The sequence below is a fragment of the Streptomyces sp. NPDC002577 genome (assembly GCF_053594815.1).
Genome location: NZ_JBSFWK010000030.1, coordinates 1 through 110,094, shown reverse-complemented (window position 1 = coordinate 110,094; position 110,094 = coordinate 1). Strand labels below are relative to the sequence as shown.

The 110,094-nt window shown below is 70.6% G+C and carries 90 protein-coding genes, 11 tRNA genes, 1 other RNA gene, 1 pseudogene and 1 riboswitch; of the genes and pseudogenes, 45 read left to right on the top strand and 58 right to left on the bottom strand.

The genetic code is table 11. From position 1 onward, the window contains the following. Window positions 1-441: 441 nt before the first annotated feature. A complete protein-coding gene (locus ACWD4J_RS29835) occupies window positions 442-990 on the bottom strand; it encodes a MarR family winged helix-turn-helix transcriptional regulator (protein WP_451398539.1) in 549 nt (182 codons plus the stop codon). 123 nt (window positions 991-1,113) lie between these two features. Between ACWD4J_RS29835 and ACWD4J_RS29830 the strand changes: the two genes are divergently transcribed. Next, on the top strand, window positions 1,114-2,388 hold the full coding sequence (locus tag ACWD4J_RS29830) for an MFS transporter (RefSeq protein ID WP_451398538.1): 1,275 nt from the start codon (window positions 1,114-1,116) through the stop codon (window positions 2,386-2,388). Window positions 2,389-2,417: 29 nt separating this feature from the next. On the opposite strand, the gene ACWD4J_RS29825 is transcribed toward ACWD4J_RS29830, so the two are convergent. Both ACWD4J_RS29825 and ACWD4J_RS29820 read right to left on the bottom strand, forming a co-directional pair. Next, window positions 2,418-4,082 (bottom strand): ATP-binding SpoIIE family protein phosphatase, encoded by a 1,665-nt coding sequence (locus ACWD4J_RS29825; RefSeq protein ID WP_451398537.1) that lies wholly within the window; start codon window positions 4,080-4,082, stop codon window positions 2,418-2,420. Between the two features lie 274 nt (window positions 4,083-4,356). Continuing rightward, complete coding sequence (locus ACWD4J_RS29820; RefSeq protein ID WP_451398536.1) at window positions 4,357-5,784, bottom strand: NAD(P)/FAD-dependent oxidoreductase; 1,428 nt, start codon at window positions 5,782-5,784, stop codon at window positions 4,357-4,359. 376 nt (window positions 5,785-6,160) lie between these two features. Here ACWD4J_RS29820 and ACWD4J_RS29815 point away from each other — a divergent pair, with 376 nt between their 5' ends. After that, window positions 6,161-6,988 carry a TetR/AcrR family transcriptional regulator gene (locus ACWD4J_RS29815; protein ID WP_451398535.1) on the top strand — a complete coding sequence of 276 codons (828 nt, stop codon included), beginning with the start codon at window positions 6,161-6,163 and terminating at the stop codon, window positions 6,986-6,988. A 124-nt stretch (window positions 6,989-7,112) separates the two neighbouring features. On the opposite strand, the gene ACWD4J_RS29810 is transcribed toward ACWD4J_RS29815, so the two are convergent. Next, entirely contained in the window at window positions 7,113-10,634 is a 3,522-nt protein-coding gene (locus ACWD4J_RS29810; RefSeq protein WP_451398534.1) for an AfsR/SARP family transcriptional regulator, read from the bottom strand. A gap of 152 nt (window positions 10,635-10,786) precedes the next feature. Then, window positions 10,787-12,880 carry an asparagine synthase-related protein gene (locus tag ACWD4J_RS29805; RefSeq protein ID WP_451398533.1) on the bottom strand — a complete coding sequence of 698 codons (2,094 nt, stop codon included), beginning with the start codon at window positions 12,878-12,880 and terminating at the stop codon, window positions 10,787-10,789. An 818-nt stretch (window positions 12,881-13,698) separates the two neighbouring features. Here ACWD4J_RS29805 and ACWD4J_RS29800 point away from each other — a divergent pair. The 4 genes from ACWD4J_RS29800 (at window position 13,699) to ACWD4J_RS29785 (ending at window position 18,935) form a co-directional block, all read left to right on the top strand. Then, on the top strand, window positions 13,699-15,141 hold the full coding sequence (locus tag ACWD4J_RS29800; RefSeq protein ID WP_451398532.1) for an MFS transporter: 1,443 nt from the start codon (window positions 13,699-13,701) through the stop codon (window positions 15,139-15,141). Between the two features lie 109 nt (window positions 15,142-15,250). Next, window positions 15,251-16,465: an L-2-hydroxyglutarate oxidase gene (gene lhgO, locus ACWD4J_RS29795; protein WP_451398547.1), complete on the top strand. Its 1,215-nt coding sequence runs from the start codon at window positions 15,251-15,253 to the stop codon at window positions 16,463-16,465. Window positions 16,466-16,644: 179 nt separating this feature from the next. Next, window positions 16,645-17,445, top strand: a complete 801-nt coding sequence (gene trmB / locus ACWD4J_RS29790; protein WP_451398546.1) for a tRNA (guanosine(46)-N7)-methyltransferase TrmB — start codon at window positions 16,645-16,647, stop codon at window positions 17,443-17,445. A 44-nt stretch (window positions 17,446-17,489) separates the two neighbouring features. Beyond that, the gene (locus ACWD4J_RS29785; protein ID WP_451398531.1) at window positions 17,490-18,935 is read left to right on the top strand and encodes a PrsW family intramembrane metalloprotease; all 1,446 of its coding nucleotides are present in this window, start codon (window positions 17,490-17,492) and stop codon (window positions 18,933-18,935) included. A 7-nt stretch (window positions 18,936-18,942) separates the two neighbouring features. On the opposite strand, the gene ACWD4J_RS29780 is transcribed toward ACWD4J_RS29785, so the two are convergent. From ACWD4J_RS29780 to ACWD4J_RS29770, 3 genes are all read right to left on the bottom strand, one after another. Further along, entirely contained in the window at window positions 18,943-20,088 is a 1,146-nt protein-coding gene (locus tag ACWD4J_RS29780) for a M23 family metallopeptidase (protein ID WP_451398530.1), read from the bottom strand. Between the two features lie 11 nt (window positions 20,089-20,099). After that, window positions 20,100-20,244: riboswitch (cyclic di-AMP (ydaO/yuaA leader) on the bottom strand. Between the two features lie 263 nt (window positions 20,245-20,507). Beyond that, on the bottom strand, window positions 20,508-21,701 hold the full coding sequence (locus ACWD4J_RS29775; protein ID WP_451398529.1) for a PP2C family protein-serine/threonine phosphatase: 1,194 nt from the start codon (window positions 21,699-21,701) through the stop codon (window positions 20,508-20,510). A gap of 221 nt (window positions 21,702-21,922) precedes the next feature. Next, window positions 21,923-21,996, bottom strand: a tRNA-Met gene (locus ACWD4J_RS29770). Window positions 21,997-22,362: 366 nt separating this feature from the next. Here ACWD4J_RS29770 and ACWD4J_RS29765 point away from each other — a divergent pair. The 3 genes from ACWD4J_RS29765 to ACWD4J_RS29755 all read left to right on the top strand — a co-directional run bounded on the left by ACWD4J_RS29765 (window position 22,363) and on the right by ACWD4J_RS29755 (window position 24,697). Further along, window positions 22,363-22,731, top strand: coding sequence for a nuclear transport factor 2 family protein (locus ACWD4J_RS29765; RefSeq protein WP_451398528.1), 369 nt, complete (start codon window positions 22,363-22,365; stop codon window positions 22,729-22,731). A 162-nt stretch (window positions 22,732-22,893) separates the two neighbouring features. Then, window positions 22,894-23,589: a response regulator transcription factor gene (locus ACWD4J_RS29760; RefSeq protein WP_451398527.1), complete on the top strand. Its 696-nt coding sequence runs from the start codon at window positions 22,894-22,896 to the stop codon at window positions 23,587-23,589. Further along, window positions 23,582-24,697 (top strand): sensor histidine kinase, encoded by a 1,116-nt coding sequence (locus tag ACWD4J_RS29755; protein ID WP_451398526.1) that lies wholly within the window; start codon window positions 23,582-23,584, stop codon window positions 24,695-24,697. Before ACWD4J_RS29760 ends, ACWD4J_RS29755 begins: the two co-directional genes overlap by 8 nt. A gap of 217 nt (window positions 24,698-24,914) precedes the next feature. Here the strand turns inward: ACWD4J_RS29755 and ACWD4J_RS29750 are convergent. The 5 genes from ACWD4J_RS29750 to ACWD4J_RS29730 form a co-directional block, all read right to left on the bottom strand. After that, window positions 24,915-24,987 (bottom strand) — tRNA-Lys (locus ACWD4J_RS29750). A 119-nt stretch (window positions 24,988-25,106) separates the two neighbouring features. Continuing rightward, window positions 25,107-26,615 carry an amino acid permease gene (locus ACWD4J_RS29745; protein WP_451398545.1) on the bottom strand — a complete coding sequence of 503 codons (1,509 nt, stop codon included), beginning with the start codon at window positions 26,613-26,615 and terminating at the stop codon, window positions 25,107-25,109. A gap of 183 nt (window positions 26,616-26,798) precedes the next feature. Continuing rightward, the gene (locus ACWD4J_RS29740; protein ID WP_451398525.1) at window positions 26,799-28,937 is read right to left on the bottom strand and encodes an FG-GAP-like repeat-containing protein; all 2,139 of its coding nucleotides are present in this window, start codon (window positions 28,935-28,937) and stop codon (window positions 26,799-26,801) included. Window positions 28,938-29,181: 244 nt separating this feature from the next. Then, window positions 29,182-31,515, bottom strand: a complete 2,334-nt coding sequence (locus tag ACWD4J_RS29735; RefSeq protein ID WP_451398524.1) for a DEAD/DEAH box helicase — start codon at window positions 31,513-31,515, stop codon at window positions 29,182-29,184. A gap of 1,000 nt (window positions 31,516-32,515) precedes the next feature. Beyond that, window positions 32,516-32,866 (bottom strand): metallopeptidase family protein, encoded by a 351-nt coding sequence (locus ACWD4J_RS29730; RefSeq protein WP_181660974.1) that lies wholly within the window; start codon window positions 32,864-32,866, stop codon window positions 32,516-32,518. Between the two features lie 213 nt (window positions 32,867-33,079). Here ACWD4J_RS29730 and ACWD4J_RS29725 point away from each other — a divergent pair, with 213 nt between their 5' ends. The 4 genes from ACWD4J_RS29725 to ACWD4J_RS29710 all read left to right on the top strand — a co-directional run bounded on the left by ACWD4J_RS29725 (window position 33,080) and on the right by ACWD4J_RS29710 (window position 35,203). Beyond that, complete coding sequence (locus ACWD4J_RS29725) at window positions 33,080-34,672, top strand: metallophosphoesterase family protein (RefSeq protein WP_451398544.1); 1,593 nt, start codon at window positions 33,080-33,082, stop codon at window positions 34,670-34,672. Between the two features lie 243 nt (window positions 34,673-34,915). Further along, window positions 34,916-34,988: transfer RNA gene (locus ACWD4J_RS29720), tRNA-Glu, on the top strand. Window positions 34,989-35,027: 39 nt separating this feature from the next. After that, a tRNA-Asp gene (locus ACWD4J_RS29715) sits at window positions 35,028-35,102 on the top strand. 24 nt (window positions 35,103-35,126) lie between these two features. Further along, window positions 35,127-35,203, top strand: a tRNA-Phe gene (locus ACWD4J_RS29710). Window positions 35,204-35,289: 86 nt separating this feature from the next. Here the strand turns inward: ACWD4J_RS29710 and ACWD4J_RS29705 are convergent. From ACWD4J_RS29705 to ACWD4J_RS29630, 16 genes are all read right to left on the bottom strand, one after another. After that, window positions 35,290-36,492 (bottom strand): site-specific integrase, encoded by a 1,203-nt coding sequence (locus ACWD4J_RS29705; RefSeq protein WP_451398523.1) that lies wholly within the window; start codon window positions 36,490-36,492, stop codon window positions 35,290-35,292. After that, entirely contained in the window at window positions 36,492-36,689 is a 198-nt protein-coding gene (locus ACWD4J_RS29700) for a helix-turn-helix domain-containing protein (RefSeq protein ID WP_451398522.1), read from the bottom strand. The genes ACWD4J_RS29705 and ACWD4J_RS29700 overlap by 1 nt, the downstream gene beginning before the upstream one ends. A 166-nt stretch (window positions 36,690-36,855) precedes the next feature. Continuing rightward, window positions 36,856-38,085, bottom strand: a complete 1,230-nt coding sequence (locus ACWD4J_RS29695; protein ID WP_451398521.1) for a DUF3631 domain-containing protein — start codon at window positions 38,083-38,085, stop codon at window positions 36,856-36,858. Next, window positions 38,082-38,432, bottom strand: a complete 351-nt coding sequence (locus ACWD4J_RS29690; protein ID WP_451398520.1) for a hypothetical protein — start codon at window positions 38,430-38,432, stop codon at window positions 38,082-38,084. Before ACWD4J_RS29690 ends, ACWD4J_RS29695 begins: the two co-directional genes overlap by 4 nt. Further along, window positions 38,429-39,361 (bottom strand): bifunctional DNA primase/polymerase, encoded by a 933-nt coding sequence (locus ACWD4J_RS29685; RefSeq protein WP_451398519.1) that lies wholly within the window; start codon window positions 39,359-39,361, stop codon window positions 38,429-38,431. The genes ACWD4J_RS29690 and ACWD4J_RS29685 overlap by 4 nt, the downstream gene beginning before the upstream one ends. Beyond that, a complete protein-coding gene (locus tag ACWD4J_RS29680; RefSeq protein ID WP_451398518.1) occupies window positions 39,358-40,086 on the bottom strand; it encodes a DNA methylase in 729 nt (242 codons plus the stop codon). Before ACWD4J_RS29680 ends, ACWD4J_RS29685 begins: the two co-directional genes overlap by 4 nt. 89 nt (window positions 40,087-40,175) lie before the next feature. After that, on the bottom strand, window positions 40,176-40,466 hold the full coding sequence (locus tag ACWD4J_RS29675) for a hypothetical protein (protein ID WP_451398517.1): 291 nt from the start codon (window positions 40,464-40,466) through the stop codon (window positions 40,176-40,178). Between the two features lie 19 nt (window positions 40,467-40,485). Continuing rightward, window positions 40,486-40,950, bottom strand: a complete 465-nt coding sequence (locus ACWD4J_RS29670) for a hypothetical protein (protein ID WP_451398516.1) — start codon at window positions 40,948-40,950, stop codon at window positions 40,486-40,488. Between the two features lie 204 nt (window positions 40,951-41,154). Further along, window positions 41,155-43,260 (bottom strand): ATP-binding protein, encoded by a 2,106-nt coding sequence (locus ACWD4J_RS29665; protein ID WP_451398515.1) that lies wholly within the window; start codon window positions 43,258-43,260, stop codon window positions 41,155-41,157. Window positions 43,261-43,354: 94 nt separating this feature from the next. Beyond that, window positions 43,355-43,663: a hypothetical protein gene (locus ACWD4J_RS29660; RefSeq protein WP_451398514.1), complete on the bottom strand. Its 309-nt coding sequence runs from the start codon at window positions 43,661-43,663 to the stop codon at window positions 43,355-43,357. Next, window positions 43,657-43,974 (bottom strand): hypothetical protein, encoded by a 318-nt coding sequence (locus ACWD4J_RS29655; RefSeq protein ID WP_451398513.1) that lies wholly within the window; start codon window positions 43,972-43,974, stop codon window positions 43,657-43,659. Before ACWD4J_RS29655 ends, ACWD4J_RS29660 begins: the two co-directional genes overlap by 7 nt. 2 nt (window positions 43,975-43,976) lie before the next feature. Beyond that, on the bottom strand, window positions 43,977-44,324 hold the full coding sequence (locus ACWD4J_RS29650; protein WP_451398543.1) for an RRQRL motif-containing zinc-binding protein: 348 nt from the start codon (window positions 44,322-44,324) through the stop codon (window positions 43,977-43,979). Beyond that, entirely contained in the window at window positions 44,324-45,178 is an 855-nt protein-coding gene (locus ACWD4J_RS29645) for a protein spdB (protein ID WP_451398512.1), read from the bottom strand. Before ACWD4J_RS29645 ends, ACWD4J_RS29650 begins: the two co-directional genes overlap by 1 nt. Then, window positions 45,175-45,771, bottom strand: coding sequence for a hypothetical protein (locus tag ACWD4J_RS29640; RefSeq protein WP_451398511.1), 597 nt, complete (start codon window positions 45,769-45,771; stop codon window positions 45,175-45,177). Before ACWD4J_RS29640 ends, ACWD4J_RS29645 begins: the two co-directional genes overlap by 4 nt. Next, entirely contained in the window at window positions 45,771-46,046 is a 276-nt protein-coding gene (locus tag ACWD4J_RS29635; protein WP_451398510.1) for a DUF6284 family protein, read from the bottom strand. The genes ACWD4J_RS29640 and ACWD4J_RS29635 overlap by 1 nt, the downstream gene beginning before the upstream one ends. 484 nt (window positions 46,047-46,530) lie before the next feature. Beyond that, on the bottom strand, window positions 46,531-47,310 hold the full coding sequence (locus tag ACWD4J_RS29630) for a GntR family transcriptional regulator (protein ID WP_451398509.1): 780 nt from the start codon (window positions 47,308-47,310) through the stop codon (window positions 46,531-46,533). A 29-nt stretch (window positions 47,311-47,339) separates the two neighbouring features. Between ACWD4J_RS29630 and ACWD4J_RS29625 the strand changes: the two genes are divergently transcribed. From ACWD4J_RS29625 to ACWD4J_RS29615, 3 genes are read left to right on the top strand one after another with little or no spacing between them, the layout of a single operon-like run. Continuing rightward, window positions 47,340-47,798 (top strand): NUDIX hydrolase, encoded by a 459-nt coding sequence (locus ACWD4J_RS29625; protein ID WP_451398508.1) that lies wholly within the window; start codon window positions 47,340-47,342, stop codon window positions 47,796-47,798. 51 nt (window positions 47,799-47,849) lie between these two features. Beyond that, complete coding sequence (locus ACWD4J_RS29620) at window positions 47,850-48,344, top strand: hypothetical protein (protein ID WP_451398507.1); 495 nt, start codon at window positions 47,850-47,852, stop codon at window positions 48,342-48,344. Between the two features lie 10 nt (window positions 48,345-48,354). Continuing rightward, on the top strand, window positions 48,355-48,978 hold the full coding sequence (locus ACWD4J_RS29615) for a hypothetical protein (protein ID WP_451398506.1): 624 nt from the start codon (window positions 48,355-48,357) through the stop codon (window positions 48,976-48,978). A 338-nt stretch (window positions 48,979-49,316) separates the two neighbouring features. Here ACWD4J_RS29615 and ACWD4J_RS29610 read toward each other — a convergent pair whose 3' ends face one another. Next, on the bottom strand, window positions 49,317-50,303 hold the full coding sequence (locus ACWD4J_RS29610) for a CorA family divalent cation transporter (protein WP_451398505.1): 987 nt from the start codon (window positions 50,301-50,303) through the stop codon (window positions 49,317-49,319). Between the two features lie 257 nt (window positions 50,304-50,560). Between ACWD4J_RS29610 and hrpA the strand changes: the two genes are divergently transcribed. The 3 genes from hrpA (at window position 50,561) to ACWD4J_RS29595 (ending at window position 55,444) form a co-directional block, all read left to right on the top strand. Then, on the top strand, window positions 50,561-54,514 hold the full coding sequence (hrpA, locus tag ACWD4J_RS29605) for an ATP-dependent RNA helicase HrpA (RefSeq protein WP_451398504.1): 3,954 nt from the start codon (window positions 50,561-50,563) through the stop codon (window positions 54,512-54,514). Window positions 54,515-54,633: 119 nt separating this feature from the next. Then, window positions 54,634-54,708: transfer RNA gene (locus ACWD4J_RS29600), tRNA-Asp, on the top strand. 493 nt (window positions 54,709-55,201) lie between these two features. Then, window positions 55,202-55,444: a DUF6274 family protein gene (locus ACWD4J_RS29595; protein WP_451398503.1), complete on the top strand. Its 243-nt coding sequence runs from the start codon at window positions 55,202-55,204 to the stop codon at window positions 55,442-55,444. A 578-nt stretch (window positions 55,445-56,022) separates the two neighbouring features. On the opposite strand, the gene bldC is transcribed toward ACWD4J_RS29595, so the two are convergent. After that, entirely contained in the window at window positions 56,023-56,229 is a 207-nt protein-coding gene (gene bldC, locus ACWD4J_RS29590) for a developmental transcriptional regulator BldC (RefSeq protein WP_003949541.1), read from the bottom strand. Between the two features lie 480 nt (window positions 56,230-56,709). Further along, window positions 56,710-57,552, bottom strand: a complete 843-nt coding sequence (locus ACWD4J_RS29585; protein ID WP_451398502.1) for a hypothetical protein — start codon at window positions 57,550-57,552, stop codon at window positions 56,710-56,712. Between the two features lie 188 nt (window positions 57,553-57,740). Between ACWD4J_RS29585 and ACWD4J_RS29580 the strand changes: the two genes are divergently transcribed. Then, the gene (locus ACWD4J_RS29580; protein ID WP_451398501.1) at window positions 57,741-58,841 is read left to right on the top strand and encodes a Leu/Phe/Val dehydrogenase; all 1,101 of its coding nucleotides are present in this window, start codon (window positions 57,741-57,743) and stop codon (window positions 58,839-58,841) included. 396 nt (window positions 58,842-59,237) lie between these two features. Continuing rightward, window positions 59,238-59,507, top strand: coding sequence for a DUF3073 domain-containing protein (locus tag ACWD4J_RS29575; protein ID WP_451398500.1), 270 nt, complete (start codon window positions 59,238-59,240; stop codon window positions 59,505-59,507). A gap of 176 nt (window positions 59,508-59,683) precedes the next feature. On the opposite strand, the gene purM is transcribed toward ACWD4J_RS29575, so the two are convergent. The 7 genes from purM to purS all read right to left on the bottom strand — a co-directional run bounded on the left by purM (window position 59,684) and on the right by purS (window position 67,451). Further along, window positions 59,684-60,751 carry a phosphoribosylformylglycinamidine cyclo-ligase gene (gene purM, locus ACWD4J_RS29570; protein ID WP_451398499.1) on the bottom strand — a complete coding sequence of 356 codons (1,068 nt, stop codon included), beginning with the start codon at window positions 60,749-60,751 and terminating at the stop codon, window positions 59,684-59,686. 46 nt (window positions 60,752-60,797) lie between these two features. Further along, complete coding sequence (gene purF, locus ACWD4J_RS29565; RefSeq protein WP_451398498.1) at window positions 60,798-62,324, bottom strand: amidophosphoribosyltransferase; 1,527 nt, start codon at window positions 62,322-62,324, stop codon at window positions 60,798-60,800. A gap of 57 nt (window positions 62,325-62,381) precedes the next feature. Next, window positions 62,382-63,269 carry an META domain-containing protein gene (locus tag ACWD4J_RS29560; protein ID WP_451398497.1) on the bottom strand — a complete coding sequence of 296 codons (888 nt, stop codon included), beginning with the start codon at window positions 63,267-63,269 and terminating at the stop codon, window positions 62,382-62,384. Window positions 63,270-63,334: 65 nt separating this feature from the next. Beyond that, window positions 63,335-64,135, bottom strand: coding sequence for a sterol carrier family protein (locus tag ACWD4J_RS29555; protein ID WP_451398496.1), 801 nt, complete (start codon window positions 64,133-64,135; stop codon window positions 63,335-63,337). Between the two features lie 120 nt (window positions 64,136-64,255). After that, entirely contained in the window at window positions 64,256-66,505 is a 2,250-nt protein-coding gene (purL, locus tag ACWD4J_RS29550; protein ID WP_451398495.1) for a phosphoribosylformylglycinamidine synthase subunit PurL, read from the bottom strand. Beyond that, window positions 66,505-67,185, bottom strand: coding sequence for a phosphoribosylformylglycinamidine synthase subunit PurQ (gene purQ, locus ACWD4J_RS29545; protein ID WP_451398494.1), 681 nt, complete (start codon window positions 67,183-67,185; stop codon window positions 66,505-66,507). The genes purL and purQ overlap by 1 nt, the downstream gene beginning before the upstream one ends. Next, entirely contained in the window at window positions 67,182-67,451 is a 270-nt protein-coding gene (gene purS, locus ACWD4J_RS29540) for a phosphoribosylformylglycinamidine synthase subunit PurS (protein WP_451398493.1), read from the bottom strand. Before purS ends, purQ begins: the two co-directional genes overlap by 4 nt. A gap of 364 nt (window positions 67,452-67,815) precedes the next feature. Between purS and ACWD4J_RS29535 the strand changes: the two genes are divergently transcribed. The 4 genes from ACWD4J_RS29535 to ACWD4J_RS29520 all read left to right on the top strand — a co-directional run bounded on the left by ACWD4J_RS29535 (window position 67,816) and on the right by ACWD4J_RS29520 (window position 69,088). Continuing rightward, entirely contained in the window at window positions 67,816-68,166 is a 351-nt protein-coding gene (locus tag ACWD4J_RS29535) for a histone-like nucleoid-structuring protein Lsr2 (RefSeq protein WP_451398492.1), read from the top strand. A gap of 242 nt (window positions 68,167-68,408) precedes the next feature. Continuing rightward, a tRNA-Gly gene (locus ACWD4J_RS29530) sits at window positions 68,409-68,480 on the top strand. Between the two features lie 107 nt (window positions 68,481-68,587). After that, a tRNA-Gly gene (locus tag ACWD4J_RS29525) sits at window positions 68,588-68,660 on the top strand. A 352-nt stretch (window positions 68,661-69,012) separates the two neighbouring features. Next, window positions 69,013-69,088: transfer RNA gene (locus ACWD4J_RS29520), tRNA-Gly, on the top strand. A gap of 60 nt (window positions 69,089-69,148) precedes the next feature. Here the strand turns inward: ACWD4J_RS29520 and ACWD4J_RS29515 are convergent. The 6 genes from ACWD4J_RS29515 to ffs form a co-directional block, all read right to left on the bottom strand. After that, on the bottom strand, window positions 69,149-70,048 hold the full coding sequence (locus ACWD4J_RS29515) for a phosphoribosylaminoimidazolesuccinocarboxamide synthase (RefSeq protein WP_451398491.1): 900 nt from the start codon (window positions 70,046-70,048) through the stop codon (window positions 69,149-69,151). A 149-nt stretch (window positions 70,049-70,197) separates the two neighbouring features. Further along, window positions 70,198-71,667, bottom strand: coding sequence for a N,N-dimethylformamidase beta subunit family domain-containing protein (locus tag ACWD4J_RS29510; protein ID WP_451398490.1), 1,470 nt, complete (start codon window positions 71,665-71,667; stop codon window positions 70,198-70,200). A 689-nt stretch (window positions 71,668-72,356) separates the two neighbouring features. Next, window positions 72,357-74,228 carry a hypothetical protein gene (locus tag ACWD4J_RS29505; protein WP_451398542.1) on the bottom strand — a complete coding sequence of 624 codons (1,872 nt, stop codon included), beginning with the start codon at window positions 74,226-74,228 and terminating at the stop codon, window positions 72,357-72,359. Window positions 74,229-74,531: 303 nt separating this feature from the next. Further along, on the bottom strand, window positions 74,532-75,785 hold the full coding sequence (gene purD, locus ACWD4J_RS29500) for a phosphoribosylamine--glycine ligase (protein ID WP_451398489.1): 1,254 nt from the start codon (window positions 75,783-75,785) through the stop codon (window positions 74,532-74,534). 206 nt (window positions 75,786-75,991) lie between these two features. After that, window positions 75,992-78,358, bottom strand: a complete 2,367-nt coding sequence (locus ACWD4J_RS29495) for a DNA polymerase III subunit gamma and tau (protein WP_451398488.1) — start codon at window positions 78,356-78,358, stop codon at window positions 75,992-75,994. A 160-nt stretch (window positions 78,359-78,518) separates the two neighbouring features. Next, an RNA gene (ffs, locus tag ACWD4J_RS29490) (signal recognition particle sRNA small type) lies at window positions 78,519-78,613 on the bottom strand. A 72-nt stretch (window positions 78,614-78,685) separates the two neighbouring features. Between ffs and ACWD4J_RS29485 the strand changes: the two genes are divergently transcribed. Next, window positions 78,686-78,773 (top strand) — tRNA-Ser (locus ACWD4J_RS29485). A gap of 384 nt (window positions 78,774-79,157) precedes the next feature. Here ACWD4J_RS29485 and ACWD4J_RS29480 read toward each other — a convergent pair. Further along, window positions 79,158-80,129 (bottom strand): annotated as a pseudogene (locus tag ACWD4J_RS29480) (PP2C family protein-serine/threonine phosphatase); the annotation flags it as partial. Window positions 80,130-80,441: 312 nt separating this feature from the next. Further along, window positions 80,442-81,200: an IclR family transcriptional regulator gene (locus tag ACWD4J_RS29475; protein ID WP_451398487.1), complete on the bottom strand. Its 759-nt coding sequence runs from the start codon at window positions 81,198-81,200 to the stop codon at window positions 80,442-80,444. A gap of 506 nt (window positions 81,201-81,706) precedes the next feature. On the opposite strand from ACWD4J_RS29475, the gene ACWD4J_RS29470 reads away from it, so the two are divergent. Both ACWD4J_RS29470 and ACWD4J_RS29465 read left to right on the top strand, forming a co-directional pair. Next, window positions 81,707-82,549, top strand: a complete 843-nt coding sequence (locus ACWD4J_RS29470) for a CAP domain-containing protein (protein WP_451398486.1) — start codon at window positions 81,707-81,709, stop codon at window positions 82,547-82,549. A gap of 147 nt (window positions 82,550-82,696) precedes the next feature. Beyond that, window positions 82,697-83,668 (top strand): class I SAM-dependent methyltransferase, encoded by a 972-nt coding sequence (locus tag ACWD4J_RS29465; RefSeq protein WP_451398485.1) that lies wholly within the window; start codon window positions 82,697-82,699, stop codon window positions 83,666-83,668. Between the two features lie 36 nt (window positions 83,669-83,704). Here the strand turns inward: ACWD4J_RS29465 and ACWD4J_RS29460 are convergent, their stop codons facing one another. The 6 genes from ACWD4J_RS29460 to ACWD4J_RS29435 form a co-directional block, all read right to left on the bottom strand. Continuing rightward, on the bottom strand, window positions 83,705-84,493 hold the full coding sequence (locus tag ACWD4J_RS29460; RefSeq protein ID WP_451398484.1) for an Fpg/Nei family DNA glycosylase: 789 nt from the start codon (window positions 84,491-84,493) through the stop codon (window positions 83,705-83,707). An 88-nt stretch (window positions 84,494-84,581) separates the two neighbouring features. Continuing rightward, a complete protein-coding gene (locus ACWD4J_RS29455; RefSeq protein WP_451398483.1) occupies window positions 84,582-86,615 on the bottom strand; it encodes a beta-galactosidase in 2,034 nt (677 codons plus the stop codon). Then, window positions 86,612-87,997 (bottom strand): glycoside hydrolase family 36 protein, encoded by a 1,386-nt coding sequence (locus ACWD4J_RS29450; RefSeq protein WP_451398482.1) that lies wholly within the window; start codon window positions 87,995-87,997, stop codon window positions 86,612-86,614. Before ACWD4J_RS29450 ends, ACWD4J_RS29455 begins: the two co-directional genes overlap by 4 nt. 26 nt (window positions 87,998-88,023) lie before the next feature. After that, entirely contained in the window at window positions 88,024-88,920 is an 897-nt protein-coding gene (locus tag ACWD4J_RS29445; RefSeq protein ID WP_451398481.1) for a carbohydrate ABC transporter permease, read from the bottom strand. Next, window positions 88,917-89,897 (bottom strand): carbohydrate ABC transporter permease, encoded by a 981-nt coding sequence (locus ACWD4J_RS29440; protein ID WP_451398480.1) that lies wholly within the window; start codon window positions 89,895-89,897, stop codon window positions 88,917-88,919. The genes ACWD4J_RS29445 and ACWD4J_RS29440 overlap by 4 nt, the downstream gene beginning before the upstream one ends. After that, window positions 89,894-91,210 carry an ABC transporter substrate-binding protein gene (locus tag ACWD4J_RS29435; RefSeq protein WP_451398479.1) on the bottom strand — a complete coding sequence of 439 codons (1,317 nt, stop codon included), beginning with the start codon at window positions 91,208-91,210 and terminating at the stop codon, window positions 89,894-89,896. Before ACWD4J_RS29435 ends, ACWD4J_RS29440 begins: the two co-directional genes overlap by 4 nt. Window positions 91,211-91,528: 318 nt before the next feature. Between ACWD4J_RS29435 and ACWD4J_RS29430 the strand changes: the two genes are divergently transcribed. Both ACWD4J_RS29430 and ACWD4J_RS29425 read left to right on the top strand, forming a co-directional pair. Then, on the top strand, window positions 91,529-92,413 hold the full coding sequence (locus ACWD4J_RS29430; RefSeq protein WP_451398478.1) for a MurR/RpiR family transcriptional regulator: 885 nt from the start codon (window positions 91,529-91,531) through the stop codon (window positions 92,411-92,413). A gap of 335 nt (window positions 92,414-92,748) precedes the next feature. Further along, window positions 92,749-95,292 (top strand): SpoIIE family protein phosphatase, encoded by a 2,544-nt coding sequence (locus tag ACWD4J_RS29425; protein WP_451398477.1) that lies wholly within the window; start codon window positions 92,749-92,751, stop codon window positions 95,290-95,292. Window positions 95,293-95,329: 37 nt separating this feature from the next. Here the strand turns inward: ACWD4J_RS29425 and ACWD4J_RS29420 are convergent, their stop codons facing one another. Then, window positions 95,330-95,920, bottom strand: a complete 591-nt coding sequence (locus ACWD4J_RS29420; RefSeq protein ID WP_451398476.1) for a rhodanese-like domain-containing protein — start codon at window positions 95,918-95,920, stop codon at window positions 95,330-95,332. Between the two features lie 243 nt (window positions 95,921-96,163). Here ACWD4J_RS29420 and ACWD4J_RS29415 point away from each other — a divergent pair, with 243 nt between their 5' ends. Further along, a complete protein-coding gene (locus tag ACWD4J_RS29415; RefSeq protein WP_451398475.1) occupies window positions 96,164-96,754 on the top strand; it encodes an HhH-GPD-type base excision DNA repair protein in 591 nt (196 codons plus the stop codon). Window positions 96,755-96,799: 45 nt separating this feature from the next. Here the strand turns inward: ACWD4J_RS29415 and ACWD4J_RS29410 are convergent, their stop codons facing one another. Further along, window positions 96,800-96,958 (bottom strand): hypothetical protein, encoded by a 159-nt coding sequence (locus ACWD4J_RS29410; RefSeq protein ID WP_451398474.1) that lies wholly within the window; start codon window positions 96,956-96,958, stop codon window positions 96,800-96,802. A gap of 77 nt (window positions 96,959-97,035) precedes the next feature. Then, window positions 97,036-97,389, bottom strand: a complete 354-nt coding sequence (locus ACWD4J_RS29405) for a hypothetical protein (RefSeq protein WP_451398473.1) — start codon at window positions 97,387-97,389, stop codon at window positions 97,036-97,038. 392 nt (window positions 97,390-97,781) lie between these two features. Between ACWD4J_RS29405 and ACWD4J_RS29400 the strand changes: the two genes are divergently transcribed. Together ACWD4J_RS29400 and ACWD4J_RS29395 are read left to right on the top strand one after the other, a co-directional pair. Next, window positions 97,782-98,078 (top strand): type II toxin-antitoxin system VapB family antitoxin, encoded by a 297-nt coding sequence (locus ACWD4J_RS29400; protein ID WP_003999914.1) that lies wholly within the window; start codon window positions 97,782-97,784, stop codon window positions 98,076-98,078. Window positions 98,079-98,228: 150 nt separating this feature from the next. Next, complete coding sequence (locus ACWD4J_RS29395; protein WP_451398472.1) at window positions 98,229-98,864, top strand: LytR C-terminal domain-containing protein; 636 nt, start codon at window positions 98,229-98,231, stop codon at window positions 98,862-98,864. A 129-nt stretch (window positions 98,865-98,993) separates the two neighbouring features. On the opposite strand, the gene upp is transcribed toward ACWD4J_RS29395, so the two are convergent. After that, window positions 98,994-99,629 carry a uracil phosphoribosyltransferase gene (gene upp, locus ACWD4J_RS29390; RefSeq protein ID WP_451398471.1) on the bottom strand — a complete coding sequence of 212 codons (636 nt, stop codon included), beginning with the start codon at window positions 99,627-99,629 and terminating at the stop codon, window positions 98,994-98,996. A 120-nt stretch (window positions 99,630-99,749) separates the two neighbouring features. Between upp and ACWD4J_RS29385 the strand changes: the two genes are divergently transcribed. From ACWD4J_RS29385 to ACWD4J_RS29345, 9 genes are all read left to right on the top strand, one after another. Then, window positions 99,750-99,929 (top strand): hypothetical protein, encoded by a 180-nt coding sequence (locus tag ACWD4J_RS29385; RefSeq protein WP_451398541.1) that lies wholly within the window; start codon window positions 99,750-99,752, stop codon window positions 99,927-99,929. A 228-nt stretch (window positions 99,930-100,157) separates the two neighbouring features. After that, on the top strand, window positions 100,158-100,697 hold the full coding sequence (locus ACWD4J_RS29380) for a tRNA adenosine deaminase-associated protein (protein ID WP_451398470.1): 540 nt from the start codon (window positions 100,158-100,160) through the stop codon (window positions 100,695-100,697). Between the two features lie 144 nt (window positions 100,698-100,841). Then, on the top strand, window positions 100,842-101,270 hold the full coding sequence (gene tadA / locus ACWD4J_RS29375; protein WP_451398540.1) for a tRNA adenosine(34) deaminase TadA: 429 nt from the start codon (window positions 100,842-100,844) through the stop codon (window positions 101,268-101,270). 58 nt (window positions 101,271-101,328) lie between these two features. After that, window positions 101,329-101,413 (top strand) — tRNA-Ser (locus tag ACWD4J_RS29370). 472 nt (window positions 101,414-101,885) lie between these two features. Next, the gene (locus ACWD4J_RS29365) at window positions 101,886-102,062 is read left to right on the top strand and encodes a hypothetical protein (RefSeq protein ID WP_451398469.1); all 177 of its coding nucleotides are present in this window, start codon (window positions 101,886-101,888) and stop codon (window positions 102,060-102,062) included. 13 nt (window positions 102,063-102,075) lie between these two features. Beyond that, entirely contained in the window at window positions 102,076-102,369 is a 294-nt protein-coding gene (locus ACWD4J_RS29360) for a Dabb family protein (RefSeq protein WP_451398468.1), read from the top strand. Window positions 102,370-102,557: 188 nt separating this feature from the next. Then, entirely contained in the window at window positions 102,558-103,403 is an 846-nt protein-coding gene (locus ACWD4J_RS29355; RefSeq protein WP_451398467.1) for an RNA polymerase sigma factor SigF, read from the top strand. A gap of 244 nt (window positions 103,404-103,647) precedes the next feature. Continuing rightward, window positions 103,648-104,499 carry an RNA polymerase sigma factor SigF gene (locus tag ACWD4J_RS29350; RefSeq protein WP_451398466.1) on the top strand — a complete coding sequence of 284 codons (852 nt, stop codon included), beginning with the start codon at window positions 103,648-103,650 and terminating at the stop codon, window positions 104,497-104,499. A gap of 97 nt (window positions 104,500-104,596) precedes the next feature. Beyond that, window positions 104,597-105,409: a hypothetical protein gene (locus ACWD4J_RS29345; protein WP_451398465.1), complete on the top strand. Its 813-nt coding sequence runs from the start codon at window positions 104,597-104,599 to the stop codon at window positions 105,407-105,409. 106 nt (window positions 105,410-105,515) lie between these two features. Here ACWD4J_RS29345 and ACWD4J_RS29340 read toward each other — a convergent pair whose 3' ends face one another. Beyond that, complete coding sequence (locus tag ACWD4J_RS29340) at window positions 105,516-105,725, bottom strand: hypothetical protein (RefSeq protein WP_451398464.1); 210 nt, start codon at window positions 105,723-105,725, stop codon at window positions 105,516-105,518. 273 nt (window positions 105,726-105,998) lie between these two features. Between ACWD4J_RS29340 and ACWD4J_RS29335 the strand changes: the two genes are divergently transcribed. The 3 genes from ACWD4J_RS29335 to ACWD4J_RS29325 all read left to right on the top strand — a co-directional run bounded on the left by ACWD4J_RS29335 (window position 105,999) and on the right by ACWD4J_RS29325 (window position 109,674). After that, window positions 105,999-106,301: a hypothetical protein gene (locus tag ACWD4J_RS29335; protein WP_451398463.1), complete on the top strand. Its 303-nt coding sequence runs from the start codon at window positions 105,999-106,001 to the stop codon at window positions 106,299-106,301. A 299-nt stretch (window positions 106,302-106,600) separates the two neighbouring features. Continuing rightward, on the top strand, window positions 106,601-107,092 hold the full coding sequence (locus ACWD4J_RS29330) for a MarR family winged helix-turn-helix transcriptional regulator (RefSeq protein WP_451398462.1): 492 nt from the start codon (window positions 106,601-106,603) through the stop codon (window positions 107,090-107,092). A 32-nt stretch (window positions 107,093-107,124) separates the two neighbouring features. Continuing rightward, complete coding sequence (locus ACWD4J_RS29325) at window positions 107,125-109,674, top strand: MFS transporter (protein ID WP_451398461.1); 2,550 nt, start codon at window positions 107,125-107,127, stop codon at window positions 109,672-109,674. The last annotated feature ends 420 nt before the right edge of the window (window positions 109,675-110,094 follow it).

Here is a 110,094-nt window from a genome sequence, read left to right as displayed (position 1 = left end):
CTCTCTCAGGCTTTCCTCCGGGCGCTTCCCTTCGGTCTTGCGTTTCCGACTCTATCAGATCTTTCCGATCCGATTTCCTCGGTGCTTTCCAGGTTTTCGCTCTCGCGTTTCCCTTTCCGGCGTTTCCGACTCTATCAGATCCTTTCGGGCCTGATTCCCAGTCAGAGTGGGCTGTCTTCCCGGCCGTTGGGCCGTTCCGACGTCCTAAACCTTAGCGGATTCTCCCCGCGACTCATAATCGAGCCTTGGAATTGAATTCGGGCACGCCGAAATCAGTCCCACTGGGAGTTCGTGCTGATGGTTTGGGGTGCCGCGTGAGCGGCTACAGGCGTTGCCGGAGAACCGTTACGGCTCCGTGGCAACCCGAAGAACTTTACGGATCGGCCATGGGGATGTCAACAACCCCTGTCAAGATTTTTTCGACGGGGCTGGTCGGCGACATCAGTCCAGGTCGGTGAGGCGTCCGCCGGCATCCGGCTGAGCGGCCTCCACACGCCGCAGGAGACGGGTCAGCACCTCGCCGAGGGTGGTGCGCTCCTCCGCGGAGAGGTCCTGGAGCAGCTCCTCCTCGAAGACGGAGGCGAGCCGCATGGCCTCGAGCCACTTCTCGCGACCCTCAGCCGTGAGCTCGACGATGACCCGTACGCGGTTGGACTCGTCCCGCTCTCGGGTGACCAGCCCCTCGGCCACCATCCGGTCGATTCGGTGCGTCATGGCGGCGGGCGTGAGCCCGAGCCGCTTGGCGAGGTCTCCCGGGCCCATTCGGTACGGCGCGCCGGAGAGGACGAGGGCCTTGAGGACCTCCCACTCGGCGTTGCTGATGTCGAGCGTTGCGGTCTGGCGGCCGTAAGCGACGTTCATGCGGCGGTTGAGGCGCCCCAGGGCCGAGACGATCTTCTCCACCTGCGGGTCGAGATCCTGGAATTCGCGCTGGTAGGCGGCGATCTGTTCTTCGAGGGTCGGCTCAGAGACGCCGGGGGTGTCGCCCATGGTCCGCAGTATCGCAGATCCCGCTTGGCTTTGAAGTCCTTCACCCTGTACTGTTTAGCTTCTAAGTTTAGGTTCGAAGTCTTCAGGGTTGAGGGGAAAGTGACCAGGGCTACGGGCGCAGCGATGCGCCGGATCCAGATCGGCAGCGCGCTGAGCGCGTTCGGCGTGGGCTTCACGGTTCCGTTCCTTTATGTCTATGTGGCGCAGGTGCGGGGCCTCGGGGCCAGTGCGGCAGGTGTCGTGCTCGCCGCCTTCGCCGTCGCCGCCCTGGTCGTCCTGCCCTTCACCGGGCGCGCTCTCGACCGGCGCGGGCCGCTTCCGGTGCTGGTGGGGGCCTCGCTGATCGCGTCCGCAGGCGCCCTGGCGCTCGGGTTGGCGCGCGGCGAGGCCGCGGCGATCGTGTCGGCCGCGGTGCTCGGCGCGGGTACCGCGGTGATGCAGCCCGCGCTCGCGACCCTGATCGTGGGGTGCGCGGAGACGAGCACGCGCACGCGTGCCTTCGCCACGCAGTTCTTCCTGCAGAACCTGGGGCTCGGCATCGGCGGGTTGATCGGCGGCCAGATCGTCGACGAGCACCGGCCCGCCAGCTTCACTCTGCTGTTCTCGATCGAGGCCGTGATGTTCCTGGTGCTGGCCGCGATCGCCGCCACGGTGCGGATGCCGGATACGGCGGCTCTGCGGGGTGCCGTGCCGCGGGACGAGTCCGCGGCCGGCGGGAACGGCGTGCGGGCGCTGCTGCGGCACCGCGCGATGGTGCAGCTGTGTGTGCTCGGGTTCGTGCTGTTCTTCGCCTGCTACGGGCAGTTCGAGTCGGGCCTGTCCGCGTACGGCGTGGAGGCCGCGGGGATCTCGGCGTCGACTCTGGGCATCGCTCTGGCGGCGAACACGGCGATGATCGTGGTCGCGCAGTTCGCGGTCCTGAAGTTCGTCGAACGGCGCAGGCGGTCCCGGGTGATCGCGTCCGTGGGGCTCCTGTGGGCGTTCGCGTGGGCGGTCGCCGGGTACGCGGGTCTCGGGCCCGGCAGCCAGGCCATGGCGACGGCCGCGTTCGTCTCGACGTACGCCCTGTTCGGGCTGGGTGAGGCGATGCTGTCGCCGACCCTCGCGCCGCTGGTGGCGGATCTGGCTCCGACGGGCATGGTCGGTCAGTACAACTCGGCCTTCGCCCTGGTGAAGCAGCTGGCGCTGGCGGTCGGTCCGGCCGTCGGCGGTCCGATGGGGGCTTCGCTGCACATGCCGTACGTCGTGACGTTCCTGCTCTTCTCCCTGGGCATCTCGGTGCTGGCGCTGCGGCTGGGCCGCCGGCTCACCGCGGTGCAGGACCAGCCGTCGCTCGCCAGGAGCCGGGTGGTGACGCAGGGCGGTGCGCCGGCCGAACCGGTGCCGTCGGGCGCCTGAGTCGACGAGTACGGCCTGAGGACGACGTACTACGTGGGGTTGGGCAGGGCGAACTCGCACCACACCGCCTTGCCGCCCCCGGGTGTGCGGCGCGATCCCCAGTTCGAGGCGATCGTGGCGACGATGGAGATGCCGCGGCCCGTCTCGTCCGCGGGCTCGGCGCGGCGGCGGCGCGGCAGATTGTCGTTGCCGTCGGTCACCTCGACGATCAGGCGACGATCGGTGCGGCGCAGACGCAGACGCATCGGCGGGGTGCCGTGCTGGAGCGAGTTGGCGACGAGCTCGCTGGCGGCCAGGACGCCCAGATCGTGCAGTTCGGTCGGGAAGCGCCAGCTGGTGAGGACGCCGGAGGCGAAGGCACGCGCGCGTGGAGCTGCTTCCACGCCGCCGAGCAGTTCGAGCGCGGCGTTGCGGAAGAGCTCCTCGTCCGGGCCGCTGCGCGCGGGGTGCTGCAGGACGAGTACGGCGACGTCGTCGTCGTGGTCCGCGGTGACACCCGCCGTGCGGATGAGGCGGTCGCACACCACCTGCGGCGTGCCGGTCGCCCCGGCGAGGGCGTTCTCCAGGGCGGCCACGCCCTCGTCGATGTCCTCGCCGCGCCGCTCGACGAGACCGTCCGTGTAGAGCACGGCGGTGGAGCCGGGGCCGAGCGGCACGGTGCCGGAGGCGTGCATCCAGCCGCCGGTGCCGAGCGGAGGTCCGGTGGGTTCGCCGGCGCGGTGGATGGTGCCCTTCTCGTCCCGTACGAGGATCGGCAGATGGCCCGCGGAGGCGTACACGAGCTTGCCCTCGTTGGGGTCGTGGACGGCGTATGCGCAGGTGGCGATCTGGTTCGGGTCGATCTCGGCGGCGAGGCCGTCAAGGAGCTGCAGCACCTCGTGCGGGGGCAGGTCCAGGCGGGCGTACGCCCTGACCGCCGTGCGCAGCTGGCCCATGACGGCAGCGGCGCGCACACCGCGGCCCATCACGTCGCCGATCACGAGGGCGGTGCGGCCGCCGCCGAGAGTGATCACGTCGTACCAGTCGCCGCCCACGGCCGCGTCGGTGCCGCCCGGCTGGTACGTGGCGGCGATGCGCAGGTCGTCGGGCTCCTCCAACTCCTGGGGCAGCAGGGATCTTTGCAGGGTGACGGCGGTTTCGCGCTGGCGGCGCTCGCTGGCACGCAGCCGTTCGGCGGCCTCCGCGTGGTCGGTGACGTCGGCGGCGAAGATCAGGACCCCGCCGCCTTCGGAGGTGGCGAGGGTGTCCACGGGCGTGCAGGTGAACGTGTACGAGCGGCCGTCGGGGGCCTTGCGGGACTTGACGGTGCGGGGTCTGGAGCTGCGCAGCACCTGGTCGAGGAGCGGCAGCAGGCCGATCTCGCCGAGCTCGGGGAGGGCCTCGCGCGCGGGTTCGCCGACGGGGCGGGTGCCGAACGCCGCCGCGTAGGCGTCGTTGACGTAGGCGATGCGGTGCTCCGGGCCGTGGACGAGCGCGACGAGGGCCGGGATCCGGTCGAGGACCTCGCGGACCGGGAGGTCGTCCACAGCGGGCGCTCCGCAAAGTGCGTCCGTGTCGGTCAGCTGTTCTGCGCGGGCCGCGGGAACGGAGCCCCCTCCGTCCGCGGGCGGTGCCGGGGAGACCGCCTCATCGGCCCGCGCTGCCGCGCGGCGCTGCGTTCCGGGGAGCCGGGCGCTCCAGCGCGTGAAGTTCACCGATTCATGCCTCGTGTCGTCGTCTTCGGCCCACTCCTGAACGGCCGGGGGTCCGGACCGCCGCACAGCCGCGGTCGGCGACTGCGTACTCCGGACAGATACAGCACTGGGGAAAGCCTCAAGATGTCTTGGTGATGTCAAGGTGATGTCGGGTGCGGGCGAGGGAACGGCCGTCCGGCATCGCCATGGTCATGGTCATGGTCAGCGACCAGTCTGGCCGACGGGACCGACATCCGTCTGACGCGGTTCAACTGGCTGGAGTTCCTGCCTCCGTTCAGGACGACCCCTTCGGGTTGTCCTGAGGCTTCCCACCGGCCGCGAGTTCGAACTCCGCCCGGGGATGTTCGAGTGAACCCAGCGACACGATCTCCCGCTTGAAGAGCCCGGAGAGGGTCCATTCGGCGAGCACGCGGGCCTTGCGGTTGAAGGTGGGCACCCTGCTGAGGTGGTAGACGCGGTGCATGAACCAGGCAGGATAGCCCTTCAGCTTGCGTCCGTAGACGTGTGCGACGCCCTTGTGCAGTCCCAGGGACGCGACCGATCCGGCGTATTTGTGGGCGTACTCCTGGAGGGGCTGACCGCGTAGTGCGGCGGCGATGTTGTCGCCGAGGACCCTCGCCTGGCGCACCGCGTGCTGGGCGTTGGGAGCGCACTCCTTGCCGGGCTCGTCGGCGGTGACGTCGGGGACGGCGGCGGCGTCTCCGGCCGCCCACGCGTGCGTGACGCCCTCGATGCTCAGCTGGGCAGTGCACTTGAGACGGCCCCGGCCGTTCTTCGGCAGGTCGGTGGCGGCCAGGATCGGGTGCGGCTTGACGCCGGCGGTCCACACGACCGTACGGGTCGGGAAGCGCGCACCGTCGCTGAGCACGGCGACCCGGTCCTCGCAGGACTCGAGGCGGGTCTCCAGACGTACGTCGATGTTGCGGCGGCGCAGCTCACGGACGGCGTACTTGCCCATCTCCTCGCCGACTTCGGGGAGGATGCGGTTCGTCGCCTCGACGAGGATCCACTTCATGTCCTCGGGCTTGACGTTGTGGTAGTACCGCGCGGTGTAGCGGGCCATGTCCTCGAGCTCGGCGAGGGCCTCCACGCCCGCGTACCCGCCGCCGACGAAGACGAAGGTGAGCGCCGCGTCGCGGATCGCCGGGTCGCGTGTGGAGGAGGCGATGTCCATCTGCTCGATGACGTGGTTGCGCAGGCCGATGGCCTCCTCGACCGTCTTGAAGCCGATGGCGTGGTCGGCCAGGCCGGGGACCGGGAGGGTGCGCGAGACGGAGCCGGGGGCCAGGACCAGTTCGTCGTACGTGAGGGTGATGGCGCCCGCGCCCTCCTCGTCGCTCGCGAGGGTGGTGAGGGTCGCGGTGCGCTTGGCGTGGTCGATCGACCGGGCCTCGCCGACGACGACGCGGCAGCCGTCGAGGATGCGCCGCAGCGGCACCACGACATGCCGGGGCGAGATGGAGCCGGCGGCCGCCTCGGGCAGGAAGGGCTGGTACGTCATATAGGGGTCGGGCGTCACGACGACGATCTCGACCTCGTCCCGCTGGAGCTCGGGTTTCAGTTTGCGCTGCAGACGCAGAGCCGTGTACATCCCGACATAGCCCCCGCCCACGACGAGAATGCGCGCGCGTTCGGGGGATTCGGCCCGCCGCCCACCGGCTGTCGGATGCTGTGTCTCGTCATTGATCGCAGCGTTCACCATCCCATGACGCACCCGTCACCGGCGTTTGTCCACAGTCCCGGCAAATTATGTGACCGGTCAGGGCGAGCGGTCACAGTTGGGCGATTTGCCGGACTCCCCGGAAGAACTGCAGGTCAGCCGATGGCGCTACGGGAAGCGCTGGGGTGCAATCGGGGTGGAACCGGTACGTACTCCGATCGTGGTACGCACCGCGCGGAACGTCCCTCTTCTGAATTGACTCCGGCTCAACTATGTTCGTGTGTCGTCGGAGTGTGGGGGATGCTCACGGCGGGTCCGGCGAGCGGGCTCGCGGGACCACGCGTGTGCCTTGTGCGCTCCGGCTGCCAATGGCGGGGAGAAGTCTCCGGGGGGAGACGTCATTACCGGGGGAACACTCATGCATATTCAGGATTCTCATTGGTCGTCCGCATCCGCTTTCGCAGCGGCGGGTTCGCACGGCAGGCATGGAGCGCACGGCTCGCACGTCGGGACCGGGCGTGCGGTGGGCGACGCAGGGCGCACGACGCCGCTGCGCGTGGACGCTCAGCGCAATCTGGAACACGTGCTGCGCGCGGCACGCGAGGTCTTCGGCGAGCTGGGGTACGGCGCGCCGATGGAGGACGTGGCACGCCGGGCCCGGGTCGGAGTCGGCACGGTCTACCGGCGGTTCCCCAGCAAGGAGGTCCTGGTACGGCGCATAGCCGAGGAGGAGACCTCCCGGCTCACCGAGCAGGCCCGTGCGGCGCTCGGCCAGGAGGACGAGCCGTGGTCCGCGCTGTCGCGCTTCCTTCGTACGTCCGTGGCCTCCGGAGCCGGCAGGCTGCTGCCGCCGCAGGTGCTGCGGGTGCGTGTCGCCGGGGACGAGGCCTCTGCGAGTGCCGGTACGGCTGCGGGCGCGGGTGCCGCCGCCGGGCTGGACGAGACGCGGCTGCCGCAGCAGCGCTCCCCCCAGCCGGCGCACCCTGAGCTGCGGCTGGTCGAGCAGCGGACGGCGGAGACCGACGAGCAGGGCGACGCGGGCGCGGCGGAACTGCTCGACGTCGTCGGCCGGCTCGTGGAGCGGGCGCGGGCGGCGGGCGAGCTGCGCGCGGACGTGACCGTGGCCGACGTACTGCTGGTGATAGCCACGGCCGCGCCCGCACTGCCGGACCCGGACCAGCAGGCGGCGGCTTCCGCGCGGCTGCTGGACATTCTGCTGGAGGGGTTGCGGTCGCGGCCGGCGTGACAGAACCGGTTCCGCTGTGGGCAGTCGTTCCTCTGGGGCGATGGGGGCACCTCCCATGCCCTTAAGGCAATGCGGGAGGGTGGGCACAGCGGAACCGCGGCGCGCAGCCGAACCGTGCCCGGTCTTACGAAGCCGTGGCCGCCGCCAGTTCGGCGAGCACGCCGTCGGCCGTAAGGCCCGCCCCTGCCTCGTACTCGGCCTCGTAGCGCCGCCGGCCGAGCGCGGCGAGGGCGTCGGCGGCGACCGCCTCGGCCTCGGCCCGGTCCGGCATCGGACGGGGGTGGCCGCCGCGCCAGTGCGCCCCGGCGGCGAGCAGCCGGGTCGCCCGTACATGGTCGCCGAGCCGCCCCAGGAGGGCGGCCGCGCCGTCCACGAGCGCTGCCGTCACCGCCTCCGCGCAGCCGCTCGCGACCGCCTCGCGCAGGGTCGCGGCCATCCGCGGCAGCGCGAGCCCGGGTCCCGACTCGACGGCGACGATCCGGGCGTCGACAGCCTCCAGACCGGCGATGAAGTGCGGCGGTGGCGTGCCGCGCATGGCCTCCTCGCGTGCTGCGTCGTACAGGGCGCGGGCGCGTGCGGCATCGCCCTCGTCCAGCGCCATCATGGCGGCCAGCATCCGGACGAAGGCACGCGAGTCCGTGACCGCGTGCCGATCCGCTTCGGAGTTCGCCTCGTCGAGGGCCTTCCACGCCGCTTCCCGGTCACCGGAGCGGAAGGCGATCTCCGCCAGCCGTGCGATCAGGAAGGGCGTCTCCATGTAGGCACCCACCTCGTACGCGAGCCGCAGTGCCTCCTCGTACTGCTCCTTGGCCTCGTCGAAGCGGCTGCGGGCCATCGCCGCCTCACCCGCGGCGCTGGACACCTGGGCGCGCACCCAGCGGTCACCCACGCGACGGCTCAGTGTCCGCAGCTCCGCAAGGTCGTCGTCGATGGCGTCCACGCCGCCGGGTGAGTCGACGACCGTGTGCGTACGCATCATCAGCAGGACCGCGACCTCCCAGTCCCCGCCGAAGCGGCGGCAGTTGGCGATCGCCACGTCCAGGGCCTGGTGGACATCCTGGCGCCCGCCGAGGATGTAGTAGGTGAAGGGCCAGATCAGGCCGGGAAAGCGGGCCGCGGCGGGGACGGGCTTCTCGAAGGCTCGCGCCATCCGCGCGATGTACTCACGCACCCGCTCACTGGTCAGCATGTCGGCGGGCCTGGAATCCGCCACGAGGAAGAAATGCAGGATGCGCAGGCTCATCCGGGGCCAGTAAAGGGGGTCGTCCTCCTGCCGGCCGGAGGCCGGGGCGAGGCCGGCCTGTGCCCCGCCTGCCGGGTCTGGCGGGAGCTCCGCCCACCACGGAGAACGCGCGTCCCGCACGTCCGTGGCCGCGCTCATGCGCAGGACGCGCTCGAGCCACTCGATGCCCTCCCTGCGGAAGTTGCGCAGCCACCAGAACCAGCCGATGCCGAGGGCCAGCGCGCACGCCTGTTCCTCGTCGCCGGTCTCGATCGCCCGGTGCAGGGCCGCGCGGATGTTGTCGAGCTCGGCCTCCATCCGCTGGATCCAGGGCAGTTGTTCGGCGGAGCGCAGGAGGGGGTCGGCCTTCTCGAGGAGCGCACGGAAGTACGCCGAGTGGCGGCGCTCTGCGGCGGCGCGCGGCTCCGGGGCCTCGGCGGCACGCTCGGACGCGTACTCGTGGATGGTTTCGAGCATGCGGTACCGCATGCCGTCCTCGTCCCTCGCGCAGGGCGTGGCGACCACGAGGGACTTGTCGACGAGCGCGCCCACGACGTCGGCGGCCGGTCCCGTGCAGACGGCCTCCGCGGCCGCGAGGTCCCAGCCGCCGGCGAAGACGGACACCTCTCGCAGAACCGTTCGTTCACGCTCGTCGAGCAGGTCCCAGGACCAGTCGACGACGGCCCGCAGGGTCTGCTGACGCGGCAGTGCCGTACGGCTTCCGCTGGTGAGGAGGCGGAAGCGGTCGTCGAGGCGGTCGGCGATCTGCCGCGGGGTGAGCATCCGCAGCCGGGCGGCGGCCAGCTCGATGGCGAGCGGCAGACCGTCGAGACGGCGGCAGATCTCCGCGACGGCCTCCGCGTCGGCGTCCGCGGTGGCGGCGAAGCCCGGACGCACCGCCGTGGCCCGCTCGGTGAAGAGGCGGTGCGCCGGGTCGGGCGGAAGCGGCTCGACGGGGCGCACGGATTCACCCGGTACACCGAGGGGTTCGCGGCTCGTGGCCAGCACGGTGAGGTCCGGGCAGCGGGTCAGCAGGGTCTCGGCGAGCCGGGCGGCGGCGTCGATGACGTGTTCGCAGTTGTCAAGGATCAGGAGCAGTCCTCGCGGCGCGCAATACTCGACGAGCAGGGCGACGGGGTCGTCCTGCGGTGCCATCAGCTCGCTCGTCATCAGCACCGTCTCGCGCAGGCCGAGCGCACTGACGACGGCGCCCGGGACCGCCTCGGGCCGGTCGAGCGGGGCCAGCTCGACCAGCCACGCATCGGCGTGCCCTGCGGCGGCTTCCTCTGCGAGACGGGTCTTGCCCGAGCCACCGGGTCCGGTGAGGGTGACCAGGCGCGCTCCCTGCAGGTCAGAACGGATGGCGCCGAGTTCGGGTTCCCTGCCGACGAACGAATTCAGCCGCGGCCGGAGGTTGCCCTTCTGCTCGGGGCGGCGGGAGGCGGCACCTGGGGCGCCGGGCACAGCCCCCTCACGCGCATCCTCTGCGGACGCCCCGGGCACGGCATGCGTCACGGCATGCGTCAGGGCATGCGCGGAATCGCCGCGCGCGGCCGGCACGGTTTTCCCTTGAGCGGCCTGCGCGAACTCCGCGGGCGCCTGGGCCCCGTGGGCGGCTTGCATCGCCGTGGTGGTCCCGGCCGCCTCATGAGGCGCTCTCCGCGTACCCGGGCCAGAAGCCCCGGCGGGCACCGCCCGCCCCACCCCTTCCGGCGCCAGCAATTCCGTATGCAGAGCCCGCAGTCCAGGACCGGGATCGGCGCCGAGCCCGTCCGCGAGAGTGCGGCGGGCATCCTCGTACGCGGCGAGAGCGTCCGCTCCGCGCCCCGCGTCGCGCAGGGCGCGGATGAGCAGCGCGTGCAGCGACTCGTCGTACGGATGCGCGGTGAGGAGCTCGCGCAGCTCCGGTACGAGAGCGGAGGCCCGGCCCAGCAGCAGATCCGCCTCGGCACGCGCGCGTGTGGCTTCCAAACGCTGCGCCTCGACGCGCGTGGCGGCGCTGCGGTCCGGCAGATCGGCGAGAGCGGGGCCGCACCACAGGGCCAGCGCCTCGCGCAGGACACGGGCGGCGGACACCGCATCGCGCGCGTGCAGCGCCGTAGTGCCTTCGCGGACCAGGCGTTCGAACCTGTGCAGGTCGATGTCGTCGGCCGACGCGGTGAGGCGGTAGCCGCCAGGATCGGAGGCGACGGCGTCCCGGCCCAGCGCCCGGCGCAGGCGGCCGACGAGCGCCTGCAGGGCGGCGGGGGCGTCGTACGGAGGTTCGTCGGCCCACACCTCGTCGATCAGCACATCGACGGGGACCGGGCGGCCCGCGCGGAGGGCCAGGGCGGCGAGGAGCGCGCGGAGACGGGCACCGCCGACAGGCACGGGGGCGCCCTCTTCGGTCTGCGCCTCTGTGACGCCCAGGATTCGGTACCGCACCGCCTCATTCTCGCCCGGCGCGTCGGGCCGGTCCTGCGGTTTACGGTTCGCCGGTGCGCCTCGACCGGTTTGACCTGAATCGACCGAGTGCGTCCGCTGCCGGTACGCCCACACCAGCTGCCCACCAGCTGCCCACCGGCGGCCTCCGGCCCCTACGGCCTGCCCGCCGCCCCCAGCGCCCCCCTCTGCGGCCGCACCGTCCCTGTGGGCACCGCCCGCTGCCGCGCCGGCGTCCCCGTCCAGCAGGTGCCGCGGCGGGCCACGATGCGGCGGAGCCACAGTTCGAGGGAGACCAGGTCGGCCAGGCCGTCCAGCGGGAGGGGCTCACCCTGGGCGGCGGCACGCAGGGCCTTCCGTACGACGCGGGCCTCGACCAGGCCCGCCTGGGCGAGCAGCGGCGTGTCGAAGAGGGCGATCAGCTCGTCGACGGCGACGCGCAGGCCGATACGGGCGGCGGCGGCCGACGAGGCGTGCGAGGGGGCGCCCCAGCCGGGCGGCAGATCGGACACTCCGGCGCCCTCGAGGACCGTACGGAGAATCGAGGCGCGGGCGCCCGGCTGGACGCGCAGGGCCTCGGGCAGGGCCCGGCACGCGCGGACGACCTGGTTGTCGAGGAAGGGGGCGTGGAGGCGCTGGAAGCGGATCTCCGCGGCCTGTTCCAGGATCCGGAGGTCGGCGGCGTGGCGGGCGAGCGCGGCGCGGGCGCGGAAGTCGCCGGGGCGCTGTCCGGGCCCGGCTCCCGGACGGATCACCGTGTCCTGAAGACGAACCGATACTTCAGCGAGCGCCTCACCGGTCAGCCAACGCGCGGCCGGCCCGGGTCTGCCCCAGGCGAGGGCGGCGAGCGAGGCCCCCACGGGACCGCCCGGCTCGTCGAACCTGCGGTGCAGCAGCAGGTCGGCGAGCCCTTCGACGCCCGCGCGGTACGGCGTACGGGCGAGCCGCCGTGCCGCGGCGTACACGCGCGCGGGGACCATCACCGAACCGTCGGCCTTGGTCAGCGCGGCCACCGGCTTCACCAGATGGCGACGCTTGCGGTCCATGAGGAGGTCGGCTAGGCGGGCCGGGTGGGCGTCCATGACCTGGCGGGCGCCGTAGCCCGTGAGGTGGTCGGCGCTGCCGGAGGTGAGCCGCGCGCGATGGCGGGCGGCCGTCACCAGGGACGGACCCGGCTCGTCGGTCAGCGGCGCGTCCAAGTCGACGTAAGGGAGGGTCTCTTCGCCGCCCGTGACGACGACGTGGTGCAGGCGCGGATTGGCAGCGATGGCCCCGGCACGCTCCAGTTCGGCCTCGCGGCCGCCCGTCGCCAGGTCGTTGAACGTCACGGCCAGCAGCCGCTCCCCCGCACCGGTGCCGTGGCCCAGGACGGTGCCGGGCATGCCGGGCAGCCCCGCCGCGAGCAGGGCGAGGGTTCCGGAGGCGGGTCCTCCGGAGAGGTCGGCGCCGATTCCGGGCACGGGCATGCCGCGGGCCGCACGCCGGTCGGCGGGGCCCATGCCGGGGACCGGACCGGGGTCGATGTCCGCTCCGGGCACATGGCGCGGCGCGGTGAGGCGCGTGCGTACGGCCTCCACGAGGGCGTCGCGTACGCCGTCCACCGCGCCGGCCGCGTCGGCGGCGGGCGCCGCGACGGCGAGCGATGCCACGGGCTCGTAGCCGGCGATCTCCCGGGAACCGGCCCGCAGGATCAGCGCATGACCGGGCGGAATGCGCCGTACGCCCTGGTACGGCGTCGAGTCGTGCAGCGCCTCCGGTACGTCGGGGGCGGCGAGCAGGGCCGCGAGGTGGCCGATGTCGAGATGGGCCTCGATGAGGTCGGCGAGCGGCAGGGCCGCCGTCGCGTACGCCGTGCCGCCCGCCCATGGCGTGTGGAAGACGGGGCGCACGCCCGCGAGATCACCCGCAATGGTGACGCGCCGGCCGACCTGGACGACCGCCGTGTAGCTGCCGGACCATGCGGTCAGATGCCGCAGTGCGCCGCCGCGCGCCGCGAACAGGGCCACCTTGAGCTGCTCGTCGGAGGCTCCGCAGGCGCCGAGGACCGCGATCCGGGTCTGGGCGTCGGCCTTGACGACACGCACCTCGTCGGGGCGCCAGTCCCCCACCGCCCACAGCGGATCAGGGTCGCCCCACAGCAGCTGGGAGCCCACGGGGTGAACGGTTTCCCCGTCGATCCCGGTGGTGCCGGCGGAGCCCGCACCGGCGGACCCAGCGGCGGCACTGCTCCACCCCACCAACCACCGCATCGCCGCCTCCACAGGCTGTGGACAACCAGTGCACCGTACGAACCGACGAGTGAGTCCGAGGTCGCGACGTCCGCCCGGAGGGCGGGCCCCGCGGCGCGGGGCAGGCGCGACCTCGGACTCACTCGTCCTGGCACCATGCTGCCACGAAGGAGGCGCACGGAGGGCGTTACGGGCGTGCTCGAGCCCCCCGGCATGCGCCCCTGGCAAGCCCCCACCGAGACGGCCCGGGGCCGGAGTTGAGCGGTGAAGGCGCAGGCAAGCGAGGCGCACATTTGCAGCACCCAACGGGTGTGTGCAGGGATGACGCACAGACTGGATTCGGCCAATTCAGCCGGGGATGTTCACAACTCTCCATCATGTGGGCACAACGCACAGTCCGGGAGGCGGAGTTCGCCTCCCGGACCGGTCCGCCACCCGCGGGGATGAAGGCGGCGGTGTCCCCCAGCCCGCTGGATCCAGTACAGCGAGCCGACCCACGCACGATCCATGGAAGCGCTCCCGCTGTGGCCGGAGAAGAGCGCACGGACGGGCGCACGGCCACACGGGCGGAGCACGCGGATCACGGCCCGTTTCCCTTCGCACGGACCATAATCTCGCCATCCGGACCTATGCCTCTTAACGCTTGGGATGCAGCGAACTACGCTGTGTATGCCTGCGTTTCGCGGGAGGCATATTCCCCGGGGCCCGGCCGTTCGCTCTTGCGGCCGGATCCGGGGCTCGCGGCTGAGCCGTCGCGGGTTTGCTTCCCGGGACAGCGCAGCACGAATGCCGCGTGCCAATGCCCGGCGCGGCAGCCGTCTTGTGTCGAGGGGTGGCGCATGTCCAGGGAGCAACGCGGGCCGAACGAAAAGCTCGGCACCGTTCTCGCCCTCGCGGGAATCAGCAACGCGGGACTGGCGCGGAGGGTCAACGACCTCGGCGCCCAACGCGGTCTGACACTCCGCTACGACAAGACGTCGGTGGCCCGGTGGGTGTCGAAGGGCATGGTGCCGCAGGGCGCCGCCCCGCATCTGATCGCCGCCGCCATCGGCCAGAAGCTCGGCCGCCCGGTGCCGCTCCAGGAGATCGGCCTGGCGGACGCGGACCCCGCGCCGGAGGTGGGTCTCGCCTTCCCGCGCGACGTAGGGGCCGCCGTCAGGTCGGCGACCGATCTGTACCGGCTCGATCTCGCGGGCCGGCGGGCCGGCAGCGGCGGCATCTGGCAGTCGCTCGCGGGCTCCTTCGCCGTGAGCGCGTACGCGACGCCCGCGTCCCGCTGGCTGATCACCCCCGCGGACTCGTCGGTCGCACGCGAGGCGAACACCCCCGAGGGCACCGAGAACAGCGAGAGTACGGGCCCGCCGCTCAAGGTCGGCCACAGCGATGTGCAGAAGCTCCGGGAGGCCGCCGAGGACGCCCGCCGCTGGGACTCCAAGTACGGCGGCGGCGACTGGCGTTCATCGATGGTCCCCGAGTGCCTGCGGGTCGAGGCGGCGCCCCTGCTGCTCGGCTCGTACTCGGACGAGGTGGGCCGCGCCCTGTTCGGCGCGTCCGCCGAACTGACGCGGCTGGCGGGCTGGATGGCGTTCGACACCGGTCAGCAGGAGGCCGCCCAGCGCTACTACATCCAGGCCTTACGCCTCGCCCGCGCGGCGGCGGACGTGCCCCTCGGCGGCTACGTCCTCGCGTCGATGTCCCTCCAGGCCACCTACCGCGGCTTCGGCGACGAGGGCGTCGACCTCGCCCAGGCCGCCCTCGAACGCAACCGCGGCCTGGCCACGGCCCGCACCATGAGCTTCTTCCGGCTGGTCGAGGCACGCGCGCACGCGCGCGCCGGTGACGCACAGGCCGCAGGAGCCTCACTGAGGGCGGCCGAGGGCTGGCTGGAACGGTCCCGCGACGGCGACAACGATCCGAGCTGGCTCGGCTTCTACTCCTACGACCGGTTCGCGGCCGACGCCGCCGAGTGCTACCGCGACCTGAAGGCGCCCCGCCAGGTCCGCCGCTTCACGGAGCAGGCCCTGTCCCGTCCCACGGAGGAGTTCGTGCGCTCGCACGGACTGCGCCTCGTCGTGTCCGCCGTGGCCGAGCTGGAGTCCGGCAACCTGGACGCGGCCTGCGAGCAGGGCGTACGCGCGGTGGAGGTCGCGGGACGCATATCGTCGGCGCGGACGACGGAGTACGTGAAGGATCTGCTGCACCGGCTGGAGCCGTACGGCGACGAGCCCCGGGTCGTGGAGCTGCGCGAACGGGCCCGGCCGCTGCTGATGGCCCCGGCCTAGCGGTCTTAAGAACCCATTGGGTCGCCTCACCTCCGGGGTTTGAGCGCATTGTCAGTGGCGCAGTGCACTATCGGGGGAGGAGGTGAGGGACGTGGTGACGGCGGCAGGCATGCGAGGGGCGCGCGGCGCGCTCGACTGCGACGTGCTGGTGATCGGCGGCGGGATCGTCGGCCTGTCGACGGCGTATGCGATCACGCGGGCCGCACCAGGCACACGCGTCACGGTGCTGGAGAAGGAGCCGGGCCCCGCCCGGCACCAGACGGGGCGCAACAGCGGCGTGATCCACAGCGGGATCTACTACCGCCCGGACTCGCTCAAGGCCCGCTATGCGGTCAAGGGCGCCACCGAGATGGTCAAGTTCTGCGCCGAGTACGACATCGCGCACGCCGTGACCGGCAAGCTGATCGTGGCCACGGACCGATCGGAGCTGCCGCGGCTGCACGCGCTCGTGCAGCGCGGCCGGGAGAACGGCATTCCGGTGCGCGAGCTGGGCCCGGCCCAGATCGCGGAGCTGGAGCCCGAGGTGCGGGGCCTCGCCGCGATCCACGTCGGCACGACGGGCGTCTGCGACTTCACGGCGGTCGCACAGCGGCTCGCGGAGGCGTCCGGCGCGGAGATCCGGTACGGCGCGGAGATCACGGGCATCGACCGGCGGGCGGACCTCGGCGTCGCCGTCCGTGCGGCCGACGGCACAGTGGTCCGCGGGCGGGTCCTGGTGAACTGCGCGGGACTGCACTGCGACGAGGTGGCACGGCTCACGGGCGACGACCCAGGGATGCGGATCATCCCGTTCCGCGGCGAGTACTACGAGCTGGCGCGGCCCGAGCTCGTGCAGGGCCTGGTCTATCCGGTGCCCGATCCGGCCTTCCCCTTCCTCGGCGTGCACCTCACGCGCGGCATCGACGGAGGCGTGCACATCGGTCCGAACGCGGTGCCCGCGCTGGCCCGCGAGGGGTACGACTGGGGCACGGTGCGCGCCCGGGAGCTGGGAGGGACGCTCACCTGGCCCGGATCATGGCGCATAGCCCGCCGGCACTGGCGGTACGGGGCGGGGGAGCTGCGGCGCTCGGTGTCGAAGTCGGCGTTCACCGCCGCGGTGCGGCGGCTGCTGCCCGCAGTGACTGAGGACGACCTGGTGCCGGCCCCCAGCGGGGTGCGGGCGCAGGCCGTCCTGCGGGACGGGTCGCTGGTGGACGACTTCCTCATCCGGGAAGGTGTGCGGGCCGTGCATGTGCTGAACGCGCCCTCTCCCGCGGCCACGGCTTCCCTGCCTGTCGGGCGGGAGGTGGCCCGGCGGGCGCTCGCTGCGTTGGCGCGCGGCTGACGTGCCGGCCCAGCGCTGTCCCGGCGCCGGCCCGCTGGCCGACCCGGAGCCCGGCCCAGCGCCGGCCCAGCGCCGAACCGGAGCCCACGGCGAACCTCCGTAGAATCGATCCCACTGTGTACGAGTACGACGAGAAGCAGCAGGCGGGCGCCCCGGAACACCGGCGCCCCGGGAAGCGCATGTTCCCCGAGGGGACCGGCCCCGCGCCCGACCCCGCGGGCTCCCACTTCGAGCGGCGCATCCGCAGCTTCCAACCCCGCCGGAGCCGGGTCACCAGTGGCCAGGCAGACGCCCTGAAGCGGCTGTGGCCCAAGTGGGGCCTGGACATCGACGGGCAGCGCACCCTCGACCTCGCCGAGCTCTTCGGCAGCGACAACCCCGTCGTACTGGAGATCGGCTTCGGCATGGGCGAGGCCACCGCGCAGATGGCCGCCGCCGACCCCGGTACCGGCATCCTCGCCGTGGACGTGCACACCCCCGGCCAGGGCAATCTGCTCAATCTCGCCGACCGGAACGGCCTGTCCAACATCCGGGTGGCGAACGGCGACGCGATCATCCTGCTCCGCGAGATGCTGCCGCCCGCGTGCCTCGACGGCCTGCGTGTCTACTTCCCCGACCCCTGGCCGAAGAAGCGGCACCACAAGCGCCGCCTCATCCAGCCGGAGTTCCTCACGCTCGCCGCGACCCGCCTCAAGCCGGGCGCGCTGCTCCACTGCGCGACCGACTGGGAGCCGTACGCCGAACAGATGCTCGAGGTACTGACCGCGCACCCCGGCTTCGAGAACACCCAGGAGCACGGCGGTTACGCGCCCCGCCCCGACTTCCGCCCCCTGACGCGCTTCGAGGGGCAGGGGCTGGACAAGGGGCATGTGGTCCACGACCTGCTGTTCCGCCGCGCGCAGGCCGAGACCGCCGGTCCGGGCGAGGCAACCGCTCCCGGCAAGACAGCTGGGACCGGCGAACCGCCCGCCGCCCCCTGACGTACCGTCGCGGCCACCCGCCATCCCTGGTTAGGGTCGATGACGTGGCCAACTGCCCCGCGCATCCCTCGCATCCGCCGTTCCCCGCGTACCCCGCCCTGCCACCCGGCCCCGGTACTGGCACCGGCACCGGCGCCCCAGCCCCGGACACCGGGACCGGTACGGGGACCGGGCTGCGGCATGCGCACTGGTGGCAGCGGCGGGCGGTGCGCGCGGGAGCGCTCATCACGTTGCTCGCGCTCTCCGGGCTCGTCATCCTGGCCCTCGTCCGCGAACAGACCGGCACCGAGGGCTTCCTGGTGGGACTCGGTCTGGCGGTGCTGCCGGTGCCCTTGCTCATCGCGGCCTTCCGCTGGCTGGACCGGGTGGAACCGGGACCCTGGCGCAATCTGATCTTCTCGTTCGCCTGGGGAGCATGCGCGGCCGCACTGATAGCGATCGTCGCGAACAGCTTCGCGACCCGCTGGATAGCCATCGCGACCGCCGACCCCAGCAGCGCCGACACGCTGGGCGCCACCGTCATAGCGCCCGTCGTCGAGGAGACCGCGAAAGCGGCGGCTGTCCTGCTGATCTTCCTCTTCCGGCGACGGGACTTCACCGGAATCGTCGACGGTGTCGTCATCGCCGGCGTCACCGGCGCCGGATTCGCGTTCACCGAGAACATCCTCTACCTCGGCACGGCCTTCGGCACCGACCAGCTCAGCGGGGACAGCGGCTTCTCCTCCGTCACGGCCGCGACCTTCTTCGTCCGCATCGTGATGTCGCCGTTCGCGCATCCGCTGTTCACCGTGCTCAGCGGCATCGGCTTCGGCATCGCGGCGCTGTCCGCCGAGCGCCGGCGCCTGCGCCGGGTCCTGCTGCCGATCGCGGGCCTGCTCCTCGCGATGGGCATGCACGCCGCCTGGAACGGCTCGTCGAACTTCGGCCCGTACGGGTTCTTCGCCGTCTACGCCGCGTTCATGGTGCCCGCGTTCGGGCTGCTCACCTGGCTGGTGATCTGGACCAGGCAGCGCGAGCTGGGCACCATCCGCCGCGAACTGCCCGCGTACGCGGCCGCGGGCTGGCTGACGCCGCCCGAGCCGTTCGCCCTGGGCTCGATGCGGGCGCGCCGTCTGGCCCGCGAGTACGCGGGCCGCCACCTGGGCAAGCCCGCGGCGCGGGCGGTCGCCGAGTACGAGGCGTACGCGACGTCACTGGCGTTCCTGCGCCACCGCGGGCGCCGCGGGCGCCCGGGCGCCGATTTCGTCGTACGGGAACAGGAGCTGCTGCATGAGCTGTGGCGGCGCAAGGACGTGGCACGGCCCGCGCTGGCCTACGCTGCCGCGGCGACGACACGGGTGGTGGTCGCGCCGTACGTCGCCCCGTACGGGCAGGTGCCGTACGGGCATCCGCTGGGACACGTGAGGCCCGGCGCCGTGCCGCCGCCGTACGGGCAGGTCCCGTACGGGCAGGCGGCGCCGTACCCCGTGTACAACCCCTACCTGTCCTGACGCACCATCAGGGGTTGAGGCCCTTGCTGAGCAGCCAGGCGAGCGGGTCGATGGCGGCGCCACCGTCCGGATGGACCTCGAGGTGCAGATGCGGACCGGTGACGTTGCCGGTGGCGCCCACGCGCCCGATGACATCGCCCGTGGTGACCTTCTGGCCGACGCTGACGCTGATCGAGGACTGGTGGCAGTACCAGAGCTCCGTGCCGTCGTCGAGCTCGATCACCGTGCGGTAACCGTACGAGCCCGACCAGCCGGCCTCCTTGACCGTGCCGCTGTGGATGGCCTTGAGCGGCGTCCCCGTGGGGGCCGCGAAGTCCAGGCCGGTGTGGTAGCCGGAGGACCACATGGAACCGGCGTCGCCGAAGTGCGAGGTGAGCGTGTACGAGGAGGTGGGGAGGGTGAAGCTCGCGGCGAGCTTGGCGAGGCGCTCGGCCTCGGCCTTGCGCTTGGCCTCCTCCTCAGCCGCCTTCTTCTCGGCGGCGGCCTTGGCCTCCGCCTCCTTCTGCTCCTTGGCGGCTTCCTCGGCGGCCTGCTTGGCGGCGGCCTCCTCGGCGGCCTGCGCGGCCGCGCTCTCGGCCTGGTCCTGCTGCTGCTCCGCCTGCTGCATGATGCGGGCGCGCAGTGCCTCGCCGGCGTCCGTGGCGCCCTGCTCGGCGTCGGCGGCGGTGACGCCGGCGCCGGTGAGCGGCGCGACCTTGGCGTCGTCGGAGTCCGACGAGCCACCGGGAAGCAGGGCACCGACATCGGGGAGGGAGTGGGTGACCGACGACAGGTCGGGCATGGATATCTGCACCGGCGGCTTGCCGCCCTGCGCGGTGGCGATGCCGCCCGCGCCGACGGCCGCGATGACGCCCACACCGAGAACCGTGGAGCTGCGTGCGAGTCCTCCGCCGCGCTGCTTCATGACGCGGTGCCGGCCGCGGACGGGCCGGACGGACTCCTCAGTGGGGTTCCATTCCTCCCAGGGCCCCTCGTCCTGGCGGAAGCCGGTGCCGGTACCGAAGCCGGTGCCGGTACCGAAGCCGGTGGCGGTGCCGGTGCTGAAACCGGTGCCAGGGTCGAATCCGTCGAATCCGGTGCCGGTGTCGAATCCGCTGTTGTCAGGGTCGTACGGCGCGAACGAGGTTTGCGGGGCAGGCGGGTTGGACGCCACGGAGGCGCACTCCTTTCCTTCCTTCTCGCCTACCGGGTTAGCTGACGGGTTCGGAGCAGGAAGGTCTCCTACGAACGCCTTTCATGTGAAAGGTGCCCGATTCACCCCAAGTTGGTGGTTCCCCGGTTCCCTTGCGGGATTCGGCGCGTGCGCACGGAGCCGCCTCTTGTGACGGCTGGGACGACCGCGCTGCGTTATCGAACGTTAATAGACGGGGGTACCGAATTCCAAGCCGTTCCGGCTGATCGTTAACGCCCTTGGCCTGGACTTTACGGGGCACGATCGGGCGGAATCGGACGAGTTGACCGCGCGGCGACGACCTGGCACCGACGGACCCACCCCTGACGGTGTGTCATTTGTTATGCGGAGGGAGGTCGTTCGATCACGCAAGGTGACAAGGCGGCGTGGGCGTCTTCCCCTCACGGCCGCCGTACCGCCAGCAGCGCCATGTCGTCCGCCATCCCGCCGCCGCTGTGCCGCCGCACCTCCGCGGCGAGGGTGGCCAGCATGACTCCCGGACCCTCGAACGCGCGCCCTGCGAGGCGGTCCGCCGGATCGTAGAACTCGCCGTGGTCGTCACGCGCCTCCGACAGCCCGTCCGTGTAGCAGAGCAGCGTCGCCCCGCTGAGGAACCCGGTCTCGTACGCGCGGTCGGGCCATGTCCCCAGATCGCTCATGCCGAGCGGCAGCGCGGGCTCACCGAAGGAGAGCACCCGCAGGGCGCCTTCCGCGTCCAGCAGCAGCGGCTCGGGATGGCCGCGGTTGATCACCCGTACGACGTCCCGGCCGTGCGGGACCTCGGCGAGAACCACGGTGGCGAACCCTTCGAGCAGCTCGGTACCGCGCCGCCGCGTCGCCTCCCGCGCGAGCGCGCGGTCGAGGCGCTGCGCCACCGCTTCCAGCGACGCCTCCTGCTCGGCGGCCTCCCGGAACGCTCCGATGAGGACCGCGACGGCGGCGACGGCGCCCATGCCCTTTCCCCGTACGTCGCCGACGACGAGCCGTACGCCGTGCGGGGTGTCCTGCACCGCGTACAGGTCGCCGCCGATGAACGCGCCGGCCTGCGCGGCCTCGTAGCGGGCCGCGACGTCCAGGCCCCCGATCCGTCCGGCGGGCTCGGGCACCACGGCGCGCTGGGCCGCCTCGGCGATCTCTCGAGCGGAGGCGAGCTGCTGGCCGCTGCGGCGTACGACGCGGTTGATGACGACGGCGATCACGGCCACGACGGCGACCGTCACCACTTCGGTGACGGCGCCGACGTCGACGGCGGCATCGGGTGTGAGGCGCACGGCGAGCACGGCGACGAGCGAGGCGATGCCTGTCAGGACCGTGCCTCGGAGCAGATAGAGGGCGGCTGCCACGAGCGGGGCCGCGGTGAAGAGCGGCGCTCCCGTGAAGACGGTCGGCGTGAGGACGTCGTAGAGCGTCCCGGCGACGAGGAGCAGCGCGGGCAGGAAGCGCACGAAGGCCCGTACGGCCGCGGAGCCCTGCCGCTCGACGCCCTCCGTCCCGCCCCCTGCGACCTCTCCGTCGTCCCAGCCGGCATCCCGGGCGGCATCCCGCGCGGGCTCGCCGCCGTCCGCCCCCGCGTCGCGTCCTCCTCGCTGCCGCACCGCTCGTCTCCCGCCGCGTCCACGCCCGCGCCCGTCGCCGTATCCCCTCAGGCATTCCCACCGCGGTACGAGACGCGACCTGCGGTGGGCCGCCCGGGTGAGCACCGCGAGTCCCGAACACCGCGGAAGACCGAACACGCGGGAAGAACGCGGGAAGACACTGCGCCACAACGCACCGAGGGGCCGGAACCATCATCTGGTTCCGGCCCCTCGGCCTTCAGTAGCGGGGACAGGATTTGAACCTGCGACCTCTGGGTTATGAGCCCAGCGAGCTACCGAGCTGCTCCACCCCGCGTCGGTAAGTACAAGTGTACGCCATCCGCGGGACCGCCTTGACCAGCCCGGTTCGCAACCCTTCGACCAGCCCGATTCGCGCCCCAGTCGACCAGCCCGGTTTCGCGCCCCGTGTGAACCCCGCACTCACGCCGGTGGCTCTCGCACGCTCCCGGCGCACAGGCGGCGGCGGTCCACTGGCGACGGACCCGCACAGCACGAGGCACCGGTCGCACCCGGTGGTCCAGCGGTTGTGCGGGAGGGGCCGCCGACCTCCCCCTGCCCTCGGCCGGCGGCCCTGGGCCGGTCCGGCCGAGGCGCGCGACAGCGGTTGCCGTGGCCCATCCGGCGGAGGAGCCTCGAGAACAGAGGTCACAAGGAGGTCATCATGGGCACCTCGGCGAGCCCCGCCTTCGACACCGAAATCCTGCGTCGGGCCATCGAAGGCCACAACGCGGACACACTCCTGTCGCTCTACGCGGACGACGCGGAACTCCGCGTCGTCGACCGTGACAGCCAGCCCAGCCATCCCACGGTCAAACACGGCCGCAACGAGATCAGCGCGATGCTGAACGACATCTACAGCCGCGAGATGACCCACAAGCTGGAGCAGTGCGTGGTGCAGGGCGACCACGTCGCGTTCACCGAGTCCTGCCAGTACCCCGACGGCGTCAAGGTGCTGGCCGGCTCGATGATGTCGCTACGGGACGGCAAGATCGTCGACCAGACGCTGATCCAGGCGTGGGACGAGCAGTAGGAGCGAAAAAGCGCGGCCGGGGCGCTGTCGGACCAATCTCAATCGGCCCTGGTCCCGGCACGCTGAGCCGCGCGCGGTAAGAGGAAATCACGGTCAGCGTGCCGGGGTCGTGTCCGGTTATTGCCCACGTCGGCGACATGCCGTGCTGCTTAGGCTCCAGGCATGCGCGTACTGATCGTGGAGGACGAGCCCTACCTGGCCGAAGCCGTCCGTGACGGTCTCCGGCTGGAGGCGATCGCCGCCGATATCGCCGGCGACGGCGACTCCGCCCTGAGACTGCTCAGCATCAACTCCTACGACCTCGCGGTCCTCGACCGCGACATCCCCGGCCCCTCCGGCGACGAGATCGCCCGACGCATCGTCGCCTCAGGCAGCGGCATCCCGATCCTCATGCTCACCGCTGCCGACCGGATCGACGACAAGGCTTCCGGGTTCGCGCTCGGCGCCGACGACTACCTCACCAAACCGTTCGAGCTTCGAGAGCTCGTCCTGCGGCTGAGGGCGCTCGACCGCAGACGCGCGTACGCCCGGCCCCCGGTCCGCGAGATCGCGGGCCTCCGGCTCGACCCCTTCCGCCGGGAAGTCTTCCGCGACGGACGCTACGTCGCGCTCACCCGGAAGCAGTTCGCCGTGCTCGAGGTCCTCGTCGCCGCCGAAGGCGGTGTCGTCAGCGCCGAGGAGCTACTGGCGCGGGCCTGGGACGAGAACGCCGACCCCCTCACCAACGCCGTCCGCATCACCGTCTCCGCACTGCGCAAACGACTCGGCGAACCATGGATCATCGCCACGGTGCCCGGCGTCGGCTACCGAATCGACACCGGCATGGACACCGCCCACCCTGGCAGTACTCGTGCATAGACGCCCAGGGCTCAGCGCCCGACTGAAACTCACCATCAGTTACGCCGGAGTCGTCCTCCTCTCCGGCGCTCTCCTGCTGGCCGTTGTATGGGTGTTCCTGCTGCGCTACGTACCCGACCGCCCCAAGGGACTTCTCGGGATCTCACCCAACCGCTACCTCCTTCTGCACACCTTCGCCCCCGCCGCGGCCACAGCACTGGCCTTCCTGCTCGTGTTCGGCCTCCTGGGAGGATGGATCCTCGCCGGCCGGATACTCGCACCACTCACACGGATCGGAGACGCGGCACGGATGGCCGCGAACGGATCGCTGTCCCATCGGATCCGCATGAAAGGCCCCGAAGACGAGTTCCGCGAACTCGCCGACGTGTTCGACACCATGCTCGAACAACTCGAGTCCCACGTCGCCGAGCAGCAGCGGTTCGCCGCGAACGCCTCCCACGAACTGCGCACCCCGCTGGCGATCTCGCGGACGCTCCTCGACGTCGCCCGCAAGGACCCCACGCGGGACCGGGGCGAGCTCATCGAACGCCTGCACGCTGTCAATACGCGGGCGATCGACCTCACCGAGGCCCTCCTGCTGCTCAGCCGCACCGACCGCGGGAGCTTCACCCGCGAGAGCGTCGACCTCTCCCTCATCGCCGAAGAAGCCGCCGAAATGCTGCTTCCCCTCGCCGAACAGCGCCAGATCACGCTCGACGTCACCGGCGAGACAACACAGACCGTCTGCTCCGCGGCGCTCATACTGCGGATGGTGACGAACCTCGTCCAGAACGCCATCGTCCACAACCTTCCCGCCGGCGGCACCGTAACGGTTCACACCGAATCGCAGCACGACGCGAGCGTGCTGCGGGTCGAGAACACGGGCCATCCGCTCCCATCGGAACTCGTACCGACCCTCACCGAACCCTTCCAACGCGGAACAGAACGCATACGCACCGACGAGCACGCCGGCGTCGGCCTCGGGCTGGCCATCGTGCACAGCATCGTCCGAGCACACGACGGAACCCTCGACCTCACACCCCGCCCCACCGGCGGTCTCCTCGTCACGATTCGGCTTCCCGGCACGCCGCAGGCACCGTCCCCGCTCCTTCAGCCGCGCCGGCCATGACTCCCTGAAGGCCCCGCTGCCGTCCGTCGAGGACACCAAGCGCCGTCTCGGAGACGTTCCGCCGCATCCTCGCCACTGCCGACCTGCCACCCAGCACCCTGTGTGACCTGCGCCACGTCACCGCAAGCGCCCGGAAACGCGGCGGCGCCCGAGCCGACCGAAGTCGACCCGGGCGCTGCGTAGCAGGTCAGAGGGGGTTAACCCGCTCCTGCGTCGGTAGGCCGTGTGGGACTCGAACCCACAACCAATGGATTAAAAGTCCACTGCTCTGCCAATTGAGCTAACGGCCCGCGGTACTGCATCCCCGAGCATAGCCGGACGAGCCCGCGTCTCCGATCGGGTATCGGTGACCGCGGGCACGTCGGCCCCCTGCTCTGACGGATCCAACGGCTTCGGCAGGCCTACGACCTCATGGATCCAGCGGCTCCAACGCCCCCTGCCGCGCCGCCTCACGGGCCAGCGTGCGCTCGTGTTCCGGGTTGAGGAACCAGTGGCGGGCCGAGGCCAGCCACCAGGCCGCCGCGAAGCCCAGGACGACCAGGACGGCGATCGGGGCGTAGTTGAAGGTCTCCCAGGTCACCGGGGACAGCTGCGGCAGCATGAACAGGACCGTGATGACGGCGACCCACACCACCGCGACGACCCCGACCGGCCGTGACCAGGCGCCGAGATGCCACGGGCCGCGCTCGAAGGCGTCGCCCTTCCACAGGCGCAGCAGGGTCGGGACGACGTACGCGATGTAGAGGCCGATGACCGCGATGGAGGTCACCGCCGCGTACGCCGTGACGTTGATCAGATACGGCAGGCCCAGTACCAGCGCGCCGCCCGCGGCGAGCCAGACCGCCGCGACCGGGGTGCGGGTCCGCGGGCTGACCGTGTGCCAGACGTGCGAGAGCGGCAGGGCGCCGTCGCGCGAAAAGGCGTAGATCATGCGGCTGTTGGCGGTGATCGACGCCATGCCGCAGAACAGCTGTGCGCCGATGACGACGAGGAGCAGCAGCTTGCCGGCCGTCGCGCCGAGCGCGTCGAGCAGGATCTGGGCGGGCGGTACGCCGGTGGGGGACGCGAGCGCCTTGTCGTACGACTGGATGGCGAAGGTGAAGCCGAGGAGCAGGACGAAGCCCGCGATCCACGACGTCCAGATGGACTGAACGATTCCTCGCGGGCCCGCCGTCGAGGCGTCGTGGGTCTCCTCGGTCATATGGGCGGAGGCGTCGTACCCGGTGAAGGTGTACTGGGCCATCAGCAGACCGAGCAGCACCACGTACAGCCCGCTGCCCCAGCCCGTGTTGTTGACGAACTCGGTGAACACGAAGCTCGCCGACTGGTGGCGGTCCGGTACGAAGGCGAGCGCGCCGACGATCACGGCGACGCCGATGACGTGCCACCACACGCTGACGTTGTTGAGCAGGCCGACGATGCGTACGCCGAACGTGTTCAGCAGGCCGTGCAGCAGCAGGATGGCGACGAACAGCAGGATCGTGCGGCCCGGCGTCACCTCGAAGCCGAACTGCAGGTTCAGATAGGCGCCCAGGAACGACGCCGCGCCGAAGTCGATGCCGGCGGTCACCGCGACCTGGCCGAGGACGTTGAACCAGCCCGTGAACCACGCCCACGCGGCCGCGCTCCGCGACGGCGCCAGCCGGTACGCCCAGTAGTAGAGCCCGGCCGACGTCGGATACGCCGAGCAGATCTCGGCCATCGCCAGGCCGACGAACAGCGTCATCAGTCCGACCCCGACCCAGCCCCACGTGATCACGGCGGGGCCGCCCGTGTTCATGCCGAACAGGTAGAGGGTCAGGCAGCCGGAGAGGACGGAGATGATCGTGAACGAGACCGCGTAGTTCGAGAACGCGGACATGCTGCGCGCGAGGACTTGCGTATAGCCGAGCTGGGCCAGCCGCTCCTCGTCGGTCATGTGCGCGGTGCCGGACGCGTCCGGCGATGGCTTTCCGGTGGTTTCGGCGGCGGCGCCACCGACCGCGTCATCTGTCATGCCCCCAGCGATTCCCTCGCTGGGGGCATGACATGCGCCACAGATCGGCCGAAACTCGACCGTAACCGGACCGGGCGGCTTCAGCGCCGAAGAAGGGCCTCGCGGCTAGAAGAGGCCCTTGTAGCCCTGCCAGCCGCTCGCGATCTTCACCCGCGGCTTGAACCAGCCGTCGCCCTTGCCGTCGTACCGGTAGAGACCGCCGCCGGTGTCCCGCAGGATCAGGTCGTTCTTGCCGTCGCCGGTGATGTCGCCGACCCCGACGATCGCGTTGTACGACGCGCCCCAGTTCGTGTACATCTTCACGCGGTCCTTCAACAGGCCGTTGCCCAGACCGTCGTAGCGGTAGAAGGTCCCGTCCTTGTGCCGCACGAGGACGTCCCCGAACCCGTCGCCGTTGAGGTCGCCCGCGCCGACGATCTTCGTGTACGTGGTCCAGTGGTCGCGGATCTTCTTCCCGGCCGCCAGCTTGCCGTGCCCGTCATTGGCGAAGACGTAGATGTCGCCGGTCGACGCCTTCCGCGCCAGCAGGTCGGTGCGTCCGTCGCCGGTCAGGTCGCCGGGGGCGACCAGCACGTTGTACGCGTTCCAGCCGGTGCCGAGCGAGGTGTGGCTGCTGCCCGGCGAGTAGGAGCTGCCGCAGTGGCCCGAGTACCGGCGCAGCTCGCCGTTCGGCATCCGCACCAGCATCTCGGAGCAGCGGTCGCTGCCCATGTCGCCGAAGGGGACGGCGAGCGTGCCCGCGGGCCAGCCGGCGGCGGACCGCTTCCAGTCGAGCGTGCCCTTGCCGTTCGTGTAGTGGAGGGTCAGGCCGCCGGAGGAGTTGAGCGTGGCCAGCTCGCCGTATGCGTACCCGCCCTGGTCGTGGAAGCCCTGCCGGCCGCCGCCCACCGAGATCTTGCCGCTCGTGGTGTACGTGCCCGCGCCCTCGGCCGCCGTGGCGGTCAGCGTCCAGGAGTGCATGCCGCTGTAGGTGTAGGTGCCCGCGTCGGTCTTGCCGTCCCAGCTCAGATCGATCTCCGCGTCCGGGCCGCCCTTGATGGTCCGTACGACGTGCCCGAGCGCGTCCTTGACCGTGAACGTCCAGTTCGCGGGCTTGTTGAGCTGCCAGGCGCTCACCCAGACCTGCCCGCCCGTCGTGTCCTTGAGGTCCAGGTACTCGTCGTCGGTGTCGGAGTCCATCTTCGCCAGCGTCGCCGAGGGCACGCCGCTGGGGACGATGCGGATCGCGTTGTCCTGCCCGACGTACGCGATGTCGCCGCCGAACCGGTCCACGGACCAGGTGAGCCGCCGCTGGTCGGCGGTGTTCCCGGCCGGGAGGTCGGCGATCTCGCGCGGCTCCGCGGCCGCCCCGGTGTGGAAGTCGGTGAGCAGCAGCTTGCCCGCGGTCCTGTCGTGCCGGACGAGGTAGCCGTCGCCGACGAGGGCGGGGCCGGACGGGACGGTGATCTGCGTCTTCGTCGAGCGGTCGTAGACGCCCGCGGCGCCGGTGGTCCCGCAGTTCCAGTAGATCCAGCGGCCGACCGCCTGGATCTCCTTGACCGTGCAGGGCGCCCCGGTGGCCAGCGTCTCGATGGTCTTCTTCTGCTGCAGGTCGTACGAGGTGACGGAGCCGGTCGTCGAGCCCGGCGTGTAGAGGCGGCCGGCCCAGATGGAGGCGGCAGTGGCCGAACGGGTCGTCCGCACGTCCGTGCCGCGGTACTCGTCCACGTCGTCGACGTACTGCTTGCCGGTCGAGTCGGCGTTGTACGCGAACCAGCGGCCGGTGACGTCCATGAACCGGCCGCCGGTGACACCGGGTTCCTCATACGCCTGGATGCTGTTCGGGCTGGTGTGGATCTGGGCGTACTCCTTGCCGTCGTCGACGAAGAAGGACCCGACGTTCCCGTTGCCCGAGGCGCGCAGCGGCACACAGGAACCGGCGTCGCACGGGACCTGCTCGATGTGGTCCCCGTCGGCGAACGTGTCGGCGTAGCCCCAGCCGGTCCGGGCGCTCGCCGACAGTCCGTCCGGTGACACATCGCGTTCGACGACGAACCGGTCGCCGGACACACCGCGTTCGACCGTGAACAGAGAGCCGCCTGCAAAATCGATCCCCCAGACGCCGTCGGTCTGGATGGGCGTGGGCGCGTCGGCGGCACCCGCGAGGTCCGCCGAGCTGAGCCCCGCGACGACGGCCGCTACGGCGGCCAGTGCCGCGCCCCCGCGTCTGAGCGCACGACGGCGTACGAGTCTGTGCTGAGCCATGTATCCCCCCAGCCCTGCGGGCTGTCAGTGCTGTGCGCAAGAAGTACGCAGGGCGTGTGCGCGAGAAGTACGCGAGATCCGCGTGCCCTGAGCAGGGCAACGGGAGCCTAGCAAGGGGGAGTTGTGGGGCAGGAGGGGTTTTTCGATTACGTCATGGCCAATATCGACCGCATATCGACCGCGAACGCCGAAGGGCCCGGACGAGCGAAGTCGTCCGGGCCCTTCAGGGTCTGTTCAGCGCTGATCAGCCGTTGCGCTTCCAGCGCGGCTTGTCCTGGCGGCGGCCGAAGGAGCCGGTGCCGGAACCGTTGCCGCGGTGGTCGTCACGGCGGTTGAAGGGCCGGTCGTGGCCACCGGAGCGGAAGCCGCCGGAGGGGCGGTCGTCGCGACGGTCGCGGTTGAACGGGCGGTCGTGGCCACCGGAGCGGAAGCCGCCGCGCTCGTCCCGGCGGAAGCCGCCACGGTCGCCCCGGTCACCGCGGTCGTCACGGCGCTCGAACGAACGGCCACCGCGGTCGCCCCGGTCGTCACGGCGGAAGCCGCCACGGTCGCCCCGGTCGTCGCGGCGCTCGAAGGTACGGCCGCCACGGTCACCGTCCCGGCGGTCCCGGTCGAACCCACGGTCGCCACGGTCGCGGTTGAACCCACGGTCGTTGTCACGGCGCTCGAAGGAACGGCCGCCACGGTCACCGTCCCGGCGGTCCCGGTCGAACCCACGGTCGCCACGGTCGTCCCGGCGGAAGCCGCCACGGTCGCCCCGGTCACCGCGGTCGTCACGGCGCTCGAACGAACGCCCGCCGCGGTCACCGTCCCGGCGGTCCCGGTTGAACCCACGGTCCCGGTCCCGGTCGCGGCCACCGAAACCAGCGCGGTCCCGGTCGAAGTCGCGGCGGTCACGGCGCTCGTAGTTGCCCCGCTCGTCCCGGCGCTGACGCGGCTCGTACGACGGACGGTCCTCACGCGCCGGGCGGTCCTCACGCACCGGACGCTCGTCGCGCGCCGGACGCTCGTCACCGGCGGCCGGCTCCGGCAGCGAAACCGACGCCGTTTCGTCGGCGGCCTCCGCCACCGCCTGCGGGGACGCGTCGACGACGGCAGCCGTCTCAGCGACCGCGGCAGCCGGGTCCTCGCCCCGCTCCCGAGCCGCGCGCGCGGTCAGCCTGTCGGCCTCCTCGCGGAGTTCGGCGGCCCGGCGCTCGGCGCGCTCCAGTTCCTTGGACAGCTCCTTGACCTCGCGCTCGGCCTGACGGGCCGCGTTGCCCGCCGACTCGGCCTGCACCTCGGTCATCGAACGGGCGCCGGTGATCTCGGCGACCTCCGGGTCGAAGGCGCCGCCCGCGTTGATGATGTGGCGCGAGGCGTCGACGCCCGCGTCCTCCATGAGCCGGAAGATCTGGCGGCGCTGGTGCGGCAGCGAAAGCGACACGACGGTTCCGCTGCGCCCGGCACGAGCCGTACGGCCGGACCGGTGCAGGTAGTCCTTGTGGTCCCCGGCCGGGTCCACGTTCAGGACGAGGTCGATGCCGTCGACGTGGATGCCGCGGGCCGCGACGTCCGTCGCGACGAGCACGTTGACGTACCCGTCCTTGAAGTCGGCCAGGGTGCGGGTGCGCGCGCCCTGCGTCATGCCGCCGTGCAGCGCGTCGGCGCGGACGCCCGCGTCCCGCAGCTGCTCGGCGACGCGGTCGGCGCCCAGCTGGGTGCGGACGAAGATGATCGTCCGGCCCTTGCGCGCGGCGATCGCCGCCGTCACGGGCGCCTTGTCGCGGGGCTTCACGATCAGGATGTGGTGGGTCATGGTCGTGACGGCGCCCTGGGCGGCGTCGACCTCGTGGCTGACCGGGTTGTTCAGGTAGCGCTTGACCAGGGTCGCGATCTCGTTCTCCATCGTCGCGGAGAAGAGCATGCGCTGACCGCCCGCCGGCACCTGGTCGAGGAGCTCGGTGACCTCGGGCAGGAAGCCCAGGTCCGACATCTGGTCGGCCTCGTCGAGGACCGCGATCTGCACGCTGTCGAGCGAGCAGGCACCGCGGTTGATGATGTCGCGCAGCCGGCCCGGCGTGGCGACGAGGATGTCGACGCCGCGCTCGAGGGCGTAGATCTGGTTGCCCATCGACGTACCGCCGCAGACGACCTTCATCTTCAGGCCGAGCACGTCCCCGTACGGCTGCAGCGCGTCCGCGACCTGCATCGCGAGCTCACGGGTCGGGGTGAGGATGACACCGCGGGGGTGCTTCTTCTCGGTGTGGCCGCCGGCCAGGGTGGCGAGCAGCGGCAGGCCGAAGGAGAGGGTCTTGCCGGAGCCGGTGCGGCCACGGCCGAGGATGTCCTTGCCGGCCAGGGCGTCCGGGATGGTCGCGGCCTGGATCGGGAAAGGCGTGGTGACGCCGTTCTGCGCGAGCTTGCGGACGACGCCCTCGGGCAGGCCGAGGTCGGCGAAGGTGAGCTCGGGCTCGGCGTCGGCGGGGGCCTCGGGCGCCTCATCGGCGATGGCCTCGGCCGCTGCGGCGGCCTCCGCGATCTCGACGTCGATCTCGTTCTCGGGCAGGACGGAACGGTCAGTACTGGAAACGGACATGCGAAATGCGAAACCTTCCGGAGTCTCGGCACGCGCCCAAACTCCGTGAAGTCGCAATCGACCGCCTCAATGCGGTCCGGCCACGGCAAGGGAGAGTACGCGCCACACGCGGCGCGTCATTCATGGCGCCGGGCAAATGGGATCAAACGATCTGCCACCATACGCACCCACCACCCCCGAGCGCAAACCGACTCCCATATGCGCAGCTCAGGCCCCACCTCACGACCCCACCGGCTACCCGGCTACCCCGGCTACACGGGCTGCCCCGCCTCCGGCGAAGGCTCCCTCGAAGACGGCGCCCCCGCGCTCTGCACCGACGTCTGCTCATGGGCCGACGAGGACGGTTCCGCGGTCGTGGGGTCCGTGCTCGGGGTCGGTGACGGCTCCGTCGGCGACGGGTCCGGGGGCGTGGGCGTCGTCGTCGGCTCGGGATCGGACCCCGTCCCGGACTTCGACTTCGTCGGCGACGCCTTCGATGAGTGGGGCTTCTTGCTCGCCTTCGACTTAGCTGCGTCGTCATCGGAGGCCGACTCCGAGGGCCGGGCCGAGTCCGACGACGCAGACCCCTTGGGGCGAGGCGCGCCCTTGGCGCCATCGCCCCCGTACCCGTACCCGTACTCGGAGCCTGCGCCGCCCGAACCCGCCCCTCCGCTGTCCGGAGCCGCGGCCCCGTGCGGCCCGGCGGAGTGGGAAGGGGCTCGCTCCGCCCCGTCGTCGCTCACGCTCATGCAGCCTGCGGTCGCCGCGACGGCCACCGCCACGGCAGCCCAACGGACGGATAGCTGAAACTGGCGCACGGGCGGACCTCCGGGGCGCGGAACGCTGAGATCAGTGCGGGGAGCTGACATCAGTGCAGGGGACGGTTTTCCTCTGTCCAACTCCCGCAGCCCGCAGGAAGACACGGATGCCGCACCGGAGGGCGCAACTCCACCGCCGGAGGGCGCAACCCTGACCCGGCACCGCCCCCGCTCTCCGGCCGACGGCGCCGCCAGGCCCCGCCTCAGCCGTACCCCAGCGCATGCAGCCGCGCGTCATCGATCCCGAAGTGGTGCGCGATCTCGTGCACGACGGTGACCTCGGTCTCGACCACCACGTCCTCGCGCGACTCGCACATGCGCAGCGTCGGCCCCCGGTAGATCGTGATGCGGTCCGGCAGCACGCCCGCGTACCACTCGCCGCGATCGGTCAGCGGAGTCCCCTCGTAGAGCCCGAGCAGCTCGGGATCGTCGGCCGGCGGTTCGTCCTCGACGAACACCGCCACGTTGTCCATCAGCCGCGTCAGTTCCGGCGGGATCCGGTCCAGCGCCTCGGCGACCAGTTCCTCGAACTCCTCGCGCGTCATCTCCAGCACACGGCCATTGTCGGCCACGACCCCGCGTATCGGCCGATGCACGAGGGCATGCCGCGCATCCACCGGTGCACCCAGGGCATACCGGGCGGCGCACTTGGGCATACGGGACCAATGGCCCGCGTCATCGCCCGCGTTCTGGAGCGTTTGCAGCGCAGCGTCCCGCGCAGCGTGCCGCTGTGCATACGGCGTGCGCCCGTCGTGCTCGGGCGCCACATGCCCGCGACGCTCCTGCGCCACCGCCGCTCCCGCCGCCCCGACTCCGTCGGCGAACTGGTCCACGCCCCTCCCCCGCACCCCTTCGCCCGTGCGCTCGGCCTCGTCGCGGTCGTGCTGATCGGGGCCTGGCTGGGACTGCTGATCGTGGGCAGCGTCCGCGCCCCGGTCGGGCCGGTGGACACCCGCATGGCGCTGCGGCCGTCGCTCACCGGCGGCACGAAGATCAACATCTCGCCGCTCGGCGACCTGGAGCTCCGCTCCCACGTCGCGCCCATCCGCCTGGACGTGGACGTCGACCGCCTCGACCCGGTGCGCGCCGAGGCACTGGTCCGCCATCCGGAACGGCTGTCCGGACTGCAGGACGAGGTGACCCGAGACGTGGAGGACGGCACCCGCGAGCTGGCCGTACGCTCCTGCGTCGCCGTCGTCTCGGGCGCGACCGCCCTGGGGCTCGCCGTCTACCGCCGCCCCCGCCGTGCCCTGGCCGCCGGCGGCCTCGCCCTCACGCTGCTCGCCGCATCGGCCGGCACGGCCTTCGCCACCTGGAACCCGAACTCCGTCCTCGAGCCGAAGTTCTCCGGCCTGCTCACCAGCGCCCCGTCCGCCGTCGGCAACGCACGCAGCATCGTCACCGAATTCGACGTGTACCAGCAGGAGTTGGCACGCCTGGTCACCAACGTGACCAAGCTGTACGACGTGACGTCCACGCTCCCCACGTACCAGCCGGACCCGTCCACGATCCGCGTGCTGCACGTCTCGGACATCCACCTCAATCCGGCGAGCTGGCACATCATCTCCTCGCTCGTCGAGCAGTACGAGATCGATGTCATCGTCGACTCCGGCGACACCATGGACCACGGCACATCCGCCGAGAACGCCTTCCTGGACCCCATCGAGGACCTGGGCGCGCCCTACGTCTGGGTGCGCGGCAACCACGACTCGCTCACCACCCAGCACTATCTGGAGGGCATGAAGAACGTCCACGTGCTGGACGAGGGCAAAGCGGTCTCCGTCGGCGGCCTGCGGTTCGCCGGGACGGGCGACCCGCAGTACACGCCGGACCGCTCGGTCAAGGCGGAGGGCGACCCGGCCGAGCGCACGGCGGGCGTCCAGCTCGCCTCGGCGCTGCGCGACCAGCAGGCGGCCGGTACCCCGGTGGACGTCGCGATCGCCCACAACCCGGTGGCGGCGCGGCAGACGGACGGCACGGTGCCGCTCGCCCTCGCCGGCCACGTCCACCACGAGGAGATGGAGGTCATGAAACTCGGCACGCGGCTGCGGGTCGAAGGGTCGACGGGCGGGAGCGGGCTGCGGGCGGTCGAGGGCAAGCACCCCGACCCGGTGGAGGCGTCGGTCCTCTATCTGGACCGCGACACCAAGCGCCTCCAGGCCTGGGACGAGATCAGGCTGGGCGGCCTGGGCCTGACGACGGCCGAGGTCAGCCGCCACCTCCCGGAGGAGAACCAGCCGGGGGCCCCGACGACATCGCCGCCGCCCACAGCGTCACCGGGCACGCCGTCCACAGCGTCACCCGGCTCGCCCTCGACAGCCTCACCGGGCACGCCCTCGACGCCCCGGCCGTCGCCGTAGCCGGGCCGCGCCGGCTCCCGCGGCACAAGATCCCGGAACTCCCGCGACACAAGATCCCGGGGGCCCGCGCCGCCGCCCGTCCGCCGCTCGGGAGGCCGGCCCACCCGGGCCCCTGACCAGCGCCAGGGCACGCTCAACCACCTCCCGCACCACCTCTCCGTAAACCGTTTTGGCGATAGCTCCCTGCATCCCATATGCTTCTCACGTCCCCGACGCGCTGAGAAGCGCCCAGGCGGGCCCTTAGCCCTCATCGTCTAGTGGCCCAGGACGCCGCCCTTTCAAGGCGGTAGCACGGGTTCGAATCCCGTTGGGGGCACGCAACACCGTGTGCGACACTGTTCGTACACAACAGCTTGGTCCTGTGGAGCAGTTTGGAGTGCTCGCCACCCTGTCAAGGTGGAGGCCGCGGGTTCAAATCCCGTCAGGACCGCTGCGATCCCGTCAGGGATCGCGTGGCTGGGTAGCTCAGTTGGTACGAGCGTCCGCCTGAAAAGCGGAAGGTCGCCGGTTCGACCCCGGCCCCAGCCACCATCGCCCACCAGGGCATTCGCCCCCACCGAAGATCTTCGGCGGGGGCGTTTTCGTGTCGGCTACGCCAACCGGTACGCCTACGGCTCTCAGGAGAGGGTGTCCCCCAGCTTCCGGAGCGCCTTCCGCTGCTCGTCCAGTGACGCGTGGGCGTAGACCTTCATGGTCACGCCAATGTCGCTGTGTCCGACGATCTGCCGGACGATGTGGGGCGGCACCCCGAGGTCGAGCAGGAGCGAGACGGCGGAATGCCGGAGATCGTGGAATCGGATCTCCAGACCGAGCCGCTTCCGGAGCGGGTACCAGCTCCGCCGGAGGTTGTCCGGCTCCAGCGGGGTGCCGATGCGGGACGTGAAGATCAACCCCTGTTCCTTCCACTCCATGCCGGCCGCTGCTCGCTCCTGTGCCTGCCGCTCGCGGTGTTCGGTGAGCGCCTTCACCACGATCGGCGGGAGCGGGACGGTGCGGACGGATGCCAGGGTCTTGGGCTTGACCAGCCGCAGTTCCCCGCCGACGCGCTGCAGCGCGCGCTCCACTGTCAGCGTCTCGCGGTCGAGGTCCACCGCGTCCCAGCGGAGCCCCAGCAACTCGCCCCGGCGCATCCCGAGAACCAGAGCGAGCACGTAGAGGGTGTGCAACCGGTCTTCTGCTGACTCCCGGAGGAGAAGACGGGCATCCGCGACGCTGAGTCCCTTACCCGTGTCGTACGAAGGCGTGGGCACCTGTACGAGCTGGGCGACATTCCGCACGATCAGTTCCTCCCTGACGGCGTTCTGGAGGGCGTTCCTGAGTACTGCGTGGATGGACTGCACCATTCGGCGGGACAGCAGCGTCTGGCAGCACTCCCCTGCCGCGCAGCACTGCGGCTCGGGGCGTTCCTTGTCCCAGCAGTGCTTGCAGCACTGGCACTCGGAGGCGACGCGGGCGAGCCAGGTGCGGACTTCGGCGGCCCGGAGGGTTCGGATCTTCTTCCGGCCAAGTCCGGGAACGAGGTGGACGCGGGCGACGCTCTCATAGCCCTGGTACGTCTTGGGGCGCCGGTGGACCTTGACCACCTTGGCGAGCCAGTACGTGAGGTAGTCCTCCAGGTTCATGTTCGTGTCCGGCACAGGAATGCCCTTGTTCTCCTGCGCCTGGAGCTCGGTGATCTTCTGTCGTACCTCGTCGCGAGTCTTGCCATAGACCGAGACGCGCTTGCGGATGCCGCTCGTCGTCGTCACGTACACGCGGCCGTGGAACGTGCCGTCCTTGCGCTTGGTGATACTTCCTTCGCCGTTGGCACGCTTGGCCATCAGGCGGCCTCCCTCAACTGGGTCTGAATGAACGTGTGGAGTGCATCAGCGGGGATCCGACGGGACCGGCCGATGGTGAAGCTCTGGAGCCGCTTGGAGCGGATGAGGTCGTAGACCTTGAAGCGGCTGAGGCTCAGGGCCTCCATGACTTCGGGAACCGTGAGCGCTTTGTGCGTGGTGGGCAGGGCAGACCCCACTGCGACCTCCAAACGGGGCTGTGGCTCTTCTTCCGGGAGATCCGCCACGCCCGCCACGCCGCCACATCACAGGTCAGGGCCTTGATCGCGTGGCGGATGGCGGTTTTGTGGCGGATAGGTGCCGCCACACCGGGGCGGTGTGGCGGCACTAAGGGGGTCGGGTCGGCTACCCGACGAGGCTGGGTTGTGTGGCGGTTTCCGTGGGCGTGTGGCGGATGGCGGTGGCGGTATCCGCCACGGATTCACCCCTGCTGACCTGCGGTGTGGCGGACGTGGCGGACGTGGCGGATTCCTCGGGGGACGGGGGGCAGTACCGCGTCCAGGCGTCCGTGAGGTCTTCCGCGTAGTAGCCCTTGGGGAAGCCGGACGGCGTGCGGATGCCGCGCGGCTTGATCGGTTTGTTGGCGGGGGTGACGTACTGGCCGAGCAGCCGGGCGAGGGTGCGGGCGTTGATCGGCTTGTCGTCCAGGTCGCCCCAAGGGGCGTCGTCCATGCGCAGCAGGCATTCGATGATCGCTGCGGTCGGCATGCGGTCGATGCCGCAGAACACCTTGTCGCGCAGGTCGGTCAGCAGCCGGACTCCCAGCGAGGCTTCGTCGTTGTCGTGGGCTACGCTGATCAGCTCCAGGCAGGCCGTGCGGGCCCGCTTGGGCCACTCGCCGCCGACCGCGTCCGCGACGGCGAGCAGGGGTTCCCACACGTCGGCGGGCCGGTCGGTGACTCCGTCGGGCATCTCGGGCCAGGCGCCTGCGACCTGGTCGCGGACGGTGTCGGCCCATTTGGCGAGGCAGTCACGCAGGGTGTGTCCCTGCTTCTCGTGGATGCGCTGGCGGTAGGGCTCGACCTTCTCGTTCGGGGCGCGCTTGCGCATGCGGACGATGACCGAGCGGGTCAGCACGGTGTCGGGCAGCGAGCCGAGTCCGGCCATGGCGACCGCACAGTACGAGTTGAAGACCTGCGCGTTCTGGTTGGAGCCGTCTCCGACGCAGCGCAAGGCGCCGCCGATGCGCCGGTATCCGGCGTTCAGGAAGCCGCGCAGGGCCTCATCGGCGCCGGCCTTGGGGCCGAAGATGGTGTCCACCTCATCGAACAGCACGGTGGGCAGACCTTCTGCGGAGTCGACCAGCCGGTACAGGGCGTTGGCGGACGCGGACACCGTGGCGACCGGGCGCGGCGTGAGGAGTTCCACGATCTCCAGGGCCCGCGACTTGCCCGATCCCGGTTCGGGGGACAGGAACGCGATCCGGGGTGTGGTCTCGAAGCAGTCGATGAGGTGGGCGTGTGCGTCCCACAGGGCGACGGCGACGTAGGCGGATTCGGTGGGGAAGACGTTGAAGCGTCGGTGGAAGGCTTCCACCTCGTCGAGCAGCGCGGCCCCGTCGATGGGGTTGATCATGCGGCGGCCCTTCCTTCCTGCGCGGGGGCGATGTCGTGGGGGCAGACTCCGACGCGTACGCGTGTGGTGAGTTCGGTGACGGCGGTGCGGCCCACGGCACGTTCGTGGTGGCCGCACCCGCACAGCCAGTCCGCGACGGGCAGGCTCGTGAAGCGGACGTGCAGGCCCGGTGTGATGCCGGTGATCGTGACCGTGTGCGGGTCAGAGACGGGGGCAGTTCGGACGCCCTTACGGGCGGCGCCTTTCGGCTCGCCTACGGCTGTCGTGTCCACAGGCTGTGGAGCGGCGAGCGGGCCGCGAGGCGCACTGGTAGCGCTCTTCAGAGAGAGGAGGCGTGGGGCGCTCATGCCGCATCCCTGCGTGGCGGGTTGTGGGCGATCGACCAGTCCAGCCCGCTGCGGAGTGTGGCGCGGCACTCGGCAACGGACAGTCCCGCCGCCTCCCCCGCCCCTTGAAGAGCCGTCTCCACCGCAGCGCGGGAGAGTTCGCCGGACGCGACGAACCTGCCCAGCGCCCGCGCAGCCCGCAGCAGCGCCGTATTCCGCCCGCCCTCGTGGGCCCTGGCAACGGCAGCACCCTCGTGGCGCAGGGCGGCTTCGGCGTACCGGGTGCTGCGGCCCGTGACCGGAGTCGGCGTGGAAGCCGGCCGGTTCACGGGGTGGGGCGGTACGAGCAGGGCCATCAGCCATCCGGGCAGCGGGCGGAGGAGCGCCGACCCGTCGGTTGCGTACCGGGTGCCGTCGACCACGCTCCCGGCCGCGACGACGTAGCCGCCGTGGGCGCGGGTGTCCACGAGCGGGGCGAGTGTCCCGGCGGTGTTGTGCAGCCGTGCTGCGGCCGGGGCGGTGAAGTACAGGTGGGTGCCGCCGCTCGCAGTCCGGATCGTGCGGGTGCGGGGGACCGGCTGTCCGTGGCGCTCGCAGAGCGCCCCGAAGGTCGCCGCGCCGTCAGGCGCGTCCGAATCGCTCTTGTTCTTGTCTTTGGGCTTGTCGAGGTCGACCACGAGCAGCCCGGCCGGTCCGGTGGCCAGCCCGATGTTGAAGTCCGCGACCGCCCACGCGCGGCGGATGCGGTCCGGGTCGGTGGTGGCGCGGTCCTCCCACTTGCGGTGCCCGTTGGTGCACTCGCCGGTTCGGGGGCAGCGGGTCTCGCCGTGCAGGGCGGGCCGCTTGCCGCCGGGCACGAGGGGGAAGACGGGCCAGCCGCGTTCGGCCGCTGCGAGGGCGGACGCGAGCAGCGGCCGGCACTCCAGGGAGGCGCTCGGGATTCCGTTCATGCCGCCACCCCCAGTGCCGCGCGGGAGACGCGGAAGGCGCGGCCGATGTACTCGCTGTAGGCGGGCGGGATGGCTTCGGTCAGTTCCTCGCGCACGTCGGTCCAGGTGATGCCCATGGCCGCTTGCAGCTCCGGGACTGTCGGCTTGCCGCCTCCGTTGCCGTACGGGGCGACGTAGGGGCCCTCGTGGAACTCGCCGTGCCGGTAGCCGCGCACCCGCCCCCGGTGGCGCGGGTGGCCCGGTTGCGGGGCGGTCCAGCCGCCCAACTCGAAGTTGCGGTGGCGGATGACTCCGAGCCCGTACATCTCGCCGCACAGGGTGAGGTCTTTGCGGATCTCGGCGCGCCCGTTGGGCTGCTCGATCACGTACGGCAGGTCCGTCTTGTCGAGCAACTCCCGGGTGGGCGCAACGAGGTCCTCGTGCGTGCCGCCCCAGCCTTTGGACTGGTTGGTGCCGATGGTCAGGGAGCACTTGGCCTGGCAGGGCGGGGAGGCGTGCACGAGGGCGTACCGCTCGATCTCACCGGTGGCGATGAGGCGGGCGAGATACTCCAACGCGTCGCCCCGGTGGTAGGCGAAGGGGTAGTTGGGCCGGTCCGCGATGTCGCAGCCCCGCACGCGGAACCCGGCGCGCAGGTAGCCCATGGCGGCGCCGCCGGCGCACGAGAACAGGTCCAGCAGTAACGGCCGGTGCCGGTCTCGCTGGATGTGGGTCGGTTGGGTCATGCTGGGGGACCTCCAACAGGTCTGTTGAGGACTGGAGACAAGGGCGGCCCCGCGACTTTGGCGAGACGAGGGGGTCGCCCTTGGCGTAGCTAGAAGGGCGGTTCGTTGCTGTAGCCGCCGGGCCCCCACGGGTCACGGCCGCTGTCACGGCGACGCAGCCACCGGGGCCGACACGGCAGGGGGAGCAAGAACCAGCGGCGGTACTCGTTCCAGCACTCGCAGGACTCCCACTCGGTCTCGCCGTACTCGCCGGTGTGGTCGCCGTAGTGGTGCGCGATGCCGCCCGCTCCCCCGCAGGCACGGCAGTCGGGACGGGGTGCCTCGGTCAGGACCAGGGACCGCCGGGGCCAGTGGGCGACCTGAATGCGCAGTCGGATCACGGTTGTGGATCTCCCTCTGTCAGCCGTAGAACTTGTTCCGCTTGATGACGGCCTTGCGGATGTTGACCGTGGTACCGCCGCCGTGGCCGCTGGCGCTGAACACCTGCACGGCGATCCAGCCGCCGAAGATGACGGCGGCGAGGATGATGAGCTGGGAGACGAACGCGGTCAGGGCCGCGATGAACGAGGTGAGCAGCAGCAGTCCGCCGCAGACGGCGAGGAACCCGACGCCCCCGAGGGCGACGTTGGCAGCCGCGCGGGAGACGGGCGGCTTGGCCGCGACCGGTTCGGGCTGCACGGGGTTGATGGCGTAGCCGGTGACGACGCGGCCGTCCGGGAGGACGACGCTCGCGACTGCCGAAACCGCGTGCGGGTGCACGGGAGTGAGTGGCGCCGGGGTGACGACGACGGGCTGTATCGGGGTGGGCTGGTGGACTTCCACGGCCCGTTCGGCGGGCGTGTGGCTCGGGGTGTCGGGGTACATGCGGAATCCCTTCCGGTGCTGTGTCAGGGAGGCGGAGGCACCCCCTGTCGGGAGGCTTGTGGAGGGGGTTTCAGGGGTGCTGACCTGCGGGCTTCCCTGCCTCCCTGATGGATCATTCGTGCTGGTCAGGGGCAGGGAGGCGGGTCAGGGAGGGTTTCAGGGAGTTCTCCCTGCCTCCCTGCCCCGCACGCGGTGCGGCTCCCTCTACTCCGCGGCCGAAGCGGAATCCGTCTCGGGCCTGTTGGCGATGGCGCGGGCGATGCGGTCACGGCCGACGACCATGCGGCCGTCGGACTTGTACGGCTCGGCCCCGGTGCCCTCCAGCACGCGCTTGAGGTCGAGGAACGACCAGCCGCCGTAGGCGTCCGCGTTCAGCGTCGCGAGCCGCTTGAGGACGTCCTGCGTGAGCACGCGGGAGGCGTCCCCGAGGACGGCGGCGATGTCGGCGAGCGGGTCGCGCTCCTCACCCCGCTCGATCACGTGGAGGGTGGTGACGCCGTCGCGCAGGGCCTTTGCCCGGTCGGCAAGCGCGGTCGCGTCGTCGGTGTCGATGTAGTGCGTGCGCACGGTGATGGACGCCTGCCCGGCCGGGATCTCGATCCCGTCGGACGCGACGACGACCGTGCCCTTGTCCAGGCCGGGGCGCAGCAGGTTCGGAGCGGCGCCGCCGTCGACGGCCTTGTCCCCGAGCGCCATGCGGGCCTGGGACTCGGTGCCCAGGGCAAGCGAGGCGCGGGTGTGGGCGCCTTCACGCACGAGCTTGGGGAGGTTCTGGTCAGTGGGGTCCTGGGTGCCCTGCCACATCAGCACGTTCACGGCACGGCCCTGGTTGTGGATCTTGCGGACGGCCATGAAGTACCGGGAGTTGGACTTCGAGCCGCCGTAGGGGCGCTTGTCCTCGTCCTTGACCGGGCACATGAACGCGACCTGCGCCTCGTCGACCAGCACGATCAGCGGCGGGAACACGGTGCCGGGCGGCGCCGTCAGACGGCGGTTCATCTCCTCCACGGCACCTTCGACCATCTCGGTCACCTGGATCACGTGATCGTCCGTCGGACCCTGGATCAGGGTTGTGGCGAGTCCGTCGAACATGGCCCAGTCGCCCGCGCCCTTGAGGTCGCCCATGAGGAACTGCACCGACCGGTCGAGCGCGAGCCACAGCGCGAGCGCCCGCAGGGCGGCGGTCTTGCCCTGGTTGGACAGACCCGTGATGAGCAGGTGCCGCTGATACAGGCTCAAGGCTGCTGCGTCGCCGCGCAGGTCCTGACCCCACGGGGCGCGGCCCTTGGCGTAGTCGGCGGTCAGCGTCTCGTCCGTGACCAGCGGGGACGGACCGATCGGCTCGTCCAGCGCACCCGAGTCGGCGACCCACAGCCGCACTGTGCGGGCGGCAGCGGGGATGGTGATGAACACTTCGTGCTCGTGCCGGGAGAGGTTCTCGGCGAGCTTGCGGCGGCGCTGCTGCACCTCGTTCGTCGACACCCCGGAAGGCAGGGTGACGTCGACTTCCACACCGCATCCGGCGATCCGGATCGGACCGAGCATGGAGGCGCCGGCGTCGCCCATGTCCTTGATGGCGTTGCGCAGTGCGGGCACCCCCAGGTCGCGCAGGGCCTTGACCACGATCGAGGGGGTGATCGGTTCGCCCTCGCCGCTACGGACGTTCGCGGGCAGCGCCCATGCGGGCGCGGCCTGCTGCTTACTGCCGACGGCCCACAGGGCCAGCAGCGCGAGGAACGGACCGATCGTGATCGCCGGACCCCACACCACCTGAACGATGGTGATCATCAGGCCGATGAACTTGATGACGGCCATGACCGGGGTGACGACGTCGGTGACGTCCTTGTTGGCGATGGCCAGCACGACTCCGAGGGCGACCAGGGACCCTATGCCCATGCCGGTTCCGACCACGAGGCCCCTGGCCGCCTCGACCGGGGAGTGGAGCAGGTCCATGCGGCGGCGGTGCCGGGCGTCGCGGAAGCGCTGCCCGCGCTCCTCCCACTCCGCGGCCGCCTCGTAGTTCCCGGCGGCCTCGGCGGCGCGCAGCATGCGCTCGTAGCGGGCGGCGGTGCGGCCGTCCCAGGTGCGGCGGGCCACGATCCGCGCCCCGCCGGCCACGTAGAGGGTGTGGCGGGCCACCGCGCGGGCGGCGGTTCGGGTGTGCTCGTGCCTGACCGCGGTCTTCACGGCGCGGCCGGAACGCACCCACAACGGCACGGGCAACGTGGATGCCGTGTCCGGAACCACGGTGAGAACGGTCGGCCCGGCGGGGGCGGTGTCTTTGTGCAGGTGAATGACGTTGTCGCTCATGAAGGGAAAGCTCCTGACTACCCCGTATCGGGGCGGGAAAGTTGGAGGGCCGGCCGCCCCGCCCGGCACCAGCGCGGGCGGGGCTTGTGCGAGGTCAGCGGCCGTGTCGGGCGCGGTTCTCGGCGTGGCTGAGCTGGGACGGCTCGGTACGCGGGCCGTCGGACCAGCAGAACGGGCGGATGCTGCCCGCAGCCCTGAAGACGCGGAGGGCGGCGCCGGCCAGGGCATCGGGCAGGGCGTAGACGCGGCCCCCGTCGAGGGAGGCCAGTAGCCGGGCGGCATGGTGCTCGCAGCCGTCCGCCCCGGCGTTGAAGGCGTCGAGCACGGCCACGGCCACAGGGCCGCCACAGGGGGTCGGGTCGTCCGGGTGAGCGGCGGGGCAGCGGCGGTCCATGCTCACCACCAGCGGGAGGACTTCTTGGCGGCCTTGGCCGCGGCGGCCTCGTTCACGATCCGCTGCCGCTCCATGTGCAGGGCGGTCAGTTCCGCGGTGAGCCGGGTCTCAGCGGCGTTCGAGATGGACTCCACGCGGTTCTCCGCACGGGTGGTGCTCTTGCCGCGCAGGACCCGGTACGAGCCGCTGGCGACCGCGCCCAGCACGGCGCGACGCTCGGAGCTGGTCAGCGGCCACATCTCGCCCCGGCGGACCGCCTCCAGCTTGCGCGTCGTCTTCTGGATTTCGCGGTCCACCTGGCGGGTGTCGGGCTTGCCCATGGTCAGGAACTCCTCACAGATTCGCAGGGGTCGGGGTAGGCGCAGGTCGCGCAGGTGCCGAGGGCGGCGGGGATGACGTAGCCCGCATCGGTGCGGCACTGCGGGCAGGTGCGACGGGCGGCGTTGGCCTTGGCCAGTGCCGCCCGCTTCGCGTCGGTCATGGGGCGTACCGGCTTGGCCAGGTCGACCCGGTAGAGGTAGGCGACCAGCGGCCCACGGCGGCGCCGCGGCCGTTCGAGCTGAGCGGCCACCTCCTGACCTCCCGGGCGCAGGCCACGCGCCCTCAGTTGTCGGCGGGTGGCGTAACCGTCCGGGGCGAGGCGCCACCGGAACACCGGCAGCGCGGCCATCAGGCGACGCGCTTCCACGCGGCCCGCAAGCGGACCTCGGAGGCGGAGTGGCCGGCCGCCCGGAAGCGGGTGGCCATCTCGCGGTAGGACAGGGCGGGAACCTCGCTGTGACGGATCTCGTCGACCAACGCGTCAAGTGCCTCGTCGGTGAGCGCGGGTGCCGCATCGAGCGCGGGAACGGGCTCCGTGGGTCCCCAGACCGGGAGTTCCCACCGGGGCGTGACACCGGGCGTGACGCGGTTCGTCACGCTGGTCAGCGCCCTGCCGGTGTCCTCGCCGTCCCGCGCCGTCTCCAGCGTCGACCAGGCCCGCGAGAGGGTCTGAGCGGTCCTGGCCTGGACGCGGGCGACGCGGGCACCGGCCTCCGTCACGGCCGTCAGTCGGGTCTCCTCGGTGGCGGCCTCCGCCCGCAGCCGAGCGCGGGCCACGGCCGCTTCGTCGCGGGCCTCTTGCTGGATGCCCCGGATGGCGCCCAGCGCCGTCGGGGTGAGCGCGGTCCGCTCCCACAGCCCGTGCACCAGCCACAGGGCCTTGGCCGCGATGGGCAGCCACGCCACGGCCAGCCACGCGCCGGCGGACTGCTCAGCGGTGAGCGCGTGCGCCACGAGAACGCCGGCCGCGATCAGGCCGAAGCACCAGCCGACGGCGGTGACCGCGCGGCTGTGGTCGCCCTGCGCGGCCAACCGGCGCTCGTAGGCGAGGGTGGCCAGCCACCCTCCGTCGATCCCGAGACCGACGACCAGGGCGACGGGCCACGGCATCGCCGTGCCGAGCCACATCACGACCACGGCCAGGGTGAGCACCATCGACACCGCCGTCATCGCGACGGCGGGCAGTACGGTCTTGGCGTTCATGCCGCACCCCCCTGAAGCGGAGGGTTGACCATGCCGGTCAGGGCGGCGATCTCGTCGCCGGTCAAGCGGGTGCGTTCGTCCATGGCGTGGGCCACGGTGCGGATCTCCCGCCACAGGTAACCGATCTTCCGGCGGGCCATCCCGCGCACCATCCCCCAGGACTTGCCGCCCTCGGGGATGCAGTCGCGGCCGAGCCGGTAGCCGAAGCCGTCCAGGATGTCGATGGCCTGCTCGCGGTCGTGGTCCGAAGTGCAGGCATAGGCCCGCTCCGGCGTCCACAGCCCGTAGGCCATCAGGTACTGGGCATGGGCGATCTCCCCGGCCGCGGCCTGCGCGGCGAAACGCCATGGGCAGATGTCCTCAGCCTGAAAAGCGGTGTTTCCGGTGACGGAAAAACCGCCCTCTTCACGGGACCAGGCGATGACCTCGCTGGTCAGTACGCGCATCCCGTAGGCCATGGCCAGCACTGCATGACCGGCCTCATGGAAGGCCAGGCCCAGCCGCGCCGCTTCGTAGGTGAGCGGCATGTCAAAGCGAGCCCGCGGCTTGCCCGTGTGGTCCAGCAGAACTTCGGGGGCGGGAGCGTCGGCCATCATGCGGCACCGCCCGTCTGCACGGCGGCGGCAGCCTTGTTGGCCAGCTCGCGACGCGCGGTGAGTACCCGACGGCGGGCGCGGCGGATGCGCCGCTGGTCCAGCTGGCTCGGGATGCGGTCGAGGGTGATGATCTGTGCGTCGAGCAGGTCGACGCCGGCCAGGATGACCGGCATCTCCCGCTCGATCGCGTCCAGCTCCGCGGACGTCGGCTCGCGGTCGATGCTGTCGACGGCGACGGTAACGGCCGTCTGAAGTGCAGCGATGTACTTCATGGGTCGTGTTCTCCCTAGCAGGTAGCAACGGCCCGAACAGCGGCCCCGGTGTTCCCGCACCGGGGCCGCGCGCCGTTGAAGTCGGAATCTCCGGCTCCCCTCAGCGCTGCTCGTACGAGACGAGCAGCGGAGGCAACCGGCCGCAGCACATGCAGGGGCTGCGGAAGGGTGAAAGCCGTACAGGTGTCTCCTTCAGGACTGCGGCTCCCGTATCAGGTAGAGCCGCCTCGTCCCGTTTCAGGCAGAGACGTGACCTTTCGGTCTGTGCCCTCCGGACTGCCAAGGAGCCGGGTCCCTCGGCCCGCTCTATCCCGGGCCCCTTCGCCACACCAGCGAGTACCGAGTGCAGCGCTGCGCGCGGCAGCACCTGCACTCATGCACTTATGTGCAGGAGTGACATGTAAGAGAGTGCCCAACTCCTGTACATGAGTCAACCCGCCGCGCGAATTTGCTGCGACAGGCTGGGCGTCAGGAGCTGGGCTGGCTAGTCGCCGGCAGGGATGCGGTAGTCCAAAACGAACTGGTCAGCGGCCATGATGGTGTCGCATACCTCGACCACTCGCCCGGCTTCGCTTTCCGCGTTGCGCGTCAGGTGAATGACGGGTGACCCCGGGCTGAGGCTGAGCGCCACGGTCTCCTGCTTCGTGGCCAGGCGGACGCGGATCGTCTCTGCCAGCTCCTTCAGCGTGTGGCCGTGCTCTTCCAAGCGGGCGTAGATACCTCCGCCTCCGGGGTTCTCCTCGAACAGTTCGGGGATGTCCCTGGCTACGTCCCACGGCAGATACGACGTGGCCTCCTCGGTCGGGATGCCATCGCTGAAGTACAGCCGTCGGCGCGCAAGGACCTTCGCGCCGGTCGGCACAGACAGCCTCTCCGCGATCTCCGCCGGAGCCTCAATCGGGCCGACATAGAGCACGCTCACACTGGGCCTGCTGCCCGCCTGCTCTGCTTCGGCCAGGTATGCCGCCTTGCCTGCCATGCGGTGCGACCGGCGGAACCGATCCGACGACTTGCGGCTTACTGGCGGACGGCTCTTCACGTACGAGCCCTTACCGTGCCGGGTCTCAACAAGGCCCGTCGCCCGCAGCTCGGTCATCGCCTTGCGAACCGTTCCCTGCGATACGGCGTACCTCTCCATAAGTGCGGATTCGCTGGGTACCTGCTCTCCCGGCGGCAGGACCTTCTCCCTGATTTGCTGCGCCAAGTCGTCAGCGATCTGTAGGTACCGTGGTTTGCCGGAATCCCTTGAAGGCGTGGTGCCCATGTCCTTCTGTTCCTCCTAAGCTCCTGTACATGAGTAACGCTACCCAGGAAGGCGCGTCGATGTCGCTTCACTCGGTTTCGGTCGCTGGCGTGGTTGTGCGGGACGACGGCCGCGTACTCGCGATCCGCCGTGCGGACAACGGCACCTGGGAACCTCCGGGCGGGGTCCTTGAACTGGACGAACGCCCGGAGGACGGCGCCGTTCGGGAGGTGCTGGAAGAGACAGGAATCCGCGTATCCGTGGAACGACTCACCGGCGTCTACAAGAACATGAGCCGGGGCATCGTGGCTCTCGTCTTCCTGTGCCGTCCGCTCGACGGCGAGACACGCACGTCGAGCGAGTCGACGGCTGTGGAATGGCTGACTCCCGAGGAAGTCAGGAAGTGGATGGGGGAGGTCTACGCGGTGCGCATCCTGGACGCCCTCGATGCGGCCGTAGCGCCCCATGTCCGCGCTCACGACGGGCGTCACCTGCTCGAATCAGTTTGAGTCGCGGACGACTGTGCCTACGAGGCACACGGCGTGGGCACGATGAGCGGCATGACGATCGATGAGGACAGGCAAGCAGCGCTGCGCCTTGCCGAGCAGACCCGCGAGTTAGGGCGCGCATACGGGCTGGAGCCCTGGCGGCAGATGCTGCGGAGGATCAGCCGTGGACGGCTCGGCCAGCAAGCCGGCTGGCCCCAAGTCCCCAGCTTGGACACACCGTGGCAAGACACGATCTCTCCCATACGCACTGGTTGGCGTCATCGAGCGGCCAAGCTTCACAGCGAAGTCGTATTCGGTGTCGACTACAAGATCTGCCGCCGCTGTCGGCTCGGCTGGGTTGAGGAACCGCACACCGATCCGCAATACCAGCGATGCGGGCTGGCCAAGGCAGGCTTGGCCGCGCTCCGCGCCGACCACCCCAAGTTGGCGTGGCACACGCTCGGCGGGCACTTCGTCAGCGCGCAGGCCTTCTGGGAGGTCGCTGGCGCAGGCGTACCCGGCGGCTACCAACAGCGAGACCTCTGCCGACACACGGAGAAGTGGTGAATGTTGGCCAATGGAAGCTGAAACTCTGGCAGGTTTATTCGGTTTCGGCGGGGCTGTGCTCGGTGCCCTCATAGGTGGCGGTACAACCCTGCTGGCTACAAGGCTGACTATGACTCATCAGAGAACCCTGGCACGGGAAGATCGGTTACGGGAGTTGGGTGAGGCCGCCGTCGAACTGTGCCTCTCGCACTGTGATCAGCTCAGGGACAGCTGCGCGTCAGTCTCGGGAGAAGAGCTGGGCGTCCGTATGCAGGATTACAACTTGCTGTGGAGCGCCACCAGCCGACAGCACCTGACTAGCGTCGCCCAGGCCGTTAGGCGCATCCCGGACCGCGCCGTGTACGACCGCGTGATGATGCTTGTCCGGCTCGGCGACAGGTGGCGGGGCGCTGGTGACACGTACCTAATGGGGGTGATGTTCATGATCAGCGTGGCCGACGAGATCAGTGACGCTCTTATTGCCTACCTGCGTCACGATGACTTGCCTCCTATGTCAGAAGTTGTCCAGCATCTGCAGAGCAAGGTTGATGGATACACAGAGCGACCTGGTGTGGTGCGACCTCTGGTCCGTGCGGTAGAAGACGACGGTTCCCAAAGTGACTCGCAGGCAGTCAGCCGCAGCGCTGACGAGTGATCGTCACAGGCATCGTGTCGTGCACCCATTGAGCCGCGGCGTACGCCAACCCATACGCCAACAGCAGCACACAGTCACGGCCGACCGCGATCACTCGCTCACCCCGTGATCAGGGGCTGATCAGCCGAGACACGGCCTGAAAAGCGGAAGGTCGCCGGTTCGACCCCGGCCCCAGCCACCATCGCCCACCAGGGCATTCGCCCCCGCCGAAGATCTTCGGCGGGGGCGTTTTCGTATCTCTCTGCGCCGACCCGTGCACGCGATTTCCTTGAGCATGACCATGCGCTTCCCGCAACCCTCTGGAGCGAGCGCTCCACGGTGAGTGTCGGCGTGGCCCATCAGCCCTCGGGGCCGTCGTCCTCGCGCAGCTTGCGCCAGAAGCGGGTGCGGTGCAGTACGTAGAGGGCGACAAGCAGGACGGTCGACTGCAGCCCCACGGCGAGCAGCCAGAAGACGGCCTTGCTCTCCAACTCGTCGGTCATGTAGGTGAAGTTCATGCCGAAGAACCCGGTCAGGAACGACAACGGCAGGAAGATCACCGACACGACGGCCAGCCGGTTGATCACGCCGTTCTGCTCGCCGGACACAAGGGTGGAGTAGCTGACGAAGGCACGCCGGGAGGCTTCCTGGAGGGACTCGATGTCCGTGAGCACCAGTCTCGAATTGTGCTGGTACGCGCGAGCGAGCCGCTGCCGCTCCTCCGGGAAACGGGGGTTCATCATCCGCCGCGTGAAGACCTCGTCCGCCGACTCCAGGTAGGGCAGGAGCGCGTGGTGCATAAGGGCCGCGCGGCGTCGCAGACGTGCCAGCCGGTAGACCTGCCCGGGGTCCCGTCGCTGGAACATCTCGTCCTCGAGCTCCTCCACCGCCAGCAGGGCCCGCACGGCCGACCGGCGAAACGTCTCCAGAGCCTCCTGCAGGAGCAGGAACAGCGTGGCCACGGCGTCCGGAGGCCTCTCGTGCGGCAACCGGGCCGTCAGGCTCCGGAGCAGCCCGACCGGTCCTCGGTGGACCGTGATCAGATGCCGCTCGGTCACGTAGGCATGGACGTGAGCGACCTGCTCCTCTTCGACCACGGGTACGACGAACCCGGCGCTGTCCCCGAGGAACTCGGCCCGCGCGGCTTCGCCCTCCTTGCCGAGCCACGTCAGGTAAGCGGCCTCCAGACCGAGCTGGTGGGCGACCGGTGTTTCGTCGGGTGCGGTCTCCTCGGGCAGTTCGATGTCGACGAACAGGAAACGGGATGTCGCGAGACGCTCACGTGCCTCCGACACATGTGCACGAGCGACGATCCCTTCCGGCATCGACACCACCGATACGATCATCGCCCCTCACTGCGGATCACGGGCTGCGGCACCTTCCAGCCTGGGCAGACGAGAGCGTCCCCGCATACGGAAGGACTCGTTCGCGCCGCCGGCCGGCCCCGGACGGGTGAGGCGGCCGCACCGGCCGTCCGGCGCGTGACGATCAGGTGTGGCTACAGCACCACAGCCTCCCTGGCCCCCCGCCATCAGCCCCGGCCTGAGCCGCGCCCGGAATAGGTTGGCCGCACGCACGCCCCGGATGCGATCCTGGTCCCCGTATGTCTACGCACCCTGCCTCCGCCCCCACCGCCTTCGCCGAGCTCGGCTCACGGCTGGCCGAGCTGTCCCTGCGTGACGCGCAGCGGCTCGGGCGCCGGCTCGACGGGGCCCGCCGCATCCGCAAGCCGCAGGCGCGGGACGCGGTGCTGGCCGAGATCTCCGGGGAGATCGACAAGGCGGCGGACCGGCTGGCCGGGCGTGCGACCCGGTTGCCGGAGATCACGTATCCCGAATCGCTGCCGGTCAGCCAGAAGCGCGACGCGATCCTCGAGGCGATCCGCGACCACCAGGTGGTGATCGTCGCGGGCGAGACCGGCTCCGGCAAGACCACGCAGATCCCCAAGATCTGCCTGGAGCTGGGCCGCGGCGTGCGCGGCATGATCGGCCATACGCAGCCGCGCCGCATCGCCGCCCGCACGGTCGCCGAACGCGTGGCCGAGGAACTGAGGACGCCGCTCGGTGAGGCCGTCGGCTGGAAGGTCCGGTTCACCGACCAGGTGGACCCCGACGCGACGTTCATCAAGCTGATGACGGACGGCATCCTGCTCGCCGAGATCCAGACGGACCGCGAGCTGCGCGCCTACGACACGATCATCATCGACGAGGCCCACGAGCGGTCCCTCAACATCGACTTCCTGCTGGGCTACCTGGCCCAGCTGCTGCCCCGCCGCCCGGACCTCAAGGTCGTCATCACCTCGGCGACCATCGACCCCGAGCGCTTCTCGCGCCACTTCGGGGACGCCCCGATCGTCGAGGTCTCGGGCCGTACGTACCCCGTCGAGGTGCGCTACCGCCCGCTCCTCGAAGAGGACTCCGACGACGCCGACCGCGACCAGATCACGGCGATCACGGACGCGGTCGAGGAGCTGATGGCGGAGGGCCGGGGCGACATCCTCGTCTTCCTCTCCGGAGAGCGCGAGATCCGCGACACCGCGGACGCCCTGAACAAGAAGAAGTACAGATTCACCGAGGTCCTGCCTCTCTACGCCCGGCTGTCGCACGCCGAGCAGCACCGCGTCTTCCAGCCGCACACCGGCCGCAGGATCGTTCTCGCAACCAACGTCGCCGAGACATCCCTCACCGTCCCCGGCATCAAGTTCGTCATCGACCCGGGCACGGCCCGTATCTCGCGCTACAGCCACCGCACCAAGGTGCAGCGCCTGCCCATCGAGCCCGTCAGCCAGGCCAGCGCCAACCAGCGCAAGGGCCGCTGCGGCCGTACGAGTGACGGCATCTGCATCCGGCTGTACTCCGAGGACGACTTCCTCGCCCGCCCGGAGTTCACGGACGCCGAGATCCTCCGTACGAACCTCGCCTCCGTCATCCTCCAGATGACCGCGGCGGGCCTCGGCGACATCGAGAAGTTCCCCTTCATCGACCCGCCGGACCACCGCAACATCCGCGACGGCGTCCAGCTCCTCGAGGAACTGAGCGCGCTCGACCCCGCCCAGAAGGACGTACGGGGGCGCCTCACCCCGCTCGGCCGCAAGCTGGCCCAGCTGCCCGTCGACCCCCGGCTCGCCCGGATGGTCCTGGAGGCGGACAAGAACGGCTGCGTACGCGAGGTCATGGTGATCGCGGCCGCCCTGTCCATCCAGGACCCGCGCGAGCGCCCGGTCGACAAGCAGGCGCAGGCCGACCAGCAGCACGCCCGCTTCAAGGACGAGACGAGCGACTTCCTCGCGTATCTGAACCTCTGGCGCTATCTGCGCGAGCAGCAGAAGACGCTCGGCTCATCGGCCTTCCGCCGGATGTGCAAGACGGAGTACCTCAACTTCCTGCGCATCCGCGAGTGGCAGGACATCTATACGCAGCTGCGGACCGTCGCCAAGCAGATGGGCATCCATCTGAACGAGGAGGACGCACCCGAGCAGGCCGTCCACGTGTCGCTGATCGCAGGACTGCTGTCCCACATCGGCATGAAGGACGTGAAGGACGGCACGAAGAACGAGTACCTGGGTGCGCGGAACGCGAAGTTCGCGGTCTTCCCGGGCTCGGCGCTGTTCAAGAAGCCGCCGCGCTTCCTCATGTCCGCCGAACTGGTGGAGACGTCCCGCCTCTGGGCCCGCGTCAACGCGAAGATCGAACCGGAGTGGGTCGAGCCGCTCGCACAGCACCTGCTGAAGCACACGTACAGCGAACCGCACTGGGAGAAGGATCAGGCGGCGGTGATGGCGTACGAGAAGGTGACGCTGTACGGCGTGCCGATCGTCGCCCAGCGGAAGGTCAACTACGGGCGGATCGACCCCGAGATCTCCCGCGAACTTTTCATCCGCAACGCGCTCGTCGAGGGCGACTGGCGTACGCACCACAAGTTCTTCGCCGACAACCGCAAGCTGCTCACCGAGGTCGAGGAGCTGGAGCACCGGGCGCGGCGCCGCGACATCCTCGTCGACGACGAAACGCTGTTCGACTTCTACGACCAGCGGGTGCCCGAACACGTCGTGTCGGGCGCGCACTTCGACTCCTGGTGGAAGCACAAGCGCCACGAGGAGCCGGAGCTGCTCGACTTCGAGCGGTCGATGCTCATCAACGAGCGCGCCGGTGACGTGTCGAAGGACGACTACCCGGACAGCTGGCGCCAGGACCGGCTCAAGTTCAGGGTGACGTACCAGTTCGAGCCGGGCGCGGATGCCGACGGCGTGACCGTCCACATCCCGCTCCAGGTGCTCAACCAGGTGACGCCCGAGGGCTTCGACTGGCAGATCCCGGGACTGCGCGAGGAGGTGGTCACCGAGCTGATCCGCTCCCTGCCGAAGCCGGTCCGGCGCCATTACGTGCCCGCACCGAACTACGCCAAGGCGTTCCTGGAGCGGGCCGTGCCCCAGCAGGAACCGCTGCCGGTCACGCTCGCCCGCGAGCTGAAGCGCATGGTCGGCGTCCCCGTCACGGCGGACGACTTCGACTGGGCGAAGGTCCCCGACCATCTGCGCATAACGTTCCGGATCACCGACGAGCGGCGCCGCAAGCTGGCCGAGGACAAGGACCTGGAGACGCTGAGGGTCCAGCTGAAGCCGAAGGCACGCAAGGCCCTGTCCCAGGCCGCGGCCGCCACGGCGGAGCGCTCCGGGGGCAGCTCGCTCGAACAGACCGGCCTCACGGACTGGACGATCGGCTCGCTCACGCGTGTCTTCGAGACGCGCCGGGCGGGCCAGCCCGTGAAGGCGTACCCGGCGCTCGTCGACGACGGCGACACCGTGTCCGTACGCCTCTTCGACACCGAGGCGGAGCAGCAGCAGGCGATGTGGAAGGGCACCCGCCGCCTGATCCTGCGCAACATCCCGGTCAACCCCGCGAAGTTCGCGTCGGAGAAGCTCACCAACGCGCAGAAGCTCGCCCTGTCCGCGAACCCGCACGGCTCCATCCAGGCGCTGTTCGACGACTGCGCCATGGCCGCCGCGGACAAGCTGATCGCCGACTTCGGCGGCCCGGTCTGGGACGAGGAGTCGTACCGCAAGCTCTACGACAAGGTGCGCGCCGACATAGTCGACACCACGGTGCGGACGGTCGGCCAGGTGCAGCAGGTGCTGGCTGCCTGGCAGGCCTGCGAGCGCCGTCTGAAGTCCACGACGAGCCCGGCGCTGCTGGCCAACCTCACGGACGTACGCAAGCAGCTCTCCGCCCTCGTCAGGCCCGGCTTCGTGACGCAGACGGGGCTGCGAAGGCTGCCGGACCTGATGCGCTATCTGGTCGCGGCGGACCGCCGGCTCCAGCAGATGCCGACGAACGTCCAGCGGGACACCACGCGCATGGAGAAGGTCCAGGAGATGCAGGACGAGTACGCCTGGCTCCTCGAGCAGATGCCGCAGGGGCGTCCCGTGCCGCAGGAGGTCCTGGACATCCGCTGGATGATCGAGGAGCTGCGGGTCAGCTACTTCGCGCATGCGCTGGGCACGGCGTACCCCGTCTCGGACAAGCGCATCGTGAAGGCGATCGATGCGGCCGTTCCGTAGCGGTCGTGCCGCCGCCAGGGTGTGACGGCGACGTCGCCCTGCGTGAGTTCGACCGGCGCCCCTGCACTGCTGTACAGTCTCTTCTCGCAGCACAGCGCAGGAAAGTGACTGCGAAACCTGGTCCTGTGGAGCAGTTTGGAGTGCTCGCCACCCTGTCAAGGTGGAGGCCGCGGGTTCAAATCCCGTCAGGACCGCAGATCGAAGGGCCGCATCCCATAAAGGTGCGGCCCTTCCGCGTACCCACCCAAAGCCATCACCAACCGCAGGCCGCGCCCGCGGCGCCAGCCGCAATCAGACACGGCAAATCCCGTCAGGACCGCAGATTGAAGGGCCGCATCCCATGAGGGTGCGGCCCTTCCGCGTACCCACCCAAAGCCATCACCAACCGCAGGCCGCGCCCGCGGCGCCAGCCGCAATCGGACACAGCAAATCCCGTCAGGACCGCAGATCGAAGGGCCGCATCCCATAAAGGTGCGGCCCTTCCGCGTACCCACCCAAAGCCATCACCAACCGCAGGCCGCGCCCGCGGGCCAGCCGCAATCGGACACAGCAAATCCCGTCAGGACCGCATGATCAGGGGCCGTACGCCAAGGGGGTGCGGCCCTTCTCCTTGCCCGCCTGCGTCTTGACTGCGTCACATTCCGCCGGTACTCAGGCAACAGGGAACGTGACCGCAGGAGGTGGCGCATGCCGGTGACCGCCAGGCACGAGACGCGCGCTCTGTTGCGCGCCCATCTGTCGGCCGCCTCGAGCTACCGCCATCTGACGCGCCATTGCCCGGTCTGCCACCAGCTCCTGCGGCTCGCGATGGAGCCCAGAGCGCGCCGCCCCGATGACGGCGCGGGCCGCGACAGCACAGCCGACGAGCCGAGCGACCGCGGCGAGAACGTGAGCGAGCCCGGTGAGGACCAAAGTCCCCCCAGGACGTGACCAAAGCCGGCCGGCCTTCCAGCCGTGGAGTGGGAGGCTGGAGGCATGCCTTCCACGGTGCGCCTCTATAACTCGGGTGACACATCATCAGCAATAGTGGCGACATGTGACGGGTGTCACCAAATGAGTTTTGAGACCACCCTTACTTACACCCCGTCTACAACCACTCAATTTAATATGTGCAATTGCACTGCCCTCTGAGGGCTGTATCGTGCCTCACAGAGGTCTCGCCAAGGGGTCTCACAGTCGCCCCGGGCGGGCGCCTCAGAGGCCGTCCGGGCCGCCCATAGGGCCCCCGAACAGGCGTCCCGCACTCAGGCCGACCACAGCGTGATCACAGGCCGCACTCGGCCCGCACGCAGAGGGCTCACAGACAGAGCGGCGCCGGCGTGAGCCGGGACCCTCCGCACACAAAAAGATCGCGCTGGACCCGGCGGAGTCCAGCGCGATCAACGACGCACCCTGGGGGTGTACTTGGGTGTGGGCCCCGTTGGGGCGGGACCCGCGTCGTGTAGAGCTACAGGTTGGGCGTCGGCCAGATTGGGGGACCGGACCGGAATGCCCGATATTCGGTTGTTTCAGGCCTCGCTACGCTGCTGCGGAATGCCCGCGAGCAGAGCGCGGACCTCGGCCTCGCGGTAGCGGCGGTGCCCGCCGAGCGTGCGGATCGACGTGAGCTTGCCAGCCTTGGCCCAGCGCGTGACCGTCTTCGGGTCGACGCGGAACATCGTGGCGACCTCAGCCGGGGTCAGCAGCGGCTCGGCATCAGGGGTGCGAGCGGTCATGAGCGGCCTCCTCGGGAGAACCGAATCCATCTCGGTTCTTTCCTCTAAATTCTGCACCTTGACCCACGTTGCCCGAAATGAGCGGACGCGAGTCGAGTCGGTTATAGGACGAACGGCTTGTCCTCGGCACTACAACTACACCATCTGTCCAGCCGCGTCGGCCAAACCGATGGAATTGCCCTCCCAGGTGTTCATCAGCGACGGAAGCCGATGGACCATGCCATAGCGGACAGTCACACCACTGTGACGATCAGTCACAGGACGATCAGGAGGCAACAAAACCCCCCCAAACCATGCGATGCCCGGCATCTGACGCAAAGTTGGACAGAAGAAGCCCTCCCCGGACTCCTTGTCCTATTTTGGCACGAGGGGCACCGATGGACGCAAGGTACCTGTAAGTGTGGTCCGTCACGCTTGGGACCAAAGTCCCGGATCGGAACCTACGTCCGGAGCCCCGAACCAGCCACTGCCGTCATGGCGTCAGCTGGCCGACTGCAGGTCCCGTACCGTCCGCCAGCGCTCGACCAGTCGTGCGTAAGCCTCGCCGGCCGCGGCGCCGTCGCCGGCGCGCAGCGCGTCGATGCCCTCGGCCACATCGGCCGCCGAGTGGTCCCCGTCGAGGTGGTCCTCCGGCAGGGCGTGCACCAGGCCGCCGTAGTCGAGCTCGACGAGTGAGCGCGGATGGAACTCTTCGAGCCATCGACCAACATCTACCAGGCCGTCGATCATCGGCCCCTCGTCCATGGCGTCCTTGAGCGCCTTGAGGCCCCGCGCGACGCGCCTGCGCGCCTGCACCATGGGCGTCCGGTAGCGCAGCAGCGGCGGCGCCTCGCCGGACCCCCGCTCGTACTCCCGCTCCTCGTCGGAGACCAGCACGAACCAGTTGAGCGGGACCTGCCACCGTGCGGTGCGGATCCAGGGGCGGGCGTCCGGGTTGCGCTCGAGCCACCGCTCGTAGTCCGCGACCGTCTGGCGGCGCACCACCGGCGGCAGCACCGTGTCCAGGACCTTCGCGGGCAGCTCTCCCGCGAGCTCGCCCATCGCCTGCCAGGCACGCAGCCGGGTGCGCCACGGACAGATGCAGAGCACCCCGTCGACGTCCGCGACGAAGGCGTCGTCGCTCTCGTGCACCGGCACCGCGACGGGCGGGGTGGGCAGCAAGTCGGCCAGGGCACGGCGAAGTTCGTCCTGGTACGAGGGGTGCTCGGGCCGCCGGGCATAGCGCGCCCAGTGGGTGCGCTCCGGCTCGGAGAAGGCGGCCAGCGGTTCGTACACGCGCAGGTAGCACGTGTACGGAACGATCACCGACGACACCTTGGGCACAGCAGCTCCCTCCCCCGCGGGCAGGCGGGAAAACACTGCAAATCGTCCCATGCCCCTACTCCAGGAGAGGGTGATCCTCGGCACTGCGCCCATGGCGGGTGCGTCCGGGCTCTAGGCTCGTGTAACGGGCCCGCCACCCATACGGGACCGGCACTCCAACCGCCGCTACTTACCCAGGAGTCACCACAGTGACCGACGTAACCGGCGCACCTGCTGATGTACTGCACACCCTGTTCCGGACGGACCAGGGAGGCCATGAGCAGGTCGTGCTCTGCCAGGACCGCGCCAGCGGCCTCAAGGCCGTGATCGCCATCCACTCGACCGCCCTGGGCCCCGCCCTCGGCGGCACCCGCTTCTACCCGTACGCGACCGAGGAGGAGGCCGTCGCCGACGCGCTGAACCTCTCGCGCGGGATGTCGTACAAGAACGCCATGGCCGGCCTCGACCACGGCGGCGGCAAGGCGGTGATCATCGGCGACCCCGAGCAGATCAAGACCGAGCAGCTGCTGCTCGCCTACGGCCGGTTCGTCGCGTCGCTCGGTGGTCGGTACGTCACGGCGTGCGACGTCGGCACCTATGTCGAGGACATGGACGTGGTGGCGCGCGAGTGCCGCTGGACGACCGGCCGCTCGCCCGAGAAGGGCGGGGCCGGCGACTCGTCGGTCCTGACCGCGTACGGCGTCTTCCAGGGCATGCGGGCCTCGGCCCAGCACCTGTGGGGCGATCCGACGCTGCGCGGCCGGAAGATCGGCATCGCGGGCGTCGGCAAGGTGGGGCACCACCTCGTGGAGCACCTGCTGGAGGACGGCGCCGAGGTCGTGATCACGGACGTCCGCGAGGAGTCCGTACGCCGTGTCCTCGACAAGCACTCCGGCGGACGCCTCACGGCCGTGTCCGACACGGCCGCTCTGATCCGCACCGAGGGCCTCGACATCTACGCCCCGTGCGCTCTGGGCGGCGCGCTGAACGACGAGAGTGTGCCGGTGCTCACAGCCCGGGTCGTGTGCGGCGCGGCCAACAACCAGCTCGCCCACCCGGGCGTCGAGAAGGACCTCGCCGACCGCGGGATCCTCTACGCGCCGGACTACGTGGTGAACGCCGGCGGCGTCATCCAGGTCGCCGACGAGCTGCACGGCTTCGACTTCGACCGGTGCCGGGCGAAGGCCGCGAAGATCTTCGACACCACGCTGGAAATCTTTGCCCGTGCGAAGTCGGACGGTGTTCCGCCGGCCGCCGCGGCCGACCGGATCGCCGAGCAGCTGATGGCGGAGGCCCGCACGGCACGCTGACGCGTACGGTGCCCCCTCCCGCGAGTGAGCCGAAGGGGCGCGCCGGTGTCGAGAGGGGGAGTGCGCGGAGGCCCGACGAAGGAGGCTGAGCACGGTCCCCCTCTCGACACCGGCTTTGGCGCCCCGGAGGCGAACCGAGCGCAATAAGAGATGCGTGTCACGCTGTCGGCGGGTCGTAGCCCAGGAAGAGGTTAAAATCGCAGTTGACCAGCGAGGACAGGGCGCCTCGTTGGTCCTGTACCGAGGCACGTACTGCGGGCGACGTACCGTATGGCCGCGGAAGCAGGTACCGTTGAAGCCCTACGGACGGGTCTCTCCATGGAGAGCCCGTTCCAGATCATGAACGCGTGTCAAGACTCTGGGGCCGTCGAGCCCCGTCACCGAGGGGGTCGAGCCATGGGGCGCGGCCGGGCCAAGGCCAAGCAGACGAAGGTCGCCCGCCAGCTGAAGTACAACAGCGGCGGGACTGACCTGTCGCGTCTGGCCAACGAGCTGGGCGCATCGACTTCGAGTCCGATTTCGAGCCAGCCGCCGAACGGTGAGCCGTTCGAGGACGACGAGGACGACGACCCGTACGCACGGTACGCGGATCTGTACAACGACGACGATGAGGACGACGAGGACGACGAGTCCTCCGGTCCGTCGTCGCAGCGCCGCGGCGCTTGACCTTGCAGCATTCGCAGTTCTCGTAGCAACTGCACCTCACCCGGTCCGGGGCCCTAGCGCCGGACCGGGTTTCGTGCTGCCTGCGGGCCGGTGCGGGTGGTGTCGCAGCAGGCCCCGGGTGGTACCGCACCGGCAGGCGCTGTACCACCCGGCCACTGCCGGTCGGCTCCGACGGCTCAGGCCGCGTAGTCCCCGACCAGTGCCGCGCCCGTCGTGTGGTCGCCACGGTCCGTGATGGAGCCGGCTACCCAGGCCTCCACGCCCCGGTCGGCGAGGGTGGTGAGCGCCACGTCCACCGACTCCTCGGGGACGATCGCCATCATGCCCACGCCCATGTTCAGGGTCCGCTCGAGCTCGAGCCGCTCGACGTCGCCCGCCTTGCCGACCAGGTCGAAGACCGGGGCCGGGGTCCAGGTGGTGCGGTCGACCACGGCGTGCAGCCCGTCCGGGATGACCCGGGCCAGGTTTGCCGCGAGGCCGCCGCCGGTGATGTGGCTGAAGGCGTGCACCTCGGCGGTGCGGGTGAGGGCCAGGCAGTCCAGCGAGTAGATCTTGGTGGGCTCCAGGAGCTCCTCGCCGAGGGTCCGGCCGAACTCCTCGACCTGCTGGTCCAGGCGCATGTTCGCCCGGTCGAAGACCACGTGGCGGACGAGCGAGTACCCGTTGGAGTGAAGACCCGAGGACGCCATGGCGATGACGGCGTCACCCTTGCGGATGCGATCGGGGCCGAGGAGGCGGTCCGCCTCGACGACGCCCGTGCCCGCGCCCGCGACGTCGAAGTCGTCCGGGCCGAGGAGACCGGGGTGCTCGGCGGTCTCGCCGCCGACGAGGGCGCAGCCGGCCAGCACACAACCCTCGGCGATGCCCTTGACGATGGCGGCGACGCGCTCGGGGTGGACCTTGCCGACACAGATGTAGTCGGTCATGAACAGCGGTTCGGCGCCGCACACCACGATGTCGTCCATGACCATCGCGACGAGGTCGTGGCCGATCGTGTCGTAGACGCCGAGCTGCCGGGCCAGGTCGACCTTCGTGCCCACGCCGTCCGTGGCGGAGGCCAGGAGGGGCCGCTCGTACCTCTTGAGGGCGGAGGCGTCGAAGAGGCCGGCGAAGCCGCCGAGGCCGCCCAGGACCTCGGGTCGCTGGGTCTTCTTCACCCACTCCTTCATGAGCTCGACGGCGCGGTCGCCCGCCTCGATGTCGACGCCCGCTGCTGCGTAGCTGGCACCAGTTGTCTCGGACATGAGAAATGAAAGCCTTCGGGTCGTACAGCTGTCGTGCGCTGCGAGGTTACGGACGCCGGATCGCGTCGGTCGCGGCGGTGGCCGCCGGGCCTGCGGCCAGCTCGGTCTCCAGAAGCTGCTTGCCGAGCAGCTCGGGGTCGGGCAGCTCCATCGGGTACTCGCCGTCGAAGCACGCGCGGCACAGGTCCGGCTTGGCGATGGTGGTCGCCTCGATCATGCCGTCGAGGGAGATGTACGCGAGGGAGTCGGCGCCGAGGGACTTGCCGATCTCGTCGACGCTCATGCCGTTGGCGATGAGCTCGGCGCGGGTCGCGAAGTCGATGCCGAAGAAGCACGGCCACTTCACGGGCGGGGACGAGATGCGGATGTGCACCTCGGCGGCGCCCGCCTCGCGGAGCATGCGGACCAGGGCGCGCTGGGTGTTGCCGCGGACGATCGAGTCGTCGACCACGACCAGGCGCTTGCCCTTGATGACTTCCTTGAGGGGGTTCAGCTTCAGGCGGATGCCGAGCTGGCGGATCGTCTGCGAGGGCTGGATGAACGTACGGCCGACGTAGGCGTTCTTCACCAGGCCACTGCCGAAGGGGATGCCGGACGCCTCCGCGTATCCGACGGCGGCCGGGGTGCCGGACTCCGGCGTCGCTATCACCAGGTCGGCCTCGGCCGGGGCCTCCTTGGCGAGCTTGCGGCCCATCTCGACGCGGGAGAGGTAGACGTTCCGGCCGGCGATGTCGGTGTCGGGACGCGCCAGGTACACGTACTCGAAGACACAGCCCTTGGGCTTCGCTTCCGCGAATCGGGACGTTCGCAGTCCGTTCTCGTCGATGGCGACGAACTCGCCCGGCTCGATCTCGCGGACGAAGCTGGCGCCGCAGATGTCCAGGGCCGCGGTCTCGGACGCGACGACCCAGCCGCGCTCCAGGCGGCCGAGGACCAGCGGGCGTATGCCCTGGGGGTCGCGGGCCGCGTACAGCGTGTGCTCGTCCATGAAGACGAGCGAGAAGGCGCCCTTGACCCGGGGCAGGACCTGGGCGGCGGCGCCCTCGACGGTCAGCGGCTTGCCGTCTTCGTCGGTCTGGCCGGCGAGCAGCGCGGTGACCAGGTCGGTGTCGTTGGTCGCGGCCAGCTGGGTGGCGCGGCCGTTCTCCTTGGGGAGGGCGGCGACCAGCTCGGCGAGCTCCGCCGTGTTCACCAGGTTGCCGTTGTGGCCCAGCGCGATGGAGCCGTGCGCGGTGGCACGGAACGTCGGCTGCGCGTTCTCCCACACCGAGGCACCGGTGGTGGAGTAGCGGGCGTGGCCCACGGCGATGTGGCCCTGGAGGGAGCTGAGAGAGGTCTCGTCGAAGACCTGGGACACGAGGCCCATGTCCTTGAAGACGAGGATCTGGGAGCCGTTGCTGACCGCGATTCCCGCGGATTCCTGACCCCGATGCTGGAGGGCGTAGAGCCCGAAGTACGTGAGCTTTGCGACCTCTTCACCCGGAGCCCAGACACCGAAGACGCCACACGCGTCCTGGGGGCCTTTCTCGCCGGGGAGCAGATCGTGATTGAGTCGACCGTCACCACGTGGCACGCCACCGAGTGTAGGCGAGATCGACCACTGGTCCGAATTCGGGGACAGTGGGACTTCTTACTTTGCCTTTTCCGCACGGGCGGTGAGGGCCTTGCCGGAGTCCGCGGTCAAGGTCAGGACGTCGTGTTCCTTCTCGTATGCGACCTTCTTCCCGTCCAGTATTTCCTTGATCTCGTTCTCTGTCTTCATGACGGGGGCCGAGCACAGCTTGCGGGTGGTCGCCAGGCGGCCGAACTCGATCGTGCCGTCGCTGCCGTCCCTGATGGTGGCCTTGCCGGAGAAGGTGTTGCAGCCGAGGCTTCCGTGCACGGTGCCATCGTTGCCGTCCTTGGACGAGAGGACGAGATACGCCTTGCCGCGGGCGTCCTTCGGCAGGGGTTCGGCGGCGCCGGCGCCCTTTCCGCCGATGAGGGCGTCGACCGTCCAGGTGGTGCCCGTCAGCGGCGGGGCGGGCTCGGAGGTCAGGGTGATGCTGTCCCCGTCGTCGCCGGTCAGGGTGAGGGTCTTCGGCTCGTCCTCCGGTTGCGTGATCGTTGCTTCGAGGTCGCCCCGGAAGATGTGGAGGAACTGCTCCTCGAACTTCTGGACAGGGCCGAGACAGCCCATCGAGGTGCTCGCCACGTCGGAGACACTGACGGTGTCGCCCGAAACCTCCACGTCGGCGCCGATGCTGTTGCAGCCGACCGAGCCTCCGGACTCGCCGCCCGCCTCGCCCGGTTTCGCCGCGCCGGGCTCGAACGTCACATGGGCGTCGTGGGCCTTTTCCGGAAGGGGGATGTCCTTGCCGTCCACCGTGAGCTTCTCCGGAACCCAGCGGATGCCGGCCACCGGTACGTCACCGCCGACCTGGCCGCTGCCGTTGCCGGCCTGGGTGCCGCAGGCGGTCAGGGCGGCCGAGCCGAACAGGCCGACCGCGGCGTACGTCACCTTCATCACTCGTTTCACGGCGATGTGACGTATCCGGCACGGAGCGGGTTCCCGCTCCGTGCGGCATGTCACCCAGAGGCACGTCACCCCATGAGAGGCAGGTGCCCGGAGAGGTCGGCTCGCTCACCGCTCGCCGAGACGTGCGCGGCCGCCAGCTCGGCCGCCCAGGTCGTACGGCCGGTGGCCAGCCGGATCCAGGTCAGCGGCTCGGTCTCGACGACGTTCGGCGGGGTGCCACGGGTGTGCTTCGGGCCCTCGATGCACTGCACCACGGCGAAGGGCGGAACGCGCACCTCGGTCGAGGCGCCCGGTGCCCTGTCGGCGAGCGCGTCGGCCAGCAGCCGGGTGCAGGCGGCGAGCGCCTGACGGTCGTACGGGATGTCGAGGCCCGCGGCACGGTTGAGGTCGTCGGTGTGCACGACGAGTTCGACCGTGCGGGTCACCAGGTAGTCGCCGAGGCTGATGGCGCCCACGGGCGTGCCGAGCAGCCGGGTGTCGGGTGTGGTGGCCAGGTGCGCGGCGATGCGCTCCTCGGTACGGGCGTAGAGCGCGTCCAGGTCAGGGCTGGTGCGGGCGAGTTCCCGGGTGCCCACGGCGATGTCGTCGGCGCGCGAGGCGGACGCGGACAGCAGATCCAGCAGGGAGAGTTCGGCCTTCGCCGGCGCGTCCCGCTCGATGTTCCGGCTGACGCTCTCGACGGTCATGGCGATGTGTGCGGCCAGCTCCCGGACGGTCCAGTCGCCGAGCTGCGCGGGAAGCTCCAGCTGCTCGTCGGTGAGGGCGCGCACGGCCTCTCGTACGGCGTCGAACTGGGCGAGGACGGCGGCGCGGATCTTCGCCGAGTCGTAGGAGCGGGGGCGAGTGCGCTTCTTGGCCGGGGGCATGGGGGCGAGGCTAGCCGGTCACGGGGAGTCGATTCGGTGATCTGCGCGAATACCCGGACAGCCCCCGCCCGGCTTCGGGCGGGGGCTGTCCGTGCAGGCTCCTGCGTGGCCAGGCGTGGATCAGGCCAGCAGCGCGGGGATCGTCTCCTCGTGCGCCGTACGCAGCTCGGCCAGCGACAGCGCGAACTCGCCCTGGACGTCGACCGCGTCACCGTCGACGACACCGATACGGGTCACGGGCAGCCCGCGCGCCCCGCACATGTCGTTGAACCGGACCTCCTCGGAGCGCGGCACGGCCACGACAGCGCGGCCCGCCGACTCGGAGAAGAGGAACGTGAACGCGTCCAGGCCGTCCGGGACGACCAGGCGCGCGCCCTTGCCGCCGCGCAGGCAGGACTCGGTCACGGCCTGGATCAGACCGCCGTCGGACAGGTCGTGGGCGGCGTCGATCATGCCGTCACGGGACGCGGAGATCAGGATCTCGGCGAGCAGCCGCTCCCGCTCCAGGTCCACGACCGGCGGCAGACCGCCGAGGTGCCCGTGGACGACCTGCGACCAGGCCGAACCGCCGAACTCCTCCTTGGTGTCGCCCAGCAGGTAGAGGAGCTGGCCCTCTTCCTTGAAGGCGACCGGCGTGCGGCGGGTCACGTCGTCGATGACGCCGAGGACCGCCACGACCGGGGTCGGGTGGATCGCCGTCTCGCCCGTCTGGTTGTAGAGCGAGACGTTGCCGCCGGTCACCGGGGTGCCGAGCGTCAGGCAGGCGTCGGCGAGACCACGAGTGGCCTCGGCGAACTGCCACATGACCGCCGGGTCCTCGGGCGAGCCGAAGTTGAGGCAGTCGGAGACGGCGAGCGGCTTGGCACCGGTCGTCGCCACGTTCCGGTAGGCCTCGGCGAGGGCGAGCTGCGCACCCGCGTACGGGTCGAGCTTCGCGTACCGGCCGTTGCCGTCCGTCGCGACCGCGACACCGAGGTTGGTGTCCTCGTCGATGCGGATCATGCCGGAGTCCTCGGGCTGGGCGAGCACGGTGTTGCCCTGCACGAAGCGGTCGTACTGGTCGGTGATCCAGGACTTCGACGCCTGGTTCGGCGACGCGACGACCTTGAGGACCTGCGCCTTGAGCTCGGCGCCGGACGCGGGCCGCGGCAGCTTGTTCGCGTCGTCGGCCTGCAGGGCGTCCTGCCACTCCGGGCGCTCGAACGGCCGGTTGTACACCGGGCCCTCGTGGGCGACGGTCCGCGGCGGCACGTCGACGATCTGCTCGCCGTGCCAGAAGATCTCCAGCCGGTCGCCGTCGGTGACCTCACCGATGACGGTGGCGATGACGTCCCACTTCTCGCAGATCTCCAGGAAGCGGTCGACCTTGTCGGGCTCGACGATCGCGCACATGCGTTCCTGCGACTCGCTCATGAGGATCTCCTCGGGCGAGAGCGTCGCGTCACGCAGCGGCACGGTGTCCAGCTCGACGCGCATACCGCCGGAGCCGGCGCTCGCCAGCTCGGAGGTCGCGCAGGACAGGCCGGCACCGCCGAGGTCCTGGATGCCCGCGACCAGGTTCTCCTTGAAGATCTCGAGCGTGCACTCGATGAGGAGCTTCTCCTGGAAGGGGTCGCCGACCTGGACGGCCGGGCGCTTGGCCGGGCCGGTCGACTCGAAGGTCTCGGAGGCCAGCACCGACACACCGCCGATGCCGTCGCCGCCGGTCCGGGCCCCGTACAGGATGACCTTGTTGCCCGAGCCGGACGCCTTCGCGAGGTGGATGTCCTCGTGCCTCATCACGCCCACGCACAGGGCGTTGACCAGCGGGTTGCCCTGATAGCAGTCGTCGAAGACGACCTCGCCGCCGATGTTCGGCAGGCCCAGGCAGTTGCCGTAGCCGCCGATGCCCGCGACGACACCCGGCAGCACGCGCTTGGTGTCGGGGTGGTCGGCCGCGCCGAACCGCAGCGGGTCCATCACGGCGACCGGGCGGGCGCCCATGGCGAGGATGTCGCGGACGATGCCGCCGACGCCGGTGGCCGCGCCCTGGTACGGCTCGATGTAGCTGGGGTGGTTGTGCGACTCGACCTTGAAGGTGACCGCGTAACCCTGGCCGACATCGACGACACCGGCGTTCTCGCCGATGCCGACGAGCAGCGCGTCGTTCTCGGGAGCCTTGTCGCCGAACTGCTTCAGATGGACCTTGCTGCTCTTGTACGAGCAGTGCTCGGACCACATGACCGAGTACATGGCGAGCTCGGCACCGGTCGGACGGCGGCCGAGGATCTCGCGGATGCGCTCGTACTCGTCCTGCTTCAGGCCCAGTTCGGCCCAGGGCTGCTCGACGTCGGGCGTTTCGGTGGCGTGCTTGACGGTGTCGAGAGTCATCAGACGTTGACCAGCTTCTTCAGGATCGAGGTGAAGAATCCGAGGCCGTCGGTGCGGCCGGTCCCGATCCCCGGCTCCACGGCGTGCTCGGGGTGCGGCATGAGGCCGACGACGTTGCCCGCCTCGTTGGTGATGCCGGCGATGTCGCGCAGCGACCCGTTCGGATTGACGTCGAGGTACCGGAAGGCGACGCGCCCCTCGGCCTCGAGCATGTCCAGCGTCCGCGCATCGGCGACATACCGTCCGTCGATGTTCTTGAGCGGAATGGAGATCTCCTGGCCGGCGGTGTAGTCGGCGGTCCAGGCCGTACGGTCCGACTCCACGCGCAGCTTCTGGTCGCGGCAGATGAAGTGCAGATGGTTGTTCCGCAGCATCGCACCGGGAAGAAGGTGGCTTTCGGTGAGCACCTGGAAGCCGTTGCAGATGCCGAGCACCGGCAATCCGCCCTTGGCCTGGTCGATGATCGTTTCCATCAGCGGCGAGAAACGCGAGATGGCTCCGGCGCGCAGATAGTCGCCATAGGAGAATCCGCCCGGCAGAACCACCGCGTCGACCTGCTTCAGGTCCTTGTCACGGTGCCACAGCGGCACCGCCTCGGCGCCGGCCAGCCGGACGGCGCGCTGGGTGTCGCGGTCGTCGAGTGTGCCGGGAAAAGTGACGACTCCGATACGAGCGGTCACGACTCCACCTTTACAGCGTCGGCCTCTTCGACCTTTACGACGAAGTCTTCGATCACGGTGTTGGCGAGGAAGGTCTCCGCCATCTCGTGAATACGGGCGAGGGCGGCTTCGTCGAGCGGCCCGTCCACCTCGAGTTCGAAGCGCTTTCCCTGACGTACGTCGGAGATGCCCTCGAAGCCGAGGCGCGGCAGTGCACGCTGCACCGCCTGCCCCTGAGGGTCGAGGATCTCCGGCTTGAGCATGACGTCGACTACGACGCGTGCCACTGGCACTCCCGGTGTGTGGTGCGTGAGCAAGTGCCTTCAGACTACCCGGCCCCGATTTCTACTCGCGTAGACTTGGACAAACGTACGTGATCGCCATCACGGACCGGTATCACGCCGTACGTCTTCACGGAAAATTCAGGGAAAAAACCGCGGGCCCGGATTGCATCTCCGCTCTCCAACCGTCACCCTCGCCCCGAAACTGGACACGCGGGCGTATTCGCTCGGGCTTCACAATGCAATGCCAAGCCCTGTACAAAGGAATTGGCAATAGTCGATACTTGCTCCGTACTTTGTACAAATACTGCCGAACAGTCGCCATCACCGCACGTCAACGCAGTGGTGTCGCACGAAGGGACCGATATTCGTGGCGCAGCGTGTCGTGGTCACTCTCTACGACGACATCGACGGCGGAGAAGCGGCGGAAACGATCGCCTTCGGTCTGGACGGCAAGTCGTACGAGATCGACCTCAATCCAGCCAATGCCAGGAAACTGCGTAAGGCGCTGGCTCCCTACCTGCAGGCCGGCCGCAAGCGGGCAGCCGCCGGGAGGTCCGCCGGCGGGGCCGCGGCGAAGACGGCCGCGGACTTCACGCACACCGCGGTGGCCGCGTCTCCCGCGGCGGTCCGCGCCTGGGCCCGCTCGAACAAGATGGACGTACCGCCGCGCGGCCGGATCCCGAAGAAGGTCTACGAGGCGTTCGACGCGGCGAACTGAGGGGGCCGCGCCGATCGGCGCGCGGCCCCTTAGCCCCACTGCCGTGCAAGGGGGCCGTGCGTCGTGGGCTGTGCCCACCCTCCCCCATTGCCGAGGGCATGGGAGGTACCCCCATCCCCCTGCGGAACGCCTGCCCACAGCAGTCCCCCGGGCAACTGACTTGCGTCGTACCCCCGGTGATCAGTTAGAGTCTGTTTCACGCCGAGGGGCGAGGCCGAAAAGGCCGCACCTCACGGGGTCTTGCGGGTGTAGTTCAGTAGCAGAACACCCCCTTTCCAAGGGGGAGGCGCAGTGTGCGATTCCTGTCACCCGCTCTGCATCGCTTACCGACCACGGTTTTCCGGGCATGGTTTACCGAGCACGGTTGTGGATCAGGTAGGCTGGTGCTCGCACCGGTCAGTGAGAGCTGATCGGGGGCAATGCGGACGTAGCTCAGTTGGTAGAGCGCAACCTTGCCAAGGTTGAGGTCGCGAGTTCGAGCCTCGTCGTCCGCTCTTGATCGAAAGCCCCGGTTCCATTGGGACCGGGGCTTTCGCATGCGAGCCGGCATCGTGCTCGACCTCTTCATTGCCCCCATTCCTCGCGTAATGAGCTTCTGAGGTCTGTCCGGCGATTGAGGTCTGCCGGCGATCTGCATTCGACATCCGACATTTGTGACGGTTGCCACATTCAGCCAGATCGCTGCGGGCCTGGCTGTCCGCCCACCGGGCTGCCGATCGTGGTCAGTTTGCCGCCCGGCTGCCTCTTTCCCGTCGGCCCGAAGCCGAGAGACGGGAACCGGGATGCGGAGGTGTGTCTCCATGGCCCGCGCGGTTGGGTATAGTGGCTCTCGCGCAACAGCGCAGTGCGGACGTAGCTCAGTTGGTAGAGCGCAACCTTGCCAAGGTTGAGGTCGCGAGTTCGAGCCTCGTCGTCCGCTCCAGAACGAAGCCCCCGGCGGTCGGACCGCCGGGGGCTTCGTCGTTTCCGAGGGGCCTGTCGGCTACACCCACCTGGCTCCGGTCAGCAGCTCGTACGCCTCCGCGTACTTCGCCCGCGTCGCCTCCACCACGTGCTCCGGGAGTGCCGGCGGCGGCTGCTCGCTCTTGCGGTCCCAGCCGGACTCGGCCGACGTCAGCCAGTCCCGCACGTACTGCTTGTCGTACGACGACTGGGCGCGCCCCGGCTGCCAGGAGTCGGCAGGCCAGAAGCGGGAGGAGTCGGGGGTCAGCACCTCGTCGGCGAGGACGAGCGTCTCGCCGTCGAAGCCGAACTCGAACTTCGTGTCGGCGAGGATGATCCCGCGCTCCCGGGCGATGTCACGGGCGCGCGCGTACACGGCGAGGGTCACCTGGCGCAGCTGGGCGGCGGTGTCGGCGCCGACCTGGCGCGCGACCTCCTCGTACGACACGTTCTCGTCGTGCTCGCCGACCTCTGCCTTGGTGGCGGGCGTGAAGATCGGCGCGGGCAGCTCCGAGCCGTCGACGAGGCCCTCGGGGAGCGCGAGACCGCACACGGTGCGCGACTGCTCGTACTCGACGAGCCCCGAACCCGTCAGATAGCCGCGGGCCACGCACTCGACCGGGACCATCCGCAGCGACTTGCAGATGAGCGTGCGGCCCTGCCACTCGGCCGGGGCGCCCGGCGGCAGCTCGGTGCTCAGCACATGGTTGGGGGCAAGGTCGGCGAGCTGCTCGAACCACCACAGCGACAGCTGGGTGAGGATGCGGCCCTTCTCGGGGATCTCCGTGGGGAGCACCCAGTCATACGCGGAGAGGCGGTCGCTGGCGACCATGACGAGGTCGCCCGCCTCGTTCTGGTACAGGTCGCGCACCTTGCCCGTGTGCAGATGTACCAGGCCCGGAACCTCGATGGGTTCGGGCTTTTCAACGAATCCGGACACGGTTCCTCCGCGTGGTTCTGTCCAAAAGTCCTGCCTCGATTCTCCCGTATGCGGGGCGCGGCCTGGGCCGAGGGTCGAGTGCGGCACGTGCAGGAAGGTCCGGTCAGGCGTGTTTGCGGCTGACGGTCAGGCGTGGCTGCGGCTGACGGTCAGGCGCGTTTGCAGATGCGGTCCAGGAGGTTGGCCGTGGCTCGCTGGATGCGTTCGTCGACGTGGCCGGGGCGGTCGAGCGCCGGGGACCAGGCGAAGGTGCCGGACGCGAAGACGAGCGCGCCGGACGGGGCGCGGTACAGAGATGTCTCCTGGTGGCGCGGCACGCCCTCACCGTCCCGGTACGGGGAGTGGGCCAGCAGGATGCGCCGCTGGTGCTCGGGGAGCGCGGTGCGCGGGAAGTAGCGGTCGGCCTCGCCCGCGACCAGGCCGTCGATCTCGTCGCCCTCGTGCGCGCCGGTCGACTCCCACAGCCAGTGGTCGGCGTTGCGGACGACGAGGGGGTGCGGCTCCGGCACCCGGCCCGCGTACTGGATGCCCATCAGCTGCTGCTCGGGCCGGTCGATCTCGCGCCACAGCGCGGGCTTTCCCGGGCCCCTGCGCTTGCGGCAGGTCAGCAGTCGGTCCGGTGCACCGGACGGGGACGGCCCGAGCTCCACCTGCCAGTACATGGTGTTGGCGGAGAGGAAGACGAGGGACGTGCCGTGCTCGCGCGCGAGCTCGGTGACGCGGCGCATCGGGACCGACCAGTACTCGTCGTGTCCTGGGAAGACCAGGCCGCGGTAGCGCGTGGGGTCGACGCGGCCCGCGTGCAGATCGCGGGTGTCGGCGTACGCGAGGTCGTATCCGTACCGCTCGGCCCAGCGGATGAAGTCGTACGCGTGGCCCACGTGCAGGGGGAGCCCCGCGCCCGCGTACGGGCGGTCGAAGGAGACCGTGACGGCGGCCTCGCTCTCGCCGAGCAGCCGGCCGTGCTCGTCCCATGCGTGGTAGAGGCTGGCGCCGGTGTGGCCGTCCTCCGGGTAGAGGTTGTACGCCTGCCAGGTGATGTCGGGCAGGAGGAGCAGCAGATCGGCGGGCTGGTGGTCGCGGACGGTGAAGGGGACGTGGGAGCGGTAGCCGTCGGCGGTGGTCAGCACGGCGACGTACGCCCCGATGCTCCAGTACGACGGGATCTGCAGACGCCAGGACAGCCACCAGTGGTGACACGAGACCGTGCGGTCGGCGGTGAGCGGGGGCGGCTGGACGATGCCGGAGAGACGGGGGCTCGTGGTGATCTTCGCCGCGCCGTCGCCTCCGTAGTGCCCGATCCGGTAGATGTCGACGCTGAACTGCTGCGGGGGGTCGACCGTGACGTGGAAGTCGATCGCCTCGCCGGGGGCGGCGGCACCGGTGGATGTGAACCCCTTGATCTGGCGGTGCACGTCGTCGGCGGTACGGGGGCCGCCCGTACGGGGCGCCGGGATCCTGGCGGCGCCGGGGGCCGGTACGTGGTCGACGTACCACGGGACCACGTGCCCCGTGTCGTCGAAGTAGTGCTCGCTGCCGCGGAGCCAGGGCAGGGGCCCCTGGCCGAACGGGTCGGTCACGGCATGTGCGAGGGCACCGGACTCCCAGCGGCGGATCACGGGCTGGGGGGCGGCCGTCAGGGGCTCGGTCAGGGGCTGGGGAGTGGCCGTCGGCGGCGGGGGCGCGGGGGTCGGCGGCGGGGGCGCGGGGGTCGGCGCCGGGCCCGACGGGGAACCGGTCGGCTTCGTGGGACCAGTTGCTTGTGACGGGTCGGCCGGCTGGGAGGGTTCTGTCGATTGGGAGGGATCGGTTGCCGGCGCGAGATCGGCGGGCTGGGCGGTACCGGTTGCCTGCGCGGGATCCGCAAGCGGTGGCCGTACGGCCGGCTGCGGCCGGTCGGCCGGGTGCCGTTGTGCCGCCGGCTCCGGCCGGTCGGTCGACGGCGACTGTTCCGACGGCTGCGGTTGTCCGGCCTGATCCGGCCGCTGCTCCGTCTCCTCCGACCGTGTGCCCTGCTCGCCGCGATCCGGCCCCATTGCCTGCTCCCCTCCCTCATGTACCGGAGTCTTTGTCCTTGCGTGCGCGGCATCCCGGAAGACTTTCGGATACGACGCCGTGCGGCCGCGCATCAGCGGCCGCTCCCCAGCACATCACATTACGCACGCACTCCGTCACCGTTCGTTGTGAATTGACTCGATCCGGATCGACGGGCTCCGCTACCGCCGCCCCAGGGCGGGGTGCCATGACACCGGTACCGCATGTTTCGGCCGTCGGCCCAAGCCAGTCGCCCGACGTCCGAACGCACAGGTCAGACCAGTCGCACCGGTTTCTCGGGGCGGACGCCGAGACTCGCGAGCCAGCCTCGCAACGGCTCCGGATCGCCGTCTTCCACCAATCTCAGAACCAGCGGGGCTAGGTCCGCCGCGCGTTCGCCGCCGACCATGAGCGCCGGGCCGTCGAGCCAGTCGAGGCCGGGAGCGGCCCCTGCGGTGTCCACAGCGGCGCAGCACACCATCGCCGTGACATGGTCGGTGAGCAGCTCACGCCCGGTACGCGGCGGCTGCGGCGGGAAGAGCGGCAGCATGCCGTCCTCCCACAGGGCATCGCCGCCTCCCGCACCACCGGAACGATCCGCCGGAGCAGACCGCGCATCCGGCGCGGACGCGGACTCCTCCCGGGCGAGCTCCCTGCTGAGGCCCGCAGCGAGGGCTTCGCCGCGGCCGTGTTCACCGCGCGTGATGCTGACACCGTCGGCCATGGCGGTATCCGCATCCTGGCCGATGGCGTCAGCCGGCGAAGGGGCGGAGCCTGGTGCCGCGATCGGTGCCGAACCCGCCGGGGCCTCGGAGGCGCCCGGGTCGCGGACGCCGAGGTGGTCCATCACGCGCTCCAAGGTCGGACTCCCCGAGTGGAGCGCCGCGGCATGGGCGGCCGTGCGTGGCAGAGGCCGGAGCGCGTCCAGTACGCGATGCAGGCGTGCCGCATCCGTACGCCACTTGCGGTCGACGACCTCGTCCGGATACTCCTGCCAGCTCACAGGTGTCCAGTCCGGGCCCGGCTCCGCGGGCCCGCCGTGAAAGAGGCGGGCTGCGAGCAGCGACGCCGCCTCGTCGACCACGCCGGGTTCCTCCAGGAGGTCGCAGGCCGGCCGCTCCCCGAGCCGCGAGGCGAAGCCCTCGGCGAGGCGGTCGCGGCGTGAGAGCTCGGTGAGGGCGGCCACCACGCCCGCGTCGAGCCGGGACGGCCAGCGCCCCATCCGCCATGCGGGAAGCGCGACGCGTGTCAGCAACCGGTCCCACCCGGCGTACGCCAGGCCCACCTGCTCCTGAGCGACGATCCGCAGGCCGTAGTCCACAGCCTGTGCACGTTCGGCGGCCGCTGCCGCGACGCCCCGCTCCATCTCGGCGGCGTGCGCGCGACAGCTGCGCAGCAGAAACCGGGTGACCCAGCCGATGCCCGTAAGAACCGTCCGGGACAGCGGCCCTCGCCCCGGTACGGACGTGACCGCGACCGCCGCGTCCAGCCCTCGTACGAAGCGACGGGCCGCGGCTATGTCCGGGTGCGCGGAAGGACCGGTACCGGCGACGACAGGGGCGAGCACGGCTCGCAGCTCACCGACGCGCATCCACCACAGGAACGGGGATCCGATGACCAGGACGGGTGCCGCCGTGCCACGGCGGGAACGGGCGGGGACCGTCCGCACGCCGCGTGTCAGCCCGCGTATGGCGCCGCTCAGCCCGCGTATCTCGTCCCGGCCTGCGGCGGTCGGCGGGCCGTGCGCCGGGTGTGTGCGGTCCTCGAGCCAGCTGTCGCAGTCCGGGGTCAGCGCTATCGCCGAGGGCGGGGGCACGTCGAGCCGGTCCGCGAGGTCCCGCACCATCCGGTAGAGATCGGGGGCCGACGCCTCCGGGATGGACACGGTGGGGCTGACCGCCGGTCTGGAGCGGGCGATGACGAGGGCGACACCCGCGGCGGCGAGCAGCACGACCACAGCGGGCAATGTCACGATCCACCGGGCGGTGTCCCAGCCGTGACCGACCAGGTGCCCGGTGGCACCGCCCGCCAGCAGTACGACGGCGACTGCGGCGGGCAGCAGAGCGACGGCCAGCGCCCTGCTGCGGACACGCAGCACGGCGAGGGCCCGGGAGCGCGCGGACTGCGCGCCCACCTCCACAGCCATACCGGACACGACCGGATGTCACCCCCTACTGCCCGCCGGCGCGTGCTGTGCCAGCCACCGCCGTCGGACTTCCTTGGCGTTGCTCACTCCCCCACTGTGGCACCCGCCACCGACATCGCAATGCCGGTGGGCCAAGTGCCGGAATGCTTGCGCCGCACCCTAGTTGGGGCTTCCGTGCGCGTCAGCCGGATGGATCAGCGCTCACTCGATGGAGGGGCTTTGGGTAGAGGTGGATGACAGTCGGGAAGGTTCGGGCCCCGAGGCCCCGAGGCCCCGGTGCCCTGCGGGCCGCCGGAGAGGGGCTCAGTCCCCGGCCGCCGCCTTCGCCGCGATGTCCGTGCGGTGCTGGGAGCCTTCCAGCCGGATGCGGGACAGCGCCGAGTACGCGCGCTCGCGCGCCTGCGTGAGGTCCGTGCCCGTCGCCGTCACGGACAGGACGCGCCCGCCCGCGCTCACGACCGCGGGGCCGTCCTGCTTCGTACCGGCATGCAGCACGTACGCGTGGGGAGCGTCCTGCGCCGCCACCTCGTCGAGGCCCTCGATGGGGTCACCGGTGCGCGGCGTGCCCGGGTAGTTGTGCGAGGCGACGACCACGGTCACGGCGGCGTCGTCGCTCCAGCGCAGCGGCTCCAGGTCGGCGAGCGTGCCGTTGGCGGCGGCGAGGAGCACCCCGGCGAGCGGCGTCTTCAGACGGGCCAGCACCACCTGGGTCTCGGGGTCGCCGAAGCGGGCGTTGAACTCGATGACCCGTACGCCGCGCGAGGTGATGGCGAGACCGGCGTAGAGCAGGCCGGAGAACGGCGTGCCGCGCCGGCGCAGCTCGTCGACGGTCGGCTGCAGGACCGTCTGGAGCACCTCGTCGACCAGCTTGGGGTCGGCCCACGGCAGCGGCGAGTACGCGCCCATGCCGCCGGTGTTGGGACCCTCGTCGTTGTCGAGGGCGCGCTTGAAGTCCTGCGCGGGCTGCAGCGGGACGACCGTCGTGCCGTCGGTGATCGCGAAGAGCGAGACCTCGGGGCCGTCGAGGTACTCCTCGATCACCACGCGGTCGCACGCGTTCGCGTGGGCCCTGGCTGCCTCGAGGTGGCCCGTGACCACGACGCCCTTGCCCGCGGCGAGGCCGTCGTCCTTGACGACGTACGGCGCGCCGAACGCGTCGAGCGCCTGGTCCACCTCGTCCGGAGTGGTGCAGACGTAGCTGCGGGCGGTCGGGACTCCGGCCCCGGCCATGACGTCCTTGGCGAAGGCCTTGGACCCCTCCAGCTGCGCGGCCTCCTTCGACGGGCCGAAGCAGGGGATGCCCGCCTCGCGCACGGCGTCTGCGACGCCGGCGACGAGCGGCGCCTCGGGGCCGACCACGACGAGGTCGGCCCCGAGCTCCGTGGCCAGGGCGGCCACGGCCGCGCCGTCGAGGGCGTCGACCGCGTGCAGCTCGGCCACGTCGGCGATGCCGGCGTTACCGGGAGCGCAGTGCAGGGCGGAGACGTCGGGGTCGAGGGACAGAGAGCGGCACAGGGCGTGTTCGCGGGCGCCGCTGCCGATGACGAGGACCTTCACGGCAGCCAGCCTAACCGCCGTCGGCGCATGCGCTTGTACGGGCTTCCGAAGGCCGGGGCGGCAGGCATTCGTGCGTTCCTCTGAAGAGGCACGCGCGGGCGTGGGGTGACACCGGCCCCGGACGCGTGCGGCGGCACAGCACCGGCCCCGGACGCGTGCGTGGCACGGCTCGGGCCTCGGGCCGTCTGCAGGCCGTGGCCGCCGCCCTACTCGTTCGAGTACTCCTCCACGACCGTAGCGCCCAGTTCCCGGACGATCAGGTCGTGGCCGGAGAGGGCCGACTCGTCCAGATCAGGGTCGTCGGCCTCGGGGGTGTCGTCCTCCGGGGCGACATGGGGTCGCTCCGGCTCGCGGGGCTCCGGCTCCGGAGGCGGCGACTGCGGGGGCCGTACCGAGGGGGCGGTCGACGGGGAAGGAGCGGGCGTCGGGGCCGACGAAGCGGCGGGCCGTGAGGGCGATGCCGACGGCTGCTGCGCGGCCGGACGCGGCGCGGCCGGTCCAGCACCACCCCCACTCCCGCCGAAGCCGCTGTTGAACCCGCCGGAAGCGGATGGCGACGCGGCGGCGCCACCGCCCGACGGGTCGACGATCGCCTCGACCTTCCACTGGACGTTGAACTGCTCGGCCAGTGCCTGACGCAGTACGTCCTCGCTGCCGCTGCTCGCGAAGTTGTCACGGGCACCGGCATTGACGAAGCCGAGCTGAAGGGTCGTCCCGTCGAACCCTGCGACCTGCGCGTTCTGGCTGAGCAGGATCCAGGTGAAGCGCCTGCGGTTCTTGACGGCCTCGAGGATGTTCGGCCACAGGACGCGCGGGTCGAGACCGCCGGAGGCGGGCTGCACGGGCGATGTCGGCGGCGACTGCGGCGGCCGCTCCGAAGCAGCAGCCGGCTGAGGACCGGACTGGGCGGACGGGCCGCCGGACGGGGTGGCTGCCGCCGGGGTCCCGCCGCCCGCCGCTGCCGCCGTGGGCCAGCCGCCGGGGCGCCGCCCGGTGGTGCCCGATCCAGCACCTGATCCAGCACCTGATCCGGTGCTTGATCCGGCACCTGCCGCTGTCGGCCAGGCCCCGGGGGCGGGCCCGGAAGGGGCCTCCACCGGATTCTGTGCGGGGGTCTGGGATCGGGGCGCGGAAGCATCCTGCTGAGCTGCCGGCGTACCAACGGGTGCCGACGCGCCTATGGGGGCGGCGGCGCCCTGCGCAACGTTGGCCTGCGGGGCTCCTGGCGCGACCGCGGGAGCCGGAGAGGCCTGCTGCTGGACCACCTCTCCACCGGCACCCCCGCGCACCGCCGCGCGGGCAGCCGCGGGTCCCCCGCCGGGAGCAACCGGTCCGCCGGCCGGCGGCATCGGGGCGTGGGCGTCGGGCCCGGGAACGTACCCCATCGCGGGGCCGGTCCCGCCCGGCACGAAGTTCCCTCCGCGCTCGAGCCGGTCGAGGCGGGCCATGACGGAACGCTCGTCGTCGTACGCGGCGGGCAGCAGGACGCGCGCGCAGATCAGCTCGAGCTGGAGGCGCGGCGATGTCGCGCCGCGCATCTCCGTGAGCCCCTCGTTGACGATGTCGGCGGCACGGCTGAGCTCGGCACCACCGAAGACACCGGCCTGCGCCTGCATCCGCTCCACGAGGTCGGCAGGGCCGTCGATGAGACCCTTCTCCGCGGCGTCCGGCACCGCGGCCAGGATGACGAGGTCGCGCAGCCGCTCCAGCAGGTCGGCGGCGAACCGCCGCGGGTCGTTGCCCCCCTCGATGACGCGGTCCACGACCTCGAAGGCCGCCGCGCCGTCTCCGGAGGCGAAGGAGTCGACGACCGAGTCGAGCAGGGACCCGTCGGTGTACCCGAGGAGGGCCGTCGCCATGGCGTACGTCACACCCTCCTCACCGGCACCGGCGAGCAGCTGGTCCATGACGGACATGGAGTCACGCACGGATCCGGCACCGGCGCGCACGACGAGCGGGACAACCCCGTCCTCGACGGGGATGTTCTCCTTCCCGCAGACCTCGGCCAGATAGTCCCGCAGGGTCCCCGGCGGGACGAGCCGGAAGGGGTAGTGGTGCGTCCTCGAGCGGATCGTCCCGATGACCTTCTCGGGCTCGGTCGTGGCGAAGATGAACTTGAGATGCTCCGGCGGCTCCTCGACCACCTTCAGCAGGGCGTTGAACCCCGCCGAGGTGACCATGTGCGCCTCGTCGATGATGTAGATCTTGTACCGGCTGGCGGCCGGCCCGAAGAACGCCTTTTCTCGCAGGTCACGGGCGTCGTCCACGCCACCGTGCGAAGCGGCGTCGATCTCGATGACATCGATGGACCCGGGCCCGTTCCGCGCCAGGTCACGGCACGACTGGCACTCTCCGCAGGGTGTCGGCGTGGGCCCCTGCTCGCAGTTCAGACAGCGCGCCAGGATCCGGGCACTGGTCGTCTTGCCGCAGCCGCGCGGCCCGCTGAACAGGTACGCGTGATTGACCCGGTTGTTCCGCAGCGCCTGCTGCAGCGGGCCGGTGACATGCTCCTGCCCGATGACCTCGGCGAACGACTCCGGGCGATAGCGGCGGTACAGCGCGAGAGACGACACGCATACGAGGTTATAGGCGCCCACCGACAACACGGACTGCATGCGGTTGTGCACGCGGTTCTGCACTCGGGCGCCCTCAAGGCCCGTACAGACGGACGGCCGAGCGGACGGCTTCGAAGCCCCTTCGGCCCGCGTCACGAGGAGTCACCTGCCTCGTACGCAAAGCGCCCCTCACGCACCCGCCAGAGCCGACCTACCCTTGCTGCCTTCCGGCCCTGGGGGAGTTCAGTCAGATAGCGCCACGTGAGGGGCTCTGCACAGGGTACCCGATTCGAGCGGCACGAACGAGTTCGCGAGCACTCCCCGCCGTCATGTAATGTTTCCGGCGGAGGATTCGCCTAGAGGCCTAGGGCGCACGCTTGGAAAGCGTGTTGGGGGCAACCCCTCACGAGTTCGAATCTCGTATCCTCCGCCAGCCCAGAGGGCCGGACCACATCAGTGGTCCGGCCCTCTGGCGTTCGCCCGTCTGTGCGGTTGACCCCCAGCGCCCTCAACAACGCGTACGCCGCGTCCGAGTCGGCGGCGACTGGCATGCGGCACCGCCCTCGGTGGCCCGCACCCTGAATCCGGCGGACCCTGCTCCCCTCGCGCCGAATCCGGCAGCGGGCCCCGCGCTGAAGTCCATGGGTCCGAGCCCCGTCTCGTAGCCGACGGCGTCCGCGGCGTCCCTGGGGCCGCCGAGGCCGTACCCGGCGCCGTATCCGACACCGTCCCTGGGCCGGCCGACGCCCGCTGTTCCCGATGCGCCCGCGGTCTCGTCGCCGGTCGCTGCCGACCCGGCCCGGCATGCCAACTCCACCGGCTTCCGCAGCATGATCAGCGCCGCGTCGTCGTGCAGCCGGCCGCCCACATGCGTCAGCAGTTCCTCATGGAGGGCCGCGACGGTGCGGGAGGGATCGTCGGAGACGTGCCGGGCGAGCCGCTCCGTGAGCGGATAGAACTCGCGGCCGCGGTCGCGGGCCTCGGTGACCCCGTCGGTGTAGAGGAGCAGCTGGTCTCCGTCGTCGAAGGGCAGCACGTGGAGGGCCGGGGTGTCCCCGCCGAGGGCGCCGAGACCCAGCGGCGGGGCCGGACGGGTCGGCTCGACGGGCGTGACCTCGCCGTCGCGTACCAGCAGCGGCGGAGCGTGCCCGCAGTTCACCACCTCCATGCGCCCGCCCCTCGGGTACCCCGCGACCACCGCGGTGACGAAGTCGTCGGCCGCGAGGTTGCGCGCCAGGCTCCGCTCGATCCTGGCGACGACGTCCAGGAGGTCGGGTTCGTCGTACGCCGCCTCGCGGAAGACGCCCAGCACCAGGGCGGCGGTGCTCACCGCGGGCAGCCCCTTGCCGCGCACATCGCCGACGATCAGCCGGACCCCGTACGGGGTGGGCACCAGCGCGTAGAGGTCGCCGCCGATCCGGGCCTCCGCCGCGGCGGCGCTGTAGCGGACCGCCACCTGGAACGGGCCGACAGCCGCCGGCACGGGCTTCAGCAGGGCGTGCTGGGCGGCCTCGGCGACCGACCGCACCGCTGCCAGGACGCGTTCACGCCGTCCGCGCAGAGCGCTGGCCAGGGCGCTCGCCAGCGTCACGGCCACCACGGTGGCCAGCACGATCGCCAGGACGCCGTTGGACATGCCGTCCACGGTTCCCAGCAGGGCGCCGAGGGCGGAGGCGAGGAATCCGACGAACAGGACGGCCCGCGGCCTGCTGGTGGCGGCGGCGAGCGCGGGGCCGACGGGGAGGAGGGGCAGCCACAGCCTCGCTCCGCCGACGAAGGCGAGGATCATGACGCCGAAGACGATCAGCGCGGGTGCGCCGGCAGCGACGAGTGGCCGGCAGCGGCCCTCGAAGCCGCTGGTCCGCCCGCCGTCCGTCGGCCACCCGCCACTGGTCAGCCACTTCGTGAACCGCCGCACCGGCCGCCGACGATCACGCTGATGATCCGCCTGCCTCATACCTCTCCGAAGATCGTCACCTGCTGGACTGCCGCACCCGACGGAATCCATGCCGTACGCCGTCCGCCCCGGGCGACGGGATACATGAATGTCCGTTTCATCCAGAGAACAGGGTCTTCGTCCCCTGCCTCAAGCGGGGATTTTTCAGATAGTGAGCGACAGGCCCCGGGTCACTCGTCCCGCTGCCGGGATCAGGCGCTCCCGGACCCGGTCGATGCGCGCGAGCCGGTCCGCCCGCAGGGAGACGCCGAGCGAGCCCAGCTTGTCCCCGCTGTAGACCGGCACCGCGATGCAGACCGTGCCGAGGGAGTACTCCTCCAGATCCAGGACGGCGGGGGCGGCCGCGTCCGATTCGAGCCTGCGCAGCAGCTCGGCGGGCTGGGTGATGGTGCGCGGCGTGAGGTCGGCCAGCGGGTGCCGCGCCAGGTAGTCGTTGCGGGACTCGCCGTCCAGCTCCCGCAGGATGGTCTTGCCCAGCGCGGTGGCGTGGCCCGCGTCCTCGAAACCGACCCAGAGGTCGACCCGTGGCGCCCTCGGGCTGTCGACGATCTCGGCGACGCGGATCTCGCCCTCCTCGTAGAAGGTCAGGTAGGCGGCGGCCGACACCTCGTCCCGCAGCGCGGCGAGGGTCGGGCGGATACGGCTGAGCAGCGCCTGGCCGCGGCTTCCCGTCTGCAGCCCGCGCAGCCTGTCCCCGAGCACGAACCCGCCGTCGTCGAGCTTCTGGACATACCCGTCGTGCATCAGCGTGCGCAGCAGGTGATAGGTCGTGGCGATGGGCAGGCCGGTCTCGCGCGCCAGCTGCTTGGCCGGTGCGCCGCCCTCGTGCGCGCCGACCACCTCCAGCAACCGGAAGGCCCGCTGCACGGACGAGATGAGCGTAGGGCCGCTTTCAGCACCCATGTCACCAGCCTGCGCCGGGACCAGCGCGCCAGCAAGGTCACTCGGCACGCGGCGGCCCCGGCGGGGGGCATCGGAGCGGAGTACGCCTAAGCGGAGCCTGCGGTTCCGTGACATCCGTCATATGGCCTCCAGCACTAAGCGGGCCGAATAGTAGATGCCGTTCTGGCGACATATGGGATTTGTCCGTCTTGATACAGGGGGGACATCTCGCCGCGCTTTCCGGCATTCCACTCCTCGGCCCCTGCCCCCGTTCACGGCGCATAAAGGCTTTCTGACGGACCGCCAGTATTCCCGGAAGAGTCCACAATCCCGGGCAGCACGCTCGCAGGCCCATGGCAAGGGTCGTCTCAGGCTACGAGGCGAGGTAGTACGAGGGCCCTTTGCCCTGTATTGGCGGCGGTTTTAAGAATGGCGGTCCGCAGTACGTCTCCGCAGCTCAGGAGCGGAGTCTGCGCAGAGCACCAGCCGCACAAGGGGCGCTTTGCGATTACCGAGTGAGGTCATCCATGGGGAAGCACCGCAAGAAGAACCACTACCGGCGGATAACCGTCGCTGCCGTGGCCGTAGGCGTCGTGGGCGTGCCGTCCGTCGCCATGGCCTGCAACCAGTGGCCGGACGGCAGCGGCAGTGACAGCCAGAACTACAGCGCTGGGAACACCACCTTCTTCCAGCAACGGTGGACGGACGCCGACTGGGAGCGCTGGGCGCGCTCCTGGGACCGCGAGCCCTCTTCGGCGGCGCCGAAGACCTCCACCGCGTCTCCGAGCACCACGTCTCCGAGCACCGCGAACTCCGCTCCGAAGACCTCCGCTCCGAAGTCCACGGCCACGGCGTCTCCGACCGCGTTGAAGACCACCGCGTCCAAGGCCGAAACCACCACGGAGTCCGGCACGCCCAGCGCTACGACGACCTCCGCTCCCAAGTCCACGGCCACGACGCCGACGAGCACCACGAAGACCACCGCATCGGCGTCCGATGTGGCCGCCCGCATCGTGGAACTCGTCAACAACGAGCGCAGCAAGGCCGGATGCTCGCCCCTGACCCTGAACGCGACCCTGACCAAGGCCGCTCAGGCGCACAGCGACGACATGGCCTCCCACCAGAACATGTCGCACACCGGATCCGACGGCTCCGACCCGGGCCAGCGGATCACACAGGCCGGCTACACCTGGAGCACCTACGGCGAGAACGTCGCGTACGGCTACTCCACCCCCGAGCAGGTCATGGAGGGCTGGATGTCCAGCCCCGGCCACAAGGCCAACATCCTCAACTGCTCCTTCAAGGAGATCGGCGTCGGTCTCGCGGAGCCCAACGACTACTGGACCCAGGACTTCGGCACGGCCCGGTAGTCAGCTCACGAACCACACCAGCAGGAGGGGACGGCTCTCGGCGTACGCGCAGCCGTACGCCGAGAGCCGGACGTGCAAAGCCGGGTCACAGAACCGTCACAGGAATGACCGCCGAGCTTTGCCTTCGGCCCCCTAACGTGGCGGCCCATGACGGAAACCTCCGCGTCCCGCCCCGTACAGCGGCCCCGCAGCCTCGGCGAGGTGAAGGGCTGGTTCCCGAGCCTGGACCAGGTGCTCTTCGACCGCTTCCTCTCCCGCCAGGAGCGGCTCGGGGAGCGCGGGGACCTGCTGGAGATGGGCGCCTACATGGGCAAGAGCGCCATCTTCACCGGGAGCTATCTGCGGCCCGGCGAGCGCTTCACGGTCTGCGACCTCTTCGATGCCGACGACGCGCCGGACACCGACAACGCGGTGGAGGCCCGCAAGTCGTACGCGACCCTGACCCGTGCCGCCTTCGAGCAGAACTACCTGGCGTTCCACGACCGGCTGCCGGAGGTCGTGCAGGGCCCCACGTCGCTGGTCCCCGGAGTGGTCGGCGAGAACACCTGCAGGTTCGTCCATGTGGACGCATCGCATCTGTACGAGCACGTGGCGATGGACATCGGCACCGCCCGGAGGGTCCTGCTGCCGAACGGCGTGGTCGTCCTCGACGACTTCCGCTCCGAGCACACCCCTGGCGTGGCCGCTGCCGCCTGGGAGGCCGTCTTCAACCGCGGGCTGCGCCCCGTCTGTCTCACCACGCAGAAGCTGTACGGCACGTGGGGCGACCCGGAGCCGTTTCTGCAGGAGCTGCTCGGTGACACGGAGTGGCGCGCCGGGATCAGCATGAGCCGGCAGCAGATCGCCGGGCAGCATGTCCTGCGTTTCTCGGGCCGCCCGCCGAACCCGGCCGCACCTCGGTCCCGCCACGCGCACGAGCCACGGCACGCCGAGGAGGCCGCCACACCTGCGGCGGGTGCCGCGACGTCCCCCACCGCCGGTTCCTCCGCGGCGGTGGCCGCCGCCGCGCCTTCGGCCGCCGCGATCCGGCGGTCCGTATCTGCCCGCCGGATCGCCGCCGACGTCCTCCCGCCGATCGTCACGCGCGCCATCCGCCGTCGGCGGCGTCGCCGGACGTAGGCAGCGGCCCGAAGACCGACCGCACGCGGGCAGTGGTCAGGAGGCAGTCGGCTGGCACCGCGGACACCAGACAGTGCCGCGTCCGCCGATGCGATCACGGCACAGCGGCTCACCGCATCGCGGGCAGGCCCCACCGGGGTCGTCGCGGCGACCGGTCAGCCAGGACCTGCGAGGCGGTACGCAGCCGGCACGGATCGCCGACCGCAGGGTGCGGCGCATCTCCGTGTACAGCCGGCCGCGCTCGGCGTCGGTGAGGTCACCGGCCCGCGCCGCGGGGTGCAGCCGCGCACGCCACAGGATCTCGTCGGCCAGCAGGTTGCCGAGCCCGGCCAGGACCGACTGGTCCGTGAGGACGGACTTGAGGCGGCCGCGGCGTCCGGAGAGCGCGGCGTCGAAGCCCTTGCGGTCCACCGCCAGCGCGTCGGGGCCCTGGCGGTCCAGGACGCCCGCCACGCCGGAGTCGTCCGCCAGCCACACTCCCTGCAGTTTGCGCTGGTCGCGATAGCGGAGCCGGCGGTCGCCGGTCACGGCGAAGACCACCCGGTCATGGGGGTGGGGCGGGTCGTCGGGGCCGCAGCAGACCAGCTGCCCGGTCATGCCGAAGTGCAGCATGGCGGTGGGCCCGCCCTCGGTGCGGGCGAGCAGCCACTTTCCGTGCCGCTCGGGCTCGGTGAACGCCCGGCCTTCCAGCTCGCGGCGCAGTCTCCGGACGCTGACCCCGTGCAGGACGCCCGCGTCGCGCACCTCGACCCGCTCGATCCGCCTGCCCTGCGCGCAGGACGCGAGAACCTCCCGGAACGCCTCGACATCCGGCAGCTCAGGCATACCGCCCACCGCCATCCGCGCACTCGGCCGCCCGGATCCACACGGGATCCGCTGCGGCCGAGTACCCCGGACGGGCGCCCAGGCCTCCTCAGGAGCCGTGCGGCTCCCGTACGACGGCGATGTCGCCGGGCGCGACGACGACAGACCCGGCGGCCGGCTTGCCGGTCAGCAGTTCGGTGGCGGCGGGCGCGACCGCGACCTCCGCGCCATGGCCGGCGTGGTCGATCAGGAAGACGTAGTCGGCGTCCGTTCCGCGGCGCCGGACCACCTCGACCCCGGTCGGGGCGGCGCCGGTACGGAGGACCGGCCGGACCCCCGTCTCCGCGCAGACGCGGCCGAGGAGCGCGGCGAGCGTGGCCGGGTCCGGGCGCGTGGCCACGTACCAGGTGGTGCCTTCCCCGTGCCCGTGCCGGGTCACGGCCGGGACGCCGGTCAGGGGCCCGTCCGCGTACGACGCGACCGCCTCCGCTCCCGCGAGCCGCACCCGCTCCGACCACAGGGTGCCTGCGGCGCCGTCCGGCACGTCGCCGGTCAGGCCCACGGACTCGCCCGGCAGCAGCGGGAAGAGCTCGTCGGTGCGTACGCCGAGTGCGTCCCGGAATGCTCCTGGGTAACCGCCGAGCCGGACATGGCAGTTCTCGTCGACCGCGCCGCTGTGGAAGCCCACGGCGAGGGTGCCGCCGCGATCGGCGAAGCCGGTGAGGTTCGCCGCGCCCGCGTCGTCCACCAGGTACAGGCTGGGGGCGAGCACGAGGCGGTAGCGGGAGAGGTCGGCGTCCGGGCGTACGAAGTCCACCGCGATCCCGGCGCGCCACAGCGGCTCGTACCAGTCCCGTACGAGGTCCTGGAAGCGCAGCTCGCCGTTCGGCTGGGACGGGAGCTCCAGGGCCCAGCGGGCGTCCCAGTCCCAGACGATCGCCACCTCGGCCGTGCCGGTGCTGCCGCGCACCTCGGCGATGGCCTTCAGGTCGGCGCCGAGCCTGACCACGTCCCGCCAGATCTGGCTGTCCGTCCCGGCGTGCGGAAGCATCGCCGAGTGCCACTGCTCGGCGCCCGCCTTGGCGGCCCGCCACTGGAAGTACGCGATGCCGTCCGCGCCGTGCGCGACATGCGCGAGGGCGTTGCGGCGCAGCTCGCCGGGACGCTTGGCGCGGTTGACGGGCTGCCAGTTGACGGCGCCCGTGGAGTGCTCCATCAGCAGCCACGGGCCGCCCGCCAGCGAACGCACCAGGTCGCCGTTGAGCGCGATGTCGATCTCCGACTCGGGGTCGGTGGACATCAGGTAGTGGTCGTTGGAGACGATGTCCAGCTCGGGCGCCCAGCGCCAGTAGTCGAGCGCGTCGAAGTTCCGCATCACCATGAAATTGGTGGTGGCGGGGATCGAGGGCGCCGCCTCGCGCAGCACGTCCCGCTCGGCGGTGCAGAGCGAGAGCAGCTCGTCGGAGCAGAAGCGGCGCCAGTCCAGCTGGTGCGTGGGGTTGGGCACGGCGCCGGTCGCGCGGGGCGGCAGGATCTCGTCCCAGTCGTAGTACCACTGGCTCCAGAAGGTGGTGCCCCAGGCGTGGTTGAGCGCGCCCAGGTCATCCCCGTACCGCGCCCGCAGCCAGCGCCGGAAGGCGGTCGCGCTGGTGTCGCAGTAGCAGGCCGCGTTGTGGCAGCCGTACTCGTTGTGCACGTGCCACATGACAACCGCCGGGTGGTCCTTGTACCGCTCGGCGACGGCGCCCGCGATCCGCAGGGCGGCCTCGCGGTAGGCGGGGCTGCTGGGGCAGAAGGTCTGGCGGCTGCCGTACGAGAGGGTGCGGCCGTCCTGGTCGACGGGCAGCGCCTCGGGATGGGCCCGGAAGAACCAGGCGGGAGGCGCGGCCGTGGGCGTGGCCAGGTCGGCGGCGATGCCGTTCGCGTGGAGCAGGTCGAGGATCCGGTCCATGCGGGCGAAGTCGTGGACGCCCTCGGCGGGTTCGAGGAACGCCCAGGAGAAGATGCCGATGCTGACCATGGTCACGCCCGCCTCGCGCATCAGGCGCACGTCCTCGGCCCACACCTCCTCGGGCCACTGCTCGGGGTTGTAGTCGCCGCCGTAGGCGATGCCGGGGAGGCGGAGGGAGCGGTCGGTGGTCACAGGTCGACTCCAGCGATGGAAGCCACTCCGGCGGAGGAAGCGGAGGAAACGGAGGAAGCGGTGAGCAGACGGCGGGTGATGTCCAGGCCCCAGTCGTCCAGGGAGAGCAGCCGGTCGCTGCTGGCCATGAGGCCGCCGGTGGCCTCCACATGTCCGGCCCAGCGTTCCCGTGTCTCCACGGCCGGGCGGGCCATCAGGCAGTCGGGATCGTTGACCCAGAAGCGGCCGTGCTGCCACTGGCGGCCCACGCCGGTGAACTCGGCGGCCTCCTGGCCGGGCTGGCTGAAGTCACCGCGCTCGGGATCGCGGTACGGGGCCGTGTCCGGGCTGACGCGCATGGCGTCGAAGAGCCCGATGGACGGCAGAACGGGCGCTCCGCACCCGAGCAGATACGCGTCGGCACCGATCGCCCGGCGGATCAGGGCGATGCCCTCGCGGTAGGCGGTGAGGGCGTCGGCGCCGGAGTGGCGGACGCCGTCCATGGCCCCGGCGTAGAGGAAATCGACCTTGAAGTAGTCGTATCCCTCCGCGTGCAGGGTCGCGAAGACGTCGACGAGGTACGCGGCCGCGTCGGGGTGGGTGGTGTCCAGGACGTACAGGTCGTGGCCCCAGTTGCGCCCGGCGTGCAGCGGAGTCCGGCCGTCGGCGGCCCGGACCAGCCAGTCCGGGTGAGTGGTGGCGAGCTCGCTGTCGGGGGCGACCAGGAACGGGGCGGTCCAGATGCCGGCCCGGCGGCCGCTGTCGCGGATCGCGTCGGCGATCCCGGCGCGGGAGCGGAAACGGCCGGAGAGGGTGAGCCAGTCGCCGAGCGCCTTCTGGTAGCCGTCGTCGATCTGTACGACGTCGACGGGCAGGCCGAGGGTGTCCATCGCGCCGAGGTTCTCGTGGATGTCGTCCTCGGTGACCGCGGTGAAGTACTCGTACCAGGAGCACCACACGGTCGGCGCCGGGCGGGGTGCCGGCAGCCCGAGGGCCCCCACGACACCGTCCGCCCAGGCGGCGAGAGCGCCCTGGATGCCGTCAGGGCCGGTGTGGCTGTGCTCTGTCACCGGCCCGTCGGCGCTCACCTCGGCGCGTCCGTCGCGCACGGTCAGCCGGATCGACGGGGCGCCGCGCAGCGGATCGGCGGCCGCCCACAGTCGCACCGGTGAGCCGTCGCCCGGGTCGAGCGCCAGCAGCCCCTCGCCCTGGAACGTGCCGTCCAAAGGGATGACGCCGGGCCGGTAGCAGACCGTCGCCCAGTTGTCGTTCGTAGGGCGGTACGGCGTCGCGTCGAGAGCGTAGGCGCCGCTGGGGCTCCAGGACTGCCAGCCCTCCTCGTGGACCCGGGCGGAGCGCGGGTCCACGGGTACGGAGGCCACTGGGGTGAACGGGTTGTGCACGGGGTTCTCTTTCAGGTGGAGCCGGGTCAGCCCTTGTTGGAGCCCAGGGTGAGACCGCTGACGAACTGCCGCTGGAGCACGAAGTACACGATCAGCGTGGGGATCGCGGTGAGCAGCGCGCCGGCGGCGACCAGGTTGGGGTCGGTGAAGTACTGGCCGGAGAGGTTGTTCAGCGCCGAGGTGATCGGCATGTTCTCGCCGGTCGAGATCAGCACGAGCGCCCAGAAGAAGTCGTTGTAGATCCAGATGGACAGCAACGTCGCCAGGGCCGCCATCGCCGGCTTGCACAGCGGCAGCGTGATCTGCCAGTACAGCCGCCACACCGAGGCGCCGTCGACGAGCGCGGCCTCGGTCAGCTCGTGCGGCAGGGAGCGCATGTAGTTGGCCAGCACGAAGGAGCAGAAGCCGGACTGGAACGCCACATGGATCAGGACCAGGCCGAGCGCGGAGTCGTACAGCTTGCCGCTCGCCGTGATGCCGGGAAGGTTGGTGAGGAGGTACAGCCGATACAGCGGGGTGATGATGACCTGCTGCGGGAGCAGGTTGCCCGCGGTGAAGACCAGCAGCAGCGCGAGGTTGAGGCGGAAGTCGAAGCGGCTGACGTAGAAGGCCACCATCGACGACAGGAACAGCGTCAGCAGCACGGCCGGCACCGCGATCAGCAACGTGTTGCCGAAGTAGTGCATCATGTCCGACTGCGTGAACGCGTTGGTGAAGTTGTCCAGGCTCAGCTTGTCCGGCCAGGACACATAGCCCTTGGTGCTGGTCTCGCTGTACGGGCGCAGGGCCGAGAAGATCGCCCACAGCAGCGGGGCGAGCCACGCCAGGGCCGTACCGGCGAGGAAGACGTGCAGCAGGACGCGGGCGGGGCGGACGGGCGTGCGCTTCTTGAGCGTGCCTGCCGCGAGGGTGGGGGCGCTCATGCTCGCCGCTCCTTCCGGAAGGTCGCGATCAGGTACGGGATGATCACGGCGAGCGAGATGACCAGCAGGACCACCGCGATCGCCGACCCGTAACCGATCCGGCTGGACTCACCGATGATGTTGTTGGTCACCAGGATCGACAGCAGCTCGGTGCCCTGGGCGCCCTTGTTGAAGACGAACACCAGGTCGAAGGCGCGCAGGGCCTCGATGATGGTGACGACCAGGACGACCGTGTTGGTGGGGCGCAGCGTCGGGAAGATGACGTTCTTGAACGTCTGCCACTCGTTGGCGCCGTCGAGGGACGAGGCCTCGCGCAGGGAGGGGTCCACGCCCTTCAGGCCGGCCAGGTAAAGGATCATCATGTAGCCGGTGTGCCGCCAGGAGGCGGCGACCAGGACGGCCCACAGGTTGAGGTGCGGGTCGCCGATCCAGTCGATGTAGTGGCCGGTCTTGTTGGCGCCGATGAGGCTGTTGATCAGGCCCGTGTCCGGGTTGTAGACCAGCTGCCAGACGAAGCCGATGCAGGCCATGGAGATGACGACCGGCAGGAAGAACGCCGTCTGGTAGACCCGGCTGAAACGGATCTTCTTGTCCAGCTGGACGGCCAGGAACAGGCCCATCGGCGTCGGGATCAGGATGAGCACGACGAACCAGATGACGTTGTGCTCGACGGCGGGCCAGAACTGCGGGTTGTCGGAGAACAGCTGTTTGAAGTTGTCCAGCCCCACCCATTTGATCGAGTCGAAGCCGATGCCGTCCCAGCTGGTGAAGGCCAGGGCGATCGAGGCGAGGGCGGTGACCCAGACGAGGATCACATGCAGGATCGTCGGCACGCCCGCCATCAGGGCGAGCGTGATGCGGTCACGGCGGGTCAGCAGGCGCTGGTGCCCCTGCGCGACCCGCTTCTTCACAGGCGCGGGGCCCGGAGACGGCGCGGCGGCCGCCTCCGGGCTCTTCATCGTGATGTCGGTGGTCATGCGGAGGCGAAGATCGTCTTCTTCTGGCGCTCGATCGAGGACAGCAGGCTGTCGACGCCCTTGGGGTTCTGCAGGAACTTCTGCAGCGCGGGCTGCATCACCGTGGAGGTGAAGTCCGGCCGGGAGTCGCGGTCCATGAACTGGGTCAGGCTCTTGGCGTTGCCGATCATCTCGAACGCCTTCTTCTGCAGCGGCGAGTACGCGGAAGTGCTGGCCTTGCTGGAGGCGGCCACCACGCTCGGGTCGGCCTTGAGGTAGATCTCCTCGGCCTCCGCGGTGCCCAGGAACTCCAGCAGCTTCACCACACCGGCGTGGTTCTTCGGCGACTTGCTGACCATGAAGCCGTCGGTGGGCGCCTCGACGGTGTCCTGCCCGTACGAGGGGTTGATCTCCGGGAAGGCGAAGAAGTCCAGGTCGTCCAGGTCGGCCTGGTTGGTGAACTGCTGCCCCACGAAGGTGCCCAGCACGTACATGCCGGCCTTCTTCGACACCAGGGTCTGCGCGGCGTCCTGCCAGGTGCGGCCCATGAAGCCGTCCTGATGGTAGGGGAGGATCTCGGTCCAGTGGTCGAAGACCGCCTTGACCTTGGCGTCGGTCCAGGACGCCTTGCCCGCCATCAGCTCGACGTGGAAGTCGTAGCCGTTGACGCGGAAGTTGAGCTGGTCGAAGGTGCCCATCGCGGGCCAGGCGTCCTTGTCGCCGAACGCGATCGGGACCAGGCCGTCCTTCTTCATCTTCTTGCACAGGGCCACCAGCTCGTCCCAGGTGGTGGGGACCTCGTAGCCGTACTTCTTGAAGACGCTCTTGCGGTAGAAGACTGCCCACGGGTACGTGGTCAGCGGGACGAAGTAGTACTTGCCGTCCTCGCCCTTGCTGAGCTTCTTCATCGCGTCGGGGAAGTTGTCCCCGATCTTCGCCCACACGTCGTCGATCGGGGAGGCCAGGCCCTTCTTGGCGAAGAACTGCATGCGGTACCCGGCGAACCAGTTGAACACGTCGTCCGGCGTGCCCTGCAGGTAGGAGTTGATCTGCTCCTGGAAGGTGTTGTGGTCCTTGGTGTTCACATCGACCGTGATGCCGGACTGCTTGGTGAAGGCCGTGTAGATCGCACCGTAGGCCTTCTTCGGCACGGCGTCGGACTGGTTGGAGCCGAGCGTGACGGTCTTCGAGTCCCCGGAGGCGGAGGACGAGCCGCCGCCACAGGCGCTCAGCAGGGGTATGCCGGCACCCAGCACGGCGGCGCCACCGATGCCGCGCAGCAGGGAGCGGCGGCTCGGGCCGGGGACGGACAGACCTGAGGGGGAGAAGTGCATGACGGCTCCTGAGGGCAAGGGTCAGCCACGAGATGTGCGGTCACGATGATCAGAAACGATCAGAAACCAACTGGACCGCACATCGGGAACGCCATAACAGCCGGATGTCCTGTCATGCGTCAAGAGGTCTTGTCCGACTTTGTAGAAACGTGATGGACATCCCGGTGTGCGGTTCTGGTAACCCCTCAGGGCCCGCACAGCGAACGCACGGACGCGCTCCTCGCCAAGGAGCAGCCGCCTACAGCCCGGCGGTCACGAAGTGCCGACAATGCGGACGAAAATAGCCCGTTCGGTGGTCCGAAACGAGAGGATCACCCCATGACATCGGCATCACGGCAGGCACCGGACACCTTCGACGAGCTCGCGGCCCGACTGCAGGAACGGTCCGTCAAACTCACGCCGTCGCAACGGCTGCTCGCCGAGCGGGTCATGGCCGACCCGGAAGCGGTGGCGTTCATGACCGTCTCCGATCTGGCCTCGGCCGTCGGCGTCAACGAGGCGACGGTCGTCCGGTTCGCCACCGGCCTGGGGCTCGGCGGCTATCCGGGGCTGACCCGGCTGTGCCGGGAACGGCTGCGCCAGCAGGCGCAGTTGCTGCGCCGGTACGCCGAGGACCAGCCGGACACGGAGGGCGGCGACCTGCTGGAGCGCGCCGTCGCCCAGGACCGCGCCAACGTCTCCCGCACCTTCGCCCGGATCGAACGCGCCGAGTGGGACGCCGCGGTGCGGGCCCTGGCGGAGGCGCCGCGCGTGCACGTGATGGGGCTGCGGACGTGCCACGCGCCCGCGCATCTCCTCGGCCATCTGCTGCGGACGCTGCGCGAGGACGTGGAGACGGTGGGCGGGGGCGTCGACACGCTCGCCGACGATCTGCGCCGGGTCCGCCAGGGCGACTGCTTCGTGGCCGTCTCCATCCACCGCTACGCCGCGGAGACCGTACGGGCCTTCGAGTGGGCCCGTACGCGCGGGGCCCGGTGCGTCGCGCTGACCGACAACCCCGGCTCGCCGCTGGCGCCGATCGCCGACCATGCGTTCTTCGTGGACGCCGCCGGGCCCTCCGTGCTGCCGTCGCTGACGGCCTTCACCTCGCTGGTGCAGGCGCTGGCCGCCGGGGTTGGGCACGTGCGGGGGCGCGAGCGGCCCGCCCCGCTCCACCAGGAGGAGCTCCTGGAGAGCTTCGGGGTGTACGCGGCGAGCCGCTGAGGGACCGGCCACCGGCCGGAAGCCGCGAGCGTGCCGAAGGGGACGTGGCGGGATGTGCGCCCGCTGGGGGTACCTCCCAGGCCCTTAAGGCACTGGGGGAGGCTGGCGCACAGTGTGGGCTCGCCCGAACGACGTACGGCTCGGCGCCGGACCGAGGACGTACTACATCCCGCCACGGCCCCGACCCACCCACCGGCAGGTGGCGAACCACCCACCAGCCCGCAGCCGCAGAAGCTGCCCGATCCACCCACGGGCAGTGGGCGAACCATCCGCCCCGGCGGGGCTCTCACGGCCTAAACTACGAAAAAGCCGTCTTGTGACCGATTGAAGGCAGCATGGGGTCCAGCGGTGGTGCGGAACGAGAGGCGCAGCCGCTCGGCACCAAGGAGGTCGTCGGGACGTCGGAACGTGACGACGCCCTGGTCGCGGCCGTGATCAGGGCCGCCGAGGTCACCGGCGCGCACGCGGCGAGCGCCTTCCTGGTCGCGCGCGACGGGACCTGCCTCGTGCTCACCGCGGCGGCCGGCACGCCCCCCGCCCTGATCGGCGGCTGGCAGCGGATCCCGGTGAACAGCCGCGTCCCCGCGGCCGAGGCGTACCGGTCCGGGCAGGTGATCCATCTGGCCGACGCCGACGAAACCGTACGCCGGTTCCCCCACTTCGCCATGGTCATGCCGTACCCCTTCGGTTCGGCATCCGTACCGGTGCAGTCGGGCCCGCAGACCTTCGGCGCGGTATCCGTGGTGTGGACCTCCCGCCCCGGCGGAGAGGGACTGTCCCCGGCGCAGCGACGGCAGCTGCGCGCCACCGCAGACCGCCTCGGCGCGGCGCTCGCAGCGCTGGACGGCCGCGGTGCGCTCGTCGGACCGGACGCCACGACCGCCCCACTGGTGGTCCCGGTGCCGTCAGGCCCGGCGGTCCGCGTCGGCCTGTTCGACTGGAACCTCGACACCGGGACCGTCACGGCGGACGACGAGATGTGCGCGATCTTCGGCATCGCTCCACACGAGTTCGACGGCCGCGCGGCCACGCTGGAGGCCCGGCTCGACCCCGCCGACGTCCCCGGCTTCCGCTCCGCCGCCCGCGTCGCGATCGAGGAGGGCCGCGTTTTCGCGCAGTACGTACGGATGCGGGAGGGCGCGGGTCACCGGACCGTCGAGGTGTGGGGCCACGCGGCCGACGTGCCCGAGGACCGGCCCGCGGGCACCCGCCCCCCGCCCCGCCTGGTCGGTGCCGTCCTCGACTCCGGACCCGGTCTGGCCGCGGTCGCGGCCATCGAACGGCTCGCGGACGGCTTCTTCGCGCTGGCCCCGGACGGCTGCGTCACCTACGCCAACCGCGGTCTCGAACGGGTGCTGCGGATCGACCAGGACGAACTGCTCGGCCATCGCCCCTGGGAGGTGCTGCCCTGGCTGTCCGACCCCGTCTACGAGGACCGCTACCGGGCCGCGATCATCTCCCAGAAGCCCGTGTCCTTCCTGGTCCGCCGCCCGCCCGACCAGTGGCTCGTGTTCTCCTTCCACCCCGGCACCCAGGGCATGACCGGGTGGGCAGCACCGGTCGCGGGCAAGCGGGGGGTGGAACGGCTCGCCGAGGCCGGCACGACCGTCCGGGAGGGCGCGACCGTCCCCGCCTCCGCGCCGATGGTCGCCCCGCGCCTGGGCTCGCTCTACCGCGTGCTCCACATGGGCAGCGCGCTGACCGAGGCGGTCACCGCCCGCGAGGTGTGCGTCGCCGTCGCCGAACAGCTGCTGCCGGCGTTCGGCGGCCAGAAGCTGGCCGTCTACGTGGTGGTGGACGAGCAGCGTCTGCATCTGCTCTGGCAGCGGGGCTACCCGGAGGGGTTCCTCGACCAGTTCGAAGGCACACCGCTGCAGGCGTGCCAGCCCGCGACGGACGCCGTGACCTCCGGCACGCCCCGGTTCGTCGAGAACCGGAAGGAACTCCTTGAGACCTATCCCGTCTTCAACACCAAGGCGATCGACGCCAACGCCTGGGCGTACCTTCCGCTCATCGCCTCCAACCGTCCCGTGGGCGTCTGCATCCTCGGCTTCGACGACGCCCACCGGTTCCCGAGCGAGGAGCGCGGAGTCATCACCGCCCTCGGCGGGCTGATCGCCCAGGCGCTGGAACGCGCCCGGCTCTACGACGCCGAGTCCGCCATCGCCCGCGGTCTGCAGGACGCCCTGCTGCCGCACCGGCTGCCCCGGCTGCCGGACATGCACGTCACGGGCCGCTATCTGCCCGGCACCCGCGGCATGGACATCGGCGGCGACTGGTACGACGTCATCCCCGCCGGTGACGGTGTCGCCCTGATCGTCGGGGACGTCGAGGGCCACAACGTCGCGGCGGCGGCCGTCATGGGCCAGCTGCGCAGCGCCGTACGGGCCTTCGCCACCGCCGGGCACCGGCCCCGCGACGTGGTCGCCAGCACCAACCGGCTGCTGCTCGGCCTCGACCCCGGGCTCCTCGCCAGCTGTTGCTACGTCCTGTTCCAGCCCCGTACCGGAGCCGCACAGCTGGTCCGCGCGGGCCACTGCCCGCCGCTGCTGCGCCTGCCCGACGGCCGCACCCGGGCCCTGGACCTGCCGTGCGGCCCGATACTCGGCGTGGAGGAAGCGCCGGACTACCCCGAGTCGGAGGTGCACCTGTCCCCCGGCTCCGTCCTGGCCCTCTACACGGACGGGCTGATCGAGAAACGCGGTTCGGACATCGGTGCCGGCATCGAGGAGCTGCGGTCCTCACTGGCGCATGCGCATGCCTCGTCCCTGGAGGAGCTGGCCGACCGTCTGCTGATCGACGCCCGCCACACCCCGAACCGCGTGGACGACATCGCGCTGCTGCTGACCGAGTACGTCCCCGCGGGTGCCGCCGCCTGACCGGCGCGCACCCGCGCTCAGTGCTCGCGTCAGGCCGTCAGCCGGCCCGCTTCCCGCCGCGCTGACGCAGAGCCGTCAGAGCGTCCTCGAGCTCCGCCGCCCGGGGACGGTTGTGGGGCAGCTTGGCGAGAACGGCGGCCATGCCGCAGGTGTTGGTGAGGGCCGAGAAGATCAGGCCGCACGCGATGGCGGCGGACAGCAGCTGCCAGGCCGGGTGGAGCAGGCCGAGGAGAAGGCCGATCAGGACGATGGTGCCGGCGGTGAAGCGGACCTGCCGCTCCATGCCCCAGACGGCGCGAGTCCGGCCCGCAGGCCGCTGCAGCTCCTGGCCGCCCTCGGCCCAGGCGCTGGTCCCTCCGGTCAGCGTCGTGGCGGTCACACCGTGCCCGGCCAGCGTCTTGCACGCGTTCTCCGAACGCGCCCCCGACGCGCAGACCACCAGGATCTCACCGCTCGCCGCGGCCTCCTTGATCTCCGGCAGCGCTCGCGACAGCTGGTCGAGAGGGATGTTGAGCGCGCCCGGCAGATGCCCCGACGCGAACTCTCCCGGCGTACGGACGTCGATCACCGTCAGCTCGTCCAACCGGGCACGGGCCTGGGCGACGTCTACGGCGAGGGGCGCATTCATGTCGGCTGCCATCCTTGTCTCCGCGATCTTGCGGTCTTCATCGTCTTCGTGATCTTCTCGGGCGTCCTCGGTCCCCGGTCCTCGGGAGGGTGCCCATACCGAGGATAAATTACCCCTGGGGGTATGTGGGCGGGTATGGCGGCGTGAAGGATTTCTCGTGGAGGCATCGGCCACACGCCCCCGTCGCCCCCGCACGCACGCACGCGTGCTGCGCCGCGCACCCGGGCGCGCGATCATCGGGGCATGGATGTCACCCTTCACCTCGCCCAGCAGCCCGAGGCGGACGAACTGCTCGGCCGCAGTCCGCTGGCCGCGCTCGTGGGAATGCTGCTGGACCAGCAGGTCCCCATGGAGTGGGCGTTCGCCGGGCCGTACACGATCGCCCAGCGGATGGGAGCCGACGATCTCGACGCACACGAGATCGCGGCGCAGGACCCCGAGGCGTTCGCCGCGCTCCTCTCCGCCAAACCCGCCGTGCACCGCTACCCGGGGTCGATGGCCAAGCGCATCCAGCAGCTCTGCCAGTACCTCGTGGAGCACTACGACGGCGATGCGAGCGCCGTCTGGGAGGGTGTGGACAGCGGCAAGGAACTCCTCGGGCGCCTGGGCGACCTGCCGGGCTTCGGCAAGCAGAAGGCCCAGATCTTCCTCGCCCTGCTCGGCAAGCAGCTCGGCGTACACCCCGAGGGCTGGCGGGAGGCCGCGGGCCCGTACGGCGAAGCCGGGTCCTACCGCTCCGTCGCCGACATCACGGGCCCGGACTCCCTGACGAAGGTCCGCGCACACAAACAGGAGATGAAGGCCGCGGCGAAGGCCGCCAAGGCCGCGAAGTGAGTGACGGCCCGGAACCGCGGTTCCGGGCCGTCGCCGTCCACCGCGTCAGCCGCGGTCGCGTTCGTCGGGCTGCTGCTCCCTGGGGTGTTCGGTATCGGCCTTGCTGTCCGGGTCGGCCGGCCGCCGCTCGGAGTGGGAGTGGGAGTCGCGCAGAACCTCCGCGCGTACGAGTGCGTGCAGGGCTGCGTAGGGATCGTGGACCATGAGTGTGCTTCCTTCTGCTCGTCGTTCTCTGTTCTCTGCCGGCGGGTGCGGGAGGGGGTCTGCGCGACCGCGCCCGCTCAGCAACGAAGGACGATGCAGCGCAAGAAGTACGAGGAAGACAGGGCGTGTGCCGCCGCGGGGACGCGGCCGGGCCACGGCCGGGTGGGAACCGCTCCGGTCCCGGTCACCGAGGGAGCGTCCGGCAGCCGGACGGCATGCCGGGTGGGCAGCCGGAGGACGGACTCGGGCGAGTCGTGGACGACCTCACCGCCCGCCTCGCCGGCGACGGCCACCAGCGGGAGCGGGGTGTCGGCCCCGGCGCGGTCGGTCAGCACGACGGACGTACCGACGAGCAGCGCCAGCAGCACGATCACCCTGCCCCAGGCACACCGGCGCATACGGCGTCGGGCACGGGAGCCGGTGGTGCTCATAGGAGGTCTTGTCCCCGGGGACGCCGACAACGCACCGGGCGGGCCCCGAGAACCCCCCGCATGGCGTACGGACACGGGGCCGGCGGCAACCCTCCGGCGCGATGCGCGCCCTCGTGGGCACGGCGTGGAGACGGCTCTGACCTCACCGCGCGTGCGGGCGAACCATGGGTCTCATCGGACGCACCCTTCCGGGCGGAGTCCGCCGCTCCGTCCACTCCTCATCCGCAGGCCCCGGTCGACGCGCGTGGACGCGATCGGCGGTGGCGGCGCCCGTCTCAGGACGGACTCCCGGCTGGGTGTTACCGTTTTGCGGTCATTACCGCGTAATTTTCCGCCACCGCACTCCGTCTGCGAGGCTGCGCCCGGAGAGCCTCGCCCGGTAGGCTTTCCGTGTGATCTTCAAGCGCATCGGAAACGGCCGGCCGTACCCCGACCACGGCCGGGAGAGCACCCGGCAGTGGGCGGACGTCGCACCGCGTCCGGTCCGCCTCGATCAGCTCGTGACGACCAAGGGTCAGCTCGACCTCGAGACGCTGCTCGCCGAGGACTCGACCTTCTACGGCGACCTCTTCGCGCACGTCGTGAAGTGGCAGGGCGACCTCTACCTCGAGGACGGCCTGCACCGCGCCGTCCGGGCCGCGCTCCAGCAGCGCCAGGTGCTGCACGCCCGCGTCCTCGAGCTCGACTGACACCCGGCACCCGCGCCGGCCCGCGCCCCCGCCAGGGGCCGACTCGACACGCCCGCCCGGACCGACGCGCGTTGACCCTTTCGGCTGGACCGGGCGCGAGTCAATGATCATCTAGTAGGAATCAAGGCCCGGCCGCACTACTCTGCGCTCATGAGCATGCTCACTCCCCCCGGCATGGGCGGCCAGTACCGGATCAAGGGGGACAAGTATCCGCGTATGCGCCGACCCAGGCGGCGCCGCAGGATCGTGCTCGCGGTCGTGTCCTCCGCCGCCGCGGTCGCTCTGATCGGCTGGGGAACGCTGCAGCTCATCGACGTGTTCTCGGGCAGTGGTGCGGCCAACGCCGCGGGCCCCGGACGGCACTGCACGCCCACGGCGAAGCCGTCCGCGGAGCATACGGAGGCCCTGCCGAAACCGGCTCAGATCACGGTCAACGTCCTCAACGCCACGCCCCGCAGCGGCCTCGCCAAGCAGACCGCCGACGAACTCAAGGCGCGCGGCTTCACCATCGGCAAGGTGGGCAACGCGACCAAGCAGTACGACAAGAAGGTCAAGGGCCCAGGACTGCTCCTCGGCGCCGAATCCGCCGCCGAGACCGCTCTCCCGGTGCTCGCCACCCAGCTGGCCGGCGCCGAGCGGCAGACCGACACCCGCAAGGGCGCCGACGTCGACCTCATCATCGGTACGGGCTTCAAGGAACTGGCGAAGAAGCAGGACGCCGAGCAGGCCCTGGCCGCCCTCGCCGGTCTCTCCCCGGCGCCTTCCGCCTCGGGCGGCACGTGCTGACGGGGGCCTGCCCGCTCGTTCGCGATCTCCAGCCGGTCAGCCCGTCGGCCGGCCGGCTGACGGACTGACCCGACTCATCCGACTCATCCGACTGATCCGACTGATCCGACTGATCCGACTGACGGACCGCTACTCGGCCGCCCCGTACATCCGGTCCCCCGCGTCCCCCAGCCCCGGCACGATGTAGCCGTTCTCGTTGAGGCGCTCGTCGACGGACGCGGTCACCACCGTCACCGGCGTGCCCGCGAGCTCGCGCTCCATGATCTCGACGCCCTCGGGCGCGGCCAGCAGCACCACGGCCGTCACGTCGTCGGCGCCGCGCTTGATCAGCTCCTGGATCGCCGCGACGAGGGTGCCGCCGGTGGCCAGCATCGGGTCCAGGACGTACACCTGCCGCCCGGACAGGTCCTCCGGCATCCGGGTGGCGTACGTCGACGCCTGCAGCGTCTCCTCGTTGCGGATCATGCCGAGGAAGCCGACCTCGGCGGTCGGCAGCAGCCGCACCATGCCGTCGAGCATGCCCAGGCCCGCCCGCAGGATCGGCACGACCAGCGGCCGCGGGTGGGACAGCTTCACGCCGGTGGTCGTGGCCACGGGCGTCCTGATGTCGACCTGCTCGGTGCGCACGTCCCGGGTGGCCTCGTACGCGAGGAGGGTGACCAGCTCGTCGGCCAGACGCCGGAAGGTCGGGGAGTCCGTGCGCTGGTCGCGCAGGGTGGTGAGCTTGTGGGCGACCAGGGGGTGGTCGACGACGTGGAGACGCATGACCACAACAGTAACCGGGCCCGCACCCGGCCCGCTCGGGCACCGAACCACCGGACCGCTCTGGCATCAAACAGGCCGACGGAGGGAAAGTGGGAAGGACGGACTGGGGTGGTGGGGACGATGCCGGACCGGGACCAGGACGCGGAGCAGCGGGAGAGCGACGCCGAACGCAGGAAGCGCCGAGCGCAGTTCCTCTGCGAACTCAACGAGGCGCGGGAGCTGCGCGCCCGTGTCCAGCCGCGCCGCGCCCGGGCCGCACGGATGCGCCAGGCGATGCGCATGCGTACGTTCCGTTGGTAGCCGCACCCCACGACCGGCCTAGCGCCCGGTGCCGTGGGACCGGTGCCAGTGCCCCCCAAAGGCCCATCCAGTGACAACAAGGCGGGACACAGCGGGCGGAAGACCTCTCCTGAACGCCGGGTTTCTGCCACGATTCCGATTGGGCGGGGCTTGAACTGCACTCCCCGCCCTCGACCTCCGCCGGGGGGACCCCCAACCGGCACGCCTAGGACCAGTGGGAGAGTCACGGTGTACTTCGCCGCACTGCTCGCGCGCACCGAAGACGGGTGGGAAGCGAGCGACACAGAGCTCGACGATGTGGAGACCCTGTCGGATCTGACCGACCTGGCCCGCGAAGCCTCCGTCGACGATGACACGGTGCTCGTGTTCATCGAGCAGGAGGACGCGTGGTTCGGCGTCGTCCGCGTGGACGGCGAGGAGGATCCTCGTATCTACGTCTCGGACGCGGCCGCCGCCGCCCGCAGCTCGTACGGCGAGATCCTGCTCACCGACGAACTGCTCGGCCGGGACCCCGACGCCGAGGACGACCTGGACGCCCTCGACCTCGACGGCACCGAGGACGGCGAGCCCGAGGACGACGGGTCCGAGGACGACGACGAGGCCGTGGACGCCGCGGACTCGGTGCCGTCGGGCCCCATCGGCGACACCGGGATCCTGGCCGACCTCGGCGTCGACGAGAAGGAACTGCTCGCCCTGGACGGCGGCGACGCCCTCAGCGAGATCGCCGACGTCCTCGGGGCCTCGGAGGTGCTGGAGACGGTCCGCTAGGGCCCGTCGTCCGGGCCGACGGTCCGCTGGGGCCCGTCGTCCGGGCCTCGGACGGGCACCGAGTAGGTTCCGCGGGTGAGCACAGCGAAGGACCAGTCGAAGGATCGGCAGCCCGATCCGGTACGCGACCGCTGGCGGGCGGCGATGCGGCTCGCCCTGGACGAGGCCGCACTGGCCGTCCGGGGCGGTGACGTGCCCGTCGGCGCCGTCGTGCTGTCCCCCGACGGCGCGCTGCTCGCCGCCGGGCACAACGAGCGCGAGGCGACGGGCGATCCGACGGCGCACGCCGAGATCCTCGCGATCCGGCGCGCCGCCGCCGAGCTCGGCCAGTGGCGTCTCACGGACTGCACGCTCGTCGTGACGCTGGAGCCGTGCACGATGTGCGCCGGCGCGATCGTGCAGTCTCGCGTGGACCGCGTGGTCTACGGCGCCCGCGACGAGAAGGCGGGCGCGGCGGGCTCGCTCTGGGACGTCGTACGCGACCGGCGGCTCAACCATCGCCCTGAGGTCGTCAGCGGCGTGCTCGACGACGCGTGCGCGCGCCTGCTGACCGACTTCTTCCGCGAGCGCTGAGGCAGGCTCCGGGAAACGGATTTCGGACCACGGCCAACCTTGGGCTAGGATCTCCCTCGGTAGCGTGTCCGAGCGGCCGAAGGAGCTCGCCTCGAAAGCGAGTGTGGCGCAAGTCACCGAGGGTTCAAATCCCTCCGCTACCGCTTCTGAAGGGCCCCGTCGCAGGACGGGGCCCTTCGTGCTTTCCGCCGGCACCGCTGTGTCCCGGGCGCGCAGAACACCGAAACCCCCGGCGCCATGACGGCGCCGGGGGTGCCCATCCCATCGGGGCGGGGGGAGCGGCCCTTGGGGACCAGCCGCTCCCCCCGATGAGGTCGGGCCCACATGTCCACGCCGCGGCCCGAGGAGGTCCCGCGGCGCGGACCCCGCAGCGGGGCCCTTCCCTGCCCCACGGATTCCTGCCAGATCCGCCGGGCTCTCCTCCATCCTGCGCGACCGGCCGCCCGCAACGGCCTGGCAAAAGACCCGTACTGCCGGGCCGTTGGTCCCGGGCTGCCGGGCGGGTGCACCGTGACGTACGCGCTCCGGCTCGACCTCAGCTGTCACCCGGCCGGGTTACACTCACCGCCGGCCACAGCGGCCACACGGAACACGGCAGGCAGGGGAGGCCCGAGCGTGGTGCAGACGAAAAAGATCGGTCTCTACGTCGTGGTCGTCTTCGTGCTCTACGTGATCATCACGGACCCTGCCAAGGCGGCCGACTACGTCCAGATAGGCTTCGAGGGCATTTCGAGCGCAGCCCAGGCCATCGGCGACTTCATGACATGGATCGCCCACGGCGGTAAGAGTTGACGGAGGAGCGGCCGTGATCCGCCATCTGGTCCTTTTCAAGCTCAACGACGGCGTCGAGCGCGACGACCCGCGCGTCGTCGAGGGCGTGCAGGCCTTCAAGGCCCTCGGCGGGCAGATCCCGGAGCTGAGGTTCTGGGAGTGCGACTGGAACATCACCGACCGCCCCATCGCATACGACTTCGCCATCAATTCGGCGGTCGACGACACCGACGCCCTGGGGCGCTATCTCGAGCACCCGGCCCACCAGGCGGGCGTCGCCCTGTGGCGCGAGTTCGCCACCTGGGTGATCGCCGACTACGAGTTCTGAGCAGGCCGCACAGCAGAGCCCCTCACCTCCGCCCCTTCCGGTGAGGGATGACGGCCGTTTCCGCAGCCCAACTCGCCCTCAACACGGCATTATGCGGTGCTTGCACACAGTGCACATGTCTTGTGATGCTATGACCGCTTTTGACGGACGAGCGGAACAATTTTTCGAAACGCTGTGAAGGGGTGGCGTTGACCGTGTCGGCCAGTACCGCGCCTCAAGCCCCACCCCAGGATGCGCAGGCCCCACCACCGGAGAGCACACCGGAAAAGCGCCGGGGCGCCGACACGCGCGCCCTCACACAGGTGCTCTTCGGCCAGCTCAAGGAGCTCGAACCCGGCACGTCCGAGCACACCCGGGTACGCAGCGCGCTCATCGAGGCGAACCTGCCGCTGGTGCGGTACGCCGCCGCCCGCTTCCGCAGCCGCAACGAGCCGATGGAGGACGTCGTCCAGGTCGGCACGATCGGCCTGATCAACGCCATCGACCGGTTCGACCCGGACCGGGGCGTGCAGTTCCCGACGTTCGCGATGCCCACCGTCGTCGGCGAGATCAAGCGGTACTTCCGCGACAACGTCCGCACAGTGCACGTCCCGCGCCGGCTGCACGAGCTGTGGGTGCAGGTGAACAGCGCGGCCGAGGACCTGACGACCGCCTTCGGGCGCTCCCCGACCACCGCCGAGATCGCCGAACGGCTGCGGATCTCCGAGGACGAGGTCCTGGCCTGCATCGAGGCCGGCCGCTCGTACCACGCCACCTCGCTGGAGGCGGCCCAGGAAGGCGACGGGCTGCCCGGCCTGCTCGACCGGCTCGGCTACGAGGATCCGGCGCTCGACGGCGTCGAGCACCGCGATCTCGTCCGCCATCTGCTCGTCCAGCTGCCGGAGCGCGAGCAGCGGATCCTTCTCCTGCGGTACTACAGCAATCTGACCCAGTCGCAGATCAGCGCCGAACTGGGTGTCTCACAGATGCATGTGTCAAGGCTCCTCGCCCGGAGCTTCGCGCGCCTGAGATCCGCAAATAGGATCGATTCGTAACCGTCACGAGTGGTTCGACGGGGGGCGCATTTTCCGACAGAGCGACCCTCGAAATCCTACCCAACCCCTCTTTTCCTGCACCGATTCACCCCGTACATGTCGACATGTCACTACAGCGTGTTGCCGACATGTGACATTCTGCTGGAACCGCGTTTGCCGGGGCTCAGCCTCCGGTATTCAGGTGGAGGCTGCGTTCCTCTACCGGATCGCCGGCCGCGACCATCAGCGACCTCAAGGGGGTGGCATGTCCGCAGACCAGGGCAGCTCGAAGGTGCTCACGCTCAGCAGGAGCGAGGCCGAGCCCGACGCGCTTCAGGACCTTCACAGCTCCGGAGCCATCGACACCCGCACCCTGTCCCGCTCCCTGTTCCTGCGGCTGGCCGCACTCGACGAGAACAGCCCGGAGCGGGCCTACGTCCGAGACACCCTCATCGAGCTGAACCTCCCCCTCGTGCGCTATGCGGCGGCGCGCTTCCGCAGCCGCAACGAGCCGATGGAGGACATCGTCCAGGTCGGCACGATCGGCCTGATCAAGGCCATCGACCGGTTCGACTGCGAGCGCGGCGTGGAGTTCCCGACGTTCGCGATGCCCACCGTCGTCGGCGAGATCAAGCGGTTCTTCCGCGACACCTCGTGGTCGGTCCGCGTGCCGCGCAGGCTCCAGGAGCTGCGGCTGGCGCTGACCAAGGCGAGCGACGAGCTCTCCCAGAAGCTGGACCGCTCCCCGACCGTGCCCGAACTGGCCGCCGTGCTGGGCGTCTCCGAGGAGGACGTGGTCGACGGCCTGGCCGTCGGAAACGCGTACACCGCCTCCTCGCTCGACTCCCCGGCCCCCGAGGACGACGGCGGAGAGGGCTCGCTCGCCGACCGCCTCGGCTACGAGGACACCGCACTGGAGGGCGTGGAGTACCGCGAATCGCTCAAGCCGCTGCTGGCGAAGCTGCCGCCGCGCGAGCGCCGCATCATCATGCTGCGCTTCTTCGCCAACATGACGCAGTCCCAGATCGGCGAGGAGGTCGGCATCTCCCAGATGCACGTCTCGCGCCTGCTGACCCGGACGCTGGCGCAGCTGAGGGACGGCCTGATCTCGGACTAGGAGCGGATCGGGCGCTGATCGGGCGCTGATCGGGAGCGGGCCAGGAGGTCCGCTCCCGGAGGTTCCTATTTGACGCACCGTCAGACACACTGACGCGATGCGGAACGCTTGGCAGTGTTTCACCGGGGAGCACACCCCGAACCCGAAGCGCATCCGCCGAGGCGCCCTGGCCGGTGCCTCGGCGGCTGTCGTCTGTCTGGGTGGTCTGCTGGCCGCCTGCGCGGGCGGAGACGGTGACGACGAGGGCTATGTGGCGGTCGGCGCGGCCGCCGCCACTCCCGCGGCCTCCCCCGGCAGGGGCGTGGCACCGACGGGCGACGTGAAACTGGTGCCGCTCGACGGCGCCGGGTCCAGTGGGCCGGCGAGCACGGGCGCTTCAGGGCAGGAAGACGGCCCGGTGACGGATTCCGCATCCTCGGACGGCGGCACGGGAGGCTCCGGCGCGTCCGGCGGCGACGGCGGCTCGGGCGGTGAGGGCGCCGACTCGGGCGGTACGAGCGCTAGTCCCTCCGGAGGCTCCTCCCCCGGAGCGACGGGCGGCTCGACCGGCGGCAGCGGAGGGTCCGGCGCCGCGTCCACTCCCGGCTCCACCACACCGTCGGGGCCCGCGGCCCTCGACGTGACCGACGTCGCACGGGAGCCCGCGGACGACCGGTGGTGCGAGAAGGTGACCGTCACCTTCCACAACTCCGGCGGCTCAGCGGTGCGTTCGGGCACGGTGACCTTCGGTACGCACGTCATCGGCGCACTCGGCGTCGACTGGACGACGATCGAGTCCACCCGGGAACTCCCCGCACCGATCGACGCCGGGACGACGAAGAAGAAGACCTGGACGGTATGCGTGGACGCCTGGCGGGTGCCGCTGGGCATGCACGTCGAGACGCAGGACGTCTCCGTGGAGTGGAAGTAAACAGGAGCTGCGACCCTACGGCGGCAGGAGCTGCGACCCGACGGCGTCAGGAGCCGCAGCCTTACGGAAATAGGGGCGCAGCCTTACGGCAGCAGGAGCCGCGGCCCTACGACAGCGCGAGCCAGGCGACGGCGGCCACGATCACCACGGCGACGACCACGCCGAGGATCAGGCCGATCCGCGGGCCGGAGGAAGCGGCTTCCTGCCTGCCCGGCTGCGGGGCACCCTCGTCGACGAAGGCGCGGAACATCTGCGTGTTGCCCGCGGGGTCGTAGTTGCCCTCGGGGCCCTGCGGGGCGTGGGGGTTGTGTGCCATGGGGCAGGACCCTAGCGAATCCGTGCGAGCTGCCCAAGTGCCAGGTGTGTGGTCGCCGTGCGACCCAGAGTGACGGCGTCACGCAGAGTGATGTTGCGAGACCCCAGAGACGGGCGGAGCCTGGTGCCATGGAGAAGGACCCACGGGTGTCCGGACCCATTCACCAAGTCCGCTCGGGGACGACCGCGGAACGCGGCAACACCCACCATGTGAGGACTCAATATGGCCAGAACTTTCCGGCGGCGCATCTCCGGTCTCATAGGTGCATCGTGCTTGGCCTCGGTGCTCGCCCTCTCGGTAGCAGTACCCGCCGCGAGCGCGGCACCCCAGGTCTCGGCACCGGCCGCATCCCCGGTCCAGGCACAGCAGTCCCTTGTGAACGGCCGGTGCGGCCGCGGCAACCCGTACGGGTGCGGCTTCGGCAACCGCGGCTTCGTCGGGAGCAACCTGGGCTTCTTCAACCCCGGTTTCGGCCTCGGCGGCTACGGCGGCCTCGGCGGCTATGGCGGCCTCGGCGGCTACGGGTGCTTCCCCCGCGTCGCTGTCGTCGGGTTCGTCACGGTGGTCACATGTTGATGAGCCCGCGTCCGTGCGACAGAGCCGCATAGGGACGGGAGCCCAGGCTCACCCGTAAGCACAAGGGAGGGTGCCCCTCATCAGGGGCACCCTCCCTTGTCGTGCGCGCTCGCAGACGACGTCGGTCCCCCACATACCCGCCGGAATGGGTGCTTCCGACCGACCCGAGCGCTTGACCAGGCTCTTTACCTTTCCCGGTCATTGCTTTGCCAGTCCTTTAATCCCGTACGCCCGTTTTAATTTGCCTGTAGCAACCAACCGCGATTATGGTTGCCCTAAGCAACAAACCGGGAGGTGTGATGGCAACGCAGCGGCAGTACGAAGAGCTGGCTCGGCGACTCAGTGCCATCGGCGCCATCAAGCGCGGCCTCGGGCGCATGCTCCCGCACGACTGTCCGGGAGGCGCCGTCGCCGTGCTCCACGTTCTCGACCGTGAGGGCGAGATGCGGATGAGCCGATTGGCGGAGCTGCTCGCGATCGACATGTCGGTGACGAGCCGGCACGTCGCCCATGTGGCGGACCGGGGCTGGATCGACAGGTCCCCCGACCCCGCGGACAAGCGCTCACGAATTCTGAAGCTCACTCCCGCCGGCCTGAACAAACTGGCTGAGCTCAACAAGAGCGCCGTCGAGGCGCTCGCCCACTACATGGCGGACTGGTCCGACACCGAAGTCGACCAGCTCAACGCCCTGCTCGCACGTCTGCGAGACAGCTTCGGCGACTGCCGCGCCCCGTCGCGGTCCAGCTACGCCACAGATTCCACGGAACTGACCACCCGTACACCCGCGTGACAAGCCCGCGCAGAAGTAAGAAAAGGAAGTCCATGGCAACATCCACACCAGCCGGTGTGCGGGGCAGCCATGCCAAGCACGGAGCGGATGCCGAGAGCAGCGCTCCGATGTCGCACCGGCAGATCATGGAGGCGCTGTCCGGGCTGATGCTCGGCATGTTCGCCGCCATCATCTCGTCGACCGTCGTCTCCAACGCGCTGCCCGAGATCATCAGCGATCTGGGCGGCGGGCAGAGTGCCTACACCTGGGTCGTGACCGCGTCGCTGCTGGCGATGACGGCCTCGACGCCCATCTGGGGCAAGCTTGCCGACCTGGTCAGCAAGAAGGCCCTGGTTCAGATAGGCCTGTGCATCTATGTCGTGGGCTCGGTCATCGCCGGTCTCGCGCAGAACCCCGCAATGCTGATCAGCGCCCGTGTCATCCAGGGCCTCGGCGCCGGTGGTCTGTCCGCCCTGGCGCAGATCATCATGGCCGCCATGATCTCCCCGCGTGAGCGCGGCCGTTACTCCGGCTACCTCGGCGCGGTCTTCGCCGTCGCCACCGTCGGCGGCCCGCTGCTCGGCGGCGTCATCACCGACACCAGCTGGCTCGGCTGGCGCTGGTGCCTCTACGTCGGCGTGCCGTTCGCGCTGATCGCTCTCATCGTGCTGCAGAAGACGCTGCACCTGCCGGTGGTCAAGCGGAAGGTCAAGGTCGACTGGGCCGGCGCCTTCTTCATCACCGCCGCGGTCTGCCTGCTGCTGGTCTGGGTGACCTTCGCCGACGACAAGTACGACTGGCTGTCCTGGCAGACCTACACGATGGTCGGCGGCGCGGTCGTCCTCACGCTGATCTTCCTCCTCGTCGAGAGCAAGGCGAGCGAGCCGATCATCCCGCTGCGGCTGTTCCGCAACCGCACCATCACGCTGGCGTCGCTGGCCTCGCTGTTCGTCGGTGTCGCGATGTTCGCGGGCACCGTGTTCTTCAGCCAGTACTTCCAGCTGGCGCGGGACAAGTCGCCGACGATGTCCGGCGTCATGACCATCCCGATGATCGCGGGCCTGTTCGTCTCCTCGACGGTCTCCGGCCAGATCATCACCAAGACCGGCAAGTGGAAGGCCTGGCTGGTCACGGGCGGTGCGTTGCTGACCGCGGGTCTGGGTCTGCTGGGCACGATCCGCTACGACACGGCGTACTGGCACATCGCGCTCTTCATGGCGCTCATGGGTCTCGGCGTCGGCATGATGATGCAGAATCTCGTGCTCTGCACGCAGAACCAGGTCGCCCCCCAGGACCTCGGTTCGGCCAGCTCCGTCGTCAGCTTCTTCCGCTCCCTGGGCGGTGCGATCGGCGTCTCGGCGCTCGGCTCCGTGATGTCGTCCCGGATCTCCCACTACGCCACGGAGACGATCTCCGAGCTGAGCCCCAAGCAGCAGCTTGCGGCCGGCAAGGCCGCGGGCAGCGGGCAGATCCCCGACATGGACCTGCTCCCCGGCCCGATCCGCAACTGGCTGGAGAGCGCCTACGGGCACGGCATCGCCGACATCTTCCTGTACGTCGCTCCGGTCGCCTTCCTCGCCTTCCTGGTCACCCTGTTCATCAAGGAGGTCCCGCTGCGGATGACCGGCGCCCTGGCGCAGGCCTCCGAGCAGGAGTCGGGCGCCGCCCCGGCGCAGGCCCCCGCCGCCGCGTTCGCCGAGGCCCCGGCCTCGGAGGAGAAGGTGCCGAGCTGGGCGACCGCCGTCTCGCAGACGGAGGCCGGTCCCGATGGCACGCAGCGACTGGCCGCGGTGGCCACCGTCGCGACGGCTCAGGGTGACTCCGCAGCCGGGTCCGCCGGTGGCGGGATCCCGGTCCGTGGATTCGTCCGCGGCGCCGAGAGCGCACCCGTGGCGCGGGCCGCGGTGACGCTGATCTCCCTCGCGGGACGTCAGCTGGGCCGCTCCGTCGCCCAGGCCGACGGCGCCTACGCGGTCGACGCGCCGAGCGCGGGCTCTTACGTCCTGATCGCCTCCGCCGACGGCTTCCAGCCGCAGGCCTCGACGATCACCGTCAACGACGAGCCCGTCGCGTACGACATCCTGCTGAGCGGCACGAGCGGCCTCAGCGGTGTGGTGCGGGCCGCCGACAGCGGGACGCCGGTCATCGGCGCGATGGTCATCGTGACCGACGTCCGCGGTGACGTCCTCGCCACCGGGCTGACCGGCGAGCAGGGCGAGTTCGACTTCGCCGAGCTGGTGCCCGGTCAGGTGACCGTCGCCGTCAACGCGACGGGACACCGCCCGATGGCCCTCCCCGTCGAGGTGGGCGGCACCGGGGTCACCCGGATCGAGGTCGCACTCCTCGCCGGTGCGCAGGTGCAGGGCACCGTGCGGGCCGCCGGCGGGGCGCTGGGTGACGCACGCGTCACGCTGGTGGACGCCGCGGGCAACGTGGTCGGCACGGCGACGACCGGGACGGACGGCGCGTACGCCTTCACCGACCTGGACGCCGGCGAGTACACCGTCATCGCCACCGGCTATCCGCCGGTCGCCACCGGGCTCTCGGTGAGCGGACGCGGAGTCGACGGCCACGACATCGAACTCGCCCACCCGGGCGAGTAACAGGCCCTCCGGTCGCGTGGGGCGCGTTTCGAGCGGAGGCGCGCCCCGTGCGACCGGTACGGGAGGCCTCCGGCCGGGTCGCAGTGGGCAGGGGACGGCCCCTGCGGACCGGCCGGAGGCCGGGTTTCCGAACGGGAGCAGGGCTTCGGCCGACAGGCCGGGGTTCCTGACGGGGGATAGGACTTCGGCCGACAGGCCGGGGTTTCTGAGGGAGCTCGGAGCCAGGGGGTGCTGAGACCGGCGAAGTCCGGTCAGTGACCGGGACCGGTCGGAAGGCCAGGGCCCGGATCAGGGGGTAGGGCACCTGACCGCACACGTCAAGCAACACATGTGTGGTGGACGAGGTGCCGCCAGACCACGCAAGGAGAGAACGGGATGGCGCTCAGCGCACGCATCCGGACGCGGGACGGCTGGGCCGTG

What these genes read in the sequence shown, in the direction of transcription:
- trmB (WP_451398546.1), top strand. Translation starts at nt 16,645, where the DNA reads ATGTTCCCCGAGGGGACCGGCCCCGCGCCCGACCCCGCGGGCTCCCAC.
- ACWD4J_RS29420 (WP_451398476.1), bottom strand. Translation starts at nt 95,920, where the DNA reads ATGAATGCGCCCCTCGCCGTAGACGTCGCCCAGGCCCGTGCCCGGTTG.
- ACWD4J_RS29620 (WP_451398507.1), top strand. Translation starts at nt 47,850, where the DNA reads ATGACGATCGATGAGGACAGGCAAGCAGCGCTGCGCCTTGCCGAGCAG.
- ACWD4J_RS29395 (WP_451398472.1), top strand. Translation starts at nt 98,229, where the DNA reads ATGAGCATGCTCACTCCCCCCGGCATGGGCGGCCAGTACCGGATCAAG.
- ACWD4J_RS29740 (WP_451398525.1), bottom strand. Translation starts at nt 28,937, where the DNA reads ATGGCTCAGCACAGACTCGTACGCCGTCGTGCGCTCAGACGCGGGGGC.
- ACWD4J_RS29430 (WP_451398478.1), top strand. Translation starts at nt 91,529, where the DNA reads ATGACATCGGCATCACGGCAGGCACCGGACACCTTCGACGAGCTCGCG.
- ACWD4J_RS29725 (WP_451398544.1), top strand. Translation starts at nt 33,080, where the DNA reads ATGCCCGCGACGCTCCTGCGCCACCGCCGCTCCCGCCGCCCCGACTCC.
- upp (WP_451398471.1), bottom strand. Translation starts at nt 99,629, where the DNA reads ATGCGTCTCCACGTCGTCGACCACCCCCTGGTCGCCCACAAGCTCACC.
- ACWD4J_RS29575 (WP_451398500.1), top strand. Translation starts at nt 59,238, where the DNA reads ATGGGGCGCGGCCGGGCCAAGGCCAAGCAGACGAAGGTCGCCCGCCAG.
- ACWD4J_RS29325 (WP_451398461.1), top strand. Translation starts at nt 107,125, where the DNA reads ATGGCAACATCCACACCAGCCGGTGTGCGGGGCAGCCATGCCAAGCAC.
- hrpA (WP_451398504.1), top strand. Translation starts at nt 50,561, where the DNA reads ATGTCTACGCACCCTGCCTCCGCCCCCACCGCCTTCGCCGAGCTCGGC.
- bldC (WP_003949541.1), bottom strand. Translation starts at nt 56,229, where the DNA reads ATGACCGCTCGCACCCCTGATGCCGAGCCGCTGCTGACCCCGGCTGAG.
- ACWD4J_RS29340 (WP_451398464.1), bottom strand. Translation starts at nt 105,725, where the DNA reads ATGGCACACAACCCCCACGCCCCGCAGGGCCCCGAGGGCAACTACGAC.
- ACWD4J_RS29415 (WP_451398475.1), top strand. Translation starts at nt 96,164, where the DNA reads ATGGATGTCACCCTTCACCTCGCCCAGCAGCCCGAGGCGGACGAACTG.
- ACWD4J_RS29405 (WP_451398473.1), bottom strand. Translation starts at nt 97,389, where the DNA reads ATGAGCACCACCGGCTCCCGTGCCCGACGCCGTATGCGCCGGTGTGCC.
- ACWD4J_RS29385 (WP_451398541.1), top strand. Translation starts at nt 99,750, where the DNA reads ATGCCGGACCGGGACCAGGACGCGGAGCAGCGGGAGAGCGACGCCGAA.
- purL (WP_451398495.1), bottom strand. Translation starts at nt 66,505, where the DNA reads ATGACTCTCGACACCGTCAAGCACGCCACCGAAACGCCCGACGTCGAG.
- ACWD4J_RS29345 (WP_451398465.1), top strand. Translation starts at nt 104,597, where the DNA reads ATGCGGAACGCTTGGCAGTGTTTCACCGGGGAGCACACCCCGAACCCG.
- ACWD4J_RS29830 (WP_451398538.1), top strand. Translation starts at nt 1,114, where the DNA reads ATGCGCCGGATCCAGATCGGCAGCGCGCTGAGCGCGTTCGGCGTGGGC.
- ACWD4J_RS29640 (WP_451398511.1), bottom strand. Translation starts at nt 45,771, where the DNA reads ATGGCCGACGCTCCCGCCCCCGAAGTTCTGCTGGACCACACGGGCAAG.
- ACWD4J_RS29745 (WP_451398545.1), bottom strand. Translation starts at nt 26,615, where the DNA reads ATGACCGACGAGGAGCGGCTGGCCCAGCTCGGCTATACGCAAGTCCTC.
- ACWD4J_RS29835 (WP_451398539.1), bottom strand. Translation starts at nt 990, where the DNA reads ATGGGCGACACCCCCGGCGTCTCTGAGCCGACCCTCGAAGAACAGATC.
- ACWD4J_RS29330 (WP_451398462.1), top strand. Translation starts at nt 106,601, where the DNA reads ATGGCAACGCAGCGGCAGTACGAAGAGCTGGCTCGGCGACTCAGTGCC.
- ACWD4J_RS29555 (WP_451398496.1), bottom strand. Translation starts at nt 64,135, where the DNA reads ATGCCCCCGGCCAAGAAGCGCACTCGCCCCCGCTCCTACGACTCGGCG.
- tadA (WP_451398540.1), top strand. Translation starts at nt 100,842, where the DNA reads ATGCGGCTCGCCCTGGACGAGGCCGCACTGGCCGTCCGGGGCGGTGAC.
- ACWD4J_RS29465 (WP_451398485.1), top strand. Translation starts at nt 82,697, where the DNA reads ATGACGGAAACCTCCGCGTCCCGCCCCGTACAGCGGCCCCGCAGCCTC.
- ACWD4J_RS29595 (WP_451398503.1), top strand. Translation starts at nt 55,202, where the DNA reads ATGCCGGTGACCGCCAGGCACGAGACGCGCGCTCTGTTGCGCGCCCAT.
- ACWD4J_RS29655 (WP_451398513.1), bottom strand. Translation starts at nt 43,974, where the DNA reads ATGGGCAAGCCCGACACCCGCCAGGTGGACCGCGAAATCCAGAAGACG.
- ACWD4J_RS29645 (WP_451398512.1), bottom strand. Translation starts at nt 45,178, where the DNA reads ATGAACGCCAAGACCGTACTGCCCGCCGTCGCGATGACGGCGGTGTCG.
- ACWD4J_RS29705 (WP_451398523.1), bottom strand. Translation starts at nt 36,492, where the DNA reads ATGGCCAAGCGTGCCAACGGCGAAGGAAGTATCACCAAGCGCAAGGAC.
- ACWD4J_RS29440 (WP_451398480.1), bottom strand. Translation starts at nt 89,897, where the DNA reads ATGACCACCGACATCACGATGAAGAGCCCGGAGGCGGCCGCCGCGCCG.
- ACWD4J_RS29665 (WP_451398515.1), bottom strand. Translation starts at nt 43,260, where the DNA reads ATGAGCGACAACGTCATTCACCTGCACAAAGACACCGCCCCCGCCGGG.
- ACWD4J_RS29735 (WP_451398524.1), bottom strand. Translation starts at nt 31,515, where the DNA reads ATGTCCGTTTCCAGTACTGACCGTTCCGTCCTGCCCGAGAACGAGATC.
- ACWD4J_RS29625 (WP_451398508.1), top strand. Translation starts at nt 47,340, where the DNA reads ATGAGTAACGCTACCCAGGAAGGCGCGTCGATGTCGCTTCACTCGGTT.
- ACWD4J_RS29685 (WP_451398519.1), bottom strand. Translation starts at nt 39,361, where the DNA reads ATGAACGGAATCCCGAGCGCCTCCCTGGAGTGCCGGCCGCTGCTCGCG.
- ACWD4J_RS29470 (WP_451398486.1), top strand. Translation starts at nt 81,707, where the DNA reads ATGGGGAAGCACCGCAAGAAGAACCACTACCGGCGGATAACCGTCGCT.
- ACWD4J_RS29635 (WP_451398510.1), bottom strand. Translation starts at nt 46,046, where the DNA reads ATGAAGTACATCGCTGCACTTCAGACGGCCGTTACCGTCGCCGTCGAC.
- ACWD4J_RS29820 (WP_451398536.1), bottom strand. Translation starts at nt 5,784, where the DNA reads ATGGTGAACGCTGCGATCAATGACGAGACACAGCATCCGACAGCCGGT.
- ACWD4J_RS29800 (WP_451398532.1), top strand. Translation starts at nt 13,699, where the DNA reads ATGTCCAGGGAGCAACGCGGGCCGAACGAAAAGCTCGGCACCGTTCTC.
- ACWD4J_RS29350 (WP_451398466.1), top strand. Translation starts at nt 103,648, where the DNA reads ATGTCCGCAGACCAGGGCAGCTCGAAGGTGCTCACGCTCAGCAGGAGC.
- ACWD4J_RS29805 (WP_451398533.1), bottom strand. Translation starts at nt 12,880, where the DNA reads ATGCGGTGGTTGGTGGGGTGGAGCAGTGCCGCCGCTGGGTCCGCCGGT.
- ACWD4J_RS29435 (WP_451398479.1), bottom strand. Translation starts at nt 91,210, where the DNA reads ATGCACTTCTCCCCCTCAGGTCTGTCCGTCCCCGGCCCGAGCCGCCGC.
- ACWD4J_RS29680 (WP_451398518.1), bottom strand. Translation starts at nt 40,086, where the DNA reads ATGACCCAACCGACCCACATCCAGCGAGACCGGCACCGGCCGTTACTG.
- ACWD4J_RS29475 (WP_451398487.1), bottom strand. Translation starts at nt 81,200, where the DNA reads ATGGGTGCTGAAAGCGGCCCTACGCTCATCTCGTCCGTGCAGCGGGCC.
- ACWD4J_RS29695 (WP_451398521.1), bottom strand. Translation starts at nt 38,085, where the DNA reads ATGATCAACCCCATCGACGGGGCCGCGCTGCTCGACGAGGTGGAAGCC.
- purM (WP_451398499.1), bottom strand. Translation starts at nt 60,751, where the DNA reads ATGTCCGAGACAACTGGTGCCAGCTACGCAGCAGCGGGCGTCGACATC.
- ACWD4J_RS29650 (WP_451398543.1), bottom strand. Translation starts at nt 44,324, where the DNA reads ATGGCCGCGCTGCCGGTGTTCCGGTGGCGCCTCGCCCCGGACGGTTAC.
- ACWD4J_RS29615 (WP_451398506.1), top strand. Translation starts at nt 48,355, where the DNA reads ATGGAAGCTGAAACTCTGGCAGGTTTATTCGGTTTCGGCGGGGCTGTG.
- ACWD4J_RS29765 (WP_451398528.1), top strand. Translation starts at nt 22,363, where the DNA reads ATGGGCACCTCGGCGAGCCCCGCCTTCGACACCGAAATCCTGCGTCGG.
- ACWD4J_RS29410 (WP_451398474.1), bottom strand. Translation starts at nt 96,958, where the DNA reads ATGGTCCACGATCCCTACGCAGCCCTGCACGCACTCGTACGCGCGGAG.
- ACWD4J_RS29670 (WP_451398516.1), bottom strand. Translation starts at nt 40,950, where the DNA reads ATGTACCCCGACACCCCGAGCCACACGCCCGCCGAACGGGCCGTGGAA.
- ACWD4J_RS29460 (WP_451398484.1), bottom strand. Translation starts at nt 84,493, where the DNA reads ATGCCTGAGCTGCCGGATGTCGAGGCGTTCCGGGAGGTTCTCGCGTCC.
- ACWD4J_RS29505 (WP_451398542.1), bottom strand. Translation starts at nt 74,228, where the DNA reads ATGGCTGTGGAGGTGGGCGCGCAGTCCGCGCGCTCCCGGGCCCTCGCC.
- ACWD4J_RS29690 (WP_451398520.1), bottom strand. Translation starts at nt 38,432, where the DNA reads ATGAGCGCCCCACGCCTCCTCTCTCTGAAGAGCGCTACCAGTGCGCCT.
- ACWD4J_RS29630 (WP_451398509.1), bottom strand. Translation starts at nt 47,310, where the DNA reads ATGGGCACCACGCCTTCAAGGGATTCCGGCAAACCACGGTACCTACAG.
- ACWD4J_RS29760 (WP_451398527.1), top strand. Translation starts at nt 22,894, where the DNA reads ATGCGCGTACTGATCGTGGAGGACGAGCCCTACCTGGCCGAAGCCGTC.
- ACWD4J_RS29425 (WP_451398477.1), top strand. Translation starts at nt 92,749, where the DNA reads ATGGGGTCCAGCGGTGGTGCGGAACGAGAGGCGCAGCCGCTCGGCACC.
- ACWD4J_RS29610 (WP_451398505.1), bottom strand. Translation starts at nt 50,303, where the DNA reads ATGATCGTATCGGTGGTGTCGATGCCGGAAGGGATCGTCGCTCGTGCA.
- ACWD4J_RS29815 (WP_451398535.1), top strand. Translation starts at nt 6,161, where the DNA reads ATGCATATTCAGGATTCTCATTGGTCGTCCGCATCCGCTTTCGCAGCG.
- ACWD4J_RS29445 (WP_451398481.1), bottom strand. Translation starts at nt 88,920, where the DNA reads ATGAGCGCCCCCACCCTCGCGGCAGGCACGCTCAAGAAGCGCACGCCC.
- lhgO (WP_451398547.1), top strand. Translation starts at nt 15,251, where the DNA reads ATGCGAGGGGCGCGCGGCGCGCTCGACTGCGACGTGCTGGTGATCGGC.